Genomic DNA, 113,039 nt, shown 5'->3' with positions numbered 1-113,039 from the left:
CGTCGGCGCAGTTGGCGCCTATATCGCCCCTGTGCAGGTCGACGAGGAGGGCAAGATCCTCCCCGGAAACCTGCGCGAGCAGATCCGCCGCACCGGTGTGACCATCGGATCGCAGGCCCAAGTTTAAGGCATTTTCTAATGTACGCTTACGACGAAATCGACCGCACGCTGGTCAACGAGCGGGTCTCGGAATTTCGCGACCAAGTGAAGCGCCGCCTCTCGGGCGAGCTCACCGAGGACGAGTTCAAGATCCTGCGCTTGCAGAACGGCGTTTATCTTCAGCTTCACGCCTACATGTTCCGCGTCGCGATCCCGTACGGGACGCTGTCCTCGGAGCAGCTGCGCCGGCTTGCCCACGTCGCGCGCCGCTATGACCGCGGTTATGGCCACTTCACCACGCGGCAGAACATCCAGTTCAACTGGATCAAGCTCGCCGAATTGCCGGATGCGCTCGCCGATCTCGCCGAAGTCGGCATTCATGCGATGCAGACCTCCGGCAACAACATGCGCAACGTCACCTCGGACCAGTGGGCCGGCGTCGCGCCCGGCGAGATCGAGGATCCACGCATCTGGTCGGAGCTGCTCCGCCAGCACACCACGCTGCATCCCGAGTTCTCGTTCCTGCCGCGCAAATTCAAGATCGCGATCACCGCGTCCGATCACGATCGCGCCGCGATCAAGATCCACGACATCGGCTTGCGCCTCGTCAAGAACGAGAGGGGCGAGACCGGCTTCGAGGTGCTGGTCGGCGGCGGGCTCGGCCGCACGCCGTTCATCGCCAAGACCATCAAGCACTTCGTTCATGGCCGCGACATCCTGAGCTATGTCGAGGCGATCCTGCGCGTCTACAACCAGTATGGCCGCCGCGACAATATCTACAAGGCGCGCATCAAGATCCTCGTGCACGAGCTCGGCATCGAGAAGTTTTCGCGCGAGGTCGAGGACGAGTGGCAGCATATCCGCAACTCCTCGCTCCAGATCGACGACAACGTCATCGAGGACATCCGCTCGCGCTTCACCTACCCGGCTTACGAGAAGCTGCCACATATGCCGGACGAACTCCGACAGGCCGCGGCCGATCCGGAGTTCGAGGCGTGGCGGAAGAACTCGGTGGCCCCACACAAGGTCCAGGGCTACTCGATCGTCACGATCTCGTTGAAGCCGACCGGCGGACCTCCGGGCGATGCCACGGCCGAGCAGATGGACGCACTCGCCGACCTTGCCGAGAAATACTCTTTCGGCGAAATCCGTGTCGGCCATGAGCAGAACCTGGCGCTTCCGCATGTCGCCAAGCGCGACCTGCCGGCGCTGTGGAAGGCGCTCGACAAGCTCGGGCTCGCCACGCCCAATGTCAACCTGATCACCGACATCATCGCCTGTCCGGGCCTCGACTATTGCTCACTGGCGAACGCGCGTTCGATCCCGATCGCGCAGGAGTTGACGCGGCGCTTTGCCAATCACGAGCTCGCCAACTTGATCGGCCGGCTGCACATCAACATCTCGGGCTGCATCAATGCCTGTGGCCATCACCATGTCGGCCATATCGGCATTCTCGGCGTCGAGAAGAACGGTGAGGAGGTCTACCAGATCACCATCGGCGGCCGCGCCGACGAGAGTGCGGCTCTTGGGACACTGATTGGGCCCGGCGTGAAGTTCGACGAGGTTGCCGACGTCATCGAGGATGTCGTCGAGGCCTATCTGGCACTGCGCGAGCGGCCGGAGGAACTGTTTATCGATACCGTGAAGCGCCTCGGCGTCGAACCATTCAAGGAGCGGGTTTATGCCACTCGTTAAGGGCGGAAAGATCGTCGAGGATAGTTTCGTCAAGCTCGACGTCGATGCGCCGTTGCCCGCCGCCGGCGATATCCTGCTCCCCGGCGATCGCTTCCTGAGGGATGCGGACGCCCTGCTTGCGCGTCCCGGCAAGGTCGGCGTCATCTGGCCGAACAATCGCGACATCGACGCGCTGGTGCCGTATCTCGGCAAGCTTGCCGTGGTCGCGCTGGTGTTCCCGACCTTCCGCGATGGCCGCGCCTACAGCCAGTCGCGGCTGCTGCGCGAACGCTACGACTATCGCGGCGAACTGCGCGCCACCGGTCAGGTGCTGCGCGACCAGTTCGTGTTCATGCTGCGCGCCGGCTTCGACAGCTTCGAGGTCAAGAAGCAGGCCGATGCGGAAGCCTTCACGCAGACCGTGAAGCGCTATTCGGTGTTCTACCAGCCGACCGGCGACGGCCGCATCACGGCGCTGCATCGGCGCATGCAGCTGCGCCATTCGGAAGGTGTCGGCACGTGAACACGGTCGCGCCGCAGGGTTCATCGTCATCCGCGCCAGCGCTGCCGTCCGTCGAGGAGCTGGATCGCGCGTTGCGCGATGCCTCGCCCGCGGAAGTCGTTGCTGCCGCGTTGAAGGTAGTCGGACGCGAACAGTTGGCGGTCGTGTCGTCGTTCGGCACGGAATCGGCCGCGCTGCTCAAGGTGGTGGCCGACGTCGATCCGGCGATCCCGGTGGTCTTCCTCGATACCGGCTGGCTGTTCGAGGAGACGCTCGCCTATCGCGACACGCTGATGGCGACGCTCGGGCTGAAGGATGTCCGATCAATCACGCCTCTGACGGAGACGTTGACGCGCGAGGATCCCGATCGCGATCTCTGGTTCTCCAATCCCGACGCCTGCTGCCGCATCCGCAAAGTCGAGCCGTTGGCGCGGGCGTTAGAACCGTTCACCGCATGGATCAACGGCCGCAAGCGTTTTCAGGGCGGCGTGCGTGCCGAGATTCCCGTCGTCGAGGATGACGGCGCGCGGTTGAAGTTCAATCCGTTCGCCAATGTCTCGCGCGACGACATCAAGGCGATCTTCGTGCGTGCCAAATTGCCGCAGCATCCACTTCAGGCCTCAGGTTTCCTGTCGGTTGGGTGTATGCCTTGCACCAGCCGCGCGGCCGAAGGCGAGGACGAGCGGGCCGGTCGTTGGCGCGGTCGCGCCAAGACAGAATGCGGCATCCACACGATGAAGATTTCGTAGCACAGCCGCGCTACGTCGCCGCAAACAAGAAAATCCGGTTCCGTTGACTTAAGAGCGTTTCGATCCGAGTTATGCCTGCATGCCATCGGCGACACCGACGTCGTCGAGGTGAATGGAGATGGACATGATCCGCCGTATCGTTCCGCTCGCGGCAGGCCTCCTCTGGGCAAGCTCGGCTCTCGCTGCTGACATCAATCTCTTGAACGTGTCGTACGATCCGACGCGTGAGCTCTATGTCGAATTCAACAAGGCGTTTGCGAACGCCTATCAGAAGGAGACCGGCAAGAGCGTCGAGATCAAGCAGTCGCATGGCGGCAGCGGATCGCAGGCGCGCGCGGTGATCGACGGATTGCAGGCCGACGTGGTGACGCTCGCGCTCGCCTATGACATCGATGCGATTGCGGCCAAAGGGCTCACCGCCGCCGATTGGCAGAAGCGCCTGCCGCAGAATTCATCGCCCTACACCTCGACCATCGTGTTCCTGGTGCGCAAGGGCAACCCCAAGGGCATCAAGGACTGGGACGATCTGGTCAAGCCGGGCGTTTCCGTCATCACGCCCAACCCGAAGACGTCGGGCGGCGCGCGCTGGAACTATCTGGCGGCCTGGGGCTACGCGCTGAAGAAGTTCGGCTCCGTAGACAAGGCGAAGCAATTCATCGCAAATCTCTATCAAAACGTGCCTGTCCTAGACACCGGCGCCCGCGGCTCGACCGTGACCTTCGTCGAGCGCGGCGTGGGAGACGTGCTGCTCGCATGGGAGAACGAGGCGTTTCTGGCGCAGAAGGAGTTCGGCACCGACAAGTTCGAGATCGTGGCGCCGCCGCTCTCGATCCTCGCCGAGCCGCCGGTCACGATCGTCGACAAGGTTGCCGACAAGAAGGGCACGCGCAATGCGGCCGATGCCTATCTCCAATATTGGTACACCAAGGAAGGCCAGGAAATCGCCGCACACAATTTCTATCGTCCGCGCGATCCCGATGTCGCGAAAACATACGAGAACGCCTTCGCCAAGGTCGAACTTTTCACGATCGACGACGTTTTCGGCGGCTGGACCAAGGCACAGAAAGAACATTTTGCCGACGGCGGCGTGTTCGATCAGATCTACAGGAACTGATCGGGCGATGCCGCAGACGGCATTAGCAGGGGGCCTGGTGAGCGCAATCACAGCAAGACGACGGACATTGCCGGGCTTCGGTCTCACGATGGGACTGACGCTGTCCTGGCTGTCGATCATCATCCTGATTCCGCTCGCAGGCCTTTTCTTGCGCACGCTTGAGCTGAGCCCCGAGCAGTTCTGGACCATCCTGACCAGCCGTCGCACGCTGAACGCGCTGCGGGTGTCCTTCGGGCTCGCCTTTGCTGCGGCCTGCGTCAATCTCGTCATGGGCAGCATCATCGTCTGGGCATTGGTGCGCTACCGCTTCCCTGGCCGGCGGCTGTTCGATGCCATCGTCGACGTGCCCTTTGCGCTGCCGACGGCGGTTGCCGGTGTCGCACTGACCTCGCTGTTCGCAGAAAAAGGCTGGCTGGGCGCACCGCTGGCAGCGCTGGGCATCAAGGTCGCGTTCACGCCGTTCGGCATCTTCGTCGCCATGATCTTCATTGGTATCCCCTTCGTGGTGCGCACCGTGCAGCCGGTGCTGCAGGATCTCGATCCCGAGATCGAGGAGGCGGCGGGCAGCTTGGGGGCCAGCCGTTGGCAGACCATCTTTCGCGTGATCCTGCCGTCGCTCGCGCCGGCGCTGCTGACCGGATTGGCGCTCGCCTTCGCCCGTGCCGTCGGAGAATACGGCTCGGTGATCTTCATCGCCGGCAACATGCCGAACGTTTCCGAGATCGCGCCGCTCCTGATCGTGATCCGGCTCTCTGAATTCCGCTATGCCGACGCGACCGCGATCGCGGTCATCATGCTCGTCGTGTCTTTCGTCATCATCTTCACCGTCAACCGGTTGCAGCGCTGGGCGCAGAACCGGATTCCGGTACATTGAGGGCTGATACGATGACGATGCAGGTCGCCGATTCAGTCTCACTGTCCTCGCCCGACGCGAAAGCGCGCCTGCATGCGGTCGCCGTGCGCGAAAACCTTCGTACCGAACCGAGGGCGGTGCGCATCGCGATCATTTCCGTCGCGATCCTCTTTCTCACCGTCTTCGTCGTGCTGCCGCTGGTCGTCGTGTTCGCGCAGGCTTTCTCCAAGGGCATCATGGCCTATCTCGCCGCGCTGTCGGAGCCGGAGGCGCTGGCCGCGATCCGGCTGACGCTGCTGGTGGCGGCGATCTCGGTCGGCCTCAATCTCGTCTTCGGTGTGGTCGCAGCCTGGGCGGTCGCCAAATTCGAGTTCAAGGGCAAGACCTTCCTGATCACGCTGATCGACCTGCCATTCTCAGTCAGCCCCGTGATCTCGGGTCTCGTCTTCGTGCTCTTGTTCGGCGCGCAGGGCTATTTCGGCGGCTGGCTGCGTGACCACAACATCCAGATCCTGTTCGCGGTGCCTGGTATTGCGCTTGCGACCACATTCGTGACTTTCCCGTTCGTGGCGCGTGCGCTGATCCCCTTGATGCAGGAGCAGGGCACGCAGGAGGAAGAGGCCGCGATCTCGCTCGGTGCCTCGGGCCTGCAAACTTTTTTCCGCGTCACCTTGCCGAACATCAAATGGGGCGTGCTCTACGGCGTCCTGCTCTGTAATGCGCGCGCGATGGGCGAGTTCGGCGCAGTCTCCGTCGTCTCCGGCCACATCCGCGGCGAGACCAACACGATGCCGCTGCTGGTCGAGATCCTCTACAACGAATACCAGTTCGTCGCTGCGTTCGCGATCGCCTCGCTGCTCGCGATGCTGGCGCTGATCACGCTGATCGCAAAAACCATTCTCGAACGTCATCTGGACGAAGGACACGACGCCCGTGACCATTGAAGTCAGGAATCTCGTCAAGAAGTTCGGGACATTTGCCGCGCTCGACGGCGTCGACCTCAAGGTCGACAATGGCGAGTTGCTGGCGCTGCTCGGACCGTCCGGTTCCGGCAAGACGACGCTGCTTCGGATCATTGCCGGCCTGGATTGGCCGGATTCCGGCGAAGTCTCCTTCAACGGCGAGGACGCGCTCGCGCGCGGCGCGCGCGAGCGTCATGTCGGCTTCGTGTTCCAACACTACGCGCTGTTCCGTCACATGACGGTGTTCGAGAACGTTGCGTTCGGCCTGCGCGTGCAGCCGCGCGCGGTTCGGAAAGACGAGGCCACGATCCGCACCCGGGTAAAGGAGCTGCTCGATCTCGTGCAGCTCGACTGGTTCGCAGACCGCTATCCGAGCCAGCTCTCCGGCGGCCAGCGCCAGCGCATCGCGCTGGCGCGCGCGCTTGCGATCGAGCCGCGGATCCTGTTGCTCGACGAGCCCTTCGGTGCGCTGGACGCGAAGGTGCGCAAAGAGCTGCGCAAATGGCTGCGCTCGCTGCACAACGAGATCAACGTCACCTCGATCTTCGTCACGCACGACCAGGAGGAGGCGCTCGAGGTCGCCAACCGGGTCGTGGTGATGGACAAGGGCAAGATTGAGCAGATCGGCTCGCCCGATGATGTCTATGACAATCCGGCGACCGCTTTCGTCCATGGCTTCATCGGCGAGTCCATCGTGCTGCCGGTCGAAGTCGCTGATGGCGCGGTGCGGCTCGGCGATCGCCAGCTCAATCTGGCGGCCGGGGTGACCGCGTCTGGTGTGTCAAAGCTGTTCGTGCGGCGACACGATATGCTGGTCGGTCCGCCCGGCTCCGGGGCCTTCGACGGCGCCGTGCAGCACGTGCGGAGTTTTGGTCCGGTTCAACGGGCTGAGGTTGCGCTGTTCGGCGGCGAGATCATCGAGATCGACGCGCCCCGCGACAAGGAACTGCGCGCCGGCGACACCGTCGGCCTTGCGCCCCGCCGCTACCGGATATTTGAGGGTGCCTGAGGCCGTTACCTCAGGCTCAAAAATTGCGTAAAGTTCACCTTTCAGCCACGGTTGGTATGCAACAACGGCCCGTCTTTTTTGGGGGCCCGATTCATGCGCGCTGCGGCCGCAATTCTCATCGCTTTGCTTCTCGCCGGCTGCGCGGGTAACGAAGCGCCGGTCGAACAGCCGTCGATGTATGCCGACATGGCCGTTTCAGGCGCGCGGCTGGATGCGCAGGCTGCGGCCGTGATGATCTCGCAGTACCGCCAGAACAACGGCCTCGGCACCGTCATCATCGATCCCGACCTCATGCGCCTGGCCGAATCCCAGTCCCAGGCAATGGCGTCCGCCAACAAGATGGACCATGACGTCCGTGCGCCGCTCGCCAAGCGGCTCGCTGCCGGCGGCTATCCGGCGACTGTCGCGGTCGAGAACATCTCGGCCGGCTATCATACGCTGGCGGAAGCATTTTCCGGCTGGCGCGACTCGCCGCCACACCGGGCCAACATGCTCAAGAGCGGTGTCACAAAATTGGGTATAGCGGCGAGCTATGCTCCGAACACCAAATACAAGGTGTTCTGGACCATGATTATGGCGGCAACCGAGCCCCGATAAGCCAGTCTTGATCCCCAAAACATTGACGCCGCCGTGAACTGGGATCACGGTGGGCCGCCCTCAGTTCATTGATCCACTCATGACCGATCACCAAGGCCCGGCATCGAACAGAATCCCCGCCAATGCGCAGCGCGTCCTTGTGCTCCAGGGCGGTGGTGCGCTCGGCTCGTATCAGGCGGGCGCCTATCAGTCGCTGTGCCATTTCGGCTTCGAGCCGGAATGGGTTGCGGGCATTTCGATCGGCGCGGTCAACGCCGCCATCATTGCGGGCAATGAGGGCCAGACCCGCGTCAAGCGGCTGAAGGAATTCTGGGAGATGGTGTCAGCGCCGGTGCCCTGGAAGCCGGTCGGCAAGAGTGATCACAGCCGCGAGCTGTTCAACTCCACGAGCGCCGCGCTGATCGCGACCTTTGGCGTGCCCGGCTTCTTCGTCCCGCGCGTCCCGCCCGCGCCGCTCTGGCCGCCGGGCCACCCAGAGGCAGAGAGCTATTACGACACCGCGCCGCTGAAGAAGACGCTGGAGCGGCTGGTCGATTTCGATCGTATCAACGATCTGAAGACACGTTTGTCCGTCGGCGCGGTCGGCGTCACCTCGGGCAACTTCAAATATTTCGACAATTACGAGTTCAAGAAGCTCGGCAAGAAGATCGGCCCCGAGCATATCATGGCCTCCGGCGCGCTGCCGCCCGGCTTTCCGTCCGTCATCATCGAAGGCGAGCATTACTGGGATGGCGGCATCGCCTCCAACACGCCGCTGGATTACGTGCTCGACGCGGAGCTCGACCGCGACATGCTGATCTTCCAGGTCGACCTGTTCAGCGCGCGTGGTGAGCTGCCGAACTCGCTGCTCGAGGCGGCTGAGCGCGAGAAGGACATCCGCTTTTCCAGCCGCACGCGCATGAACACCGACAAGAACAGGCAGTTGCACAATGCCCGCCGGGCCGTACGCGATTTGATCGGCAAATTGCCGGATTATCTGAAGAACGATCCCTCGGTCGAATTCCTGGCCAAGGCGGCGCGCGAAAGCACCGTGACGGTGGTGCACCTGATCTACCGCAGCAAGAACTACGAATCCTCATCCAAGGATTACGACTTTTCGCATGTTGCCATGGTCGAGCATTGGGAAGCCGGCGTGCGCGACGTGCACCTGTCGATGCGCCACAAGGATTGGCTTGAAAAGCCGCAATCCGGCGAGACCATGGTGACTTATGATCTCACGGGGGACGTCACCGCGCCCCCGGCCTCAAAAGGAGCGAACGAAAATGGGTAGCTTGTCAGGCAAGAACGCCGTCGTGACCGGATCGACCAGCGGGATCGGGCTCGCCTATGCGCGTGCCTTCGCGGGGGCCGGCGCCAATGTCGTCATCAATGGCTTCGGCTCGCCGGAGGACATCGAGAAGGAGCGCGCCAAGATCGAGGCCGATTTCAAGGTGAAGGCGATCTATTCGCCCGCCGACATGACCAAGCCCACCGAGATCGCGGAGATGGTCGCGCTCGGCGAAAAGACCTTTGGCTCGGTCGACATCCTCGTCAACAACGCCGGCATCCAGTTCGTTTCGCCAATCGAGGAATTCCCGATCGAGAAGTGGGATCAGATCATCGCGATCAACCTCTCTTCGGCCTTCCATGCCATCCGCGCGGCGGTACCCGGCATGAAGAAGAAGGGCTGGGGCCGTATCATCAACACGGCATCCGCGCATTCGCTGGTCGCTTCGCCCTTCAAGTCGGCCTACGTCTCGGCCAAGCACGGCATCGCCGGCCTCACCAAGACCGTGGCGCTCGAAGTTGCGACCCACAAGATCACCTGCAACTGCATCAGCCCCGGCTATGTCTGGACGCCGCTGGTCGAGAAGCAGATTCCGGACACGATGAAGGCACGCAATCTGACGCGCGAGCAGGTTATTCATGACGTGCTGCTCGACGCGCAGCCGACGAAAGAGTTCGTCACCTCCGAGCAGGTGGCGTCACTGGCGCTGTTCCTGTGCAGCGATGATGCGGCGCAGATCACGGGCACCAATCTTTCGATCGACGGCGGCTGGACGGCGGAGTAAATCCACTTCTTGTCATGCCCCGCCTTCGGTCAAGGCGGGGCATCCAGTACGCCGCGGCCTATCGATTCAATCACAGCCGTCTCGCGGTACTGGATAGCGATGACAGCGAGAGTTGTGCCGCTGTTCTGCGGTCAATGAGTCCAGGCCAGCGCGGTGACGATCGCCGACGACAGGTTCAGCTCCGCAAACATGATCTTGCCGGCGACCACGAAGAGGACGCTGGCAAGGGTCAGGCGCAGCACCGTCTCCGGCACGCGCGTGGCACTGAAGCTGCCGAGCACGATACCGGGCAGCGAGCCCATCAGCAGCACGCCCATCAGCCCCCAATCCACGTCGCCGAGCGCCCAGTGTCCGGTGCCGGCCACCAGCGTCAGCGGCACGGCGTGTGCGATGTCGGAGCCGACGATGGTCGCCATCGGCAGGCGCGGGTAGAGCAGGAGCAGCACGGTCACGCCGACCGCGCCGGCACCGACCGACGAAATCGAGACCAGCACGCCGAGCACGACACCGGTGACTACGGTCGCGATCGCCGTGGTGCGCTCGTCGACGCCTTCGAGCGTCCTGCGATAGCGCTCCATGATCGCCTTGCGGAAGATCAGCGAGGTTGCGGTGAGCAGCAGTGCGAAGCACAGCACCAGATTGACCAGGCCGCGCTCGGCGTCGCTCTTGAGATCGAGCTTCCACAGCACGAACAGGGTCAGCGCGCTCGCGGGAATGCTGCCGCATGCAAGCCGCAGCACCGCAGGCCAATGCACGCTGCGCGACCAGCCATGCACCACGCTGCCGCCCGTCTTGGTGCCGGCGGCGTAGAGCAGGTCGGTCCCGACCGCTGTCGACGGATGAACGCCGAACAACAGGATCAGCAGCGGGGTCATCAGCGAGCCGCCGCCAACACCGGTCATCCCGACGAGCAGGCCGACGCCGAATCCTGAAGCGACGTAGAGCGGATCAATCATGTCTGGCTGGAATCTAGGTTTATCTCGTCTGCAGGGCAATACGACGTAGAATAAACTTCCCCTGAACTGCAACTCCTTGGGCCAAATAAGAAAAATCGTGCTGTAGGTGGGTGACGAGGGGGTATTTTGCCCAATTCCCCACCCTTCCGCGAAATGGACGTTTCGGGGCGGAAGGCGATCCAGGTGAAGGATTTTGCATAAGCCGGTTGTTGGCCGGCGCGGGCAGCAGCCGGTGCTAGTTCCCGAACGCCAGCACATGCAGGCCGAGCCGCTGCCGCACGATCCAGAACAGCAATACGGTCTCGAAGGTGAGCGAGATCGACGTTGCGGCGGCCGCGCCATAACCGCCGAAGCGCGGCACCAGTGCGATGCAGAGGATGACGTTCATCACGAAGGCCAGCGCGTAGGCGAGCGCGCAGATCTTCTGGTGGCCGAGCATGTTGAGGAGGCGCTCGACCGGGCCAATCGCCGCGCGCACCACGAGCCCGACCGCGGCGATGAACATGATGTCGTAGCCGATCACGAATTGCGGTCCGAACAGCCAGAGCAGCGGCTTGCCGAGTGCCAGCAGCACGGCGGTTGCCGCGAGCGAGGGCCAGAACGTCCAGCTGATGGCGTGCGCGACATAGGCCGACAGACGGTTCTTGTCGCCGAGCGCGTTGTACTCGGCGAAGCGATGTGCCGTCGTCGCCGACATCGCGTAGTGGATGAAGGATACCAGCGCCAGCGTCTTCACGACGGCGAAATAGACGCCGACCTCGTCGGAGGGGCGGAATTGCTGGAGCACCAGCACGTCGGTGTAGGACAACAGCAGGTAAAAACTCTCGACCAGCAGGATCGGCAGCGAGATCGCAAGCCAGCCGCTGATATCGTAGGCCTTGGGGCCGTCCTCGACGTAATCAGCGAGCTTGCGGTTCAGCGCCACCATCTGGCCGGTCATCGCGATCCACACCGCGGCCGCGCTTGCCGCCATCGCAGCGGTCGCGCCGAGATGAAAGCCGAACAGGAAGGCTGACGCGGTGATGCCGATGATCAGCGCCTGGCGGATGATGAATTGCGGCATCAGGCCCAGCTGCATCCAGTCATGCGCGCGGGCGATGCCGTCCTGAGTGTTGGCGACGACGAAGGCTGGCAGCGTCATGCAGCCGATGAAGAGCGGCAGCCGCGCGGCCGGATCGATCCATGGCGAGAGCAGGAAGACGATGCCGGCCAGCGCAAGCGAGACCAGGGTCGAGACGACGAAGGTCAGCCAGCGGCCGCCGGAAAGAAAGCCGCGCAGCAGCGCATCCTCGCGGCTGGTGCGGTATTCCGGGATGATCTTCTGTGCGGAAGCCGAGATCCCGAAATCCATCATGCTGCCGAGCAGCAGCACCCAAGTCCAGACGTAGACGTAGACGCCGTAGTCCGACGTGCCCATCCAGCGCGCCAACAGGATCTGCGAGAGATAGGCAAGACCTGCGCTGATCACGCGGATGAGGAATATGGTGCCCGCAAGCCGCCGTGTCAGCGTCGCCTCGCTCGTGCTACCGCCCGCGCCGGTCAGCCTGGCACGCAGCCGCGCGATGAGGCCGACAGGCTCACGCGTTGCAGGTTGTGCGTCCATCATGGCCACGTCGAAGATCCCCTGCGCCCCGCAAGATGCGGCAGGGTTTGGCGTAGCAACCATTCGTTAAGAAACGGTGCCGTCCGTCATTCCGGGGCGATGCGCAGCATCGAACGCGGAATCCAGAGGTGGTGGCGCGGAATTCCGGGTTCGCGCTACGCCCGCCCCGGAATGACACCTCGGCTCAATTCAGATTGACATTGAACTCGTACGCCTTCTCCGGCCCCACCAGCGTGAACTTCAACGCGGCGCCATCGGGCTTGGCGCCGGGCGGCAGGCCATCGAGCTCGAAGGCGAAGCGCTTGACGCCCGCCGTGCTGTGCTCGACCGGTGAGGGGATCGGAAGCGCCCAGTCGGGCGTCGGCCCCTCCACGAACAGGTTGACGTCGCGCCCATCGGGCGTGGCCACGTCGACCAGCACCTTCGTCGCACCCTCGCGCTTGACGTCGCGGATCGTCAGCGGAGTGGGATCGCCGATATTGGCGGGCTTCGGCACGGTGTCGAGCGCCGCGAACAGCGCACCGTCCTCGGTCGAGGCGACGCTGTTGAAGCCGAGTTCGGCGCTGGCATCAACGGGGATACAGAGCTTTTCGCAGACCGCGTAGTTGATCTCGGCGCGCAGGATCACCGGTTTGTCCGGGGCCTTGGCGACGATGCGCAGCGGCAGCACGATCTGGTCGTGATAGCCGATCGAATGGCCGCCGGCGCCGTCGTCAAATTTCAGCGGCGCCGGCCACATCACGGTCACAGCTTCGACATTTTCAGACTTGGAGAAGTCGAACCGCGGTGGAACGCCGGAATCGCCGGGCGTACGCCAATAGGTCTTCCAGCCGTGCTGAAGCTGGAATGCGATGCCGCCGAGCAGCACCGGGCCGCTGCGCGATCCGGCCAACAGGCGCACGGCGGAATGGCCGTCGCGCTGCCAGGGCGAGGCGTCGTCAGCGCGGACACTCGAGGGCTGCGCCGAGACGAGCAAGGCTGCGGCGACGATGGTCGCAGCGAGCTTGGGAACTATGGTGAGCATGGCACGTCTTTACAGGGTCGCTGCGGTGCAAACCATTGAATTGCTTGTGATGGATGCATCGGAATGAGGCTTGGGAATTAGACTTCGGAGTTAGGCTTGGGGAATTCGGGCTACGCAAGCCTTGATTTGACAGCGGGCAAGCCCGACATCAGGATATGAACCGAGAGGGGAGTGCTTCACCGATGGGTTCTGCAGGCAAGAGAACTGGCGACAGCACCCCGGCGGCCAGCCCCGCCGTCCCCAATTCGGCGGGCTATCTCGACGGGCGGCTCCTGATCGCCATGCCGGTCATGGGCGACCCCCGCTTCGAACGCTCGGTGATCTATCTCTGCGCGCATTCTGCGGAAGGCGCGATGGGCATCATCGTCAATCATCCCGCCGGCAGCATCGATTTTCCGGAGTTGCTGGAGCAACTCGGTATCATCAAGAAGGGTGCGCAAATCAAGCTGCCGGAGAACGCCGAGAGCATGAAGGTATTGCGCGGCGGCCCGGTCGATACGGGTCGGGGCTTCGTGCTGCATTCCAGCGACTTCTACATCGAGAACGCGACGCTGCGGATCGACGATGGCGTCTGCCTCACCGCGACAGTCGACATCCTGCGCGCGATCGCCAACGGCTCCGGCCCGAAGCATGCGATCCTCGCGCTCGGCTACGCCGGCTGGGCGCCGGGTCAGCTCGAAACCGAGATCCAGAGCAACGGCTGGCTGCATTGCGACGCGGATGCGGATCTGATCTTCGGCGACGACGTCGAGGACAAGTACGCCCGCGCCTTGCGCAAAATCGGCATCGACCCCGGCATGCTCTCGAACGAGGCCGGGCACGCGTAGCGCTTGATCGTCGTCCCGGCGAGCAGTTGTTGGGTCGCTGGTAAGCGCCAGCTCTCGCCAAGCCATTTCCAGTGGTAATGGGTTCTGGCGCTTCGCTTGTCCAGGACGTCAGCGCAGTATGTGGCTACTCCGCCGCCTGCTGCACTGTCGGCTCGGTGCCTGCCACGGTCGCACGGCGCATGTCGCGGGGCTGTGACTGGTCGTAGCGGCGGACGCGGTGCATGGTCTGGCGGTTGTCCCACATCACGAAGTCATGCAGCTTCCATTTGTGGACGTAGACGAATTCAGCCTGCGTCGCGTGCTCGTTGAGATCGCGCAGCAAGAGCCGGCCCTCGGGCACGCTCATGCCGACGATCTTGCCGGCATGTGAGGACAGATACAGCGACTTGCGACGGTGCACCGGGTGCGTGCGCACCAGGCGCTGCAACACCGGCTTGAACATCGCCTTCTCCTCGTCGCTATATTCGGTGAAGCCGAGCGAGCCGCGCGAATACATCAGCGAATGCTCGCAGATCATATCCTCGATCTCCGCCTTGGTTTCGTCACCGAGCGCGTCATAGGCTGCGCGCATGTCGGCAAATTCGGTGTTGCCGCCCTTCGCGTTCACCACGCGCGCTGACAGCAGCGAGAACTTTGCAGGGATCGGGCGAAATGAGCTGTCGGAATGCCAGAGGCAATTGCCGAGATTGAACAGATGCGTGCGGCTGTCCTTCGCCAGCGGCTTGCCGTCCTTGCCGAGATTGCTGACATCGTTCAAGCCCGAACTGAGGCGATAGTCCTTCTCCTTGGTGACGGTGCCGCCGCGCGCATCCTCGCGCTGGCCGAAATTCAGCGCAAAGGCCATCTGCTGCTCGTCGGTGACGTCCTGGTCGTGAAACACCAGCACCGCGTATTCGTCCATCGCAGCCTCGATCTGTTGCGCCTCATCCCTTGTGAGCGGCTGGCGCAGATCGAGGCCCGAAACCTCGCCGGCAAAATGCTTCTGAAGCTGCCGGATAGCGATCGTCATTGCGATTCTCCTGGTGTTCTCCCGGGGCCCGCGGGCGGTTTGTCCGCTCTGTTGGTGAAAAGGCTATCCCCGCGCTTGCCGATGTCAACGCTATGCGCGCATGGCTCTCACGCGTTCCGCGCCATCAAGCCACCGTCGACCGGGATCACCGCGCCGGTCAGGAATGACGCTGCGGGCAGGCACAGGCTCAAGGTCATGTGCGCGACTTCCTCAGGGTCGCCATAGCGGCCAAGCGCGGTGCGGCGCTTGGCGTAGATCGTCTTGTGATCTTCCGGAATCCGGTCGGTGATCGCGGTGCGGATCGGCCCTGGACAGATGCAGTTCACGGTAATGCCATCGCGGCCAAGCTCGACCGCGAGTGAGCGCGTCAGGCTCGCAACGCCGCCCTTGGCGGCTGAATAGGGGCTGTGCAGCGCGGTGGCGCCGAGCGCCTCGGAGGACGCGATGTTGACGATGCGTGGGCTCTTCGATTTGCGCAGATGCGGCAGGGCCGCGCGGATGATGCGCGGATGCGCCGTCAACATCACCGCGATGCCCTTGGCCCAGGCGTCTTCGTAACCTTCGTCGTCGATCGCGACGCGCACGGAAATGCCGGCATTGTTGACGACGATGTCGAGCCCGCCGAAATGCGCAGCGACGTCGCCCACCACGCGGCTGATCTCCTTGGTGTTGGCAACATCGAGCTTCCACGCCTCGGCAGAGCCGCCGCTCGCGGTGATCTCCCTGGTGACGGCCTGCGCACCATCCGGGTCGTAGTCGGTCACAGCGACATTGGCGCCTTCAGCGGCGAACACGCGTGCCGTAGCGCGTCCCATGCCGCTTGCCGCGCCTGTAATGAGAACGGTCAATCCCCTGACCGATCGGCTGAGCTGCTTGAACTCTGGCATGCTGTTTCCCCGAGGCCTGCATGTTTGTTGTTGTGAGATTGACAAGGCTGGCATCGATCCCCACACACGTCAAACAAAGCAAAAGCAAAGGGAGGCCGCGATGAACGAGCTCGATTTCTCAAGTAAGCAAGTGCTGGTCGTCGGCGGTTCCAGCGGCATCGGCAACGGCATCGCACAGGCCTTTCGTGCCAAGGGTGCGCAAGTCGCGGTCTGCGGCACCCGCGCACATGCGAAGGACTATTCAGCGGAAGAAGGCTCGGATCTCGCGGGTCTGGCTTACGCCCAACTCGATGTCAGCGATGCGAGGGGGATCGAAGCGTTCAAACCGTCGTTCGAACGTCTCGACGTGCTGGTGCTGGCACAGGGCGCGGTGATCTATCGCCGCGGCGAATTCGAGATGGCGGGCTTCCGTAGGGTACTCGAAGTCAATCTCATGAGCCTGATGGCCTGTGCCACGCGCTTTCATCCCATGCTGCGGGATTCGGGGGGATCGCTGATCATCGTCTCGTCGACTGCGGCCTATCACTCCACCATGGGCAATCCGGCCTACAACGCCTCGAAGACCGGCGCTGTCGGATTGACTCGGACGCTGGGCGAGGCCTGGGCCGGGGACGGCATCCGCGTCAACGGAATCGCGCCGGGGCTCGTCGATACCAAGATGACCAAAGTCACGACATCCAATCCCCAGCGGCTCGAGGGCGCGCTGTCACGCATTCCGCTGCGGCGATTGGGCACGCCGGCGGATATGGCGGGCGCGGCCTTGTTCCTGGCTTCGCCATTGTCGTCCTACATCATCGGCCAGACGATCGTCGTCGACGGCGGGCTCATTCTCTAAGCGACGATGCGGAACCGCGCCGCGCCTGATCGGTTACTTCGGCTGACCCCCGAGGAGGACCAACATGGACAACGATCGGATTGCCGGATCAGCCAAGGAGTATGCCGGACGTGTCGAAGGTGCGGTCGGTGAGATGACGGGAGACGCGAGGACGCAGGCCTCGGCCAAGGCGCGCGAAGCGGCCGGCACCGTGCAGAACCTGTACGGGCAGGCCAAGGATGCCGCGCGCGATGCCACGGATACCGCTGCCAGTTACGCGAAGGACGCTTATGACGCTGGCCAGGATACGTTCCGCGACGGGACGCAGGCACTTGCAAAGAGAGTGCGGGACAACCCATTCGGCGCGCTGCTGGTCGCCGGTGGCGTCGGCTTTGCGCTCGCGCTGTTGATGTCGCGGCCAGCCCGCCGCCCGCCGCCACGCTGGCGCTACTACAGCTAACCTAGTCGAGACGACTATCGCGGCGGATTACCCCAGAATTCCGCCGATCGCCCAATGCTGCCCGGCGGACGTGGGATCGCTGGATTGAAATTGGGGTTGCGCGGAGGCTGCGGTGCCAGTTGACGCGGCGACGGCGAGCCGAAGCTGAAGAAATCGCGCAGCGACGGCGCTGCCTGCGCCGGTTGCTGCACCGGCGGCTTCTTCGGCGCGGGCTTTGGCGGCGCGATCGCGGCCGCAGCGTTCGGCGCAGACCCCGCATTTGGATTAGCGGCGCCGCTCTCGGGCGTCGTCGTCGCGACCGGCGTATCACCCTTGGCCTGCTCGCGACCGACCTCGCGCCGTGGCCAGGCATAGTCGTCGGCGCGGCCTGCCGGCGCCGTCAGCGGCTCGCCCTTCACCAGCGTCTTGGCCGCGAGTGCATCGACGGCGGCCGGACGCGATCCCGGTCCGCCCAGCAACTGATCGGTGGAGATCGAGGCCGCAACCAGCGGCACGATCGGCCCCGCAAGCGGCCGCGGCGGGGGCTTGCCGGGCTCGGCGCTGGTATCGGGTGTTGCCGGCTCGCTCGGTAGTGCAATCGGGCCTGAGCGCCCCGCCAGCAGGCGCGTAATCTCGCGCTCGACATAGTGTGCGAGCTTGCGTGCGCCAGCCTTGGTGAAATAGACGCCATCAGAGGTGCGGAGCTGACGGATCTGGCCTTCGAAGTCGGGGCCCTTCTGGAGGAAGCGGCCCGCTTCGTCGACAAAGCCGTCCCAGACATCGACATAGGTGATGCCGGCCTTGGCTGCTCCTTCGCGATAGAGCGAATCCAGGAACAGCATATCCGCCGTGCCCTTCGGACCGCGGATCGCGGGCAGGCCGACCCAGAGCACCGGCACGCCCCTGGACTTGAGCACGCCGATCAGCTCCTCGATCTTCTTGCCGTAGAGCTCGACCCAGCGGTCGTCGCGGAATTCATAGAGCCCATTCGGCGAGCGTGCGGTCTTTTCCGGCGCCGCGGTCTGCGGTGCATCGGCACTGTCGACGTCGTCCTGCGGCAGGTCGGTGTCTGCTGGCTTGTCGTCGGGCTTGGCGGCGGCATCCGTGCCGGCCTTGGTGTCGGTTTTGGCGTCGCCCGGCTTGCCTTGCGGCTTGGCGCGCGCGCCCTTGTCATTCTTCTTGTCCGCAGGCTTGTCGGATTTGTCCGCCGCGGGCTCGCGGATCGCCAGGCGGTCGTTCAGGCCGAGCATGACGACGATGACGTCGGGCTTCTCAGTCTCGAGAATGCCCCTGGCCGCGGCGGCCCAGTCCGAGGGCTCACCCTTCGGCTGGTACTTGATCAGGCCGGACGTGGTCTTGTGCTTGCGGATCACGCCCATGTCGGGCTGCTCGGTATAGGCGTCCTCAAGACCGTAGGCGAGCCAGTCGGCCATGGCGTCGCCGATCACGAGGACATTCTTCTCAGCAGTCGTGTCGCGCTTGGCTGGCGCGGGCGCGCGCGAAAAATCCTGGCGCGGGGCCTGTTGTTGCTGAGGCTGCTGGAATGGCGCGAAGAAGTCGCCGCCGAACCAGCCACCACCACTGCGCGGTGGCGCAGAACGCTGCGGCGGACCGCCGAAGCCGGGGAAGTTGAAGAACTGCGCCGACGCAGGGCCCGCGACCGACACCATGATCGCAAGCGCCGTCCCCAGCGCGATTAACGGGCCGGTCTCGGTCAACGCCTTGAAAAATGATTTCGGCTTCGACATGCGGGTCTGGAGGCGCGCGCTACGGTTTCGGAATAGGCTCGGTATAATAACGGAATCGGGCCGCAAACGGGCAGATTTGATTGCGCCATACACCGGGGAACTGCCGCCCTCGTCAAGGGCGGAGGCCGGATTTCGTGCTCAGGGTTACTTTCGGGACGGATTTACCGCCCGCGCAGCCGTTCCAGCACGTCAGAGGACGCAAATCCGTCCGCGGGAGCCCCGATCGAGGCCTGGAAGTTGCGCAGGGCGTCGCGGGTCTGGCCGCCGAATTGGCCGTCGGGCGTGCCCTTGTAGAAGCCGCGCTGGGCCAGGAGCTGCTGCAATTCCAGCCGCTCACCGCGGGACAGCTCCCGCTCCTGCCGCGGCCAGGGCTGCACGAAGGGCTGGCCACCCCGCAGCCGGTCGGCGAAATGGCCGATCGCCAGCGCGTAGGCCTCGGCCGGGTTGTACTTCATGATCACGCGGAAATTCTGCAGCATCAGGAAGCCCGGCCCTTGGGCGCCGGCAGGAGCCAGCAGATAGGCCTTTTCGGCCGGGTGCGGGAAGGGCTGGCGGGTGGCGCGGGTGATCCCGAGCTTCTCCCATTGCGTGATCGTCATCGCCTTCGCCCGGTCGGCCAGCATGTAGTTGAAGTCCTGGGGCACCACGACCTCGTAACCCCAGCTCGCGCCGCTCTGCCAGCCGTCCTTCTTCAGATTGTTGGCTGTGGAGGCGATCAGGTCGGCCGGATTGTCGACCACGTCGCGCCGGCCGTCGCCATCGGCATCCACCGCAAAGCGCTTGAACGCAGTCGGCATGAATTGCGTCGGGCCGAACGCGCCGGCCCAGGAGCCGCGCATCTGCTCAGGCTGCAGATCGCCATGGTTGAGGATTTCAAGCGCGGAGAGGAACTCATCCCTAAAATAGGCCTGGCGGCGGCCGATACAGGCCAGCGTCGCGGTGGATTGCAGCACGCTGCGGTCACCCATCTGGGTCGAGTAGTTGGATTCGATGCCCCAGATCGCCGCGACGATATAGCGGTCGACGCCGTAGGCCTTCTCCGTGGCGTCGAACTGCGTCTTGTACTTCGCGAGGATCTCCTTGCCCTTGGCGAGGCGGTTGTCGTTCACGAGGATGTCGAGATAGTCCCAGATCGATTTGGTGAACTCCGGCTGCGAGTCCAGGAGGTCCATGATACGCAGGTCCGGCGTGAGTCCGGCGGTGAACCGCTGAAAATTCTCCTGCGTGATGTTGCGGCGTGCGGCATCCGGCCACATCGATGCAACGCAATTGTCAAAATTGGCGGCGGCTTCCCGGATCGCGGCTGCCGTCATCAGGGGATGGCCGGAAGCGCCGTCCTCGCCGCTCCAAGACTGACTTCCTGCCTGCGCGCCGCCCGAACCGGGTGCAGGTTGCGCGGGCGATGGATTGGAGCCGGAGAAAATGCCGCCGAACAGGTTCGACAAGCCGTTTGATCCCTGCGCGCGCGTTTGAAGCGGGAACAGGAGGGCGGCCGCAACCAGAGTTGCGCCGGTCATTCCTGCAAGTCCTGCCATCGATCGCGTCATGTCTCACCTGTGCGGCCAAAATCCGGCTGCAGGAGGCCCTTGTTACGGTTGCCAATACCTTAACAAAGGTGAAATTTTGCAGACGGCATTTTCCTTTGAATCCCCGGGGCAGGGGCCCAACATCCGCCTTTGTTACCGGCTGCAAACCGGCTAGCAAGATGTCATTGCTCCAGCCCGCACGTCCCAAGGTATTCGATCAATCCCATGAAAATCCGCAAAGCCGTATTCCCCGTCGCCGGCCTCGGCACCCGCGTGCTGCCCGCCACCAAGGCGATGCCCAAGGAAATGCTGACCATCGTCGACAAACCGCTGATCCAGTACGTCTATGACGAGGCGAGAGAGGCCGGCATCGAGCATTTCGTCTTCGTCACCGGGCGCAACAAGAACGTCATCGAGGACCATTTCGACCGCATGTTCGAGCTCGACTCTACGCTTGCCGCGCGCGGCAAGAAGGCCGAGCAGGAAGTTTTGGCGCAAAACCAGCCCGAGGCCGGCGCGGTCAGCTTCACTCGCCAGCAGGCGCCGCTTGGCCTCGGCCACGCGGTCTGGTGCGCGCGAGACATCGTAGGCAACGAGCCGTTTGCGGTCGTGCTGCCCGACGAGCTCGTGCTCAACACGCCGGGCTGCCTGAAGCAAATGATCGAGGCTGCAAGCCAGCTTGGCGAGAAGTCCAACGTGCTCGCGGTCGAGGCTGTGCCCGACCATCTCACGCATCAATACGGCATCTGCGGCGTGGGAAAACGCACCGGCAAGATCTTCGAGGTTGACGGCATGGTGGAGAAGCCGCCGAAAGGCACCGCGCCCTCTAATCTGTCGATCACCGGCCGCTACATTCTGCAGCCCGAGATCTTCAAGATCCTGGAGACTCAGGAGCGCGGCGCCGGCGGTGAGATTCAGCTCACCGACGCCATGATCGGACTCGCCAGATCTCAGAAATTCTACGGCGTCGAGTTCGAAGGCGAGCGCCATGATTGCGGCTCCAAGGCCGGCTTCCTGCGCGCCAACATCGCCTACGGCCTGAAGCGCCCCGAACTGCGCGACGGCCTGCTCGCGGAAATGAAGAAGTATCTGGGCGGATAGCGTACGCTATCTCTCGGTGCCTCCCGACGTCGTCCCGGACAAGCGCAGCGAAGCGGAGCGCCGATCCGGGACCCATAACCACAGGGAGGAGTTTGGCGAAGACTCGCTAACCGGCAGCTCGCGCCACAACCACTCCCTGTGGTTATGGGTCCCTGCCTCCGCCGGGAAATGACGGCAGTGTAGCGACAGCTCACGCCACCAGCGACAGCTTTGGAATGTTCGCAACCACGGACTGGTTGCGGCCGCCGGCCTTGGCGGCGTAGAGCGCCTTGTCGGCGGCGGTCACCAGGATGGACCAGTCCATGCCGGCCGTGGGGACGAGGCTGGCGATGCCGCAGGAGACCGTCGTGCTCGCCTGGTCGTCGGACCAGCCCTGCACCTTGCAGCGGATCGTCTCGGCGATCTTGAGCGCGGCGGCTTCCGAGGTGTCCGGCAGCAGCACGGCAAATTCCTCACCGCCATAGCGTGCGGGGCAATCGCCGGCGCGGCGCACGGAATCGGAAATGCAGATGGCGATGCCGACCAGCACCTGGTCGCCGGCCTGGTGGCCGAACGTATCGTTGTAAGCCTTGAAGTGATCGGCATCGATCATCAAGAGGGCGACCGGAGTCTTCTGGCGCATCGCGCGCCGCCATTCGACGTCGATCACGGAATCGAACTTGCGGCGATTGCGCAGGCCCGTGAGGGCGTCGGTGGTCGCCATTTCCTCGAGCTTGTTCTCCGCCTTGGCGCGCCGGCCGATCTCGCGCGCAAGCACCGCCGTCGAGCCCAGCACGAACAATGCGAGCACCAGCACCACGGCGCCGATGCGCAAGGCTTCCTTCTGCCAGAGTTCGAACACGGTGCCGAGCGGCTTGCCCGCGACGACGAACAGGGGGGTGGTGGTACTGCTGCTGCGGACATAGAGGCGCGGCGTCGTATCCACCGGGCCCTGTCCCGCGAAAGAACCGCCTTCCTTCAAATTGTCCGCCTTCCAGCTCTGCCGGTCGGCTAAATTTCTGCCGATCACGTCGAGATCGAACGGCCGCCGCATGATGATGGTGCGGTCGCGCTTGAGCACGGTGATGGTGTCCTGCGGATCGAGGCTCAGCCGCTCGAACAGCTCGTGGAAATAGCTGAAGCGGATCGATCCGGCGACGACGCCCATGAAGCCGCCGTCCTGATCGTTGACCCGCCGGCTCAGCACGATGGCGTAGGCGCCGCGAAACAGCATCGGGCGGCTGATGAACAGCCCTGCATTGGGGTTGTCGCGGTGAACCCTGAAATACTCCTCGTCGGCGCGGTTCTCCGCAACCGGGTCGAGCGTGGATGCGTCGATGGTCAGCTTGCCGTCGGCGTCGAACACCTGAATGGCGCCAAAATGCTTGGCGGTTGTGGCGTGGTCGAACAGGATGAGCTGCCGGATCGATTTGCTGACCGTCCCGATCTCGGGCAGCAGCATGTTGCTGGCCACCGCTTTCAGCGACAGGTCGTAGATCTCGATGTTGCGGCTGATGTCGGCCTCGATGGTCGTGGCAAGGTTTTCCAGGGTCTGGCGGGCAAGCGCCTCCTCGCCGCGGCGCATGTCCAGCATCACGTTGACGCAAATGGCAGAAAAGCCGATCACCGTCACGACCGACGAGATGATCAGCAGCTTCGCCGAGATCCGCCACGGCCGCCGGGCCGTGCCTTCGCGCCATCCAGACAGCATCACTTGCTCCCGACACTAGTGGATGCGCCTGAAATCTTGAGTAGTCTTTAAGGTGGGACGCCGGTGCCGCAATCAGTTAAGGAATGGTTTCCGGGGCTAGCGCTTTTCGGCAAGGGCGGGACCCCGATGAACGATCGAGGACGACGGTGAACGACTACGATGCGTTGCGCGATTACCTGAAGCGGCAGAAGCAGATGGAGCTCGTGCTGAGCTTTGACCAGATCGAGGAGATCATCGGCGCTGCTCTGCCGCGCGCAGCGCAACGCGCGTCCTGGTGGGACAGCCTGCGCAGCCCCGACATCCAGATGCCGCAGCGCGAAGCCTGCCTCGCGGCGGGCTTCACGGCGACGCGGATGCCGGACGGCAAGAGCGTGCGGTTCAGGCGAATGCCGAGCGAGAAGCGGCGCTACTAAAGCGCGATGAGATTGAGTTGAATCGTCATCGCGCTTTAGGTTGTTGTTTGAGCATGATCTTTTCGGAAAACCGCTTCACACTTTTCCTGATCATGCTCTAGCTCGCCGCTTCCAGCCGCACTTCCGTGAGTAGCCGCATCGCGGCGTCGGCGTCCATCGGCTCGCCGAAGGCGAAGCCCTGTGCGTATTCGCAGCCGAGCTGGTAGAGCTCGACCGCGTCCGAATCGGTCTCCGCGCCTTCCGCCACCACGTCCATGCCGAGATCGTGCGCCAGCGCGATGATCGATTTCAGGATCACGGGGCGGGTACCGCGGCTCGTGGTGCGCACGAAGGACTGGTCGATCTTGATGGTGTCGAACGGGAAGCGCTGGAGATAGGCGAGCGAGGAATGGCCGGTGCCGAAATCGTCGAGCGATAGCCCCGTGCCGAGCTCGCGAATCCGCGTCAGCATTTGCGCCGCGTGCTCCGGATTCTCCATCACCAGCGATTCCGTCAATTCCAGCTTCAGCGTGCCGCGTGCGACCGAGGAGCGCGACAGCACGGTGCGGATGTCGTGGATGAGGTCGTGGCGGAGCAACTGCCGCGAGGAGACGTTGACGGATGCGAAGATCGGCTCGCGTGAGCGCATCGCGCGCTGCCAGATCGAGAGCTGCTTGGCGGTCTGGTCGAGCACGAACAGGCCGAGGTCGACGATGAGGCCGGTCTCTTCCGCAATCGTGATGAATTCCGACGGCGACATCCGTCCGAGCTTGGGATGATCCCAGCGCGACAGCGCCTCGAAGCCGGCGATGGAGCGATCTTCCAGCCGCACGATCGGCTGGTAGAGGATCGTCAACTCCTGCCGCTCGATGGCGCGGCGGAGCTCGCTTTCCAGCGTCAGGCGGTCGGTCTTCCGCGCGCGCATCGCGGGCTTATAGACATCGATGCGATCGCCGCCGATGCGCTTGGAATGATACATCGCAAGCTCGGCATCCTTGATGATCTCGTCCGTAAGCTGGACTTGCGGATCGGAAAGCGCGAGGCCAATCGAGGCGGTGAGGAAGATCTCGCGGTCGTTGAAGGCGATCGGCGCGCGGATCGTCTTGCGGATGGTCTCGGCGAAGGCGGTGATGCGGGCCGGATCCTGTTCCGACAGCAGGATCAGCGCGAACTGGTCGCCGGCGAGCCGGGCCAGCGTATCCTGCGGCTTCAGGATGCGGGTGAGGCGGCGGGCGAGCGTGAGCAGGATGGAATCGCCGACCGCGATGCCGACGGAATCGTTGACCTGCTTGAAGCGGTCGAGATCGATCACCATCAGCGTCGGCCGCAGCGTCGGCATGGTCTTGGCGAAATTGGCGACGGCGCCGAGGCGGTCCATGAACAGCTTGCGGTTGGGCAGGCCGGTCAGGTTGTCGTGCACGGAATCGTGCAACAGTCGCTCTTCGGCATTGCGCAGCTCGGTGACGTCGGTGAGCGTGCCGACGACGCGCGAGACCTCGCCGTCGGAGCCGACCACGGGACGTGCCTTGAGCGCGAACCACATGAAATGGCCGTCCGGCGTGCGCAGGCGGAAATCCTGCACCAGGCGGCCGCGGCGCTGGTCGAGCACGCTGTCGAGCGCGGCACGGAAGCGATCCTGATCGAGCGGATGCAGCACCTCCAGCCAGGTCGCAGCCGGCCCTTCCAGCGTGCCGCGTTTCAGGCCGAGCAGCGCTTCGGTCTCGGGGCTGGTGAACACCTTGTCGGCGGAAACGTCCCAGTCCCAGATCAGATCGCCGGAGCCGGCCAGCGCGAGCGCACGCCGCTCGATGTCGGACACGACGCCGGTGGTGGCGCCGCCGCCCGCGAAGGCGTGCTGCATGACCGTGAAGCCGATCAGCATCACGATCAGCACGAGGCCACCGAGCAGCGCGGGTCCGACGATGTCGTTGGTCACGGAACCTGCGACCGTCATGCCGGCCGCGACCACCCAGATCACGAGCAGGAACCAGGTCGGGATCAGCAGCACCGCGCGGTCAAAGCCGTGGGTCGAGAGGTAGACGATCAGCGCAAAGCCGGCGAAGGCGATCAACACCAGCGACATGCGCGCGATGCCGGAGGCGACCGCCGGATCGAACAAGGCGAGCGCGACGAGCGAGCCCAGGAAGGCGAGCCAGCCCACCGTGATGTGCGAATAGCGCACGTGCCAGCGGCTGAGGTTGAGGTAGGCGAACAGGAACACCAGCAGCGTCGCGGCCAGAATCGCTTCGCCCGCCGCGCGCCAGATGCGCTCGGCGTTGTTCGACATGTCGAGCACCTTGCCCCAGAAGCCGAAATCGACGCCGATATAGACCAACACCGCCCAGGCGAGCGCGGCGGCTGCCGGGAACATGATGCTGCCCTTCACCACGAACAGGATGGTGAGCACGAGCGCAAGGAGGCCCGAGATGCCGATCACGATGCCCTGGTAGAGCGTGAACGAGTTGACCTTGTCCTTGTAGGCCTCCGGCTCCCACAGATAGAGCTGCGGCAGTTTGTCGGTGCGCAGTTCCGCGACGAAGGTGACGACGGAGCCGGGGTCGAGAGTGACGCGGAAGACGTCTGCGGTCGCGCTCTCCTGGCGTTCGGGCCGGTCGCCGATCGAGGGCGTGATGGTGGCGATGCGCGACAGCCCGAGGTCGGGCCACAAGAGGCCGGACGAGACGATGCGGTAATGCGGCGCGACGATCAGGCGGTCCAGCTGGTCGTCGGTGTTGTTGGCGAGCGCGAACACCACCCAGTTCTGGCCGCCCTCGCGGGCGCGCACCTCGATGCGGCGGACAATGCCGTCAGTGCCAGGCGCAGTGGAGACCTGGATGCGGTCGGCGTCGCTGCGCTGGTGCTCGAGTACAGCGGTGAGGTCGATCGCGGGCGCGTCGCTGCGGACGCTGACGGCATCAAGCGCGCGTGCAGGCGACGCGGCGACAAGAATCATGAGGCCCAGCGCTATGGGCGCGAGGCACCTGATCAGACGCAAGGTCAGTTCTCCGCGTTCGACGCAAACTCTTCAGTGCTAAGCGCATTTCCGAACGGAACGAGATGGTTCGGCGCTTCGCGATAGATGCCACGAAAGCGAGGAAAATCAAAGGGTTTCCGCCTCGCTTGCGGGTCGTGCGGGCTAGACCTCCAACACAATTTTGCCAATATGTGCGCTCGTCTCCATCCGCCGGTGCGCCTCAGCTGCCTTTTCCAGCGGGAAAGTGCTGTCCATCAGCGGTTTGATGCGGCCTTCGCGCAAGAGCGGCATCACCTCGGCCTCGATCGCGGCCACCATCGCCGCCTTGTCCGCATTACTACGGGGGCGCAAGGTCGAGCCGGTATGAGTGAGGCGCTTCACCATGACCTTGGCGATGTTGACGTTGACCTTGGGGCCGTTGAGGGTTGCGATCTGCACGATGCGGCCGTCGACGGCGGCGGCATCATAGTTGCGGTCGACATAATCGCCAGCGACCATGTCGAGGATCAGGTTGGCGCCGGCGTTGCCGGTCTCCGCCTTGACCACGGCGACGAAGTCCTCGGTCTTGTAGTTGATGGCGCGGTCCGCGCCGAGTTTGAGGCAAGCATCGATCTTGTCCTGCGAGCCGACGGTGACGACCACCTTCGCACCGAACGCTTTTGCAAGCTGGATCGCCATGGTGCCGATGCCGGAGGAGCCGCCATGGATCAAGAGCGTCTCGCCGGCCTTCAGCCCGCCGCGCTCGAACACATTGTGCCAGACCGTCATCAGGGTTTCCGGCAGCGCGCCGGCTTCCTTGATCGACAGCGCTGGCGGCACGCTCATCGCCTGGGCGTCCTGGGCGATGCAGTATTGGGCGTACCCCCCGCCGGCGACGAGCGACATCACCTTGTCGCCGATCTTGTGCCGCTTGGCGTTGCTTCCGACCGCGACCACTTCGCCCGCAACCTCCAGCCCCGGCAGGTCGCTGGCGCCAGGCGGCGGCGGGTAGGCGCCGGAACGCTGCGCCACGTCGGGCCGGTTCACGCCGGCGGCCATCACCTTGATCAGGATCTCGTCTGGACCCGGCTGTGGCAGCGCACGCTGCTCCGGCACCAGTACCTCAGGGCCGCCGGGCTTGGAGATGGCGACCACGGTCATTTGCGCAGGCAGCTTTTCCATGATTTGTCCTTGATTATCCTTGGGCCGCAGGACGAACGAGGCAATTGATTAGCCAGCGGGCCACGCGCTGGCAACCGCTTCGGCTTCGGTTGTGATGGAGGAGCGACGATGGCGATGGACGACGACGACCGGCCGCGCAAGAAGATCAGCCACGAGATCGGACAGGACCTCTCACTGTTGTCGGTCGAGGAATTGACCGAGCGTATCGCGCTGCTGAAATCCGAGATCGCAAGGCTCGAGGAAGCGGCAACCAAGAAGCGTGCCTCGCGCGACGCCGCGAACAGCATTTTCAAGTCGTAGCAAAGCCTGCAGTCCTCATCCTGACGAGGAGCGGCTGAAGGCCGCGTCTCGAATGATGGCCGCGGGAGCCCGGCCTTCATGGTTCGAGACGCGCGCGATGCAGCGCTCCTCACCATGAGGATCGGTAGTCCGCCCGCTGGAGCCGCCGTCTCTGAAACGGTTCCGCAACCCCGTCGGCCAATGGCCGACATGGCTAACGAACCCTCAAAAAAATCGTTCGTTTACGGTCGATTAAGCTTTCGCGTTTATGACTGGAACCGTCCTCGTTTGGACACCGAGTGGCTCCTGTCCACTCTGTTTGACGCCTCCCTGTTATCAACTTTCAAAGCCGCCGGTCTCCGGCGGCTCTTTTTTTGCGCCTCACCTGTCCCGCCTTGGTGCAATCAGGCGCGGAAACCATAAACGCGGTTGCTGCTGGACTTCGCGAGGCGCCCGCGCAATGATTTGTTCATCATAAGCCGGCGCCAAAGCCGGATGGTAAACAGTTGCGTAAGGGGCGTTAACCATGGAACGTTTGCAAGCTGACGGCGCTCTCGTTCAACTCAGCGAACGGTTCACCAATTCGGCGGCGTTCAGTGCATTGTTCCGCGAAGGCATGGATCTGGTCGAGGAGACCGCCGCCTATCTCGACGGCGCCGGCCGTACCGAGGCCAAGGCGCTCGACCGCGCCGTCAGCCTGACCTACGCCACCGAAAGCATGCGTCTCACCACCCGTCTGATGCAGCTCGCGTCCTGGCTGCTGCTGCACCGCGCGGTGAAGGAAGGCGAGATGACGCTGGTTCAGGCCAACCGCGAAAAGACCAAGGTCAAGCTGACCGCGGCCGATCCCGGCCCCACCGACACGATCGAGAAGCTGCCGCAGCAATTGCAGGACCTGATCGCCCGCTCGATGAGCCTGCAGACGCGCGTGCGCCGCCTCGACACCAGCATCCACACCCCGCCGGCGGACCGCATGCCGATCGGCAATCCCCTGGTGCCCCAGCTCAACGCACTCAAGGCCGCGTTCGAGGGGTAAGCCGATTCATTGTCATTCCGGGGCGATGCGCCAGCATTCGAACCCGGAATCTCGAGATTCCGGGTTCGGTCTTGTGGACCGCCCCAGAATGACCGCTCGCAAACAAAAACGCCCCTGGTCTCCCCAGGGGCGTTTTTTCGTCGCGGCCTGATTGGCCGGATCAATCCTTCTTGAGGAAGCCCGAGAACTTCTTCTGGAACCGGGAGACTCGGCCGCCGCGGTCCATGATCTGGGCGGAGCCACCGGTCCAGGCCGGGTGCGACTTCGGGTCGATGTCGAGCTGAAGCTTGTCGCCTTCCTTGCCCCAGGTGGAGCGGGTCTGGTACTCGGTACCGTCGGTCATCACGACGGTAATCGTATGATAATTCGGGTGAATCTCGGCTTTCATGGCAATTCCTCGGCGCCCCGGCGCCTCATTGAGTGGCTAGCGAATGACGGATTTGGGCGGCTCTATACCCCACGAAACCTCGCAAAACAAGCCATTGCGGGATGAGCAACCGGGCTTGCCCCTAAGGGACATCCCGGATTTGCTACTACCTTTGCACCGGCCTATTGGAGCGGACCAATCCAATGGGTCGGATCTCATGAGCGCAGTGGAACGGCTTGATGACCGGTACGTCGATCAGGGCAAGATGAAAGCCGCGGACACCCCTTCGATCGAGGCCGAGCTGATCGAGCAGCCGGCCAAAGGCCGGGCAAGGCTACGGCCGCTGATGGCGCTTGCGCCCTATGTGAACCGCTATCGCGGACGTGCCGCGCTTGCCTTCGTCGCGCTGACGATTGCCGCGCTGACCACGCTTTTGGTGCCCGTTGCGGTGCGGCGGATGATCGACTTCGGCTTCACGCCGGAAGGCATCGCGCTGATCAACAGCTACTTTGCGGTGATGATCGCAGTCGTCGCAGTGCTCGCACTGGCGAGTGCCGCGCGCTACTACCTCGTGATGACGATCGGCGAGCGCATTGTTGCGGATTTGCGCCGCGACGTGTTCGGCCATCTGCTCTCGCTCTCGCCGACCTTTTTCGATAGTGCGCGCAGCGGCGAGCTGGTCTCGCGGCTGACCGCCGACACCACCCAGATCAAATCCGCGGTCGGCGCCTCGGTGTCGATCGCACTGCGCAACATGATGATGTTCCTGGGCGCGGTCGCGATGATGGTGATCACGAGCCCGCGCCTCTCCGGTTTCGTGCTGCTCGCCATTCCCCTGATCGTGCTGCCGCTGGTCGCCTTCGGGCGCTGGGTGCGGCGGCTGTCGCGCAATGCGCAGGATACGCTCGCAGACGCCTCGGCCTACGCCTCCGAGCTGGTCGGCGCCATCCGTACCGTGCAGGCCTATACCAGCGAGAAGCTCGCCGCGAAGCGCTTTGGCGGCGAGGTCGAACAGGCCTATGAGGCGGCACGCACCTCGACGCAGGCGCGCGCGGTGCTGACCGCCATCATCATCTTCATCGTGTTCACGAGCGTGGTCGCGATCCTCTGGATCGGGTCGCATGACGTCCTGATCGGCTCGATCACGCCCGGCCGTCTCGGCCAGTTCGTGCTCTATGCAGCATTTGCCGCGGCCGGCCTTGGCCAGCTCAGCGAGGTCTGGGGCGAGGTCGCGGCCGCTTCCGGTGCCGCCGAGCGTCTGTTCGAGATCCTGCATGTGCAGCCGGAGATCACCGCACCGGCGATGCCGCGTGCGCTGGCGTCGCCAGCGCGCGGCGAAGTCGGCTTCGACAGAGTGAGCTTCGCCTATCCGGCGCGGCCTGACGTCAAGGTGCTCGACAGCGTCTCGCTCAACGTGCGCCCCGGCGAGAAGGTCGCGATCGTCGGTCCTTCCGGCGCCGGCAAGAGCACGCTGTTTCACCTCCTGCTGCGGTTCTACGATCCGATGCTGGGCGCGATCGCGCTCGACGGTGTGCCGGTCAGATCGGTCGATCCGCGCGAGCTGCGTGCGCGCATCGCGCTGGTGCCGCAGGAATCGGTGGTGTTCGCCGCCACCGCCCGCGAGAACATCCGCTTCGGCCGGCCCGATGCGACCGACGCCGAGGTCGAGCGCGCCGCCGAGCTTGCGCATGCCGCCGAGTTCATCCGCCGCCTGCCGGAAGGCTTTGAGACGTCGCTCGGCGAGCGCGGCGTGACGCTGTCCGGCGGCCAGCGCCAGCGCATCGCGATCGCGCGCGCGATCTTGCGGGATGCGCCGCTGCTGCTGCTCGATGAAGCAACGTCGTCGCTGGATGCGGAAAGCGAGACGCTGGTGCAGACCGCGCTGGAAGAGCTGATGAGCCATCGCACGACGATCGTGATCGCACATCGCCTCGCGACGGTGCTGTCATGCGATCGCATCCTGGTGATGGACCAGGGCCGGATCGTCGAGCAGGGCTCGCACGCCGAGCTGGTCGCGGCGAACGGGCTTTATGCGCGGCTGGCGAGGTTGCAGTTCGAGGGGGCGTGAGGGGCCTCCACCGTCGCCCCATTCTCGGTGTCATGACCCGCGAAAGCGGGAGGTCCAGCATTCCACAGACAGTGCGAGGATACGGAGGCGCCGCGGCGCACTGGATGCCCCGGTCAAGCCGGGGCATGACAGCAGAGGGAGACGGGGCGGCTCGGAAACGGCTAACTCTCGCACCCCAAAGCAAAACATCGAAAACAACCCCATGCAAAGTAGAGCGACGACGTTGGGGAGGTCGCCGCGCCTACGGCTTCCATTCCATCCTTAGCACCGGCCGTCCCGAGGTCGGGTTCACATCACCTCCCGCATGGGCAAAGCCGCTGCGCTCGTAGAAGCGGATGGCGCGGGTATTGTCCTTGTTGACGAGCAGCGTGACGCCGGTTGGCGCGAGGCGCTTGGCCTCATCCACCAGAAGCCGCGCGGCATCCGAGCCCCATTGTCCGGGATCGACCACGAGCTGGTCGAGATAGCCTTCGTCATCGATGGTGACGAAGCCGATCAGCGCGCCATCATCCTGCTCGGCGACCCTGATCTCGGCTTTCGGCACCAGGTCCTTGCGCCAGCGCTCGCGCCACCAGTCCAGCCGCGCCGCGAAGTCGATCTGCGGATAGGCCTGCTGCCAGGTGCGATGCCACAGCGCGATCGCCGCCGCCTCGTCCTCGGCGCGATAGGGGCGGAGGTGGAAAGTGCTCATCTGGCAAAGACCGTCGTGCCCGGGCTTGTCCCGGGCATCCACGAAGAGCCGCGCGTGAGGAAGCAAGAACGTGGATGGCCGGGACAAGCCCGGCCATGACGATGTGGCCTGCACCGTGCCTGCCTGACCACTACCGCTCCGTCAGCTTCAGCTCGATGCGGCGGTTGCGCTTGAAGGCGTCTTCGGTGTTGCCGGTATCGAGCGGCTGGAATTCGGCAAAGCCGGCCGCGACCAGGCGCTCGGCGGGCACGCCGAGCGAGATCAGGTATTGCACCACCGAGATCGCGCGGGCCGAGGACAATTCCCAGTTGGACTTGAAGTTGGCGCCGCTGACCGGCCGCACGTCGGTGTGGCCGTCGACGCGCAGCACCCAGGGAATCTCGCTCGGGATCTTGCCGTTGAGCTCGTTGAGTGCGCTTGCCACCGTGTCGAGTTCGACGCGGCCCTCGGGCAGCAGCGTTGCCTGGCCGGTGTCGAAGAATACTTCGGACTGGAACACGAAGCGGTCGCCGACGACGCGGATGTCGGGGCGGTTGCCGAGGATGGCGCGCAGGCGGCCGAAGAATTCCGAGCGGTAGCGCGACAATTCCTGCACCCGCTGGGCCAAAGCCACGTTGAGGCGGGAACCCAGATCGGCAATCCGTGTCTGCGATTCCTTGTCGCGCTTCTCGGAGGCGTCGAGCGCTTCCTCAAGCGCCGCCAGTTGCCGCCGCAACGCGCTGATCTGCTGGTTCAAGACCTCGATCTGCGCGAGTGCGCGCGCGGACACCTGCTTCTCGGAATCCAGCGCCTTGCTGAGCTCCGTCGTCTTGCCCTGCGCGTCGTTGCCGGCGTTCGCAAGCCCTTCATAGAGCCCCTTCAGGCGGTCGCGCTCGGTCTCGGCCGAGGCGAGGCCGGCCTTGAGCTGCGAGACCTGGTCGTCGAGGCTGAGCTTGCCGAGTTTTTCCAGCGACAGCAGCTCGTTGAGCTGGGCGATCTTGGCATTGAGCTGCTCCAGCGCCTTGTCCTTGCCGGTGACCTCCTGCGACAGGAAGAACTGCACGACCAGGAAGACCGAGAGCAGGAACACGATCGACAGCACCAGCGTCGACAGTGCGTCGACGAAGCCGGGCCAGTAGTTGAAGGGGCCTTCGCTGCGGCGGGCGCGTGCAAGAGCCATTCGAATTACTCCGCTTTCGTGTCCCGGGCGCGGGTAGCGCGTGCAACGCTGCTCCGCAGAGCCGGGACCCACATCTCAAGTAACGCTGTGTCCCGGCTCAGCGACGCATCATTTCATGCTGCGTCTCGAACGGGGCACCAGACCGTTTCAACTTTTCTCCGGCTGGCGCGCGAGGCGCTCGAGCAGGCGGCGGATCTCACGATTTTGCTCGCCTTGGCCGTCGGCCCATTCGCGGATCATCTGCTGCTCGGTGCGCATATGCGAGACCAGCGCCTGGATCGCCTCGGCAAGGCTCGCCATCGCCGCGGTCGTGCCGCGGCTGCCGCTGCCTTCCTCGAGCACCGAGCGCAGCCGTTCCACCGCTGCCTGGAGCTCGCCGGATGCCACACCGCCGCCGCTGGCGACAGCCACGGCCTCGCCGCTGCTATACTCGCGCACGGTGGTGGCGAGCCAGTCTTCGAGGTCGGTGTAGAAGCGGTTCTGCGCCTGGCTCGATTGCAGGTCGAGGAAGCCGAGGATCAGCGAACCGGCGAGGCCGAACAGCGAGCTGGAGAACGAGATACCCATGCCGCCGAGCGGGGCGGCGAGGCCTTCCTTCAGGGTATCGAAGAGAGCACCGGCGTCGCCGCCGACCTTCAAACCGTCGATCACCTTGCCGACCGAGCCAACGGTCTCGATCAGGCCCCAGAAGGTGCCGAGCAGGCCGAGGAAGACCAGCAATCCGGTCATATAGCGGGAGATGTCGCGGGCCTCGTCCAGGCGGGTCGCGATCGAATCGAGCAGGTGCCGCATGGTCTGCTGGGTGATGCTCATGCGCCCAGACCGCTCGCCGCCGAGGATCGCCGCCATCGGGGCCAGCAGTCTCGGATGGCGCGACGGCGCAAGGCCGGGATCCGCGATGCGGAAATTGTTGACCCAGGAGACCTCGGGATAGAGCCGAATCACCTGCCGGAACGCCAGGATGATGCCGATGAACAGCACGCCGCCGATCAGGGCGTTCAGCCCGGGATTGGCGAAGAACGCGGTGATGATCTGCTTGTAGAGCACGACCCCGACCAGCGAGCAGAGCACCAGAAACACCAGCATCCGCACCAGGAACACGCTGGGGGAGGACAGTTTGATGTAGTCGTTGTCCATGGGGGAGCGGGGCGAAGTGCCAGGCTTCATGGCCGATGTCATCCGTTGCGAAACCCAAATTACGGCCAGCACTATGGCACAGAGCCAGCCCAAAAAAAGCGGGAAGGGGCCGATTTCAGGGGTAAGCAGGGAACCTAAAGCTGAAACCGGGGCTTTGAGGCTTTGGCATTTTGTAAAACTCCGGCGTTCCCGAAGACTGAAAGTCGGATTTTTTGCATGACGACCTATCTCGGGACGCGTCGCTCTCGCCTGCGATTCCGGTGACGTTCGCCTGGGTGGTGCGGGAGTGGACCAGTGGCCCGGTCGACATCATCCGGGCTTTTTCGGCCGGCCTTGTCGGCGCCGGCAGTCTTCGTTGGCCGGTCTCCGGCGCGCACCCGGCGAGCTCTGCCGCGCCCACGGGTGCGAACCGGCGCATTCTTTCCATTGCCGCCCGGAGCGTCCGCATGAAGCCTCGCGCCAGACCGTCGCGCATGCGCAAGCTCTCGACCAACGTTCGCTCCCAGGCTCGTCAAACCATACTGCGAAGCCCCGAGCTGAGTGAGGGATTCTCCGGATTGAAATCGGTCTTCCAACGGCCGTCAGTCCCTTGATTCAGATCAAGGGCCTTGTGGATCTCAACTCATGTCATTGGGACTTCGAAGGAAATGTCAGATGTCGACGCGTTGAGCGAACTAGACCGGTTTTAGACGTCGGCCGATAGGCAGAACGGCATGCGCGCAGCAGCGAATGCGAACACGACCAACGAGGCGGCGCCCTGGCACGCGATACCTCAGCATGAGGTCGTGGAGCGACTTGCGACCAGTTGCGAGAAAGGGCTTGCTCCGGCTGAGGCCGCTGTCCGACTTCAGAAATACGGTCAGAATCGCTTGCCCGAAGGGAGGAAACGCGGCTCGTTTGCGAGACTTCTCGCACAATTCAACAACATCCTGGTCTATGTGCTGCTCGCCGCAGGGTTCACCAAGTTGATGCTGAACCTGTGGGTCGACGCGGCGATCATCTTTGGCGTGGTCGTTCTCAACGCGCTCCTCGGGTTCATTCAGGAGGGCAAGGCCGAGAAGGCACTGGATTCCATCCGCAATATGCTGACCGCCGAGGCCAGGGCGGTGCGCGGTGGGGAAACCCGCATGATTCCCGCGGAGCAGCTTGTCCCGGGGGACGTCGTGCTCCTGGAGTCGGGCGACAAGATTCCAGCGGATCTACGACTGTTCGAGACAAAGAACCTGCGGACCGAAGAGGCGGCCCTCACTGGTGAATCGGTGCCGGCAGAAAAAAGCGTCGACGCGGTGCCTGCGAACGCGACGGTCGGCGATCGCGAGAACATGGCATTTTCCGGCACCATGGTCGTATCCGGTCGCGCAACCGGAGTGGTCGTCGCGACCGGAACTCAGACCGAACTCGGCCGCATCAACCAGTTGCTCGCCGACGTCAGCCCGCTCGAAACTCCGCTGCTGCGCCAGATCAAGAAATTTGGCTACGCCATCAGCGCGGCTATCGGGGTGATCAGCGTCCTGATCTTCGCCTACGGCAAGTGGGTGAAAGGGATCGACTTTGTCGAGCTCTTCCAGGCCGTCGTCGGCATCGCCGTATCGCTCATCCCGGAAGGACTACCTGCACTCATCACGATCACCCTGGCCATCGGCGTCCAGCGCATGGCGCAGCGCAACGCGATTATCCGGCGGTTGCCCGCGGTCGAGACGCTCGGCTCCGTGTCACGAATCTGCTCGGACAAGACGGGTACGCTGACGCTCATGGAGATGATGGTGGTGTCCGCCGTTACAGCCGACTCGGCGTATCAGGTCACCGGCGATGGCTATTCTCCCGTGGGAGAAATCAAAAAGGACGGACAGCCCGCCGGCAAGGATCCGGTCCTCGCGCTGATGGGGCGAGTGTCACTGCTCTGCAACGATGCGGAGCTGTTCCAGGAGGAGGGGACCTGGAAGGTGGAGGGCGATCCGACCGAGGGCGCGCTCTATCCGTTCGCGGCAAAGCTCGGCATGGATCGGCAGCGCGAGCAGGCTGCATCTCCGCGTATCGACGCCATTCCGTTTGAATCCGAGCACAAGTTCATGGCGACCCTCCAGAAAGATGCGAACGGCGAGCAAGTCCTGCTCGTCAAGGGCGCCCCGGAGGTCATTCTTGAACACTGCGATCGCCAGCAGACCGACGATGGCCAGTCGAGCCCGCTCGACCGCAATCACTTCTCGAAACAATCGGACAGGCTTGCGGCTCAAGGCGAGCGTGTGCTGGCCTTCGCGTGGCTCCAGAACCCGAATGTGAAGGCTGGCGGTCTGACCGCGGCCGATCTGCCAAGGACGCTCGTCTTGCTCGGCCTGATCGGCCTCCTGGATCCGCCGCGCAAGGAGGCCATCGAAGCCGTGAAGGAGTGCCAAGGTGGTGGCATCCGCGTCACCATGATCACCGGCGATCACAAGATCACCGCTGCGGCGATCGCCAAGATGCTTGGCCTCGGCGACGGAAAGACCGCGATCACGGGCGCCGAAATCGAGGACATGGACACCGCGACGCTGCAGGAACGCGTTCGCGCCGTCGACGTCTTCGCGCGCGCCAGTCCCGAACACAAGCTGCGCCTGGTGAAAGCGATCCAGGCCAACAATCAAATCGTGGCGATGACGGGTGACGGTGTGAACGACGCGCCGTCTCTCAAGAAAGCCGACATCGGGGTCGCGATGGGTATCAAAGGCACCGAGGTCACGAAGGAAGCTGCCGAAATGATCCTGGCCGACGATAATTTCGCCTCGATCTCGGCGGCGGTAAAGGAAGGGCGCACCGTCTACAACAACATCGAGAAGGCCATGCTATTCATGCTGCCGACCAACGTCGCGCAGGCGCTGGTCATTGCGGTGGCGATCTTTGTCGGGTTCACCATGCCGATCACGGCTCCGCAAGTGCTCTGGGTCAATATGGTCACGTCGGTCGCACTCGGCCTGGTCATCTCCTTCGAGCCGCACGAGATCGATGTGATGCGACGGCCCCCGCGCGCAGTAGACCGCCCGATCGTGACCGGCTTCGGGATTTGGCGGATCATCTTCGTCGGCCTGGCGCTCCTTGCTTACACCTTGCTGGCGTTCTTCTGGATGAAAGGGCACGGCGCATCGGACGCGCTTGCCCGAACGGTAGCCGTCAATGCGATCACAATCGGCCAGGTCTTCTATTTGCTGAATAGCCGTTACCTGCTCGATTCGTCGCTCTCCGTGAGGGCGCACACGGGCAACACGTACTTGCCGCTCGGCATCGCTGCCGTCGTGATCCTGCAACTGATTTTCACCTATGTACCACCGGTTCAGGCGATGTTTGGCAACGAACCTATCCCGGCTTGGGTGTGGCCCTGGCTTGTCGCGGGCGGATTGCTGTTCTTCCTCGTGGTGGAGGCAGAAAAGCTTGTCATTCGCTCGTCAAGCTCCCTGCGAAAGGTTGTTGTCGCCGCGGAAGCAGGCGCATGAGACGGCTCGTCTCGAGCCTCGGACGTCAAGCTTCACGCGCAAGTTCCGCGCGAGCCGCGGCCAGCTCCTTTTTCTGCTCAGGGCTTACCTTCGGATATGCGAGATCGAGCTTCTCCACTGCCTCCACGATTGCCGCGGCGACGACAAGACGGGTGAACCACCTGTTGTCGGCTGGCACCACGTACCACGGCGCTTGCTCCGATGCGGTGGCCGCGATTGCCGCTTCGTACGAGCCCATATAGTTCCGCCAGTACTTGCGCGCGTGAACATCCGATGCCGAGAACTTCCAGTTCTTCTCCGGATTGTCGAGGCGCTTCATGAAGCGCTTTTTCTGCTCTTCGCGCGAGAGATGCAGGAAGAACTTGAGGATGACCGTGCCCTGCCGGGTCAGGTAGTCCTCGAAGTGCGCGATGTCGGCCAGCCGTTCGTTCCAGATACGGTTGCCCACGAACGACGGTGGCAACCTCTGCCGCTTCAAGATCTCTTCGTGAACGCGCACAACGAGGACCTCCTCGTAATAGGAACGATTGAAGATTCCGATCCGCCCACGCTCCGGCAGACGCGTGACGTAGCGCCACATGAAGTCGTGTGCGAGATCCTCTTGTGAGGGTTGCTTGAACGAAAAGACCTGGCAGCCCTGCGGATTCACCCCCGACATGACGTGCTTGATGGTGCTGTCTTTGCCGGCCGCATCCATGGCCTGGAACACCAGCAGCAGCGACCAGCGGTCCTGGGCGTAAAGCATGTCCTGTTCTTCCGCGAGCCATCGAGTGCCCCGCTGAAGAAGCTCGGCAGCTTCGCCCTTTTCCATATTCAGACCGCGCGTGTCGCCGGGGTCGAAGTCCTTCAGCTGAAAGCCCTTGCCGTTGGCAATGCGGAACGGGTGGATGTACTTCTGGATCTGGTCGAGAATTTCTTTTCTCGGCATGGAGTGTCCTCCGCCTCAAGACAAAGACAATCTCACGCTGCGCGAGAGCGGTGCCGGCCGAGCCGGACAGCCGGGTCCTGTTCGCGCGCAACTTTGACGTTAGACCTCTAGAGGTCGCCTCGCACCGGTTTATTTTCCAGCACCTGGAGACGAGTTACCTCGGTTCTTGCGACGCTTCAGTTGGCCTTGCGGCGCAGGAAGGCCGGGATATCGAGAACGTCTTCCTCGATCCAATTGCGTGCTGTAGGGGAACGGCCGTACGGATCGAGGCCCCGCGGCGCCGCATTCCGCGCATATTCCGAAATCGGCTTTGCGGGACTTTCCTCGGGGCGGCGGGTCGCCGGCGGGGGCGGCGGGCTCTCCAATGGCGGCGCCGGTTCGCCGTGCTCGATCCGGTCGGCGAGGCGACGGCCGTCATTGCCCAGCCTGGCGGCGAGTTCGGCGATTGAGCTTTGCGCTTGTTGCACCTGGCGTGCCGGCCCAAGATTATCGATGCCGGTCGCCACCACCGAGACTCGGACTATACCGTCCAAGCGCTCATCAAAAGTGGCGCCGACGATGATGTTGGCGTCCTGGTCAGCCTCCTCGCGAATGCGGCTGGCAGCTTCGTCGACCTCGAAGAGTGTCAGGTCCTTGCCGCCGGTGATCGAGATGATGAGGCCACTGGCTCGCTTGATCGACGGGTCCTCGATCAATGGATTGGAAATCGCGGCCACGGCGGCGTTGAGCACGCGCTTTGCGCCCGAGGCCTCGCCCCTGCCCATCATGGCTTTGCCCTTCTCGTGCATGATGGAGAGAACGTCGGCAAAATCGAGATTGATCAGACCTTCCTTGACGATGAGGTCGCTGATGCAGGCAACACCCGAATAGAGCACCTGATCGGCCAGGGCAAAAGCGGACGCGAATGTGGTCTTCTCGTTGGCCACCCTGAACAAGTTCTGGTTGGGGATGATCAGCAGGGTGTCCACCGCTGTCAGGAGATCCGCGATGCCTGCTTCGGCAAGGCGCATGCGGCGCTGGCCCTCGAAGTGGAATGGCTTGGTAACCACGCCAATGGTGAGAATGCCAAGCTCGCGCGCGGTTCTGGCGATGACAGACGCTGCCCCGGTGCCGGTACCGCCGCCCATGCCGGCAGTAACGAACACCATGTGTGCGCCCTTCAAATGATCGCGGATCGCGTCGATCACCTCTTCGGCTGCGGCGCGCCCAATTTCGGGCTGTGAGCCGGCGCCAAGGCCTTTAGTCACTTGGGTGCCCATCTGGATGACGCGCTTGGCCTTCGACATGGTGAGCGCCTGCGCGTCGGTATTGGCGACGATGAAGTCGACGCCTTGTAACCCGGCTGCGATCATGTTGTTGACCGCATTGCCGCCGGCGCCGCCGACCCCGAAAACGACAATGCGTGCTTTCAGCTCGCGCAGATCGCTGATGTCAGTCATTTTTGCCTCACGCTTACTTCGACGAGTTGGAGAATGTGAGAGCCGGGATGGCTACTTGCATGCTCTGCGGTCGGCTTCCACCAAGTCGGCAAGGAGATGCCCCAGCCGGGATGTGGCTTGTCCGTGGCCGTCGATTGGACTACCGGGTCGGCCGCCGGTTCGCAGCGAGCCTTCAAGTCGCGCCGCCGCCTCCTTGGCCGCCGTCGCCTCGGCAGTCGCCTGCAGCAGTTCAGTTGTCAGGCGATCGGCGCGCTCTCGCTCTCGCTCGAAATCCGCCCGATGACTGGCTGCTGTTGCTTCGAGCCGCGCGACCTCCGCCTGCAGTGCCAGGATCTTTTCTGCTTGCAGCGCGAGGTCGCCTGTTTGCCGACTTCCGGGTCGTCGGGGCGCGTGCCGTATTTCAGCGAGATCAACGCTGACCAATGCCTTTCCATTATCTGAAAGTGAGCACGGCAAGCGGCGCCGCTTGGCAAGCGAACGAGCGGCCAATGGCGAGATCTTGAGCCGGGAACCAAGTGCGGCATATGTCAGCGTCTCAATAGGCATCGGTTGTCCTCCTGGGACTGGACCGGGCAGGGGTGTGCGCTGATGACGACAGGCTAGGCCGCGATGGTTAACGGATTGTTAACGCGCTGGCGGCTATCTTCTTCTGCACGGGAGGCAGGCTCACGAATCAGGTGAGTCTCGCGCTTTCGGCGAAGCCGCAATCTTATCGAAATTTCCAACTACGGCTCGCGGATTGGATATGTCAGCTGATTCGGTAGAGGATCGCGATACGTGAGGATATTGCCATGGCATTCTTCAAGCGTGAGCTCGGCCCGGTTGAGCGCTTCGAGAGCGCACTGAAGAGCAGGCAGGCGGAGCGGCAAAAACTGGCCGACCAGCTTGGTCTTGCCGAATCCGTGCTTGCGGAAACACGCGCCGCTGCCGAGCGGCTGGCGATGGCTGGTGCCGGCCATGCCAAGCTCGCGCGCGCGGAGGCCGAGCTGCGCTCGGTTGAGGATCGGGTCAAGACAGCGCGCGCGGCCCTCGGAGAAAGCAACGAACAGATCGTCGCAACCGAGCGTGCGCTGGCCGGCGCCATAGCGCAGCGCGACCGCGAATTGCTTGCGGATCGTATCGAGGCGCTTGCGGCGGCGATCGATCTGGCCGTCCCGGGATTTGCTTCGGGCGCAGCCGCGCTGGTCGACGCCGTCGCCAAGGGTGCAGTGACGGTGGCGGAGGCGACGCGCTTCTCGGCCAGCGTGGACGACGTGCGTCGCGAGGTGCTGTCGGCCGCGGACCTGGTCCGCTGGGAGCTCAGGACACTGGCAGCGCGCACACGGGTGGGCAACGTCAATACCGCGCCGCCGCCGCCCGCCGCCACGTGCTCGCAGCCTCCGGAGGTCGAGCGGCAATTGATCTACACGCTCAATCCGCTCAAGTGGCAGGAGGGCGGCGAGTCGCGCAAAGCGCCTGCCTTCGCGCTGGTCGAGCTGCCGAAGACGCTGCTGCCGATCGCACTGCGGCACCAGCATGTGGATTATCTCAATGCGAGGCGCGTGCAGACCCTGATGCACGTTCATGGCAGCGGCGCGGGGCAGGACGAGACATCTTGGGACGATCCACAGATCATCGATCTCGATGCCCTTACCGACGAGGAGGAGGCGAGTCCGCAGGCTGACGTTGCTTGAGCGCGACTAAACGCTGACGGTTTCCTCGATCGCCTTCTCTATCCGGGGCGCCACCTCGATCAGGTGCTGTTCCTCTGCACGTTGACGTGCCAAAGCTTTGCGGCTGAGCGCTGACAGGGCGGATTTCGATCATCTCGTCGACAAGGTCCAGCAACCTTCGAGGATATCGATGCCGATCGAACCCTTGGGGCTAGACCCCTTGGGATTAGAACCCTTGGGATAAAAACCCTTGGGCTAAACCGTCGTCTGGTCGAGTTATACCGAGTCACTAGCCCGACCGTACCTCAGCACGTTCACTTCATACCTGTGCGCAATGGCATCAACCGAGTGCCCGGTGCTACCTAACGAATGCAGAGTGGAAAGCAACGGAACCGGCCCCGCGAGCAGGCAGTTGCAGGACAAGGTCGGCGGCGTAACGCCCGCCGCCCTTTCCCTCGATCGAGCCGCAGCTCCAGTAATTGGTGTCTACTGCCACAGTTGGTTGCGGAGAGTGCGCCATGAGAAACATCGCCGACCTCCTCATGCGGTTCTGGCAAGGGAGCCAGCCCGCGTCCCATACCCAGGTTGCGGCGATGGCCGACAATCGGGATCGATCCAGCATGGCCGATTTTGTCCGCATCCTGCAGGCCTACGATCAAGACCAGTACGGCAGGAGTTAGGGGGCGATCGCGTCGGACCGCATGGCGTCCAGTTGTTCTACAACTGTTGCGTCCGTTCAGGGCACAAGCGGCAATGATCGCGAGATGTCCACTCAGCCGTCAGAAGCCGATCTACATCCTTATCGGTGCACGCCCGGGCTCATCCCTTGCGATGTTCTGTCGCAGTCGATTACCATGGAGGCGGACTCACAATCCAGTGAGCTCTGAAAACGACCGCGAACTCAGCGCCCTAGCGCGTGTGACATTGAGCCGCCCGCAGCATGCGTTGCGTCGCAGCACGCGCATTCTATTTTGACCGGGCCGGCCGCGCGGAATCGTTTCGTGCGTGCCGCTTAGTTCAACAACATCGGGGCACCCCACTTCATGTCAGGACTTCGAGCGCGATCGGCATGCGTTGCAATGATGCTCGCGGCCCTTGCGCCGCTGCTTGCGGGCTGTGATGAATCCAGCTCCGCGGTCTCCGCCGTTCAGCCTTCCGAACCCGATGTCAGCATCGTCGTCGTCAAGCAGCAAGCGCGCGCCGTGGTGCGTGAGCTGCCCGGCCGCATCGCGCCGACGCGCGTCGCCGAAGTGCGGCCGCGCGTCTCCGGCATCGTCGTCGAGCGCCTGTTCCGCCAGGGCAGCGAGGTGAAGGCGGGAGACGCGCTCTATCGTATCGATCCGCGGCCGTTCGAGGTCGAGGTGATGGCGAACGAGGCCGGGCTCGCCAAGGCCGAGGCCGCCCTGATGCAGGCGCAGCAGCAGGCGCGCCGTATCGCCACGCTCACCAGTCAGCGTGCCGCGCCGGAAGCCGAGAACGAGAAGACGATCGCCGCCGAGCGCCAGGCCCAGGCCGAAGTCGAGGGCCGCAAGGCCGAGCTCGCGCGCGCCAGGCTGAACCTCGACTACGCCACTGTGCGCGCGCCGATCGATGGCGTCGTTGGAGCTGCGATCGTCAGCGAAGGCGCGCTCGTGGTGCAGAACGAGACCAATCTCGCCACCGTCCAGCAGCTCGATCCGATCTATGCCGACTTCACCCAGTCGGTCACCGAGATGAACCAGCTTCGCCGCGCCTTCGAGAACGGCGACCTCGATCGCATCGCGGCGGATGCCGCGAAAGTCCGCCTCGTGCTCGACGACAACACGACCTATTCGCTCGACGGCAAGCTCTTGTTCTCCGACGCCAAGGTCGACGCCCATACCGGCCAGGTGACGCTGCGCGGCGAGTTCCGCAATCCCAAGCGCGAATTGCTGCCGGGCATGTATGTCCGCGTCCGCATCGATCAGGGCATTGACTCCGATGCGATCGCGGTGCCGCAGCAGGCGATCCAGCGCAATGGCGGCGGCGGCAGCGAGGTGTTCGTCGTCAAGGACGACAACCGCATCGCGGTGCAGCCGGTGCGCACCGGCTCGGTGCAGGACGGCATCTGGTTCGTCACCGACGGATTGAAGGCCGGCGACAAGGTCGTGGTCGAAGGTTTCCAGAAGTTCGCCGCCGGCGACAAGGTCAAGCCGCAGTCCTGGGCCGAGGCCGATGCGACGGCGGATGCCCAGCACGCTCGGGCCTTGCGGTAACGCGCCATGCCAAGCTTCTTCATCGACAGGCCGATCTTCGCCTGGGTGGTCGCACTGTTCATCTGCTTGATCGGCGCGATCTCGATCCCGCTATTGCCGGTCGCGCAATACCCGATCATCGCGCCGCCCTCGATCTCGATCTCGACCAGCTATCCCGGTGCCTCGCCGGAAAACCTCTACAACAGCGTCACGCGGCTGATAGAGGAGGAGCTCAACGGCGCATCCGGCATTCTGAATTTCGAATCCACGAGCGACTCGCTCGGCCAGGTCGAGATCATCGCCAATTTCGTGCCGGGCACCGATACCGGTGCTGCCTCGGTCGAGGTGCAGAACCGCATCAAGCGCGTCGAGGCGCGTCTGCCGCGTGCGGTGATCCAGCAGGGCATATTGATCGAGGAAGCGTCCAGCGCGGTGCTCCAGATCATCACGCTGAACTCGACCGATGGCAGCCTCGATGAGGTCGGGCTCGGCGACTTCATGATCCGCAACGTGCTCGGCGAGATTCGCCGCATCCCCGGCGTGGGCCGCGCCACGCTCTATTCGACCGAGCGCTCGCTGCGCGTCTGGGTCGATCCGGCAAAACTCGTCGGCTATGGGCTGACGGCGGATGACGTCAACAAGGCGATCAGCGCGCAGAACGCGCAGGTGGCCTCCGGCAGCATCGGTGCCGAACCGTCGACGGCCGACCAGCGCATCTCCGCGCTGGTGCTGGTCAAGGGCCAGCTCTCCTCGCCGGACGAATTCGGCGCCATCATCCTGCGCGCCAACCCCGATGGCTCGACAGTTCGGCTGCGCGATGTCGCGCGGGTCGAGGTCGGCGGCCTCAGCTATCAGTTCAACACCCGCCTCAACGGCAAGCCGACCGCGGGCCTCTCGGTACTGCTGTCGCCGACCGGCAATGCGCTGGCGACTGCGAGTGCGGTCGAGGCCAAGATGAAGGAGCTGTCGCGCTTCTTCCCGGCCAATATCAGTTACGAAATTCCCTACAACATCACGCCTGTCGTCGAGGCCTCGATCAAGAAGGTGCTGTCGACGCTGGTCGAGGCCGTGGTGCTGGTCTTCGTGGTGATGTTCTTGTTCTTGCAGAACATCCGTTACACCATCATTCCGACCATCGTGGTGCCGGTGGCACTGCTGGGCGCCTGTACCACGCTGCTGCTCGCCGGCTACTCCATCAACATGCTCTCGATGTTCGGCATGGTGCTCGCGGTCGGCATCCTCGTCGACGATGCCATCGTCGTGGTCGAGAACGTCGAGCGCATCATGGCGGAGGAAGGCCTGCCGCCGAAGGAAGCAACGCGCAAGGCGATGTCGCAAATCACCGGCGCGATCATCGGCATCACGCTGGTGCTGATGGCCGTGTTCGTGCCTATGGCGTTCTTCCCTGGTTCGGTCGGCATCATCTACCGCCAGTTCTCGGTCACGATGGTCGCCGCGATCGGCTTTTCGGCGTTCCTCGCGCTCTCGCTGACGCCGGCGCTGTGCGCGACGCTGCTCAAGCCTGTCGCGGCCGGTCATGGCCATGCCAAGAAGGGCCTCTTTGGCTGGTTCAACCGAATGCTCGAAGGCGGCAAGGAGGGCTATTCCCGCACCGTCGGCTTCTCGCTGAAGCGCACGGGACGGCTGATGCTGGTCTATGCCGCGCTGCTCGTCGGCCTGTCCTGGGCCTTCGTCAACCTGCCCGGCGGCTTCCTCCCCGTCGACGACCAGGGCTTTGTCACCACCGACGTGCAGGCGCCGTCGGATTCGTCCTATGCCCGCACCGAGGCCGTGATCGAGAAGGTCGAAAAATATCTCGCGATGCGCCCCGGCGTGAAGGACGTCACCTTCCTCACCGGCTTCAGCTTCTCCGGCCAGGGCATGAACACCGCGCAGGCCTTCATCACGCTGAAGGACTGGTCGGAGCGCGGCCCCAAGGAGTCTGCCGCCGCGATCGTCTCAGACATCAACCGCGACCTGTCCTCGATCCGCGACGCCAAGATCTCGGCGCTCCAGCCGCCGCCGATCGACAATCTCGGCAACTCCTCGGGCTTCTCGTTCCGCCTCCAGGACCGCGGCCAGAAGGGCTATCCGGCCCTGATGCGCGCCGCCGACCAGCTCATCGCGGAGGCCAATGCGAGCCCCGTGCTGCAAAAGGTCTATGTCGAGGGTCTACCCGAGGCGGGCGTGGTCAATCTCGTGATCGACCGCGAGAAGGCCGGCGCGTTCGGTGTCACCTTCGAGGACATCAACAACACCATCTCGACCAATCTCGGCTCGAACTACATCAACGATTTCCCGAACCGCGGCCGCATGCAGCGCGTCGTGGTGCAGGCCGACGCGCGCGACCGCATGAAGACAGAGGACATCCTCAACTACAACGTCAAGAACAGTCGTGGCCAGCTCGTGCCGTTCTCCTCCTTCGCGACGGTCGAATGGTCGCGCGGGCCGACGCAGATCGCGGGCTTCAACTACTACCCGGCGGTACGCATCTCGGGCGAGGCGAAGCCCGGCTTCACCTCGGGCGATGCGATCGCCGAGATGGAGCGGCTCGCCGGCAAATTGCCGCGCGGCTTCGGCTATGAATGGACCGGGCAGTCACTGCAGGAAAAGCTGTCGGGCTCGCAGGCGCCGTTCCTGCTCGCGCTGTCGGTGTTCGTGGTGTTCCTGTGTCTGGCCGCGCTCTATGAGAGCTGGACCATTCCGCTCGCGGTGCTCCTGACCGTGCCGCTCGGCGTCACCGGCGCCGTGATCGCGGCGATGCTGCGCGGCTTGCCGAACGACGTCTATTTCACCGTCGGCCTCATCACCATCATCGGCCTTGCGGCGAAGGATGCGATCCTGATCATCGAGTTCGCGAAGGACCTGCGGAAAGAAGGCAAGCCACTGGTGGAAGCGACCATCGAGGCCTGCCGGCTGCGCTTCCGCCCGATCCTGATGACCGGCCTTGCCTTCATCTGCGGCGTGCTGCCGATGGCGATCGCGCATGGTGCCGGCGGTGCCAGCCAGCAATCGCTCGGCACCGTCGTGATGGGCGGCATGATCGCGGTGGTCATCCTGGCACTATTGATGGTGCCGGTGTTCTTCGTCTCCGTGCAGCGCGTGCTGGCGGGGGATCGGGAGAAGGTGGTGAAGGGGAAAGCTGAAGCGTACGGGCCGCCGTCTCCCGTGAAGCCATAAAGTACGGCGTCATGCCCTCGCGAAAGCGGGGGCATCCAGTACGCCGCGGCGTATGCGTATCCAACGAACGTCTCTGAAATACTTGATCATCCGCTTTCGCGGATGATGACAGCGGAGAGGGCGGTGCAGCGTTCTGCCTACCCGGCCGACTTCCGCAAAATCTTCACCAGCTCGCCGTGCACGAACTCGTTGCCGCACACGACGTGGCCGGTCACCAGCGCATCGCCTGGGGTTGCGATGTCGCTGACGGTGCCGCCGGCTTCGCGCACCATGATCATGCCGGCGGCGATGTCCCAGGAATGCAAGTTGCGCTCCCAGTAGCCGTCGAGGCGGCCGGCGGCGACGAAGGCGAGGTCGAGGGAGGCGGCGCCGAAGCGGCGCAGGCCTGCGACCTGGTCCTGGATCGCGGTCATCTCGCGGCGGAAGGATTCGTGGTCGCCGCGGCCGATATGCGGCAGGCCGCAGGCGATAACGCATTCGTTGAGCTGGCGGCGGCCGGCCACCCGCAGGCGCTGGTCGTTGAGGAAGGCGCCCTTGCCGCGCTCGGCGATGTAGAGCTCGTCATTGGCGGGGTTGTAGATCACGCCCGCGATCACCGTGCCCTCGCGCGCCAGCCCAATCGAGATCGCGAATTGCGGGATGCCGTGCAGGAAGTTGGTGGTGCCGTCCAGGGGATCGACGATCCAGGTGTGGCTCTTGTCGCTGCCTTCTCGCGTGCCGCCTTCCTCGCCGATGAAGCCATAGCCAGGGCGGGCCTTGGCGAGGTCCTGGTAGAGGATCTCTTCGGCGCGCTTGTCGGCGAGCGAGACGAAATTCGCAGGGCCCTTCAGCGAGACCTGCAAGTGCTCGATCTCGCCGAGATCGCGCTTGAGGCTGCGGCCGGCGCGGCGCGCAGCTTTGACCATGACATTGATAGTTGCGGAATACAGCATGAGATCAGTCTTGATTTGCGGGAATTCGGCTGGAAGCCGCCGGATTTTGGGGACTGGGTGCCCTGCGGCCGGGCTGGCGTCAAGTCATTTGGTCCCGAGCCATTTCTTGGCGGCGGCATCGGCCTTGGCCCGGTCCTCCGGGGGCAAATCGGCCAATTGCTTGTCGAGATCGGGATCCCCCTTGCCGGCCGTCTTGGCAACCAGGTGCCATTTGAAGCCCTCGATCTTGTCGGCCGGCGTGCCCATGCCGTTGACCAGCACCCAGGCCAGCCGGTTCTGCGCGATCGGACTGTTTTGCCGGGCGGCCTTGCGAAGCAACGCCACTGCCGCGGGCTGGTTCTTCGGCGTGCCTGTGCCGTTGAACAGCGCGATCGCATATTCGAGCTCGGCATCGACATTGTCGGCGAGCGAGGCCGCCTGCAAAAGCCGCACGGCCCGCTCGATGTCCTTCGGCACGCCTGTGCCTTCCTTGTAGAAGGTTGCGAGCGCGTATTGCGCCTCGGGTAGCCCTGCATCCGCGGCCTGGCGCAGCAGCTCGGCCGAGCGCCTGACGTCCTGCGGCAGCGTCTGCCCGTCGAGATAGAGCAGCGCGAGATTATAAGCGGCCTTGGGCTCGCCGAGCTTGGCGGCGGAGGCGAGCAGCTTGACCGCATCGCCCTTGTCGACCGGGCTGCCGCGTCCGGCCATGCGCAGCATTGCGAGTTCGAACATCGCCTCGCGGTCGCCGGCATCCGACGCGCGTTGGTACCATTCGGCGGCCTTGACATAGTCGCGCTTGATGCCGAGGGCGTTGGAATAGAGCTGGCCCAGCATGGTCATCGCCTTGGGATCCCCGGCTTGCGCGCGCGGGGTGGCAAGATCGAAGGCGGTCTTGTACTGGCCGCGCTGATAGGCGCCGTACACCAGGTCGGCATTGGAATTGTCGGTCGGCGGCGCCGGGATCACGGTCGCGGCCGGCGGCGGGCTCGGCGAGGCCGAGGGCTTCGGCGCGGGCGCTGCCTCCTTCTTCTTGGTGAGTGCGTGCGGCTTCGCCGCAGATTTTTCCTTGGGATTTTCTTTGGGCTTCTCGGGCGCAGGGCTCGGCGTTGCCGCCGGCGGCGTCAGCGAGAGCTGTGCGGCCGCAGGCGCGGCGAGGAGCAAAAGAGCCAGGAACGATGTAGAGACCAGGGGCTTCATGATTGGCTGCTAGCCACGCCCCCGGTCCGCGGGCGCATCCGCATAGGCCTTCTTGATCGCGGCTTCCGCATCGACGAGCGCAGCCTTCGGCCCGCGAGGATCGGCCCAGATGAAATCGCCAACCAGCACGAAATCGGCACCTGCGGCGGCGAACTCGAAGGCTTCCGCCAATGAGATGGCAAAGCCGACGCAGGGCGGCTCGAACAGCTCGGCCCACCAGTCCAGCCGCTCCGCGACCGCTTGCACTGAGGGCCGCTGGCCCGTTGCGTCCGGTTCGCCGAACAGCACGTAATCTGCGCCCATCTCGCCTGCACTCATGGAATCATGGCGAGTGGCGAGCCCGCCGACGCCGGCGATGCGGTCGGGCTTCAGGGATGGCATGGCTTCTTCGAGTGCGGCGATGCCGATCAGATGCGCGCCATCGGCGCCGCCGCGCGCGACCAGCTCGACATGGCCATCGACGAGCAGCGCAGCGCCGGCCTTCTGCACGACCGGCGCCAGCGCCTTCACCCGCGAGATCATCGTGCGTTGATCAGTTTCCTTCAGCCGCACCAGCACGGCAGCGACGTCGGCGGCGGCGAGCAGGTCGGGCAGCTCGCCCAGGAGCGAAGCGGGATCGTCGACGAGCGGCGTCGCGAGATAGAGCCGCGGCGCCGGGCGCGCGGGAGCAGAATTGTTCGACAAGTCTAGGCCGCCTTCTTTTCGAGGCCGCTGTCCCATTCGCCGCGGCTGGCGAGTGCGTTCATCCGCGCGCGATGGGCGAAGGCCTTTTGACCGGTCGCGACGTTTTCCGCCTTGCCAGACCAGGCCTTCTGCGGCGCGGCCTGAAGCGCGCGGCCATAGGAGAAGGTCAGCCGCCACGGCAGCGGCCCGAGCCTGTTCATGGCATCGAGATGCGCGGTTGCCTCCTCGTCCGACTGGCCGCCGGAGAGGAAGGCGATGCCGGGCACGGCCGCCGGCACGCAGGCCTTGAGGAGGCGCACGGTCTTTTCCGCGACCTCCGCAACGGAGGCCTGCTTCGCACACTTCTTTCCCGAGACTGCCATGTTGGGCTTCAGCACCATGCCTTCGAGCGCGACGCGCTGCACGCGCAATTCCTGGAACGTCTTGTTGAGCACGCGCAGCGTCACGTCATAGCAGCGGTTGATGTCGTGGTCGCCGTCCATCAGCACCTCCGGCTCGACGATCGGCACGATCTGCGCGGCCTGGCACAGCGCCGCGTAACGCGCCAGCGCATGCGCGTTGACCCCGATTGCGGTCATCGAGGGGATGCCGCTGCCGATGTCGATCACCGCGCGCCATTTGGCAAAGCGCGCGCCACGCTCATAGTATTTCTTCAGGCGCTCGGCGAGCTTGTCGAGGCCGACGGTGACGAGCTCACCCGGGCACATCGGCAGGGCCTGCGTGCCTTCGTCGACCTTGATGCCGGGAATGGCGCCGCTCGCTTCGATCAGCTTCACCAGCGGGGTGCCGTCCTTCGCGTTCTGCCAGATCGTCTCGTCATAGAGGATGACGCCGGAGATGTGCTGGCTCATGGCGTCGTTGGAACGAAACAGCATCTCGCGGTAGTCGCGACGGTTGTCTTCGGTGGATTCCACGCCGATTGCATCAAAACGCTTCTTGATGGTGCCGGAGGATTCGTCGGCGGCGAGGATGCCCTTGCCGGGCGTAACCATGGCCTGTGCGACCTTGTTGAGCTCAGTCAGATTCATCGAGAGGTCCTCCCAAAACGATTCTGCCCTTGCCTGCGAAAATAGACCGTTCTCGGGCAATTGCCGAGTTAACGTTGGTCGCAGGGTAATGGGGATCGGAGGGGAGAGCGTCGAGCCACGAAGCACGCTGTCATTTCCGGGATGCGCCGGTAGGCGCAGGCCCGGAATCCATAACCCCGGTCCCTGGCTATGGATTCCGGGCTCGCCGCTGTGCGGCGCCCCGGAATGACGGAGGAGGGAGTGTTCGCTCGCTCACGCGATCTTCGGGTTGAGCTCGCCCTTGGCATAGCGCTTGGCCATTTCAGCCGTCGTCAGCACGCGCTTGATCTTGGAGGCCTGGCCCGCGGTGTTGAACTCCTGGAGCCGCTGCTTGCACAGCTTGGTCATGGCTTCCATGGCCGGCTTCAGGTACTTGCGCGGATCGAACTCCTCCGGATTGTCCTTCAGGACCTTGCGGATCTGGCCGGTCATCGCCATGCGGTTGTCGGTGTCGATGTTGATCTTGCGCACGCCGTTCTTGATGCCGCGCTGGATCTCGGCGACCGGCACGCCCCAGGTCGGCTTCATCTTGCCGCCATTGGCGTTGATGATCTCCTGAAGATCCTGCGGCACCGACGACGAACCGTGCATCACAAGGTGCGTGTTCGGCAGCTTGCGGTGGATCTCCTCGATCACGTTCATGGCGAGGATGTCGCCGTCCGGCTTGCGGGTGAACTTGTAGGCGCCGTGCGAAGTGCCCATCGCGATCGCGAGCGCGTCGACCTGGGTCTCCTTGACGAACTTCACGGCTTCGTCCGGGTTGGTCAGGAGCTGGTCGTGCGACAGCTTGCCTTCGGCGCCGTGGCCGTCTTCCTTGTCGCCCATGCCGGTCTCGAGCGAGCCGAGCACGCCGAGTTCGCCCTCCACCGAGATGCCACCGAGATGGGCCATGTCGGTCACGGTCTTGGTGACGCCGACATTGTAGCCCCAATCACCGGGGGTCTTGCCATCGGCCTTCAGCGAGCCGTCCATCATCACGGAGGTGAAACCAGCCTGGATCGCGGTCATGCAGGTCGCGGGCTCGTTGCCGTGGTCGAGATGCACGCAGACCGGAATATGCGGATAGATCTCGGTCACCGCGTCCATCATGTGCTTGAGCATGACGTCGTTGGCGTAGGAGCGCGCGCCGCGCGAGGCCTGGATGATGACGGGCGCGTCGACCTGGTTGGCCGCGTCCATGATCGCCAGCGCCTGCTCCATATTGTTGATGTTGAAGGCCGGTACGCCGTAATCGTTCTCCGCAGCATGGTCGAGCAATTGACGCAACGTGATCCGAGCCATCTGTGTTTTTCTCCCGTTTGGGCCTTCCGGCCAACTAACTTACTTGGTGCGCAAAACCTCGACGCCGGGCAGGGGCTTGCCTTCCATCCATTCAAGAAATGCGCCACCGGCGGTCGAGACATAGGTGAAATCGGAGCCGACGCCGGCCTGGTTGAGCGCCGCGACGGTGTCGCCGCCGCCCGCGATCGAAATCAGCTTCTTGGCCTTGGTGCGCTCGGCGGCGTGCTTGGCGGCCGCCACGGTGCCTCGATCGAATGGTTGCAACTCGAAAGCCCCGAGCGGGCCGTTCCAGACCAGCGTTGCCGCGTCGTCGATCGCGGCATGGATACGCGCCACCGACTGCGGGCCAACGTCGAGGATCATGCCGTCGGCCGGGATCGCATCGAGCCCATAGGCATGCGACGGTGCGTTGGCGGCAAAATGATAGGCGACAGTGGCATCCACCGGGAGGATGATGGCGCAGTTCGCGGCTTCGGCCTTCTCCATGATGCGCACCGCCGTTGCGGCGAGATCCTTCTCGGCCAGCGACTTGCCGACCGCAACGCCCTGGGCGTGCAGGAAGGTGTTGGCCATGCCACCGCCAATCACGAGCGCATCGACCTTGCTGACGAGGTTTTCCAGAAGGTCGATCTTGGTCGAGACCTTTGCGCCGCCGATGATCGCGATGACGGGCTTGGTCGGCGCTTCCAGGGCCTTCTCCAGCGCATCCAGCTCGGCCTGCATGGTGCGGCCGGCATAGGCCGGCAGCTCGCGGCCAAGGCCCTCGGTCGAGGCGTGGGCGCGGTGCGCGGCGGAGAAGGCATCATTGACCCAGATGTCGCCGAGCTTTGCCAATTCCGCGACGAAGGCGGGATCGTTCTTCTCTTCCTCTTTGTGGAAGCGGGTGTTCTCCAGGCACAGGATGTCGCCGTCGTTCAGCGCCGCTACGGCCTTGGCCGCAGGCTCGCCGATGCAGTCGTCGGCAAACGCAACCGGCTTCTTCACGACCTTCGCCAGCGCTTCGGCAACCGGCTTCAGCGAGTCCTTGGCGTCGCGGCCCTTCGGCCGGCCGAAATGCGCGAGCAGGATGACCTTGCCGCCCTTGTCGGAGATTTCGGTGATGGTCGGTGCGACGCGCTCGAGTCGCGTTGCGTCGGTGACGCGCCCGTTGTCCATGGGCACGTTGAGATCGACGCGCAGCAGCACGCGCTTGCCCTTCACGTCGACGTCGTCGAGGGTGCGAAATCTGGCCATGTCCTGATCACTCGTTAACTGGCGACGTTACGGCGCATCGCGCTCAGGTGGATTGCCTTCCTGCCTGGTCGTTACCTTGCCTCCCTGACGCATGCCGTACGCGATCAATGCGAACAGCAGCATGACGCCAGGAATTCCGATCCAGGCAGGAAGCATCGCGCCTCCGTTAGAGCACCTTGCTCATCGCAACGGCGGTGTCCGCCATGCGGTTCGAAAAACCCCACTCGTTGTCGTACCAGGACATCACGCGCACCAGCGTGCCGTTCTGCACCTTGGTCTGGTCCTCGTGGAACGTGGAGGAGTGCGGGTCGTGGTTGAAGTCGATCGAGACGTTCGGCGCCGTGGTGTAGCCGAGGATGCCCTTGAGCTGCTGCTCGGAGGCGCGCTTCATCGCCGCGTTGACTTCCTTGGCGTCGGTGGCGCGCTTGGCGACGATCTTGAGGTCGACGACCGAGACGTTCGGGGTCGGCACGCGGATCGCGACACCGTCGAGCTTGCCCTTCAGCTCCGGCAGCACGAGGCCGATCGCTTTGGCGGCACCGGTCGAGGTCGGGATCATCGACATCGCCGCGGCGCGGCCGCGGTAGAGATCCTTGTGCAGCGTGTCCAGCGTCGGCTGGTCGCCGGTGTAGGCGTGGATCGTGGTCATGAAGCCGGTCTCGATGCCGACGAGGTCGTTCAGGACCTTGGCGACCGGCGCGAGGCAGTTCGTCGTGCAGGAGCCGTTGGAGACGACCAGATGATTCTTGGTCAGCGTCTCATGGTTGACGCCGTAGACGATCGTCGCATCGGCGCCGTCGGCGGGCGCGGAGACCAGCACGCGCTTGGCGCCAGCGGTCAGATGCAAGGCGGCCTTGTCCTTCGAGGTGAAGATGCCGGTGCACTCCATCGCGATGTCGACGCCGAGATCCTTCCAGGGCAGCTTTGACGGATCGCGCTCGGCGGTCACCTTGATCTTGCCGCTGCCGAGGTTGATCGTGTCGCCATCGACGGTCACGGTTCCCGGGAAGCGGCCGTGCACGGAGTCGAAGCGGAGCAGATGCGCGTTGGTCTCGACCGGTCCGAGATCATTGATGGCGACCACCTCGACGTCCTTGCGGCCGGACTCGGCGATGGCCCGCAGGATGTTGCGGCCGATGCGGCCAAAACCGTTAATTGCAACGCGGACTGCCATCTTTCGTCTCCTTCAATGACCGTTGTCATCCCGCAGAACGCTGGCGCGCCTGCGAGGGTTTTTTAGGGCGGACGCCCGGTTCGGCCGGGCGGTACTTGATCATATGGGGAGTTTGGTAGTCCTTTTTCCCGGCAAGCTCAACTCTCAGGAAACGCGCTTCAGGACAGCGTTAACTGCAGCCTCGGCGGTAATTCCAAAGTGCTTGAAAAGGTCCTTGGCAGGCGCGCTCGCGCCGAAGGAATGCATGCCGATAAATTCACCATCCTGGCCGATCACGGCATCCCAGCCCCAGCGCACTGCGGCCTCGATCGCGACCTTGACCGGCGCGTTGCCGATGATGGCTGCACGCTTCGCCTCTGGTTGCGCTAACAAGAGCTCCAGCGAGGGCACCGAGACCACCCGCGTCGCGATGCCGCGCTCCGCGAGCTGCTTTTGGGCCGCGACCGCGATCTCGACCTCGGAGCCCGAGGCGAACAGCGTCGCCTTGGCTTCGCCCTGGGCTGCAACCAGCTCGTAGGCGCCGTACTGGCAGGGGTTCTCGTTGGCGGAACTGCGGAGCTGCGGCAGGTTCTGGCGCGTCAGCGCCAGCACGGTCGGACCGTCGATGCGGTTCAGCGCCAGCTCCCAGCACTCGGCGACCTCGATGGAGTCGCAGGGGCGGAACACGCGCATGTTCGGAATCGCGCGCAGCGCTGCGAGATGCTCGACCGGCTGATGGGTCGGGCCGTCTTCGCCAAGCCCGATGGAATCGTGAGTCATGACATACACCACGCCTGCACCCATCAAGGCGGCAATCCGCATCGCGGGCCGTGCGTAGTCCGTGAACACCAGAAAGGTCGCGCCGTTCGGCGCGAAGCCGCCGTGCAGGAAGATGCCGTTCATCGCCGCGCACATGCCGTGCTCGCGGATGCCGTAGTGGATGAAGCGGCCCTTCGGCGTCTTGGCGGAGAAGGCGACGGCCGACTTCGCCTTGTTGTTGTTGGAGCCGGTGAGATCGGCCGAACCCGCCAAGAATTCCATCGGCATCGCGGCCGCGATCGCCTCGATCGCCGCTTCCGAGGATTTGCGCGTCGCGACGTTGAGCGGATTTTCCAGAAGGCCCTTTTTGTGCGCCTTCAGCGCCTTTGCGAGCGACGCGGGGCGCTCATGGCGCAGGCGACGCTCGAACTCGGCGCGCTTGCGGCTGCCAAGTTCACTGATCCGTCCTTCCCATTCCTGACGTGCGACCGCGCCGCAGCTGCCGACCTCACGCCACGCCTTGAGCACGTCGTCGGGCACCGCGAACGGCTCGAGCGAGATGCCGAGATTTTCCTTGGCGGCCTTGAGCTCGTCGGCGCCGAGCGCCTCGCCGTGCGCCTTCGCGGTCCCGGCCTTATGCGGCGCGCCGTAGCCGATGGTGGTGCGGCAGGCGATCAGCGTCGGCTTGTTGGATTTTTTCGCACGCGTGATCGCGGCGGCGATTGCTGCCTGGTCCTGGCCGTCGATCTTCTCGGCGGCCCAGCCTGCCGACTTGAAGCGCTTCACCTGGTCGACCGAGTCTGCGATCGAGGTCGGGCCGTCGATCGAGATTCCGTTATCGTCATAGAGCACGATCAGCTTGTTCAGCTTCCAGTGCCCGGCCATGGCGATCGCTTCCTGCGACACGCCTTCCATCAGGTCGCCGTCGGAGGCAAGCACGTAGGTATGGTGGTCGACGATCTTCTTGCCGAACTCGGCGGCCAGCATCTTCTCGGCCAGCGCCATGCCGACTGCGGTGGAAATGCCCTGGCCGAGCGGGCCGGTGGTGGTCTCGATGCCCTTGGTGTGGAAGTTCTCGGGGTGACCGGGGGTCAGCGATCCCAGCTGGCGGAAGTGCTTGAGCTGGTCCAGCGTCATGTCCGCACTGCCGGTCAGGAACAGCAGCGAATAGAGCAGCATCGAGCCGTGGCCGGCCGACAGCACGAAGCGGTCGCGGTCGGGCCAGGCGGGGGCCTGGGCGTCGAATTTCAGGAACTGCGTGAACAGGACGGTCGCGACGTCGGCGGCTCCCATCGGCAGGCCGGGATGGCCGGACTTGGCCTTCTCAACCGCGTCCATCGAGAGCCCGCGGATCGCATTGGCCATACGGGTGTGATCGACCTGCGTCATGTCTGAAATCCGTCTGAAATGAGGCGCTTGGTGGCGGTGTACGCCCGCGCGGAAAGGAGCCTTTCGGCCGCTGGAAGGTCGGGGGCTGGATAGCATCTCGGTTCCGGGAGTCCAAGGCAATCGAACGTCATCCCCGGGCGAAAAGTTGCTCCAAGTTCGATCCGCAAAAAGCCGCAACAGTGATCGCGCGCGCCAGGAACCGGTCGGGGCGGGACGCCCGGCCCCGATCTATCGGTGCATAGTTTTGCCGCGGCGTTGCGCTTCGCTTCCCTGCCACGTAAATTTCTGCTTCTAAGCGCTTGCCGAACCGAGTCTTTTGCCAAGCGGCAAGTCCTGATGAAAAGGCCAACAAGGGTCCGTCGCTGACTGCATGAGCGATCGCGCTGCCAACAGTTCCGCCATGACGGAGTCCGCCGCCGTCGAGATCGAGATCGCGACCCGGAGACTTACGTCGGCGCTCGACGCGCTGGAGAGCGCGGTCGAGCGACGGCGCGATGCCGACCGCGACGAGAACGAGCTCGCGACGCGCATCCAGGCGCTCGGCACCGACCGCTCGCGACTTGCCGACGAGCTCGACGGTGCGCTGATGAAGGCGCGCAAGCTCGAGCGCACCAATCGAGAAATCTCCGATCGGCTGGATTCGGCGATCGTCACGATACGTTCGGTGCTCGATACCGGAGAGGATGGATGAGCCACATCAACGTCACCATCAACGGCCGGCAATATCGCATGGCCTGCGAGGAAGGGCAGGAGGTGCGGTTGCTGAAGCTCGCCGAAGGCCTGGAGTCGCGGATTCAGAACCTGCGCGGAAAATTCGGCGAGATCGGCGATGCGCGGCTCACCGTGATGGCGGCACTCACCGCATGCGACGAGTTGGTCGATGCCGGCAACCGCATCCGCACGCTGGAAGCCGAGGTGAACGAACTGCGGGATTTCCGCAATGCCGCCGCCGAGCGCGCCCGGATGACGCAGACCGCGGTGGTCAATGCGCTCAATGCCGCCGCCGAGCGCATCGAGAAATCGACCCAGGTCCTGAACCGGACCGTCGGCAACGGGATTGCGATCGGCTGACGATCAGGTGGGCTGGCGATTCGTCAGCGTCGTTGCTAGATTGCGGAAAGCGAAGCTGTGACGCGCGTCAGGAGCCATATATCCCCGGGGCCTTATCGATCCTTTAGGGAACTGTCCCTGGCCGGGCCCGTGGGCTCGGACATATGGTGCCCACCTACTTTCGTAGGGAACTCCGGGATCGAGTGCTTCAACGGCGTTTACGGCTTCGCGCTTTTGTTTGCCTGGTTTGTGCCTGTCGATTTGCGTCCCCGACAAAGCGTGCGATTGAATTTAGTCTCGGTGTCATGCCCCGCGAAAGCGGGGCATCCAGTACGCCGTGCTGTCGAGGATTATGCTCTGGCGTCTCTGGAATACTGGTTCGCCCGCTTTCGCGGGCGATGACGGCAGAACAAGGTTCTGCCTCAGGGAAAACGCTGATGTCCAACTCCAAAGCCGAACTCCGTGCCAAGGCTCTCGCCAAGCGCGACGCGCTCAGCGAGAAGAAGCGCAGTGCCGCCGCCGCAAAGCTCGGCAAGCGCGGCCTGCCGTTCGAGATCGTGCCTGGCAGCATCGTCTCCGGCTATTCGCCGATCCGCAGCGAGATCGATCCGGTGCCCCTGATGCAGAAGCTCGCGGCCGAAGGCGCGCGGCTGGCGCTGCCCTGCGTCACCACGCGCGGCAAGTCACTGATCTTCCGCATCTGGCATCCGAGCGACCGGCTGATGCTCGGCCCGCTCGGCATCCCCGAGCCCTCGCCGGCGGCGGCCGAGGTCATCCCCGACATCATGCTGACGCCGCTTGCCGCGTTCGACCGTCTCGGCCACCGTATCGGCTATGGCGCGGGACATTACGACTTCACCTTCGCGCATTTGCGCAAGACCAGGCATGTCGTCGGCGTCGGGCTCGCTTTTGCGGCGCAGGAGATCGAGGCTGTTCCCGCACTATCGCACGACGTCGCGCTGGATTATGTGCTAACGGAAACGGACGTGTTCGATTTCCGGAGTTCTGAAGTTGCGCATTCTCTTCGTGGGTGACGTCGTCGGCCGGGCCGGCCGCGCGGCGATCGCCGAGCACCTGCCCAACATGGTTCGCGACTGGTCGCTCGATTTCGTCGTCGTCAACGGCGAAAATTCCGCCGGCGGTTTCGGCATCACGGAAGCGATCTATCAGGAGCTGCTCGACGCCGGCGCCGACGCAGTCACGCTCGGCAACCATTCCTGGGATCAGCGCGAGGCGCTGGTGTTCATCGAGCGCGCCGAGCGCCTGGTGCGTCCGGCGAACTATCCGCGCGGCACGCCGGGCCGCGGCGCCGCTCTGGTCGAGACCAAGAACGGCCGCCGCGCGCTCGTCATCAACGCGCTGGGCCGTGTCTTCATGACGCCGTTCGATGATCCCTTCGCCGCGCTCGAGCGCGAGCTCGGCGCCTGTCCGCTGCGCGAGGCGGCCGATGCGATCGTGGTCGATTTTCATTGCGAGGCGACCAGCGAGAAGCAGGGCATCGGCTTCTTCTGTGACGGCCGCGCCAGCCTCGTCGTCGGCACGCATACCCATGTGCCCACCGCCGACCACCAGATCCTCCCCGGCGGCACCGCCTACATGACCGATGCCGGCATGACCGGCGACTACGATTCGATCATCGGCATGCAAAAGGAAGAGCCGCTGCGCCGTTTCACCTCCGGGATTCCGTCCGGCCGTTTCGAGGCGGCGATGGGCGTGGCTACACTCAGCGGCGTCGCGGTGGAGACGGATGATGCAACCGGCCTCGCACTGCGTATCGCGCCGGTGCGTGCGGGCGGGCGGCTCGAGCCGGCAACGCCAAGGTTTTGGTTGAGCTGACTGGCGTCGCCACTCGTCCTGGCTTTCGCCAGGACGACCACGGGGAGCGCCTGCGCCGTCACCCCTGCCTAAACCCCATCCGAAACGCGCCCCAGTGCTTGCCCTTGACCGTGATCGGTGAGGACAAATCCTTCATCAGCACGAACTGGCCGCCGCCCATGTCACGGCGATAGGTTTGCAGCAGGAACGGTTTTGTGTTCGCCGCGACCTTCTTTACCGCGCGGTCGTTGAACAGGCGACGATTACGGCAATTGGCGTTGTTCCAGACGGGGTCCTTGCCCTGCGGCAGGCGATAGTTCGGATTGTGGGTCGGCAGATAGCCGCCCTTTGCCCAGGCGACACAAAACACGATGCGCGGATCCGACTTCTGGATCGGGTCCTGGATCGCCGGCAGCACGCGGTCGGTGAAGTCGACGTAGCTGGTGAGAAATTGCTTGGGATCGGTGCCGGGAATCTCGCGATACGTCTCGTCCATGAGCTGATTGAGCGTGATCTCGCCGCGGTCGATCGCGGCCTCGAATTCGGCCGAGATGCGCCTGGCGGTGTCGACGACGACCTGGATCAGCGGCGCGTCCGACGTCTCCACGCCGCTGTCGGCGATCAGCGCGATCAGGGCCTCGGAGGTGTCGAGCAGCTTTGCCACCCGCTCGTCGGCATTCCTGAGATCGCGCGAGGAGAGATCGACGCCCTTGGCAAGCTCGCTGAGCTCCGAGATCACGGTATCGCAATGGCCGAGATTGGACGTCGCGGCGCGCGCGACGCTGTCGATCTCCGCGCCCACGGACGCAAAGCCCTGCTGTACGCGGCTGATGATGCCCGAGATCTGCTGCGCGCCGTCGCCGGCGTTCTTCGCACGCAGCGAGGCATCGCCGCTTTCACCGATCAGGCTGCCGATCTGGCCGTCGAGATCGCGCACGGTATCCGAGATCTGTTGCGTGGCCTGCCGGGTCGCTTCCGCAAGGCTCTTCACCTCGCTCGCCACGACCGCGAAGCCGCGCCCGGCGCTGCCCGCGCGCGCGGCCTCGATAGTGGCGTTGAGCGCGAGCAGGTTGGTCTGCTTCGCGATCGCCTCGATCGAGCCGGAGACCTTGGCGACCTGGCTCAGCGCCGAGCCGACCGCGGCGAGCCGCGACTCGATGCGCGCGACGGCTGCGACGAGCTCGGAGATGTGGCTGACCGCGGTCTCGACCACGTCGCGCGACTGCGCGATCTCGCCGACTGCGGTGGATGTCGTCGTTTGCACCGCCTGCGAGGCATTGGCGATCTCGCGATTGGCCGAGACCATCGTCTCCGCCGTCTTCTGTAGATGGTGAAATCGCTCCGACTGGCTGGCGACGCGGTTCGCGACCTCCTGGACGTTGCCGGCGATGTCGGCGAGCTCAACCCCGAGGCCGCCGATGCGATCGGCGAGCTGGTCTATGAGGCGTTCGGCCAGCGTCCGGTTGGATGACGTGTCCATGACTGCACGCTGCACGACGGACATGTTCGAACTTCCTCCAGTCGGAGTCGCCTATCGACTCACTGCTGCATTCCCATTCCGACAAAGCGTGATTCGCTTTAATGCTGATTCGCGCTTTGCCGTCTTGCCTGAGCGTGCACTCAAGCACGAATGACTTCAGGGCGAACTGTCATCGCGCTTCAGGTCTTTGTTTGCGCATGATCTTTTCGCAAGCGCTCCGTACTTCCCCGGATCATGCTTTAGAGCTTGTAGGCGGTCCGGAACCCGCCCCAATGCCGGCCCTGCACGCGGATCGGTACGTCGATCTCGCGCATCATCACCGTGTTGCCGTTGCCCATGTCGCGCGCGTAGCTCTGCACCAGGTAGGAGCGCAGATTGCGCGCCGCAGCGAGGCCCGCCGGGTCGTTGAAGATGCGCCGATTGCGACTGTTCGCTGTGTTCCAGGCGACATCGCCAGGGCGCTGCGGATGCGAATAGATATTGTTGTGCACCGGCAGGAAGCCGTTACGGTCGACCATGGCGCAGAAGGCCATGCGTGGGTCCCTGGCCAGAAATGCTTCCTGGAAGGAGGGGAGGGCGCGGTCGGCCCAGTCGAGATATCTTGTGCGGTACTGCTGCGGATTGGTGCCTGATATTTCAGCGTAGTCGGTATCGAAGAGATCGTCGAGCCTGACCTCGCCGCGCGCGACCGCCTGCTCGAAGATCTTCGTCAGCGCAGCGCCCGCTTCCATCGCGCGAGTCACGAATTCGGTGTTTTCCTCGTGAATCGACCAGAGCTTGTCCTCGATCTTTTCGCGCAGCTCGGCATGCGGCGAGACGAACTGCGCCCGCGCGCCGGCCTTGGACTGCTCGGCGATGCGCAGGCGGCAGGCGCCGATATCATGGAGCAGGCCATCGATGGTCTCGTGCACTGAAAGCCTCGCGGCATCCGCGCCGCCGATCAGGACGCCGTCCATCGCAATCTCGTAGACCGGCATCGTCGCGCGGCCGCCCTTGATCTCGAGCTTGAGATGGCAGGGCAGCCGCTCGGTCTTGCGGCGGGCGTCGCCGTCGCTCTGCCTGAGCAGCACCGCGCAGCGCGATTTCAGCTTCTGCGCGAACGTCGTGACCGCCTTGCCGGCGCTGGAGACGCTTTCGCCATGCGCTTCCGCCGCCTTGGTGGCGGCATCGATCTCGGCGGCGCTGTCGCCCACGGATATGATGAATTGGGATGCGGTCGCGGCGTTGCCAGAGACCTCGCTGGTGGTCGCGGTCTGCTCGGCGACCGCACCATTGACGGTGTCGAACACTGGGCGGATCGCCTCGATTGCCTGCGAGATGCGATGCACGGCTTCCGCCGAGCCTGCCGCGTCCTTTTGCAGCGCCTCGATCTTCCTGGTGATCTCCTCGGTCGCGCCCTGGGTCTGCACCGCGAGCGCCTTCACCTCGGTCGCAACGACGGCAAAGCCTTTTCCGGCCGCGCCGGCGCGCGCCGCCTCGATGGTCGAGTTCAGCGCGAGCAGCGTGGTCTGGCGCGCGATCTGCGCGATCAGGTTGACGACGTTGCCGATCGCGGCCGAGGATTCGCGAAGGCGGTCGACATTGGCGCGGGCCTCTTGTGCGGCGGCGCTGGCAGCATCGGCGAGCTTGCCGGCCTCGCGGACCTGCGCGCCGATGCCCTGCGCCGACTGGGTGAATTTCTCGGCCGCGCTGGCAAAGGTGGTCGCGGTCGATTGCGCGGCGCTGCTGCGCCCCGTGAGCGCGTCGGTGCGCTGGCGGATGGTCGCGAGCGTGTTGGCGGTCGCTTCCGCCCCGCCGGCGACCGATTGGGCGGCGCGCTCGAGCTGGCGGATCATCGCGCCGAGCTCGAGTTCCAGGAGCTCGAGAATTTCCCTGGCTGAATCGCCCTCCGGTGCGGCAACGGGCTCGGCGACGGCTTGGGCCGCCTGCGGGAGAGCCGCGTGCGCGGCCTGTTCCGGCCGACGTTTCCGAAGTAGTCCGAAGGCCATCAGGTCACTCTTGTCGGGGGACGGGATGAGGATATTTTCACATCCCGAAATGAAGTCAGGGTTAACAAGTGCCTATGGCGAGGCATCTGGCCCTACGATATTACCTTCAAGTATGCTCTTTCATTCCGGGGGGCTCGCGGCCTATAAGGCCCGCGCTTCGATCCCTTATCTTGCCCCTTACCTTGGCTGACGATTCCTCAGAGACCACGCATGGCCGGACATTCCCAATTCAAGAACATCATGCACCGCAAGGGGCGGCAGGATGCGCAGAAGTCGAAGCTCTTCGGCAAGCTGGCCCGCGAAATCACCGTCGCGGCCAAGCTCGGCACGCCCGATCCCAACATGAATCCGCGCCTGCGCGCGGCCGTGATCGCGGCGCGCCAGGAGAACATGCCGAAGGACAATATCGAGCGCGCCATCAAGAAGGCGCTCGGCAGTGACGGTGAGAACTATGACGAGATCCGCTACGAGGGCTATGGCCCCGGCGGCGTCGCAGTCATCGTCGAGGCGCTGACCGACAATCGCAACCGCGCGGCCTCCGACATCCGCTCCTTCTTCACCAAATCCGGCGGCAATCTCGGCGAAACCGGCTCGGTGTCCTTCATGTTCGACCGCACCGGCATCATCGAATATGACCGCAGCGTCGCTTCCGACGATGCAGTGCTCGATGCCGCGATCGAGGCCGGCGCCGACGACGTCATCTCGGGCGAGAACGGCCATGAGATCTACGCCTCGACCGAGAGCTACCGCGATGTGGCCAAGGCGCTCGAGGCGAAGTTCGGCGAGCCGCGCAAGGCCGCGCTGATCTGGAAGCCGCAGAACACGGTGGCCGTCGACGACGAGACCGGCGAGAAGCTGCTCAAGCTGATGGACCTGCTCAACGAGCACGACGACGTCCAGAACGTCTACGCCAATTTCGAGGTGTCAGACGCGCTGATCGCGAAGATCGGTGGCTGAGGCCGCGCTCGTGTCCCGGACGCGGCGCAGCGCGAAGCGGTGCGCCGCAGAGCCGGACCCACGGCGCCTCGATTGCGGGCGGCGGCATGGGCCCCGGTTCAGCAGCGCACTGCTTCGCAATTTGCTGCGCCCGGGGCACGAGACCTCGCACTTCCCCAGGGGACTTTCGTTCCGTTTCTGTTTCCCTCCCTCCGGCCAGCGGCTATCACTGGCCCATGACCGCGCTTCCGATTCGCCATCCCGTCCGCATCATCGGCATCGACCCAGGCCTGCGCCGCACCGGTTGGGGCGTGATCGAGGCCGAGGGCAATCGCCTCGTCTATCTCGCCTGCGGCTCGGTGGAACCGCCGGAGGGGGCGCCGCTGTCGAGCCGGCTGCTGGCGATCCATGAGGGGCTGGCTGCCGTGCTCTCGCATCACAAGCCGATGGAAGCCGCGGTCGAGCAGACCTTCGTCAACAAGGACGGCGTCGCGACGTTGAAGCTCGGCCAGGCTCGCGGCGTCGCCATGCTGGCGCCCGCGATGTTCGGCATCACGGTGGCCGAATACGCGCCAAACCAGGTCAAGAAGACCGTGGTCGGTGCCGGTCACGCCGACAAGAACCAGATCGCAGTGATGCTGAAGATCCTCTTGCCCAAGGCCGAGCCGCCGTCCTCTGATGCCGCCGACGCTCTCGCCATCGCCATCACCCACGCCCATCATCGCCAAAGCGCCGCCCTGCGGCTGAAGGTGGTGGGCATATGATCGGCAAGCTCAAAGGCCTGATCGATTCCTATGGCGAGGATTTCGTGATCCTCGACGTCGGCGGCGTCGGCTACCAGGTGCATTGCTCAACGCGCACGCTGCAGCATCTGCCCTCACCCGGCGAAGCTGCCGTGCTGTCGATCGAAACCTACGTCCGAGAGGATCAGATCAAGCTGTTCGGCTTCCGCACCGACCAGGAGCGCGAATGGTTTCGCCTGCTTCAGACCGTGCAGGGCGTCGGAGCCAAGGTTGCCCTTGCCGTGCTCGGCACACTGTCGCCGCCTGACCTAGCGAATGCGATCGCACTGCGCGACAAGGCCGCGGTGTCGCGCACGCCGGGCGTCGGCCCCAAGGTCGCCGAGCGCATAGTCACTGAACTAAAGGATAAGGCGCCGGCCTTCGCCAATGTCGACCCGGCGGTCGTTCATCTTGCCGGCGCCGTCGACGACCAACGCGCCCCGCGCCCCGTTGCGGACGCGATCTCAGCGCTGGTCAATCTCGGCTACGGCCAGCCGCAGGCGGCGGCTGCCATTGCCACGGCGTCACGCAATGCCGGCGAGAATGCGGAAACCGCGCAGCTCATTCGCCTGGGTCTGAAAGAATTGTCGAAATAGACTATCCTGCGCGGCCGCTGACTGACGAAGGAACGCATTTTCCGCCATGCTGAGCAAAGAAGACAAGGAACTCATCGCCGCTGCGACCGCGGCGATCAGCCAACGTTATCGCAACGACTGGCAGGAGGTGGGGGCGGCGATGCGCACGCGCGACGGCCGCATCGTCACCGGCGTGAACATCGATGCCTATATCGGCCGCATCGCCGTCTGCGCCGAGGCGATCGCGATCGGACGTGCCATCACCGAGACTGGTGACCGCGGCATCGAGACCATCGTCGCCGTGCGTCATCCGAAGCCCGGCGAGCCCGGCGACATCGCCGTCGTCTCACCCTGCGGCATCTGCCGCGAGTTGATCCATGACTACGACGCCAAGGCGCGGGTCATCGTTCCCGACAACGGCCGCGAGCCGAAGGTCGCGAGCATCGGCGAGCTGTTGCCGAACAAGTACCGGCGAGGCAACGAGTGAACACCCCCTCCCGCATCGTCACGCCCGAGCGCCGCAGCGACGATGTCGGCGATACCGCGCTGCGCCCGCAATCGCTGACCGAATTCGTCGGCCAGCAGCAGGCGCGCAAGAATCTGTCCATCTTCATCGACGCGGCGCGCAAGCGCGGCGAGGCGCTGGATCACGTACTGTTCGTCGGTCCCCCCGGTCTCGGCAAGACCACGCTGGCGCAGATTGTGGCGCGCGAGCTCGGCGTCGGATTTCGCGCCACATCGGGCCCCGTGATCGCCAAGGCCGGCGATCTCGCCGCGCTTCTCACCAATCTCGAAGAGCGCGACGTGCTCTTCATCGACGAGATCCATCGCCTGAGCCCAGCCGTGGAAGAGGTGCTCTATCCCGCGATGGAGGATTTCCAGCTCGACCTCATCATCGGCGAGGGCCCGGCCGCGCGCTCGGTCAAGATCGAGCTCGCAAAGTTCACCCTCGTTGGCGCGACGACGCGTGCCGGTCTTCTCACCAATCCGCTACGCGATCGCTTCGGCATTCCGATCCGGCTGAACTTTTACACGATCGAAGAACTCGAAGGCATCGTCACCCGTGGCGCGCGCGTGCTCAACGTCGGAATGAGCCCGGACGGCGCCAACGAGATCGCGCGCCGCGCCCGCGGCACGCCGCGCATCGCCGGCCGCCTGCTCAGGCGGGTACGCGACTTTGCCTCTGCCGCCAACGCTGAAACCATCGATCGCGAGATCGCCGACCACGCGCTGAGCGCGCTGGAGGTCGATGCAGCGGGCCTGGACGCGATGGACCGGCGCTACCTCTCGACGATCGCGTTGAACTACGGCGGCGGCCCCGTCGGCGTCGAGACCATGGCCGCCGCGCTGTCCGAGCCGCGCGATGCCATCGAGGACATCATCGAGCCCTATCTGATCCAGTGCGGCTATCTCCAGCGCACCCCGCGCGGCCGCCTCCTCACGACGCATGCCTTCCGCCATCTCGGCCTCAGTGAGCCCTCGCGCGATACGGCACAGTTCGGCTTGTTCGGCACGGACGAGAGCGACGAGTAGTCTCATCCTATTGCGTCACTGGATCCTCTTGGTGAGGAGCGCGGAACGCGCGTTACCGGACGACGCTGCGCATCGCCACCGAACCATGAAGGGCCAGATCTTTCGGCGGCCATCCTTCGAGACACGCCGCTTGTCGCGGGCTCCTCACCTTATTTTCGGTCAGGCTCTCAGGATGAGCAGCAGAATGCTTGCGATCGCGCGAGACTAATTAGCTCGCGCAGACGTTGAACCCACCTGTTTCGTGCTCCCACTAATGCGGACGCGCGGCGATCGGGGTCGCCAGCGCACGCACATTGGCTGGAGTGGGAAAAAATGGGGCTGAGTGACCACGCAACATTACTTGCGAACATCGCGTCCGCACCGCAACTGCGGACGCCCGACGAGACCGAAGCTTTCCTCGATCCGATGCCGTTGGCCGAGCTGGCCTCGATGTGGTGCGCGCTTCAGCGCGTCAGCCGGCGCGACCAGGCCGGCAGCGTCTGGGCGCTGAAACTCTATTTCGATCATCTGCCGCATCGGCGGCCGCAACGCGCGCTCGATCTCATTCTCGACGTGCTGAAGACCGAGACCGACAAGCCGACGGTGATGCAGCTCAACGACAAATTCTTGCTGGCGCTGCTCTATGCCCATGGTGACGAGGTGGTTGTGCGGATCGAGCATGAGGCGAAGCACAATGCACGGCTGCGCTGGCTGCTCGGGGGCGTGCATTTCGGCAAGGAGGAGCCGCTGATGCAGCGCATCGCAGGGATCGCCAACGACGTAGCCTGGCACGCCGATCACCTGGCTCAGCGTACTCCGCGCGAGCCGCTCGATTGCGCCAGCATGTCGCTGTCCGAGTTGGCGCAGGCCTGGATCGAGCAATATTCCAGATCCGACCGCGACCAGGACGACAACTTGTTCGCCATCATGGATTTCGAGCGCGATTTGCGCGAGGACGACCCCGACCGGATGATCGACCTGATCCTGGAAATCCTTAAGATGGAGTCCAATCCCGTGCTGCTGTCGCTGCTGGCAGCCGGTCCGCTCGAGGACGTGATCAGCCTGCGCACCATCGACCGCATCGAGCGCGAGGCTCGCGCCGACAAACGCTTCCATGACTTGCTCGGCGGTGTCTGGTATTACCGGGCGTCCGACGAATTGAAGACGCGTCTGGATGCGCTCGTCGGCGTGAGGGACCGTTAACGTTTCTGCTGACGATCTGCACAAGCGCACCCCAATTCCGCTTCAATCGGAGGACATTGAAATAAGGCATCACACCCGGTTCCGCATGATCTCTCGGCGCGCTTTCTTTCGGTCCATCGGCGGTCTGTCCGCCGCCGGCGTTTCCACTGCGGCTTACGGCATCGGCGTCGAGCCGGAGCGGCTCCGCATCACCCGCTATCACCCGATGCCGAAGCAGTGGCCGGCGGACTTTCCGCTTCGCATCGCCGTGGTCGCCGACATCCATGCCTGCGATCCCTGGATGTCGCTGGAGCGCATCCAGGGCATCGTCGAGCACACCAACGCGCTGAACGCCGATCTCATCGTCATGCTCGGCGATTACGTGGCCGGCCACCACCACGTCACGCGGCTCATTCCGGCCGCCGAATGGGCCGCGGTGCTGGCAGGCCTCAAGGCCCCGCTCGGCGTTCACGCCATCATGGGCAATCACGATTATTGGGAAGACAAGGCGGTGCAGCGGATCCTGCGCGGCCCGACTGTCGCCCATCGCGCGCTGGAAGCTGCCGGTATTCCCGTCTACGAGAACGACGCCGTGCGCCTCACCAAGGACGGCCGCGCGTTCTGGCTTGCCGGGCTCGGCGATCAGCTTGCCTTTATGCCGGCGGCGCGTCAGCGCGCGGTGCCGCGTTTCGGCGCCGACGATCTCGCAGCGACCCTCGCCAAGGTCACCGACGATGCGCCGGTTATCCTGCTCGCGCACGAGCCCAACGTCGCGCTGCGCGTGCCCTCGCGCGTCGCGCTGCAACTCTCCGGCCACACCCATGGTGGCCAGGTGCGCGTGCTCGGCTGGTCGCCGGCGGTGCCGCCGCAGCACGGCATCCGGCTCGCCTACGGTCATCTGAAGCTAAAATGCGACGTCATCATTTCCGGCGGTCTCGGCTGTAGCATCGTGCCGATGCGCGTCGGCGTCCCGCCCGAGATCGTCGAGGTGACGCTGGGGCGAACGGGGCAAACGATATCATAGCCGCAGCGCTTGCGCGGTCGGCCGATTTTGCGCAAAACGGGCCCCTCGACAGCGAAAAGGCTCGCGCCATGACTGCCCATCTCGACGGCGAGATCCGCGACGGTCGCCACCACATGCAGGTCCGCGTCTACTACGAGGACACGGATTTTTCCGGCATCGTCTATCACGCCAACTACCTGCGCTTCATGGAGCGCGGCCGCACCAATCATCTGCGGCTGATGGGCGCCGAGCAGCAGGCGTTGTTCGAGCAGGTCGAGACGGAAGACGCCGGCTTTGCCTTCGTCGTGCGCTCGATGCATCTGGATTTCCTCAAGCCTGCGCGCATGGACGACGTGCTCGACGTCGTAACCTGGCCGATCGCTGTGAAGGGTGCCTCGATCATGCTGGCGCAGGAGGTGCGGCGGGGCGAGGACGTGCTGGTGAAAGCGGAAGTGCGAGTCGCCTTCATCAGTGGCGGTCGCGCCCAGCCGATCCCGAAATCGATCCGCACGCTGATGAAGGCCGATGTGATTACGAAATGAGCCGATAGGGAAGGGTCTATCGACTTCCCTGCACGCAAGGCTAGATTCGCGGCTCAACCAACCGATGAGGCCAGCCATGTCGCGTCCGCCGCTTCCGCCGTTCACCAGAGAGACCGCTGCGCAAAAGGCCCGCATGGCCGAGGACGCCTGGAACTCGCGCGACCCGCAGCGTGTCGCGCTCGCCTACACAGAGGACAGCCGTTGGCGTAATCGCTCGGAGGTGTTTTGGGGCCGCGAAGCGATCGTCGCGTTCCTAACGCGCAAATGGGCGAAGGAGCTCGACTACCGCCTGATCAAGGACCTCTGGGCCTTCGATGGCAACCGTATCGCGGTGCGCTTCCAGTACGAATGGCACGATACGAGCGGCCAGTGGTATCGCTCCTACGGCAATGAGCAGTGGGAGTTCGACGAGCAGGGTCTGATGAAGCGCCGGGAGGCGTCGATCAACGACATCGCGATCGCCGAGAGTGACCGCCGCTTCCACTGGCCCGCGCCGGGGCCGCGGCCGGCGGATGTCGCGGGGCTGGGGAGCGATCCGTTCTAGCAGTTCGCGAGAGCGTATGAGCTTGGCGCTGCAATCGCGGATTACGCAACAGGCGCACAAGGGGAGAAGGGAAGAGTCGCGTGTGGCGCGACCTCGCGGACTAAGGCGCCGATCGCCTCGTCAGAAACCTCGTGATGGCGCCACCGAGCTTCGCGCTGTCCAGCGGCTCGGCCAGCGACGCTTTCGCGGTGGCGACGACGTTGTCCGGCGCGTGGCCTTCGCGGAGCTCGCAGCAGACTTGCGCGAAGCCCGCGTCGAACTCCGGATGCGGCTGCACGGAGAGCGTCGTGCCGTTGGCGTAGAGCAGGCCGGCATGCGGCGCGAATTCCGAATACAGGATCGCCCGCGCGTCCTGCGGCGGCTCGATGACCTGATCCTGGTGCGAGCAGGCGATGGCGAGCTGCTCGCCGTCGATGACGCCGTTGTTCGGCGCCACCTGATAGACGTGCCGGCCGATGCCCCAGCCTTTGTCTGACTTGCGCACGGTGCCGCCGAGCGCCTGCGCGATCAGTTGATGGCCGAAACAGACCCCGACCATCGGCGTCTTGTTGGCATGGCCGGCGCGCACGAATTCTTCGAGCGGCGCGATCCAGTCGAGCCCGTCATAGACGCCGGCCGCCGCGCCGGTGATCAGGATCGCCTCCAATTGGCGCGGGTCGGGGAGCGTCTCGCCATCGGGGATGCTCACGACGTCGAATGCAGCCGAGGGATCTTCAGCGCGGATCATGCGCTCGAACATGTCCGGAAAGGAGCCGTGGCGCTCGCGATGTTTGCGGGGGACGGCTCCGGTCTCGATGATGGTGATGCGTGCCATGTGTCCTCGGCCAAGAATGTGTCTTCGGTTGAGAGATCGGGTGCCTGCACAAGCTCAGTCGCGCTGTGCCTCCCGTGGCGTGCCGTTTGCCAGAAACCTGCTCTCCTTGCGAACCTCGTCGAGGAAGGCCTTGGCCAGCCGCGACAGCGGTTCTGCTTCCGACCACAGCATATAGGCGACCGCGCGCGTCGTCGGCGCGAACGGCCGCACGACGAGGCCGTTGCCGCCGTTCTGTCGCGGCGAAAATGGATCGACCACGGCTGCGCCGACGCCGGCGGCCGCGAGCACGCAGGCCGTGTTGCAGTAGCGCACCTCGACGGTCGGCTGGAACGGCGCGCCGGCGCGCGCAAAACTGTCGCGCACGGCTTCACCTAACCGTGTGCCGCGCTCGAGCCCGATGAAGGGGAGCCCAACGAGATCGGGCGCGGAGACGATCGGCTCCCCGGCCAGCGGATGTTGTGGCGGCAGCACGCAGACCATCTCGCCGGTATGCACCACCTCATGCGCGATGCCGGGATGATGGGTGAGGCCGAGCGCGAAGCCGAGCTCGGCGACATGGCTCAGCACGCCTTCGATGATACCCTCGTAGCGACGAACGTCGAAAAACACCCGCGTCTCCGGACGGCGGCGCAGAAAGCCGGACAGGGCAGAGGGGATGATGCTGTAGGCGAGCGGCGGCGTCGCCACGAGCGACAGATGACCCGAGCGGTTCTCCCGCAAATCGCGCACGCGGCTTTCGAGCTTGGCATGCAGTGCGAAGATCGCCTCGCTCTCCTTGTAGAGCGCCATCGCTTCCGCGGTCGGGAACAGGCGGTTGTTGACGCGCTCGAACAGCGCAAAGCCGGCCTGCGCCTCCATCGTCTTCAGCGCGTTGCTGACCGCGGGCTGCGAGAGCGCCAACTCGTCCGCCGCCGCGACCGTGGTGCGGTGGCGAATGACGGCACGCAGGATCTCGAGCTGGCGCAGGTTCATATAAACCCCGATTATACTCTCGGCCAAAATATCATAGCACAATGAATTGCTTTTCAACTCCCGTTTCCGCGTAATGGCCGCGGATTTGCACGCTGGATCAAAGAGTTCGGTCGCCCAATGAGGCAGCAGCGCGCACAGATTGGAGGCAGTCTTGGTTCGTGTCCTTCGCGCCGCCGCCGCCCAGATGGGGCCGACGCAAAAAGCCGATACGCGCGCGCATACGCTTGACCGGATGCTGAAGCTCCTTGAGGAGGCAGCCGCGCGCGGCGCCAGCCTCGTGGTATTTCCGGAGCTTGCCTTCACCACCTTCTTTCCGCGCTGGCTGCTCGAAGGCGCAGCGCTCGACCACTATTTCGAGCGCGGCATGCCGAACCCGGCCGTCGCACCGCTGTTCGAACGCGCGCGTGCGCTCCGCGTCGGCTTTTATGTCGGCTATGCCGAGCTGACGGCGGACGGCCGCCGCTACAATTGCTGCGTCCTGGTCGATCGCGACGGCGAGATTCTCGGCCGCTATCGCAAGGTGCATCTGCCAGGCTCGGTCGAGCCGCGACCGGGCGCGCGCTACCAGCAGCTCGAAAAGCGCTACTTCGAATATGGCGATCTCGGCTTTCCCGCCTTCCGCGCCGGCTCGGCCTTGGCCCACGCGATCATGGGCATGATGATCTGCAACGACCGGCGTTGGCCGGAATCCTGGCGCGTGCTGGGCCTGCAAGGCGTCGAGCTCGTCTGTATCGGCTACAATTCGGCGGCCTATGATCCCAATGGCGGCACGACGGAAGACGCGAGCCTTCGCACCTTCCATTCGACGCTGGTGACCCAGGCCAACGCCTACATGAACGCGACCTGGGCGATCTCGGTGGCGAAGGCGGGCGACGAGGACGGCTCCGGATTGATTGGCGGCTCCTGCATCGTCGATCCCAACGGCCGCATCGTCGCGCAGGCCGAGACGCTCGCCGACGAGGTGATCGTTGCCGACATCGATCTCGACCTCTGCCGCCAAGGCAAGGACAAGATGTTCAACTTCGCCGCCCACCGGCGGCCGGAGCAATACAGGGTGATCACTGAACGCGCCGGCGTCATCGAGCCGGCCGTTCTCGACGCGGACTAGCGTTGGCAAAGGAGCTGACATGACACGCCTCTCGCATTTCCTCGCCTTCGCAGCCTTGGCTGCCGTGACGTCCGCGCAGGCGGCAGAGCTTCCGGCGGAGATCAAGCAGGCGGGCACGTTGAAGCTCACGGTCAATTCGACCTACGCGCCGATGGAATATCGCGATCCCGCGACGGGCGAGCTGGTCGGGCTCGACATCGACCTTGCAAACGAGCTCGCCAAGCGACTCGGCGGCCTCAAGATCGTCTGGAGCGAGACGCCGTTTGCCGAGCTGATCCCCTCGCTCCAGACCAAGCGGGCCGATTTCATCATCAGCGGCATCTCGGACCGCGCCTCGCGGCGTGAGACCGCGGATTTCGTCGACTATCTGACGACTGGACCGCAGTTCTTCGTCATGGCCGAGAGCGAGGCGAAAGCTGCGGCCGATCTCTGCGGCAAGAAGGTCGGCACCACGCGCAGCACCAGCTTTCCTGTCGAGATCGAGAAGTGGAGCAAGCAGAATTGCGAGGCGGCCGGCAAGCCGGCGATCCAGTACGTCCCTGGCGAGAACTCGATCGACGTCCGCAACCAGCTCAAGCAGGGCCGCATCGATGCGGCCGTGCAGGGCAGCGAGACGCTGCCCTATGCGCAATCGCAGGAGGCCGGCAAATACCGCGTTGTCGGCGAGGCCTTCGCGAAGGGGTTTCAGGGCATCATGTTCCGCAAGGATGATGCGGCGCTCCGCGAGGTGGTGACGGAAAAGCTCGCCGCCATGATCGCCGATGGATCCTACAAGGCCATTCTCGACAAATGGGGATTGGGCGCGAATGCCGTCGAGAAGCCCTTGATGAACGCGGCGCCGCAATGAAGGCCGCGTCCGCACTCGCGGAGGGATTTCCCGACCTGTCCGGGCTGCACGTCGCGCGCGAGCCGCACTGGTTTCGCTGGCTCAGCGCGGCGCTGATCGTTCTGGTGCTGGCTGCCATTGGTCGTGCCTTCGCGGGCGGCCAGATCGAATGGTCCTATGTCAGCCGCTTCCTGACGGCCAAAGTGATCCTCGAGGGTATCGTCAACACCATGGTGATGGCCGTGCTCGCGATGGCGCTTGGCATCCTTCTTGGCGTGGTTGTCGCGATCATGCGGCTGTCGCCGAACCCGGTGCTGAAATCCGTCGCCGCGGGTTACACTTGGCTGTTTCGCGGCACGCCGCTGATCCTTCAGCTCTTGTTGTGGTTCAATCTCGCGCTGGTGTTCCCGACCATCGGCATTCCCGGCCTGTGGAGCGCGCGCGCGGTCGACGTCATGACGCCGTTCCTCGCGGCACTGCTCGGGCTCGGCATCAACCAGGGCGCCTACACCTCCGAGGTGATGCGCGCCGGCATGCTGTCGGTCGACATCGGGCAATATGAGGCGGCTCAGGCGATCGGCATGGGCCGCTTGCGCGCGCTGCGCCGGATCATTCTGCCGCAGGCGATGCGGGTGGTGATTCCGCCGATCGGCAACGAGTTCATCGGCCTCGTCAAGGCGACCTCGCTGGCCAGCGTCATCCAGTATCCGGAGGTGCTGCACAACGCCGAGAACATCTATTACGCCAACTCGCGCGTGATCGAGCTCCTGATCGTCGCAGGGCTCTGGTATCTCCTGGTGGTGTCGATCCTGACGCCGCTCCAGATGCTGCTCGAGCGACGCTTTGCCCGTGGCACATTGCGGTTCGCCCGATGACAAAGCCTCTCGTCGCGATCCGCTCCGTCAGCAAGCATTTTGGAGAGTTCCAGGCTCTCAGAAGCATTTCACTCGACGTGTGGCCCGGCGAGGTGATGTGCCTGATCGGTGCGTCCGGCTCGGGCAAGACGACGCTGCTCCGCTGCGTCAATCAGCTCACGACGATCGACAGCGGCGGCATCTGGCTCGATGGCGAGCTGCTCGGCGTCCGTGAGGAGGGCGGGCGGCTCTATCGCCTGACCGAGCGGCAGATCGCGCGGCAGCGGTTGAAGACCGGCATGGTGTTCCAGCGCTTCAACCTGTTTCCGCACAAGACGGCGCTGGAGAACATCACCGAAGGCCCGGTGCAGGTGCAGGGCCGAAAATCAGACGAGGTGCGCGGCGAAGCCATCGAGCTCCTCAAGCGTGTTGGCCTTGCCACCAAAGCTGATTCTTATCCCGCGCAGCTCTCCGGCGGCCAGCAGCAGCGCGTCGCGATCGCGCGGGCGCTCGCGATGAAGCCGATGCTGATGCTGTTCGACGAGCCGACCAGCGCGCTCGATCCCGAGCTCGTCGGCGAGGTGCTCGCCGTGATGAAGGAGCTCGCGCAAAGCGGCATGACCATGATGGTGGTGACGCATGAGCTCGGCTTCGCGCGCGAGGTCGCCGACCGCGTCGTCTACATGGACCAGGGCGCGATCGTCGAATCCGGGACTGCATCGGACGTGCTCGGCGCGCCGCGCGAGGCGCGCACCAAGGCTTTTCTCTCGGCGGTGATCTGAATGGGGGCGTTTTGATGATGAGAGTGTTGGTTGCGGCGGCGCTGGTGTGTGCCACGACGGCAGCAGTGATGGCGATCGAGCTGCCGCCCGAGATCGCCAAACGCGGCAGCATCAAGGTCGCGCTGGTGCCGAACTATCCGCCGATGGAGTTCCGCGATCCTGCCACCAACGCGCTGTCCGGCTTCGACATCGATCTCGGCGAGGCGCTCGGCCGCAAGCTCGGCGTCAAGATCGAGTGGCAGGAGACCAGTTTCGCCGAGTTCATGCCGTCGATCTCGACCGGCCGGGCGGACGCTATCCTGTCCGGCTTCACCGATTATGCGAACCGGCACGAGATCGCTTCGTTCGTCGATTATTTGCGCAGCGGTCCGAAATTCTTCGTGCAGCAATCCCGCGCAGCCGAGTTCAAGGACATGGCCGCGCTCTGCGGCAAGAAGGTCGGCGCCAGCCGCCGTACCTCGTTCCCGGCCGAGATCACGGCGTGGAGCGAGAAGCATTGCGGCAGCAATCCGATCCAGGTCGTCGGCACCGACGGCTCGGCGGATGCGCGCACGCAGCTCAGGCAGGGACGCGTCGACGCCGCCGTGCAGGGCAACGAGACGCTGCCCTACATCATGGACCTCGAGCCCGGCGTCTACGCGGCAGTTGGCGAGACCATCGCCCAGCAATTCACCGGCATCGCGCTGCCGGTCAAGGAAAAGGCATTGCAGCAGGCAATGGTCGAGGCACTCGATGCGCTGATCGCCGACGGCACCTATCGTACGCTCCTGGCGAAATGGAAATTGAACGACAACGGAATAGAGAGGGCGACCATCAATGCTGGACAGTAAGGCACTTCAAAGCATCCCGCTCGTCCCGGCGAACACCGCGGACCCTGCGCCGCACTATCCTTGGCCAAAATCCTATACGTCTGCGATGTTCCTCTCATTCGACGTCGATGCGGAGAGCGCATGGACCAGCAAGGACGCCGTGCATGCGCAGCGCCTGATCACCATGAGCTATGGCGGTTACGAGGCCCGCGTCGGCACGCCAAAATTGCTGGAGCTGCTCGATCAGCTCGATCTCAAGGCGACGTTCTTCGTCACGGGATGGTCGGTCGATGCGCATCCGGCCATGGCCGAATCGATCCTCAAGGCTGGCCACGAGATCGGCCATCACGGCTATCATCATCTCCTGCCAGATCCCGGCGATCCCTGGATCGAGGACGAGCTCGAGCGTGGTTTCGAGGCGCTGAAGCGCCGGCTCGGCGTCAAGCCGATCGGCTATCGCGCACCCTATGGCGAGTTCACCGAGGAGTTGCGCGTCGCGCTGGTGCGTCACGGCATCGTTTATACTTCCTCGTTCCGTGACGACGTCAGGCCCTATCGCCATCGCCTCGCCGACGGCAAGCCGGGCACGATCGAATTGCCGGTGACCGCGAGCTATGACGACTGGATGCATGGCCTTTCCGCCCGCTTCAGCCCGCGCTCGATCTTCCCCAAGGAGCACGTGCTCTCGATCTGGAAGGACGAGCTCGACGAGGTCCGCGACTGGGGCGCGATGGTGACGACCGTGCTGCATCCGCAATGCAGCGGACGTCCCATGCGACTTCGTCTGTTGCGCGAATTCTTGACCTACGCAAAATCCTGTCCAGACCTCTGGATCACGACGGGCGAGGCCATCGCCGCGAACTTCCAGCGCCATGAGGCCGCCAAGCGTTGAGCCAGGTATGACCCGCCGTCGCATCCTCACGATCAACCCGAACTCCTCCGCCGCGGTCACGGCGGCGATCGACGAGGCCGTTGCGCCGCTCAGGATTCCCGGCGGGCCGGAGATCGTGGTGGTGGGTTTGCCCGAGGGCCCGACCAGCATCACCTCGCAGCGCGACGCCGACAGCGTCGTCATGCCGCTGGTCAACCGCGTTGCACGCGAGGATGCCGACGCCTTCGTGCTCGCCTGCTTCAGCGATCCCGGCCTGCATGCGGTGCGCGAGGCGGCCGGCGGCCGCCCGGTGATGGGCATTGCCGAATGGGGTATCTTGCGCGCGCTGACGCTCGGCGAGCGCTTCGGCATCATCGCGCTGTCGCCTTCGAGCATTCGTCGCCAGCAGCGCATGGTGCGGCAGATGGGCTTAGCGGCCCGCTATGCCGGAAGCTGGTCGGTCGGCGCGAGCGCGGCGGAAACGGCGAGCGCCGATATCCGTGGGCGCTTGATCGAGGCGGGCCGCGCGCTGGTCACGCAGGCCCGAGCCGACGTCGTCGTGATGGGTTGCGCCGGCATGGCCTCGCATCGCGCCGCGATCGAGGACGCGATCGGCGTTCCCGTGGTCGAGCCGGCGCAGCAGGCGGTCGCCGCGGCGATCGGGGCGGTGTTGTTGAAAGCATGAAGGTGAACGATGCATTTTGACCTCCTGATCCGGAACGGCACCTGCGTCACGCCCTGGGGCGAGGAAGCCGCCAACGTCGGCATCTCCGGCGGACGCATCGCGACGCTGTCCGCGGCCACAGCCGACACGGCCGATCAGGTCATCGACGCTAGCGGCCTTCACGTCCTGCCCGGCCTGATCGACAGCCACGTCCATCTGCGCGATCCTGGCGATGCGACGGTGGAAACGCTGGGCACCGGCACGCGCGCTGCCGTGCTCGGCGGCATCGCTACCCTGTTCGACATGCCCAACACAAATCCGCCGATCGTTGACCAGGAGCGGCTCGACTGGAAGCGCGGCTACGCGGAAGCGCAGAGCTTTTGCGACATCGGCCTCTACATCGCCGGCGCCAAGACGAATATCGATCAGCTTGCGCATCTCGAAAGCGAGCATGGCGTGTGCGCGATCAAGGTGTTCGCCGGCTCGTCCACCGCCTCGTTGCTGGTCGAGGACGATGAGCATCTGGAAAAGTTGATGCGCGCGGGGCGTCGCCGCATCGCCTATCACAGCGAGGACGAATATCGCCTCCAGGCGCGGAAGCCGATGTTTTCGCGCGGCATGCCGCATCGCTCGCACATGGAGTGGCGCGACGAGGAATGCGCCTTCCTCGGCACCCGCCGCCTGATGGCGCTGGCGCGCAAGACCAGGCGCCCTGCGCATATCCTCCACGTTTCCACGGCGGAGGAGCTGAGCTATTTGCGCGACTATCGCGACGTCGCGACCGTCGAGGTGCTGGTCAACCATCTGACGCAGGTGGCGCCGGAATGCTACGACACGCTGAAGGGCTTCGGCGTGATGAACCCGCCGATCCGCGGCGAGCGGCATCGCGAGGCGAGCTGGGCCGCGGTGCGCGACGGCATCGTCGACACCATCGGCAGCGATCACGCGCCACATTCGCGCAGCGCCAAGGAGCAGCCGTGGCCGGATTGCCCGGCGGGCCTCACCGGCGTGCAGACGCTCGTTCCCGTGATGCTCGATCACGTCAATGCCGGCCGGCTGTCGCTGCCACGGATGGTCGATCTGATGGCCGCTGGTCCCGCACGGGTCTACGGCCTCGTCGGCAAGGGAAGGCTCGCCGCCGGTTACGATGCCGACTTCACGCTGGTGGACATGAAGGCGAAGCGCACCATCGAGGACTCCTGGATCGTCTCGCCCTGCGGCTGGACGCCGTTTGCGGGCAAGAAGATCACGGGCTGGCCAGTGGCCACCATCGTGCGCGGCCACACCGTCATGCGCGACGACGAGGTGCAGGGCGCCCCAATCGGCTGCCTCGCGCGCTTTGCGTCCTAGGAGTCTCGTTTAAATGCCGATCACTCGCCGCTCCCTGCTCAAGGCCGCAGCCGCCGCGCCAGCGCTGTCGCTGCCTGGAATTTTGCGCGCCGAGGAGCAGACCACGCTGCGCTTCATTCCGGTGATCGATCTCGCGTTCGTCGACCCGATCTATTCGACGGCGCAGGTCTCGCGCAACCACGGCTACATGGTCTACGATACGCTCTATGGCATGAGCGCATCGCTCCAGGTCTCGCCGCAGATGCTGTCGGGTCATGTCATCTCCAATGACGGGCTGCAGTGGGACCTCACCCTGCGCGACGGCCTGTTCTGGCACGATGGTGAGCGCGTGCTGGCGCGCGATTGCGTCGCGAGCATTCGTCGCTGGGCGGCGCGCGACGGCTTTGGCGGCGAGCTGATGGAGGCAACTGATGAGCTTCTGGCCGCCGACGACCGTACCATCCGCTTCCGCCTCAAGCGTCCGTTCCCGCTGCTGCCGCAGGCACTCGGCAAGGCCGCGATCAATGCCTGCTTCATGATGCCGGAGCGGCTGGCGAGCCAGGACCCGTTCAAGCCGCTCACGGAGGTGATCGGCAGCGGGCCGTTCCGCTACCTCGCCGACGAGCGCGTGCAGGGCGCGCGTAACGCCTATGCCCGCTTCGACCGTTATCAGCCGCGCAGCGACGGCAAGCCGGATTGGACCGCAGGCCCAAAGATCGTGCATTACGACCGCGTGGTCTGGACCACCACGCCGGACGCCGGCACCGGCGTCGCTGCGCTCCAGACCGGCGAGCAGGATTGGCAGGAAACCACACCGCACGATCTGTTGCCGGTGATCAAGGCTGCCGGGGACATCGAAACGCGCGTGCTCGATCCGCGTGGCTACGCCTGCATGCTGCGGCTCAATCATCTCCAGCCGCCGTTCGATAATCCCGCGGTTCGCCGTGCATTGCTCGGCGCGATCGACCAGTCGTCGTTCATGACGGCGGTCGCGGGCACTGATCTCACATATCAGGTGTCGCCGATCGGCTTTTTTGCCCCTGGCACGCCGATGGCGAGCGAGGTCGGGCTCGACGTCTTCCGTGGTCCGCGCGACTACGCCAAGGTCAAAGCCGATCTGAAGGCTGCCGGCTACAATGGCGAGAAGATCGTGCTGCTCGTGCCCACCAATTCGCTGGCGCAGCGCCCGCTCGGCGAGATCGCCGCCGATACGCTGCGCAAGGCCGGCATGAACGTCGAATACGCCGCGCTCGATTTCGCCGTCGTGCTGCAACGCCAGTTGAAGAAGGAGCCGATCGGGCAGGGCGGCTGGAGCGCCGCGGTCGGCAACTGGCAGGGCATCGACTGGCTCAATCCCGCGGGGAATACCAACTTGCGCGGCGAAGGCAAGGTCGCCGGCTGGTACAAAAGCGAGAAGATGGGCGCTCTTCGCAGCGAGTGGCTTGCTGCCTATGAGCTCGGCGAGCAGCAGCGCATCTGCCACGATATCCAGGCGCTGGCCTTCGATGAGATTCCCTATCTTCCGATCGGCCTGTACAAGCAGCCGACCGCCTATCGCAAGTCCATCACCGGCATTCTCGACGGCACCGCCGTCTTCTGGAACGTACGCCCCGCATGAGCACAATCGCGATCTTCGGCAGCTATGTCTTGGCCCGCAAGGACGACGCGCAGGATGTCTTGCGCGACCATTGGGTGCTGGTCGAGGGCAAGAGGATCGCCGCGGTCACGCGCGACAAGCCGCGCGCAGATCAAGTCTATGACCGTCCCGGCCGTTTCATCCTGCCGGGCCTGCTGAACCTGCACAATCATTGCTTCAGCGAGGCGGTGGCGCGCAGCCACACCGAGGACGGCAACGGCCGGCGCAATAACCAGAGTATCGTCTACACGGTGCTGTTGCCCCTGACCAAGCGCGGCGCCGATCTGCTGTCGCCTGTAGAGCGTCTCGCCGTGGCGCGGCTCGGTATCCTCCAGCTCCTGAAGGGCGGCGCCACCACGGTGATGGAGCCGTTCCGCAATTCGATCCCGGAGATGTTCGACGCCGCCGAGGAGATGGGCATCCGTTTCTACGGCGCGCCCTATCTGTTCTCGACATCAGATGCCAAGGCGGGTCCCGACGGCCTGGTCCGCTATGCGGGCGACGACGGTACGGCTGATATGGCGACCTGGGACGCGCTCTATCAGCGCTGGAATGGCCGCGGCGAGAGCCGCATCGGCCTTGCGATGAGCCCGCATGCGACGGACACCTGCGGGCCCGATCTGCTGAAAGCCTGTGCTGCAAGGGCGCGCGAGCTTGATGTGCCCATCACGACCCATCTGGCGCAGAGCCAGGCCGAGGTCGAAACCATCGGCAAGCGCTATGGTGGCCGCACGCCAGCGGAATATCTGGATTGGCTCGGCCTCCTTGCGCCGGACCTGCTCGCCGCGCACTGTATAGCCAGCACCGATGACGATCTGAAGCTGATGGCCGCGCGCGGCGCGACCGTGCTGAACTGCCCGCGCGTGTTTGCGCGCGCCGGCGTGACCGCGGCATTCAGTCGCTTCGCCGGCCATGGCGTCCGCACCGTGGTCGGCACCGACGGCTACAACATGGACCTGCTCGGCGAGCTCAACGCCGCCTCGCTCATTTCCAAGACGTCGTCGCAGCGCGCCGATGTCGCGAATTCCCCCGAGCTGATAGAGTCGATCACGGCAACCGCTGCCGACATCATCAAGCGGCCCGATCTCGGCCGGATTGCGCCGGGCGCGACCGCCGATCTCACGGTCGTCGATCTCACCCACCCGCATTTGCAGCCACTCTTCGATGTCAGGCGCGCATTGGTCGCGCTCGCAAACCGCGCCAACATCGATCAGGTTGTCGTCGATGGCCGCGTGCTGATCGATGCTGGCCGCTACGTTCATGGCGATGAAGCCGTGATCACCTCGCAAGGCGCGGCCGCGATCGGGAAGATCTGGGATCTGCCAGAGGCGCAGGCCGCCTTCAACGGCTGAGCCGCGCGCATCCTTGGCTATCGCATAGGTGCCCGGCAAAATCGTGCAGCGAGTTGCCATCGGTGGAGTCGATGGCATACAAATTGCTCAACGCTTGAGCCTGTCGATCAGCACGGAGACATCTGGAATGCGTGAGGGAGCCGAAGTGCGGCTTGCCGTCGATATCGGAGGAACGTTCACCGATATCGTGCTGGATGTGGGACAGGATCGCAAGACGCGCAAGGTGCTGACGACGCCGACGCGGCCCGAGGAGGCGGTGCTTGATGGCATTCGTCTCATTCTCACGGATGCGCATGCGCATATCAGCGACATCGATGTCTTCATTCACGGCACGACGCTGGCGACCAATGCCATCATCGAGCGCCGCGGCGCAAAGACCGCGCTCATCGCGACCGAAGGCTTTCGTGACGTGCTCGATATCGGTACCGAGAGCCGGTACGATCAATACGACCTCACCATCGACAAGCCGAAGCCGCTGGCGCCGCGTTCCCTGCGCTTCACCGTTCCCGAACGCGTCGATGCCCATGGCGCGGTGCGGTTGCCGCTGGATGAGGCCGCGGTGCGTGCGCTGGTGCCGAAATTGCGTGCGCTGAATGTCGAAAGCGTCGCCATCGCCTTCCTGCATTCCTACGCCAATCCCGAGCATGAGCGGCGCACCGCCGCGATCCTCGAGCAGGAGATGCCCGGCATCTCCGTAACGATGTCGTCCGCGGTGTGCCCCGAGATCCGAGAGTATGAGCGCACCTCGACCGCCGTCGCCAATGCCTATGTGCAGCCTTTGATCGACGGCTATCTGGCGCGCATGGCGCAGGCGCTGGCGGTCGAGCAGTTCCGCGGCGCGATTTATCTCGTGACCTCCGGCGGCGGCGTCACCTCGATCGAGACGGCGCGGCGCTTCCCGGTGCGCCTGGTGGAGTCCGGTCCTGCCGGCGGCGCGATCTTCGCGGCGCAGATCGCGGCACGGCTCGGCGAAAGCAAGGTGCTCTCCTTCGACATGGGCGGCACCACGGCAAAGATCTGCCTGATCGAGAAGTATCAGCCGGAGACCTCGCGCGTGTTCGAGGTCGATCGGGCCGCGCGCTTCCTGAAGGGCTCAGGGTTGCCGGTGCGCATTCCCGTGATCGAGATGGTTGAGATCGGCGCCGGTGGTGGTTCGATTGCGCGGATCGACGCGATGAAGCGCGTCACGGTCGGCCCGGAGAGCGCTTCGTCTGAGCCGGGCCCGGCCTGCTATGGCCGCGGCGGCAGACGGCCTGCGGTGACCGATGCGGACGTTGCGCTCGGCCTGATCGATCCCGACGCCTTTGCCGGCGGCACGATCAAGCTCGATCCCAAGCTGTCGAAACAGGCGCTGCTGCACGATGTCGGTGAGCCGCTGGGCCTGTCGGCGGAGAATGCCGCCTATGCCGTGCACGAGGTCGTCTGCGAGAACATGGCGAGCGCGGCGCGCGTGCATGCAGTCGAACGTGGCGCGGTGGTCGGCCAGCATACGTTGATCGCGTTCGGTGGTGCCGCGCCGCTGCATGCGGCGCGCGTTGCCGAGAAGATTGGCGTCTCCCGGGTGATCGTGCCGTCCAACGCCGGCGTCGGCTCGGCCGTCGGGTTTCTGGCCGCGCCCATTGCCTATGAACTGGTACGCAGCCGCCATGTCAGGCTCGACGATTTCGATACCGCGGCGGTCTCGGATCTCTTGCAGGAGATGGCGATCGAGGCGCGGGCGCTGGTCGAGCCGGGTGCTGCCGGCGCGCCGGTGCGCGAGCGCCGCGCCGCCTTCATGCGCTATGTCGGCCAGGGCCACGAGATCACGATCGAACTGCCGAACCGGCCCTTGGCTGCTGCCGATCTCACCGGCTTGCGAAAATCCTTCGAGATCGATTATGCCGCGATGTTCGAGCGCCCGATTCCGGGCGCGGCGATCGAAGTGCTGAGCTGGTCCGTGCTTGCGACCACCGAGCCGCGCAATCCGCCGGTCGTCCATGCCGTGGCGCGCAAGCCGGCCGGCAAGGCATCCGGTAGCCGCAAATTCTACGACGGAAGGGCGGGACGCCTGGTCGAGATTCCCTTGTACCGCCGCGAGGACATGGAGCTGGGAGCGACCATCGCCGGCCCTGCCGTGATCGCGGAGGATGAGACCTCGACATTCGTCTCGACGAGCTTTGACGCCCACATCGACGGTGCCGGCAGCATCGTCATGGAACGAAAGGCGGCGTGACCATGAATGGCGCAAGCACCAGCCTGATCGACCTTCAGATCATGTGGCACCGGCTGATCGCGGTGGTCGAGGAGCAGGCGCAAGTGCTGCTCCGCACCGCCTTCAGCCCGATCGTGCGCGAATGCGGCGATCTCTCCGCCGGCGTGTTCGACCTCAGGGGCCGCATGCTGGCGCAGGCCGTGACGGGCACGCCGGGTCACGTCAACTCGATGGCGGAGTCGGTCAAGCACTTCATCGCGCATTTCCCGCTGGAGACGATGAAGGAGGGCGACGCCTACATCACCAACGATCCCTGGATGGGCACCGGCCATCTCAACGACTTCGTCGTCACCACGCCCTGCTTCAAGAACGGCAAGCTGGTCGCGCTGTTCTCCTGCACCAGCCATCTGATGGACATTGGCGGCATCGGCTTCGGGCCTGATGCCACGGACGTGTTCATGGAGGGGCTCTACATCCCCATGCTGAAGCTGATCGACCAGGGCATCGTCAACGAGACGCTGATGGCGATGATCCGCACCAACACGCGGCTGCCGATCGACACCGAGGGCGATACCTATTCGCTCGCCGGCTGCAACGACGTTGGCTGCGAGCGCCTGGTCGAGATGATGACCGAGTTCGGCATCGACACGCTCGATGAGCTCGGCGACTACATCTGCGACCGCTCGCGCGAGGCCGTGCTCGCGGAGATCGCTAAGCTGCCGAAAGGAAGCTGGCGCAACACCATGATCGTCGACGGCTATGATGCACCGGTGACGCTATCGGCGATGCTGACGATCTCGGAGAAGGGCATTCACGTGGATTTCACCGGCACCTCGCCGGCCTCAAAGTTCGGCATCAACGTGCCGCTCTCCTACACCACAGCCTACACCGTGTTCGGTCTTGGCTGCGTCGTCGCCTCGGAAATTCCCAACAATGCCGGCTCGCTCTCGCCGCTAACGGTGTCGGCGCCATCAGGGGCGATCCTCAATGCGCCGAAACCCGCGCCGGTGGCTTCGCGTCACGTCATCGGTCAGATGTTGCCCGACGTCGTGTTCGGCTGCCTGCGCCAGATCATCCCCGAGCGCGTGCCGGCCGAAGGCACCTCATGCCTGTGGAATCTCAACGTGCGCGGACAGACGCGTTCCGGCGCCGGCGGCAACTACGGGTTCTCGATGGCGGTGACCAGCAATGGCGGCACCGGCGCGCGCTTTGCCAAGGACGGGCTGTCGGCGACCGCCTATCCGAGCGGCGTGCGCGGCACGCCGGTCGAGATCGCGGAGACGCAGACGCCGCTGATCTTCTGGCGCAAGGAGCTGCGCCCGGATTCCGGCGGCGCCGGCCGCACCCGCGGTGGTCTCGGCCAGATCATCGAGGTCGGCAGCGGTGTCGACGCGCCGTTCGACATTCTGGCCGCGTTCGATCGCATCGATCATCCGCCGCGCGGCCGCGATGGCGGCCGTGACGGCGAGGCCGGCTATGTCGGATTGAAGTCCGGCAAGAAGATGCGCGGCAAGGGCTTTCAGACCGTGCCGCCTGAAGATCGGCTCGTCGTGATGACGCCAGGCGGGGCCGGCATCGGCGATCCCACCGATCGCGCGCGGGACGGCGTGCGCGACGACGTCGAGAGCGGCCTGGTCTCGCCGGACAACGCGGCCGCGCTCTACGGCCTCCGCTAATGTCGCTTGATCGCGATCGTCGGCTGGACTAAGAGAGAGGCCTTCAATCAGGAACGTTGCAGCCATGGATTTCACCCCGACCGCAAAGCTCACTCGCTCTGCTCACGGGGAATCTCATGCCTGCTTCGATCATCCTGTCCGATCTGTCACTGGCTACGCCTGACGGTCGCTCTCTTCTCCAAAACGTCAATCTCACCTTCGGGCCCGAGCGCACCGGCCTCGTCGGCCGCAATGGCGTCGGCAAAACGACGCTGCTCGCCGCAATTTTGGGGCGTTTGAGCTCGCAGTCCGGCCGCCTTGTCGTCAACGGAACCATTGGGCTGCTGCGCCAGGATGTCCAACTTGCGCTGGGCGCCGCGATCATTGACCTCTTCGGTGCGCGAGAGGCGTTCGCACTGCTTCGCCGTGCCGAGCGTGGCGACGCCACGGCCGACGAGCTTGCCGAGGTCGACTGGACGCTCGAGACGCGGATCGCCGAGGCGCTGGCTCGTGTCGGGCTCGATGCTTCCGCCGACACGGAGCTCGCGCTCCTGTCGGGCGGCCAGATTACGCGGGCGCGTCTTGCGGCACTCGTCTTCACGGCGCCGGACTTTCTGTTGCTGGACGAGCCGACCAACAATCTCGATCGCGAGGGGCGCAAGGCCGTGACCGGTCTGCTCGCCGCATGGCGCGGCGGCGCCATCGTCGTCAGCCATGATCGTGAGCTGCTGGAGACCATGGATGCCATCGTCGAGCTGACCTCGCTCGGCGCCACGCGATACGGCGGCAATTGGAGCAGTTTTCGCGAACAGAAGGCGCTCGAGCTTGCTGCGGCCCGGCACGACCTCGCGCATGCGGAAAGGCATTTGCGCGAGCTCGACGACAAGGCGCAAGCCGCCGTCGAGCGCAAGACGCGCAAGGACAGCGCGGGCGCGAAGAAGCGCGCCAAGGGCGACATGCCGCGTATCCTTGCCGGCGCTCGCAAGGACCGCAGCGAGGACAGCGGCGGCAAGGGCGCGCAGGTCACGGAGCGACGGCGGGCGGACGCGCTCGACGCGCTCGGCACCGCGCGCCAGCGCATCGAGATCCTTCAGCCGCTATCAGTAAAGCTCGCGTCGACGCATCTGCCTGCGGGTCGGGAGGTGCTCTCGGTCGTTGACGTCAGTGCCGGCTATCACCCGGAGCGGCCGCTGCTGCGCAAACTGTCACTCGCCATCGTCGGACCGGAGCGCGTCGCGCTGGTCGGGCCCAACGGCTCCGGCAAGACGACGCTGCTCAAACTCGTCACCGGACAGTTGCCGCCCTTGTCCGGGAGTGTGCACGTCAGGACGAAGTTCGCGATGTTCGACCAGACCGTCAGCCTCCTCGATTCGCGCGCCTCCGTGCTCGAAAATTTTCGGCGGCTCAATCCCAGGGCCGAGACCAACGCCTGCCATGCCGCGCTGGCGCGCTTCATGTTTCGTGCAGATGCTTCCTTGCAGGTCGTTGCGAGCCTGAGCGGAGGTCAATTGCTGCGCGCAGGCCTCGCCTGCGTGCTCGGCGGCGCGGCGCCACCGCCTCTGCTGATCCTGGACGAGCCGACCAATCACCTCGACATCGCCTCCATCGAAGCGGTCGAGGCGGGCTTGCGAGCCTATGACGGCGCTCTGCTCGTCGTCAGCCACGATGAGTCGTTTTTGCAGGCGATCGACGTCACGCGAAGGATCGATCTCGGCGAGCCCGGCCTTCGCTAGCCACCGCCACCCGGCTCCAGCGCTTCGCCCATCTCCAGCGGATGCGCCATGGTCTCGTGCAGCGCGTTGCGATCGAGTTCGCCCTCGGACATGCTGATCACGACGCAGGCGACGCCATTGCCGATCAGATTGGTCAGCGCGCGGCACTCGCTCATGAACTTGTCGATGCCGACCAGGATCGCGATCGATTGCACGGGGATGTCGGGCACGATGGAGAGCGTCGCCGCCAGCGTGATGAAGCCGGCGCCGGTCACGCCCGAGGCGCCCTTGGATGTGATCATGGCGATGCCCAAAATGCCAAGCTCCTGCCAGATCGTGAGATTGGTATTGGTCGCCTGGGCCAGAAACAGGGTCGCCAGCGTCATGTAGATGTTGGTGCCGTCGAGGTTGAAGCTGTAACCGGTCGGGATGACGAGGCCGACAACGGAACGCGAGGCGCCGAGATGCTCCATCTTCTGGATCATCTGCGGCAGCACCGTTTCCGATGACGAGGTGCCGAGCACGATCAAGAGCTCGTCCTTGATGTAGGCGATGAAACGCAGGATCGAGAAGCCGGCGACCCGCGCGATCGCGCCGAGCACGATCAGCACGAACAGGATGCTGGTGAGATAGAACGTGCCGATCAGCGCGACGAGGTTGAGCAGTGAGCCGAGGCCATAGGCGCCCACCGTGAAGGCCATCGCGCCGAACGCGCCGATCGGCGCGACGCGCACGACGATACGGATGATGCCGAAGAACATCTTTGCCGCCTTGTCGACGGCGTCGACGATCGGCTCGCCGGCCTTGCCGAGGAAGGCGATGGAAAACCCCGACAGGATCGAGATCAGCAGCACCTGGAGGATGTCGCCGCGCGCGATCGCGCCGACATAGCTGTCCGGGATGATCGCCATCAGATGGGCGACGATGCCTTCTTCCTTGGCCTTGGTGACGTAGGTTGCGACCGACTTCGGATCGATCGTGGCGGGATCGATGTTGAAGCCGTGCCCGGGCTGCAGGACCTCGCCGACGAGCAGGCCGACCGCGAGCGCCACCGTCGAGACCGTTTCGAAATAGACCAGCGCCTTCAGCCCGACCCGGCCGACCCGCTTGAGATCGCCCATCGAGGAGATGCCATGCACCACGGTGCAGAAGATCACCGGCGCGATCATCATCTTGATCAGTGCGATGAAGCCGTCACCCAGCGGCTTGAGCTCCTTGCCGAGGTCGGGATTGAAATAGCCGACCAGTATCCCGAGCGCGATCGCGATCAGCACCTGGACGTAGAGGATCTTGTACCAGGGTTGATGACGGCGATGGACGGCGGGCGGAATCGCGACTGGCGTCATGGTGTGCCCCGGATTGCGTTGCAGGTCGGCGCCATTTCATCATGAGCCGTCCGGGGCAGGGCCGATAGTCACAATTTCGTCGGCGGGCGCGGGCCGCAGCGCAGCATCGTCTTGCGCTCATCTGGCAAATCCGATCGAAGCAGACTACATCGGTGGGCATGGCAACACGTCCGCTCGAAGATTTCGTCGGCCGGCACCAGCGTCTCTTCGTTCTGACCGGGGCAGGCTGCAGCACCAATTCCGGCATTCCCGATTATCGCGACAGCCAGGGCAACTGGAAGCGGACCCAGCCGGTCAACTACCAGGCCTTCATGGGGGATGAGCGCACGCGGCAGCGGTACTGGGCGCGCAGCCTGATCGGCTGGCGGCGGTTCGGCCAGGCGATGCCGAATGACGCGCATCATGCGCTGGCTCGCCTCGAGGCGAACGGGCAGTGCGAGATGCTGCTGACCCAGAACGTCGACCGGCTGCATCAGTCGGCAGGTCACCGGCAGGTGATCGATCTGCACGGACGGCTCGATCTCGTCCGCTGCATGGGATGCGGCGACAAGACGCCGCGCGATGCGTTCCAGCGTGCCCTCGGCCGCGTGAATGCAGGCTGGCTCTCACTCGATGCCGCGGATGCGCCCGATGGCGATGCCGATCTCGAGCACGAGGATTTCTCATCGTTTAACGTGCCGGCTTGCCAATCCTGCGGCGGCACCCTCAAGCCGGACGTCGTGTTCTTCGGCGAGAGCGTGCCGCGCGAGGTCGTGGCAACAGCGCAAGAACATCTGGAGCAGGCCGATGCCATGCTGGTCGTCGGCTCATCGTTGATGGTCTATTCCGGCTTTCGCTTTGTGCAGATGGCAGCGCGCAAGAACATTCCGATTGCTGCCGTCAATCTCGGACGCACCCGCGCGGACGATCTGTTGACGCTGAAGGTCGAAGAGCGCTGCGAAGCTGCGCTCGCGTTTCTGTTGTGAGGCGACTCGTCCCGGCCTTGGCCGGGACGAGTCGTCGATCACCGTTCAACTTGGATCTATGCCGCCGCCTTCCGCCGCGCCTGCTCAGACTTGTACAGTTCGAACTCCTCCGTGATTGCCTTCGCGATCGACGGGCGCTGCTTGAGGCGCTCGTAATAGGCCTTCAGATTCGGCCATTTCGCCAGCTCGATCGGCGGCGTCGCCATGGTCCAGTTGATCACCGTGACGAGATAGGCGTCGGCGACGGTGAAGTGGTCGAGCAGGAACTCGCGGCCCTTCAGGTGGTTCTCGACATAATCGAGTCGCGACAGGTTCTTCTCCAGCGCGTAGGCTTTGCTCTCCTGCGGCGACTTGCGATCCAGCACGGGGATGAACAACCCCTTGTGCAGCTCGGTGCCGATGAAGCACAGCCATTGATGCAGCCGCGAGCGGTCGATGCCCGGTCCGGTGCCGAGGTGGGACTGCGGAAAGCGGTCCGCGACATATTGCAGGATCGCGGCGTTCTCCGTCAGCACCACGCCCTCGTCGGTGCGCAGCATCGGCACGAGGCCAATCGGGTTCACGGTACGGAAGTCGGAACCGTCCTTCAGCACGGTCTTGGTCGGTGAATCGACCTCGAGATAGTTCGCCTCCGCGCCGGCTTCATACAGCGCGACGCGGGTCGCCATTGAGCAGGCGAGCGGTGAAAAATAGAGATCCATGGGGTGCCTCCTTGGGCGTGGTGTCGTTTGACCTTGCGTTGCAACCCGGCCGGATTGATTTTTGTACTGTTCCGCATAATATGGAGACGGTCAAGGATAATTTGCGATATGGTACAAAAATCAAAAGATCCGCCTGTCGCCGCACCCAAGGCGCCGAAGCGCCGCGGCCGGCCGCGCGCCTATGAGCCCGACGTCGCGCTCGGCAAGGCGCTCGACCTGTTCCGTACGCAGGGCTTTGCCGCAACCTCGCTCGACGATCTCAGTGAGGCCACCGGCATGAACCGGCCAAGCCTCTACGGCGCCTTCGGCGACAAGCGCGAGCTCTACATCAAGAGCTATCAGCGTTACCGCGAGCAGGCGCGCGCATCGATGGTGGAGATCTTTCGTGCGGATCTGCCGTTGCGCGAGCGGCTGGAGCGCATCTTCGCGTCCGCGCTCGCCATCTATCTCTCCGGCGAGACCGGCCCGCGCGGTTGTTTCACGGTGGTGACCGCGGCATCCGAAGCTGTCGGCGATCCCGAGATCCGCGCCATGGTGCTGGAAGGCCTCACCGAGCTCGACAAGGCTTTTGCTAATTGCTTCCGCCGCGCCAGGGAGAAGGGCGAGCTGCCGGAGAGTGCCGATCCGGTCGTGCTGGCGCAGCTCGCCTCGGCCACCATCCACACCATCGCCATCCGCTCCCGCGCCCGCGTCCCGCGCAAGGAGCTCGACACGATCGTGAAGGGGGCGATCGATATGATGGTGGGGGTGAAAGGCTAACCCTTCGCCGGGACGACAGCGAGAGTGTGGCTACCCCAACTCCCGCGCGGGTGCCGCCACCGGTATCGCGGCCTCCCGGAAGGCATCGCGAATGGAGCCCAGCAGGGTCTGCACACGCGCGAGATTGGAGCGCGTCGCCGGGACCAGCGCCTTGAGCCAGAGATCAGGGACCTGAAGTTGCGGGAGCAGCTCGACGAGCGCGCCGGACTTGAGCCGCTCCGCCGCCGCGGTGCGTGACACGATCGCTATTCCGCTGCCCGCGCACAGGCTGTCGATCACGAGCGCGCTGTTGTTGGTCACGAGGTGCGGCCGAACCGCTACCGTCGTCACGCCATTGCGGCCTTCGAAGGTCCAGGCCGGCCCGATCGGCGAAAACACGATGCAGTCGTGATTGACGAGATCGCGGGCGTGCCGGGGCTGGCCACGCCGCGCCAAATAGGAGGGCGCGGCACAAAGCACGCGTTCGAACACGTGCAAGGGCTCCTCGAGTACGCCGTCGAAGGACGACGGCATCATGGTGAGCACGATGTCAAAGCCTTCCTCGACCGGATTGACCGTGCGGTCCACCAGCACCGCGTCCAGCGTCACGCGCGGATACTTGATCTGAAACGACGACAGCAGTTGCGCGAGGTCGATGACCATCGATGATGCCGGCGCCTTGATGCGCAACTGGCCCTCGAGCTCATTCGGGGATCGCATGATCCCCTTGGCCATCTCGTCGTATTCGCGGACGATCTGGCGGATGGCGTCGAGATAGCGCTCGCCGACTTCGGTGAGCGCCAGTCGACGGGTGCTCCGCCGCAACAACGTGGCCTTCAGCGACCATTCCAATTGACCGACTCGCTTGGTGATGACGGACGGAGCCACCCCGAGCTGCCGGCCAGCCTCGGAGAAGCTGCCGGCCCGCGCGGTCGCCAGAAACGCCTTCATATTCAAAAGGCTATCGGCCATTTAATCCAATCCGCAAAAGATCATCGCGCGAAATAGCTTATTCTCACTCGATCTGGAAGGAAATAGGCTTCCGAGCGCGACAAGCCGTCACCAAAACAAGCGAAACGGCAACGCGGAGGAACGAGCAATGAGCGCACCTGACGTCATCGATGTCACCGATGTCATCGAGCGCCAGCGCCGCAACGGCCTGGTCTTTACCGTCCTGATGCTGTCGACGACGATCATGTTCCTGGACGGTTACGATCTTCAGGCGATGGCCTTCGCCGCGCCCTCGATCATCCGTGCCTGGGGCATCGAGCGGGCGGCGCTCGGCATCGTCTTCAGCGCAGGCATTTTCGGCATCCTCGTCGGCGGCCTCGTGTTTGGATCGCTCGGCGATCGCATCGGCCGGCGGCTCTCGATCGTGGCCTCGATGCTGGTGTTCGGCGGCTTCACACTCGCGACGGTCTGGGCCAGCGACATCACCAGCCTCATCGTGCTTCGCTTCCTCGCCGGCATCGGCATCGGCGGATTGTCGCCGTTGTGCTACGCGCTGAACCTCGAATATGCGCCGAGCCGGTACCGCGGCACGGCGGTCGCGATCATCATGGTCGGCTATGTCGCTGGCAGCAGCATCGGTGGCTTCATCGCCGCCGGTCTCGTACCGCAGTTCGGCTGGACCATCGTGTTCTGGATCGGCGGCGTGCTGCCGCTCCTGGGTGCCGCGCTGTGCTACTTCGCGCTTCCGGAATCGATCAAGTTCCTCGTGGCACGCAATCGCGAGCCCGCGGAAGTCGCCCGCATCCTGAACCGGATCGAGCCCTCGCTCCGGGCGCAGGCGACTACGCGCTTCGTCCTTCGCGATGAAGCTGGCAGCGCCGGCACGGGGCTCCTGTCGCAGCTCGCCACACTGTTCGACGGACGGCTTGCGGTCATCACGCCGTTCCTGTGGGTGGCCTATATCGCAAGCTCGATCACGATGTTCTTCCTCAATAGCTGGACGCCGATCCTGGCGGAGGCGTCCGGGCACACGCCCGCGCAGGCTGCCATGGGCTTGACCGTGTTCAGCCTGGGCGGCGCCGTCGGCGGCCTCACCATTGGCCGGGTGCTCGATCGATTCGGCGTCATCGCCATTGCGATCGTGCCGCTGATTGCCTCGCCGCTGGTCGCTTCGCTTGGCTGGGCCGGTCTTGGCGACAGCACCTACCTTGCGACGATGGTCTGCGTCGGCTTCTTCGTGGTGGGTGGTCACCAGGGCCTGAACAGCTCGGTCGGCCAGTTCTATTCCAGCGCCAACCGCACGACCGCCGTCGGCTGGGCGTTGTCGGTCGCAAAGATCGGCTCGATCGGCGGACCGCTGGTCGCCGGAATCCTGATCGCGCAGCATTTGCCGTTTTCCACCCTGTTCCTGCTCGCAGCGATGCCGCCGCTCGTCGTGGCGTGCTGCGTGCTCGTGCTCGGAGTCTCGCAGCGCAGGCATACGGCGGCGCGCAAGGTCGATCAGACCGCGCCGGCGTAGCCGCCGTCGCGCTGGCCTGATTGAAAGCAACGGAGTGCTGAAATGAAAATGCCATTCGCAGGGGCGATCGATTGCGACCTGCATCCGCCGATGCCGAGCATGGCGCAGCTTCTGCCTTATCTGGACGACTATTGGCGCGACCAGATCTGCAACCGTGCGATCGATCGCATGCAGTTCACCACGATGAGCTATCCGCCGAACGCCCCGATCAGCGTACGCGCCGACTGGCGCGCGCCGCAGGCGGGGCGAAGCGATCTCGATACGCTGCGCACCCATGTGCTCGAAGCCTTCGATCTCCGCTTCGGTATCGCCAATGTGATCCACGGTGCGATCGCGCTCTACAATGATGATCTGGCGGCGGCGATCTGCCGCGCGGTGAACGACTGGCTCCGCGCCGAATGGCTCGATCGCGAACCGCGGCTGCGTGGCTCGATCCTGGTGACGCCGCAGGATCCGGCGCAGGCCGTCGCCGAGATCGAGCGCCTCGCGCCGGACCGGCGTTTCGTGCAGGTGCTGTTGCCCGTGATGGGCGAGAAGCTGCTCGGCCGGCGCGAGTTCTTCCCGCTCTATGAGGCGGCCGAACGGCACGAACTCGTCATCGCCGTGCATGCTGGCAGCACCTATCGCTACGCGCCGACGATCGTGGGCTGGCCGTCCTATCAGTTCGAGGACTACGTGGCGCAGGCGCAGGCCTTCGCCAACCAGACGATCAGCCTCGTCGCCGAAGGCGTGTTCCGCCGCTTTCCGCGCCTCAAGGTCGTGATGCTCGAGTCTGGTGTGAGCTGGCTGCCGATGACCGTGTGGCGCACCGACAAGACCTGGCGTGGTGCGCGGCCGGAAGTGCCCTGGGTCGATCGCTGGCCGTCCGAGATCATCCGCGAGCACCTGCGCTTCTCCATCCAGCCGTTCGATGCGCCGGATGCGGCGGCGGTCGCCCAGACGATCGATCGCATCGGTTCCGACGCGGTGCTGCTGTTCTCAACCGATTATCCGCACTGGCAGTTCGACGGCGAGGATGTGCTGCCGGACGGGCTGCCGCCCGACTCACTCCAGCGGATTCTCGTCGACAATGCGCTCGCGACCTATCCCCGCCTGGCGCAGGGCGCGGTTGCCGTTGCCGCCGACCATGCGAAGGAGGACGTCAGATGAACGCGCCTTTCGTCGAACAGAAGGCCCGCCAGACGCTCGCAGTCGTCGACTGCGACATCCATCCGGCGCACCGTACGCCCGCCGAACTCTTGCCCTATCTCGAGCCGCGCTGGCGCGAGCACTACCAGACCCATGGCGTGCATGTGCGGCAGGCGCTGCCGAACGGGCTGATGTATCCGCGCATGATGGCGGCTGGCATGCGTGCTGATTCGCTTCCTGAAGGTGGTGGCCCTGCGGGATCCGATCTCGATCTCCTGCGCAAGCAGCATCTCGATCCCGTCAATGTCGAGTTCGGCCTGTTGATGGCGCTCAGCAAGGGCGGCATGGAGGAGCGCAATCCCGGCCTTGCGGCGGCGTTGTCGCGCGCAACCAATGACTGGCAGATCGATCGTTGGGTGCGCGAGGAGCCGCGTCTTCGCGCCGGCATCGTTGTGCCGCAGGAATTTCCCGAGGCGGCTGTCGCCGAGATCGAGCGCTGCGCGGGCGATCGCCGCTATGTGCAGATCATGCTGTCGTCGCGGCCATCGGATCCGCTGGGCCATCGGCGCTATTGGCCGATCTATGAGGCGGCGGAGCGTGCCGGCCTGCCGATCGGCCTGCATCCGGTCGGCTATAATGGCGGCCATCCCTCCACTGGCTCGGGCTGGCCGACCTTCTATTTGCAGGAGCACTATGTCTTCGTGGCCTGCATGGAAGCGCTGGCCAGCAGCCTGATCATCGAGGGCGTGTTCGAGCGTTTCCCAAAACTGAAGGTCGTGCTGGTCGAGGGCGGCTTCGGCTGGGCCCCGGCGCTGGCCTGGCGCATGGACAAGCACTTCGAGAAATTCCGCAAGGAGGTCGCGCATCTCAAGCGGCGTCCCTCGGAATATCTGCGCGAACACATCTGGTGGACGACGCAACCGATCGAGGAGCCGGCGCAGTCGCGCCACATCGTCGAGATCATCGACTGGATCGGCTGGGATCGGCTGCTCTATTCATCGGACTATCCGCATTGGGACTATGACAATCCGTCCTTTGCGTTCAAATTTCCGATGACCGAGGAGCAGCGTCGCAAGATCTTCAGGGACAATGCGATGGCATTGTATGGCCTCGCATGAGCCGCCGTGTGGTTTGCCCGGCAGCCGAGCTGCCGCCCGGGGCGCGCAAGGTCGTCGTCGTCGACGGGCGCGAGATCGGCGTGTTCAATGTCGAGGGGCGCCTGTATGCGCTGCTCAACCGCTGTCCGCACGGTGGGGCGGCGATCTGCTCGGGCGTGGTGACCGGCCTCAGCCAATCGTCCGGCCCCGGCGACTATCGCCTGGAGCGTCGCGGCGAATTCCTGCGCTGTCCCTGGCACGGCTGGGAGTTCGATATGGCGACTGGCCAATCCTGGTGCGATCCGCGCCGCACGAAGGTGCGAAGTTTTGAAGTGAAGCTTGAGGCCGGCTCCGACCTCGTGATGGGCCCCTATGTGGCGGAGCGATTTCCGGTCGCCGTCGAGGATGCCTATGTCGTGATCGACCTCTGAATGGTGCCGTGCGGTTCTGGCGTTCCCAACGTCTGGCGCGTATAATTCCCGCGCAGACGACGGAAGCACGGATGTTGATTTTCGCACGCAGTTTAGGCCTCGCATTGGTCTTGGTGGCGCCCTCTCTGGGCGGGCGAACGGCCCACGCCCAGGCTGTCCCCGTGCCCTACATGAACTCGGGCGGGCTGATGGGCTGGGGCGACAATCCGGCTTTCGACGCCAGCGATCCGCAATCCAAGTTCCCAAAAGGCTGGTTTCTCAGCAGCTCACGCGACAGCACGGCGTGGAGCATGAATGGCTTCGATCATGCGAGGGCGTTCGGCAATTACGGCTCGCTGTCGTCCGATGGCGTGAAGTTCGGCTACAACTTCGCGAATGCACCGGTGACGATCTACACCGGCTTCGACACGTTGAAATACAATCTCGGGACCGGCGGTCCGATCACGCCTTTCGATTCCACCACGGGAACGCTGCCGGGTGGCTATCGCGCCAATGCGGGGATCGAATTCCGACCGACGTCGAATCTCAGCCTGTCGTTCGGCGCGAGCTTCACCCAGCAGTCGTCCGGACTGGTCGACAGCGACATCAATTCGCCGCTGCCGCCGGGCGCGTCGCCACTGGCTTTCGGCGCTCGCCGCTAGGGCTGACCGTCCCGCCAGCCACGCTTCAATAGCCGCGCGTCCGATCGACCACATTCTCCAGTGCAGCGCCGGCTTCGAAACGCGCGATCTGCTCCGCGACATATGCGGAGATTGCATCGGCATCGGTATCGGCCGCATTGTGCGGCGTCACCACCACCTTCGGATGGCTCCAGAGGCGGCTGTTCGCCGGCAGAGGCTCCTCGAGGAACACGTCGAGGGAGGCGGCACCGAGCATACCGTCGTCGAGGCAGGCCAGGATGTCGTCCTCGTTCTGCAACCCGCCGCGGCCCGCATTGATCAAGACCGGCGCGCCGAGCGGGCTGCTACGGTTGAGCTTCGCAAAGACCTCGCGGTTGAGGATGCCGTGCGTCTGTGGTGTCAGCGGCAACAGGCAGACCAGAATGTCGGTCGCGCGCAGGAACGCCTCCATCTGATCCGCGCCGTGGAAAGACTCCACACCCTCGACGCTCCGCGGACTGCGGCTCCAGCCCACCACGCGGAAGCCGAACCGGCGCAGCACGTCGGCGGCGTCCGCGCCCAGCGTGCCGAGCCCCATGATGCCGACCGTGACGGTGCTTGCCGGCCATTGATACTTCGGCTCCCAGGTTTTCTCGCGCTGCGACTGCCGCAGGTAAAGCTCCTGCCGATGATGCATCAGCACGTGAAGCACGACATATTCGGTCATACGTCCGGTGAGATCGGGCACGGCGACGCGGACCAGCGGGACGTCCGGCAGGCTGTTGTCCGCCATCAGCGCGTCGACGCCGGCGCCGAGATTGAAGATCGCGCGCAGGTTCGGGAAGGCCTTGAGATCGCCCGGAACCGGCTTCCACACCGCGGCATAGTGCACTTCGGCCAGGTCGAGGTCCGGATCCGGCAGCAGCACCACGCGCCGCTTGCCGCAGACCGCCTCGAAACGCGCTTTCCAGCGCTCCGGCAGCCAGTTCTGCTGCCTGCTGTTGATCAGGAGTGCCAGCGCGCCTTTAGTCATTCGTCATGTCCCATCGAGTTCCCGTTCAGGGCCCTCCTTGGCACGAACGCGCGGACATTTCCTGCAAAAAATTTCCACAAGCCGTGTCGGGGCAGGGCATAGTGCGTCGTCTTTAGAATAAGAGAAAACAGGACGTGCCCATGCTCTATGCCATCCTTTGCTACCACGATGAGGATTTCGTCGGCTCCTGGAGCAAGGACCAGGATGAAGCCGTGATGAAAAAGCTCGCCGTGGTGCAGGACAAGCTCACCAAGCAGGGCCGGCTCGGTCCCGTCGCGCGGCTCCTGCCCACCACGGCGGCCGCGACGCTGCGGAAAGAAGACCCGCCGCTGGTGCTCGACGGTCCCTATGCCGAGACCAAGGAGCAGTTGCTCGGTTTCTACATCGTCGATTGCAAGAACCTCGACGATGCGCTCGACGTCGCGCGCGATCTCGGCGCAGCCAATCCGGGCGGCGCCTATGAGGTGCGTCCCGTCGGCGTGTTCAGGCCGGGAGGGAATTTGACGTGAGCGAGACCGACGCCGCCTGGATCGAGACCGCGCTGACCTCGGCGCGGCCCCAGGCGGTGGGCGCGCTGCTGCGTTATTTCCGCGACCTCGATACCGCGGAGGAAGCGTTCCAGAATGCCTGCCTGCGCGCGCTGAAGACCTGGTCGCAGAACGGGCCGCCGCGCGATCCCGCGGCCTGGCTGATCATGGTCGGCCGTAACGTTGCGATCGACGAGGTGCGCCGCGCGCGCAAGCAGCAGCCGCTGCCGGAGGACGACCAGGCGATCTCGGATCTCGATGACGCCGAAGGGAAGCTCGCCGAGCGGCTCGACGGCGCGCACTATCGCGACGATATCCTGCGCCTGATGTTCATTTGCTGCCATCCGGATCTGCCGGCGACGCAGCAGATCGCACTCGCACTTCGTATCGTCTCCGGCCTCACCGTGAAGCAAATCGCGCGCGCCTTCCTGGTCTCGGAAGCCGCGATGGAGCAGCGCATCACCCGCGCCAAGGCGAAGATCGCGGATGCCGGTGTGCCGTTCGAGGCACCCGGCGCGGTCGAGCGCGGCGAACGGCTCGCGGCCGTCGCCGCAATGATCTACCTGATCTTCAACGAGGGGTATTCGGCGAGCGGCGACACGGCCGAGATCCGCAAGCCGCTATGCGAGGAGGCGATTCGGCTGGCGCGGCTGCTGTTGCGGCTGTTTCCAGGCGAGGCGGAGATCATGGGGCTCGCCGCGCTGTTGCTGTTGCAGCATGCGCGCAGCGCGGCGCGCTTTGCAGCCGACGGCTCGCTGATCCTGCTCGAGGATCAGGACCGCTCGCTGTGGAGCCGCACCATGATCGCGGAGGGGCTCGCGCTGATCGACAAGGCGATGCGCCATCGCAGGAGCGGCCCCTATCAGATCCAGGCGGCGATCGCGGCGCTGCACGCCCGTGCGGCGACGCCCGAGGAAACCGACTGGGCGCAGATCGAGCTGCTCTATGGCGCGCTCGAGCTCGTGCAGCCCTCTCCGGTGGTGACGCTCAACCGCGCGGTCGCGGTCTCCAAGGTGCGCGGCGCGGAGGCCGCGCTCGCGCTGATCGAACCGCTCGCGCCGAAGCTTGCCAACTACTTCCATTTCTACGGCGTGCGCGGCGCCTTCCTGATGCAGCTCGGCCGCCTTGAGGAAGCCCGCGTCGCCTTCGACCGTGCCATCGCACTCGCCAACACCTCGGCCGAGGCGGCCCACATTCGCATGCATCTCGATCGCCTGATCAGGGACAGCCAGCCGAAAGCGTCCAAGGCAAAGTAGAGCGAACATCTCTCCGGATCGTCATGCCCGGGCTTGTCCCGGGCATGACGCGCGGTAGGGGGCGAAAAAATCACCGGCGTCTGTCGGTCTTGCGCTCTCTCCTTCGTCCTTAGGCCAATCGAAGGGAGCCCGTCATGCTGAAAGCTGTTGCCATTGTCGCCATTGTGCTTGCCGCCGGCATCGCCGGCATTCTCGTCTTCGCCGCCACCAAGCCGGACATGTTTCGCGTCGAACGCACGCTCGCCGTGAAGGCGCCGGCCGATGCCATCTACCCCCTCATCGCCGATTTCCAGCGCTGGACGAGCTGGTCGCCCTACGACGGGCGCGATCCCGGCATGAAGCGCACGTTCGGCGGCACCGCGCAGGGCAAGGGCGCGACCTATGCCTGGGACGGGAACAAGGACATCGGCGCCGGTCGCATGGAAATTCTCGAAGCGAGCACGCCGTCGAAGCTTCGCATCAAGCTTGATTTCGAGCGTCCTTTCGAGGGTCACAACATCGCCGAGTTCACGTTTGTGCCGCAAGGCGGTGCAACACTGGTCACATGGGCGATGTACGGTCCGGCCCCGTTCCTGTCCAAGCTGATGCAGGTGTTCGTCAACATGGACAACATGATCGGCAAGGATTTCGAGACCGGCCTCGCCAATCTGAAGAAGCTCACCGAGAAGTAGAAGCCTCACGTCAAGGAGAGAAACATGCTCAATCCATACCTGTTCTACCAGGACAAGTGCGAAGCCGCGTTCAACTATTATGCGCGCGTGCTCGGTGGAAAGGTCGAGGCGATGCTGCGCGCCTCCGACGCTCCGCCGGAGATGCCGGCGGCACCCGGCCGCGAAAAGACCATCATGCATGCGCGCCTGTCGCTTCCCGATGGCAGCGTCCTGATGGCCTCCGACGCGCCGCCGGAGCATTCGCAGAAGCCGCAGGGCTTCTCGATCTCGCTGACGATCACCAACGTGGCCGATGCCGAACGCAAGTTCAACGCGCTCGCCGATGGCGGTACCGTCACCATGCCGTTCAGCAAGACGTTCTGGGCCAAGGGCTTTGGCATGTGCGTCGACCAGTTCGGCATCCCCTGGATGGTGAACTGCCCGGCGGAAGGGATGTGAAGCAAACTGCCGCCGCGCGACCGCCCCTTCCCGCAAGCAAGGGGAGAGGACAGTGCAACTCTCACCTGCACCGTGGGTAGATCGCGGCGAGCTCGCGGCCCTTCAGCAGCAATAGCCGCGACGTCAGTCCGCCGCGGCTTCTGATCCAGTTGCGCACGGGCGCCGGATAGGCCTCCAGCACCGCTTCGGAGGCCTCCGGTTCGGCATAGAAGCGGCCCTGCCGGTCGACCGAGCGGGCAGCATGGAAGCCGAGCACTGCGCGCTTGGTGACGCAGATGCGTTCGCCGGGCACCAGACTCAGCACCAGCGTACAGGCGGACAGGCAGGGCCCGTCGATCACCACACGCTCGCCCGACTCGCGCACCTGCTCGAACAATTCGAGGAACGGCCCAACTCGTCCGCCCGGAGACTGGATGATGCGGATCTCGGCGGACGCGGGCGCGGCTGCGAACATCGCGAGCGACAGCATCCAAGTCCTTGCAAAGACGACGCGTCGCATGAGTGCTCCACGAACTCGATCTCGTAGGGTGGGTTAGCCGCAAGGCGTAACCCACCACCTTTGTCGCGGTGGCAGAAGAGGTGGGTTACGCTTCGCTAACCCACCCTACGAACCTTCTACCCGTTCCTCCGCTGTCCGCGCAGCGTCGGCAGGCCGATGCCTGCTGCATCGAAGCCGCCATCGACGGCCAAAATTTGGCCGGTAATGTAGCTCGATCGATCCGAGCACAGGAAAAAGATCGCCTCGGCGAGTTCCTCTTCCAGGCCATAGCGGTTGAGCGGGATGGCATCGTGATAGTCCGCGCGGATCTCCGGCGTGTGCACCTGTTTCGCCATCGCGGTGTCGACCGGTCCCGGCGCGACGGCGTTGACGCGGATGTTGAGCGCCGCCAGCTCGACCGCGAGCTGCTTGGTCAGATGCGCCAGCCCCGCCTTGCTCGTGCCGTAGGCCGAGCGCAGCGTCGAGGCGCGCACAGCCGAGATAGAGGTGATGTTGACGATGGCGCCGCCGCCGGCCTCGCGCATCAGGGGGACCGCGGCCTTGGTGCTGATGAAAGGGCCGGTGAGGTTGACCTCGAGCACGCGGCTCCAGTCCTCGTCCGACGTCTCCATCAGCGGTGCGAACACCGCGACGCCAGCATTGTTGACGAGCGCATCGAGCCGGCCGAAGCGCTGTTCGACCGCCTTCATCGCAACACCGACCGCCGCGCTATCGGAGATGTCGCAAGTCAGCGCCAGCGTCGTCTCGCCCTGGCCGATCGCGGCGACGGCGTGAGCCAGCAACTCGCCCTCGATGTCGAGCAGCGCCACATGCCAGCCCTCAGTGAGGAATTTCCTGGCCGTCGCAAGCCCGATACCGCGCGCGGCACCGGTGACGAGGGCAACTTTTTGCGGGCTTGAAGTCATCTGCTAATCTGTCCTGTGTCCGAAACGCCGGACGTTAAGGGGGGGCGGCGTCTCGTATCTTTTACTGTGCCTTTGTCTCCACAAGAAAGGCCTCCGCATGCAGCCCTCCGATCCATCCGCGCTGGAAGAGTGGCGGCCTGGCGTCAAGACCCGCATGCTGGCCTCGGCCCGCACCGGCGCCACAGCGCTCTGCATCTTCGAGCAGTGGGTGGCCCCCGGCGCCGGCGCGCCGACGCACAGCCACACCGTCGAGGAAGTGCTGACGGTGCGCGAGGGCGAGGCCGAAATCTGGCTGGAGGGAGACGGCGTGAGGGTCACGGCCGGCCAGTCGGTGCTGGTGCCGGCAGGCCGCAGGCATGGCTTTCGCAACGCCGGAACCACGACGCTGCACGTCCACGCCGTGCTGGCGTCAGCGATCTTCGAAGCCATGCCGGAGGGTGCGAGCGAGGCGACGCGGCGGTGGCTGCCGGACTAAAGCGCGATGAGACTAGGATGAATCGTCATCGCGCTTTAGGTTATTGTTTACGCATGATCTTTTCGTAAAACCGCTTCGCACTTTTCCGGATCATGCTTAGGACAGCTCCGCCGAGGCTCGCTGCATATTGGCGGACATGTCGGCGGTCACGATGCTCTGCTCCTCGACGGCGGCGGCGGTGGAGGCGATGAACTCGTTCAGGCCCGCGATCGCGGCCTTGATCGCGCTGAGGGAACTTGCCACGTCGCCCGAGATGCTGTTCAGCGCGTCGATCTCCGAGGAGATCGTGTCGGTCGCTTGCTTGGCCTGATTGGCGAGGCTCTTCACCTCGGAGGCCACCACGGCAAAGCCGCGCCCTGCCTCGCCGGCCCGCGCGGATTCGATCGTGGCATTGAGCGCGAGCAGGTTGATCTGGCCTGTGATGCCCGAGATCAGCTCGACGATACCGCGCATCGCCTGCGCGGCCGCGTTGAGCTTCTGGGCCTGACCATCGGCGGTCTCGACCCGGCCCGCCGCCGCCTTCGAGCTGTCGCGCGATTTCGACATGGTCTCGGAAATTTCCCGGATCGAGGCGCTCATCTCCTCGCTGCCGGCCGCAACGGCCTCGATCAGCCCGCGCGCGTTGTCGGCCTTCTTGCGGCCGATCGCCTGCGCCGTGATATCGCTTGCGTATTTCACCACCTTGTAGGGTTTGCCGTTGAGGTCGAAGATCGGATTGTAAGAGGCTTGGATCCAGATCTCGCGGCCGCCCTTGGCGATCCGCTTGTATTCGGCAGCCTGGTACTGGCCGCGATTGAGCGTCTCCCAGAATTGCCGGTAGGCCGCCGTGTCGCGCTCTTTCGGCTCGACGAACATGCTGTGGTGCTTGCCCTTGATCTCGGCGAGGGCATAGCCCATCGCCTCCTGGAAATTCTCGTTCGCGTCGCGGATCGTGCCGTCCATGTTGAACTCGATCACCGCCTGCGACTTCCAGATCGCGGCGATCTGCCCGTCATTGTCGGTCGCTTTCAGCTTCTGCTCCGTAACATCGGTTGCGAACTTCACCACCCTGAACGGTTTTCCCGCCTCGTCGAGAATCGGATTGTAGGTCGCGAGAATCCAGATCTCCCTGGCGCCCTTGCCGAGGCGCTTATACTCGGCCGCCTCGAATTCGCCGCGGTTCAGCCGGGCCCAGAAGTCGCGATACGCGGAGCTCGCGCGATCCTCCGGTGTCACGAACATGCTGTGGTGCTTGCCCTTGATCTCCTCGAGCGAGTAACCCATCGCTTTCAGAAAGTTCTCGTTCGCCGTGACGATGGTGCCGTCCATGTTGAACTCGATTACGGCCTGTGCGCGGCCGATCGCAGCGATCTTGCCGGCGTCCTCCATGCCGTGGATCTTCTGCGCGGTGATGTCGGTTGCGAACTTGATCACACCAACAGGCTTGCCGCTTCTGTCAAGAATCGGATTGTAGGAGGCTTGGATCCAGATTTCGCGGCCGCCCTTGGCAAAGCGCTTGTATTGTGCGGCCTGGAACTCGCCGCGATTGAGCCGCGCCCAGAACTCGCGATAGGCCGCGCTCTCTCGTTCGGCCGGATCGACGAACATGCTGTGATGCTTGCCCTTGATCTCGTCGAGCGAATAGCCCATCGCGCTCAGGAAATTGGTATTGGCGCCGACGATGGTGCCGTCGAGCTTGAACTCGATCACGGCCTGGGATCGGCCGATCGCCGCGGCCTGCGCAATTGCATTCTGGATTTTTGTGCTGTTTTGGAAGCTGAGCATGATGAGGTTCCGCAATTGGCTCCGGTTTGGAGCAAGACGAAAAAATGCGAGTCGCGAAAAGCGAGCGGGAAAAAGTTGCATCGGCTTGTTTAGCAACTGTGAACCGCTTGGCTGGGGAACCGGGTTCCGCAATTTCTCGCGACAGCAACGATGTGCTTAAAATTGTGAGCTTTCTTGATTCATATGCACGACAGCATGCAGTGCGGTGTTCGGCGAGTCGCCTCAGTAGTATTACCAATGTACCAAAGACATCTCAGCGGGATGATTTGGTAATCCGGCTTCGCCGCCTGTCTCGCCAACGACCGCGCCCGCTAGCGGACGCGCTCGCGACAAGTTCCGCTTCACCAGTCCTTTCGACGACAATCTCGACCATCAGGCTTAGCGCTGCTGGAAGCACACCGGCTCAATCGCGCGCCGCCACATTGGGCGCATTTTCGTCCAGGGCGACGAGGCCTTCGTCCCCGACCGCTTTTGGCAACAGACGGCAAGAGCTCCCGCAATACCGCACTCATGACCTTCGCGGGCGACGAGATCGCCCGCATCGACGTTTATTTCGGACCGGCCCATCGGCACGGCGTCCTCCTGCGGCGGCGGGGCTAGCCCCGTCGGGGCTTTACCTCCAAAATAATTTTCACCGGCGTGTCGGGACTGCAAGATGCGGTTCGTCTTATACGTGAGAGCCGGTGATCTTGGCCCAAAAGCGAAATACCCAAAGGACGCCACCATGCGATTCATGATGCTGATGATTCCGCTCGGTTACGAAACCGCGCCGAAAAACGTTCAACTCGATCCCGAGCGCGTTGCCGCGATGATGCGCTACAACGAGGCGCTCCAGAATGCCGGCGTCCTGATCACGCTCGAAGGTTTGCATCCGCCCTCGACGGGCGCCCGCGTCTCGTTTGCGACCGGCGAGCCGATCGTGACCGACGGACCCTTCGCCGAGTCCAAGGAGGTTTTGGGCGGCTACTGGATGATCGAGGTCGCTTCGCGCGATGAGGCGATCGCCTGGGCCAAGAAGTGCCCGGCCTCGCCGAACGAGATCATCGAAATCCGCCAGGTGCAGGAGATGGCCGACTTTTCGCCTGATGTGCAGAAGGCGGCCGCCGGCTTCACCGAACTGCGCAAAGGCGGCCAGTCCGGCCGCTAGCCTGCGCGATCGCCTTTCGTCCAAGCGCCAAAGCAACAGAGGAGTGAAGCCCATGAGCACCAACGACACCTATCTCGCCGTCTTCCTCGGCAGCAGGGAGAGCGCGAAGATGGCCGCCTGGAATGCGCTGCCGGAAGCCGAACGCAAGGCGAAGGAGAAGGAAGGCATGGCGGCGTGGCACGCCTGGGTCCAGAAGCACCAGGGCGCGATCCAGGCCATGGGCGGCCCGCTCGGCAAGACCAAGAAGGTCGACGCCAGGGGTGTCGCCGACATCGCCAACGAGATGGGCGCCTTCACCGTGGTCAAGGCCGCTTCTCACGAAGCCGCGGCAAAGATGTTCGAGAACCATCCGCATTTTGCGATCTTCCCGGGTGAGCGGGTCGAGATCATGCCGGTGCTGCCGATCCCCGGCGGCTAGCTCATTCCGGGGAAATACGGGGTTAATCAATCCCCGCCCGCGCTAGTGACCTTCGCGCTCGGCTCATGTAAAAGTCATTCACATGAGCTGGCGCAAGGACGAGCAGCGCCGCGCTGAGCGCGGCTATCATCACGGCAATCTGAAGGAGGCGCTGCTCCAGGCGGCGCTGGGGCTGATCGCCGAGAAGGGCGCGGCCGGCTTTACCTTTGCCGATGCCGCGCGGATGGCGGGCGTCAGCCCGGCCGCTCCCTACCGACACTTTCGCGACCGCGATGAGCTACTCTCCTCGATCGCTCAGCGCGGCTTCGAACAGTTCGAGGCGCGCCTGACCGCGGCCTGGGACGATGGCCGCCCGGACACCGTCACGGCGTTCGAGCGCGTCGGTAAAGCCTATCTCGCCTTCGCGCGCGAAGAGCCCGCTTTCTATTCCGCGATGTTCGAATCCGGCTTGCCCGTCGACGCCAATCCGGCCCTGATGGCCGCAGGCGAGCGCGCTTTCGGCGTCATTCGTGCGGCTGCAGAGCGCCTCGCGGCGTTGACGCCGCCGGGCACGCCGCGGCCGCCGGCGATGATGATGGCGCTGCATATCTGGTCGATGTCACACGGCGTGGCCTCGCTGTTCTCCCGCGGCGATGCCGCGCGGCGCAAGCTGCCGATGTCGCCAGATGAACTGCTCGAGGCCGAGGTGCTGATCTATCTGCGTGGGCTCGGCTTCCCGATCGATCGCCGTCCCATGGCTGGAGGCGCCGAGCCGCCGCCGGTGCCACCGGAGGCATCCTCCACTTCTGGCAACTCCCCGGGGGCCCCTTCGGGTGGTCCTTGGGGCAAGCTGAAATAAAATTGCGCAAATAAATCGGCGGGTCTGTCTGGCGGCCGGCTTGACAAAACCGCGGGATCGGCTACCTATGTAAATGTTATTTACATTCACAACGGCGTGACTGCCGTGATGGAGATGGGAAATGGCCTACACCGCTGATGTCAATCGATGGCGCGGCCCCTCGGACGACCCCTACTACCGCCCCCACATGCTCGATACGCCCTGGCACCCCGGCTGGATTGCCGTGACCATCCTGGGCTTCATCATCTGGTGGCCGATCGGGCTTGCCCTTCTCTTTTTCACACTCGGGAGCAGAAGAATGTCGTGCTGGAGCCACCAGGATCGCTGGCAGAACAAGATGGAGAAGATGCAGTACAAGATGGACCGCATGCGCGACCGCATGGAGCGTCGTGGCTTCGGCTTTGGCTTCGGCCCGCCGACTTCCGGCAACCGTGCCTTCGACGAGTACCGCGCCGAGACCCTCCAGCGGCTCGAGGAAGAGCAGCGTGAGTTCAAGGATTTCCTGACGCGGCTGCGTCACGCCAAGGACAAGGAAGAGTTCGACCAGTTCATGGCGCAGCACAAGACCCGTCCGACGCCGCCGAACGAGCCGCCGCCGCAAGGTTGATCTGATCCTCAAAGCCTTCAGGCACACGCCCCCATAAGTCCTGATGGCCCCGAGCCGCCCGCCTGCGAGCCCCGCAGGCGGGCGGTTTGGTTTTGCGAGCTTGGTGGCGCACTGCCGCACACATCATATATTCGTGCGGCGAAACCGTGTGGCAAAAGACCGGAGGCGGCGATGGCGGGAGCTGCGATCGTAGCGGACGACAGTCTCTGGCGGGCGATTCGTGGCGAGGCGCAACGCGCAGCTACGGCCGATCCTGTCTTCGGCGTCACGTTGGCGGAGACCATTCTCGCGCACGACGATTTTGCCGCCGCTCTGTCCGATTTGATCGGGCGACGGCTTGGCGGCAACGCCACGACGCGCACACGCCTCACAGCGTTCGCCAACGACGCTTTCCACGACCAGCCCGGCCTGATCGAGATGGCAAGCCTCGATTTGCGCGCCATCACGATCCGGGATCCCGCCGTCGCCGGCCTGTTGCCGCCGCTGCTGCACTTCAAGGGCTATGTCACGCTCGAGGCCTGGCGGGTCTCGAACTGGCTCTGGCATCGCGGACATATCGATGCGGCGCTGCTCTTTCAGAACGAAGCATCCAACGCGTTGCAGGTCAGCATTCATCCCGCGGCGCGCATCGGATCGTCGGTGTATCTCGACCACGCCACAGGCATCGTGATCGGCGCGAACGCCGTGATCGGTGACGCCGTCACGATTCTCCAGAATGTCAGTATCGGCCGCCGTGGCGAATTGCCGACCCGCTCGCCTCGGATCGGACACGGTGTCTTCATCGGCGCCAGCGCGGTCATCCTGGGCGACGTTCGCATTGGCGATTTCGCCAAGATCGGCGCCGCGTCGGTTGTGACCTCTGACGTGCCAGACGGCTGCACTGCGGTCGGCAATCCCGCCCAGTTGACCAACTGTCCGGAGCGGGCTGCCTGATTGTCGAAGCAGCGGCCGCTATTTCGCGCGGGCCGATGAGGCGGCTTCGCGCGCTGCGAGCTCCTTGGCCGCGCCTTTCGCTGCGCCGGGGCCGGCGTGCACGTGGACCTCCTTCGCAATGATCGGCTCGCCGCATTCGGAGCAGACCAGCACCGGATCGAACATCTTGCCGCAGCTCTTGTGCTCGTGAAGCATGGGGCGGCCGCGCTCATCCACCATGTGGGTGTCGCCCCAATGCACGATCGCCATTACCACGGGATAGAGATCCAGTCCCTTCTGGGTAAGGATGTATTCGTAACGCGTCGGATTCTCCTGATAGGGCGAACGCCTGAGCACGCCGAACCGGACCAGCTTCTTCAGGCGATCGGCGAGGATATGCCGGGTGACCCCGAGCCGCGACTGAAACTCCTCGAACCGGCGCACGCGCAGAAAGCAGTCGCGCAGGATCAGAAGGCTCCAGCGGTCGCCGATCACGGCCACAGTTCTGGCGACCGAGCATTGTTCCTGCTCAAGCAAATCCCATCGCATTCCGTCCGACCCCCGAAAAGGCTGAATTCTCAACGCGTTCGTGTGGCAACAATATAAAATTCCAAAATGGAATGAAAGCTCCTTAAAAGAGGCCGAAACCCCGTACACCTAGGTAAAACCCGCGAACCAGTATATAGTTTCATTTTAGAACTATATGGCAATCCTGTGCGGATAGTGACGTAGGCTCCAAGCTCCAGCGGGAGGATGCGATGAAGACGGCAATCGTGATCGGTGTGGGCCCTGACCGCGGGCTCGGCGCCCAGCTCTGCAAGCGGTTTGCTGCGGACGGGCTCAAAGTGATCGTAGCGGGTCGGACCTCTTCGATGCTCGAGGCGGTTGCGAATGCTATCGAAAAATCGGGAGGACAGGCCGTTCCCTTTGTCGCCGATGCCACCAAGGAGAGCGACGTCGCCGCGCTGTTCGATGCCGCCGGCAGCGAGCTCGATCTCGCGATCTACAACGCCGGCAACAACACGCCCGGCAGGATCATCGAGATGGAAGCCGACTATTTCGAGAACGCCTGGCGCGTCGTCTGCTTCGGCGGCTTCCTGTTCGGCCGCGAGGCGGTGCGCCGCATGGCGCCGAAGAAGGCCGGCACGCTGCTCTTCACCGGCGCCAGCGCCTCGCTACGCGGGCGCTCTGGCTTTGGCGCGTTCAACTCGGCAAAGGCGGGCCTGCGCACGCTGGCCCAGGCCATGGCCAAGGAATATGCGCCCGACGGCATCCACGTCGCTCATGTCGTGGTCGACGGCGCGATCGCCGGCGACAAGATCATGAACCGCCTTCCCGATGCTGCAAGCCGGCAGGACAGCTTGATCAGCATCGAAGGCATCGTCGATGCCTTTGCCTTCCTCTACAGGCAGCCCGAACGCGCCTGGTCGTTCGAGCTCGACGTGCGGACGTCGAAGGAAAAATGGTGAGATCTCGGCCCTTGCCTCACCGATCACGCGGCCGCCTTGTTCTTGATGGCTCCGACGATCGCGGTGAGGATCGCTCCGCCGGCGCCACCGGCGACGACTTGTGACACGACGCCGCCAACGCTCAAATTGCCGGATTCTGCTGCGGCCATGATGGACGGAAGCAGCAGCGTAATGACCTGGCCGAGCACGCCGCCACCGACCAGGCCTGAAATGACGTTGCCGGCCATTCCGAGATCAAATGTCGGCGAAGACTTGCCCGCGCCAATTCCACCAAGCGCGCCTGACACGAGATTGATCAGAATCTGTTCCATGCGGATCTCCCGTACGAGGTCGTCGGGCGGGCTCGCCAGCCATAGCCGTCAGTTGTTTGACGAGCGGCCCATTTTCGCATCGTCAGGTGGCTTGAGGGCAAGGACAATAGAGTGAGTTCCTGATTGACCGGTGGGATAACCCTCGCGCGTGGCACAAGCTGCATAGCGTGGTTTTCGCCGCTGTCTATCGAACGGCGGTAGGGTGGGCAAAGGCGCGTTAGCGCCGTGCCCACCATCCCTCCGCGATTGCGACAGAAGTGGTGGGCACGCTTCGCTTTGCCCACCCTACGCATCTACAAGACCCTCAATACCCCGCGGCCAGTCCCGTATTGCGGCGGGGATCGTTGGCGCCATAGTAGCGGTTGTTGCCGACCGGCTTGCCGTTCAGCGACGGCGCGCCGACGATGATGACCGCCAGATGGTTGGCTGGTTGCGGCGGCCCGAACTTGTGGCCCATGCCTTCCAGAATCTTGCGGGTGTCCGGCGACAGCGCATAGTCTTCGACATTGGTCAGGTCCGGCAGCCATTGCTGGTGAATGCGCGGCATGTCGACGGCTTCCTGCGCGTTCATGTCGTAGTCGATCGCGTTGATCATGGTCTGCAAGACAGCCGTGATGATGCGGCTGCCGCCGGGCGTGCCCACCACCATGACGGTCTTGCCGTCTTTGGTGACGATGGTCGGGCTCATCGAGGACAGCGGCCGCTTGCCGGGAGCGATGGAATTGGCCTCGCCCTGCACCAGGCCATAGAGGTTCGGCACCCCGACCTTGGCGGTGAAGTCGTCCATTTCATCGTTCAGCAGCACGCCGGTCTTGGCTGCCGTCACCTTGGCGCCGAACCAGTCGTTCAGCGTGTACGTCACCGACACCGCGTTGCCGTCCTTGTCCGCTATCGAATAGTGCGTGGTGTTGCTTCCCTCATGCGGCGCGACGCCAGGCTTGATGTCCTTGGAGATGCCGGCCTTGTTCGGATCGATCACGGCGCGGATCTTGGTCGCGTAGTTCTTGTCGAGCAGACGGTCGAGCGGGTTCTTCACGAAGTCGGGATCACCGAGGTAGCTGTTGCGGTCCACGTAAGCGTGGCGCATGGCTTCGATCTGCACATGCACGGCCTGCGCGGAGTGGTAGCCCAGTTCTTTCAGCGGATAGCCCTCCAGGATGTTCAGGATCTCGCAGATGACGACGCCGCCCGAGCTCGGTGGCGGTGCGGAGATCACGTGGAAGCCGCGATAGTCGCATTCGACGGGCGCGAGCTCGCGCGTCTTGTAGCCGTCGAGGTCGTCCTGCGTCAGCAGGCCTTTGCCGGCCTGGCTCGATGCCACGATGGCGTTGCCAACCCAGCCCTTGTAGAAGCCGTCGGTGCCTTTGCTGCTGATCTCGCGCAGGGTCTTGGCGAGCTCCGACTGCACCAGCTTCTCACCCACCTGGAACGGCTGACCGTTGTTGAGGAAGATGGCGGCGGATGCGGGATCGTTCTGAAAATCCGTGGTGGCGGTACGCAATAAATCGATGTCGCCCTGTTCCAGCGCAAAGCCCTGTTCGGCGAACTGGATTGCTGGGGCGAGCAGGTCGGCGCGCTTCATGGTGCCGTACTTTTCGCGCGCGTATTCCATGCCGGAGACGGATCCCGGCACGCCCACGGCGAGGTGCCCATTGGTCGAGGTGCCCGCGATGACGTTGCCATCCTTGTCGAGATACATGTTGGCCGTCGCGCCCTTTGGCGCCGTCTCGCGGAAATCGAGGAAGGTCCTGCGGCCGTCGGCGAGCTCGATTGTCATGAAGCCGCCGCCACCGAGATTGCCGGCTGCCGGATAGACCACCGCCAACGCGTAGCCGACCGCGACGGCCGCATCGACGGCATTGCCGCCACGCTTGAGCACGTCCACACCGACCTGTGTCGCCAGATGCTGCGCGGACACCACCATGCCGTTTTCCGCGGCAACCGGCGCGACCGATGCCGCGCGCGCTGGGTCCAACGTTGTGAGGCTGATCGAAACAATCGCGGCAGAGATCCACCGCACGCCTGTTCCTGGTTTCTGCACGGGACGCTCCTTGAGTTGGGCCGGTGAATCCCGGCACACATTGTTGTTCGCGCGCGCAGCCTATCAGCTCGTGCCCGTTGTGAAATGCGAGGTGTGACGTCATCACGGGACAAAGTGCGGTTCCTCCGCCCTTGCCCCTTGCGGGGGAGGGCGGAGGAACCGCACTTTGTCCCGTGATGACGTCACACCTCGCATTTCACAACGGGCACGAGCTGATAGGC

General features: G+C 64.4%; 108 protein-coding genes and 1 other RNA gene (1 of these 109 running past the window's edge). 69 read left to right on the top strand and 40 right to left on the bottom strand.

Annotated elements, in window-relative coordinates:
- The 11 genes from SO156_RS19110 to SO156_RS19060 form a co-directional block, all read left to right on the top strand.
- Window positions 1-127 carry the 3' end of a DUF2849 domain-containing protein gene (locus SO156_RS19110; protein WP_458149992.1) on the top strand. 191 nt of this gene lie to the left of the window's left edge, so the window shows 127 of its 318 coding nt (coding positions 192-318); its start codon lies beyond the left edge, outside the window; the stop codon is at window positions 125-127.
- A gap of 11 nt (window positions 128-138) precedes the next feature.
- Window positions 139-1,794, top strand: a complete 1,656-nt coding sequence (locus tag SO156_RS19105; protein ID WP_458149993.1) for a nitrite/sulfite reductase — start codon at window positions 139-141, stop codon at window positions 1,792-1,794.
- Complete coding sequence (locus SO156_RS19100) at window positions 1,781-2,296, top strand: DUF934 domain-containing protein (protein ID WP_498535882.1); 516 nt, start codon at window positions 1,781-1,783, stop codon at window positions 2,294-2,296. Before SO156_RS19105 ends, SO156_RS19100 begins: the two co-directional genes overlap by 14 nt.
- The gene (locus tag SO156_RS19095; RefSeq protein ID WP_498535881.1) at window positions 2,293-3,024 is read left to right on the top strand and encodes a phosphoadenylyl-sulfate reductase; all 732 of its coding nucleotides are present in this window, start codon (window positions 2,293-2,295) and stop codon (window positions 3,022-3,024) included. The genes SO156_RS19100 and SO156_RS19095 overlap by 4 nt, the downstream gene beginning before the upstream one ends.
- A gap of 112 nt (window positions 3,025-3,136) precedes the next feature.
- On the top strand, window positions 3,137-4,138 hold the full coding sequence (locus SO156_RS19090) for a sulfate ABC transporter substrate-binding protein (RefSeq protein ID WP_498535880.1): 1,002 nt from the start codon (window positions 3,137-3,139) through the stop codon (window positions 4,136-4,138).
- Between the two features lie 67 nt (window positions 4,139-4,205).
- Entirely contained in the window at window positions 4,206-5,012 is an 807-nt protein-coding gene (gene cysT, locus SO156_RS19085) for a sulfate ABC transporter permease subunit CysT (RefSeq protein WP_498535894.1), read from the top strand.
- An 11-nt stretch (window positions 5,013-5,023) separates the two neighbouring features.
- On the top strand, window positions 5,024-5,935 hold the full coding sequence (gene cysW, locus SO156_RS19080) for a sulfate ABC transporter permease subunit CysW (protein WP_458149997.1): 912 nt from the start codon (window positions 5,024-5,026) through the stop codon (window positions 5,933-5,935).
- Window positions 5,925-6,962, top strand: coding sequence for a sulfate/molybdate ABC transporter ATP-binding protein (locus SO156_RS19075; protein WP_498535879.1), 1,038 nt, complete (start codon window positions 5,925-5,927; stop codon window positions 6,960-6,962). The genes cysW and SO156_RS19075 overlap by 11 nt, the downstream gene beginning before the upstream one ends.
- Before the next feature lie 93 nt (window positions 6,963-7,055).
- Entirely contained in the window at window positions 7,056-7,559 is a 504-nt protein-coding gene (locus SO156_RS19070) for a CAP domain-containing protein (protein ID WP_458149999.1), read from the top strand.
- 79 nt (window positions 7,560-7,638) lie between these two features.
- Window positions 7,639-8,829: a DUF3734 domain-containing protein gene (locus SO156_RS19065; protein ID WP_458150000.1), complete on the top strand. Its 1,191-nt coding sequence runs from the start codon at window positions 7,639-7,641 to the stop codon at window positions 8,827-8,829.
- On the top strand, window positions 8,822-9,610 hold the full coding sequence (locus SO156_RS19060) for a 3-hydroxybutyrate dehydrogenase (RefSeq protein WP_458150001.1): 789 nt from the start codon (window positions 8,822-8,824) through the stop codon (window positions 9,608-9,610). Before SO156_RS19065 ends, SO156_RS19060 begins: the two co-directional genes overlap by 8 nt.
- Before the next feature lie 131 nt (window positions 9,611-9,741).
- Here SO156_RS19060 and SO156_RS19055 read toward each other — a convergent pair whose 3' ends face one another.
- From SO156_RS19055 to SO156_RS19045, 3 genes are all read right to left on the bottom strand, one after another.
- Entirely contained in the window at window positions 9,742-10,566 is an 825-nt protein-coding gene (locus tag SO156_RS19055) for a sulfite exporter TauE/SafE family protein (RefSeq protein WP_458150002.1), read from the bottom strand.
- Between the two features lie 235 nt (window positions 10,567-10,801).
- Window positions 10,802-12,178, bottom strand: a complete 1,377-nt coding sequence (locus SO156_RS19050; protein WP_498535878.1) for a lipopolysaccharide biosynthesis protein — start codon at window positions 12,176-12,178, stop codon at window positions 10,802-10,804.
- Between the two features lie 175 nt (window positions 12,179-12,353).
- Window positions 12,354-13,193 carry a protein-disulfide reductase DsbD domain-containing protein gene (locus tag SO156_RS19045; protein ID WP_498535877.1) on the bottom strand — a complete coding sequence of 280 codons (840 nt, stop codon included), beginning with the start codon at window positions 13,191-13,193 and terminating at the stop codon, window positions 12,354-12,356.
- A 182-nt stretch (window positions 13,194-13,375) separates the two neighbouring features.
- Between SO156_RS19045 and SO156_RS19040 the strand changes: the two genes are divergently transcribed.
- Window positions 13,376-14,020: a YqgE/AlgH family protein gene (locus SO156_RS19040; RefSeq protein WP_458150005.1), complete on the top strand. Its 645-nt coding sequence runs from the start codon at window positions 13,376-13,378 to the stop codon at window positions 14,018-14,020.
- 124 nt (window positions 14,021-14,144) lie between these two features.
- Here the strand turns inward: SO156_RS19040 and SO156_RS19035 are convergent, their stop codons facing one another.
- The gene (locus tag SO156_RS19035) at window positions 14,145-15,029 is read right to left on the bottom strand and encodes a TauD/TfdA dioxygenase family protein (RefSeq protein WP_498535876.1); all 885 of its coding nucleotides are present in this window, start codon (window positions 15,027-15,029) and stop codon (window positions 14,145-14,147) included.
- A gap of 107 nt (window positions 15,030-15,136) precedes the next feature.
- Window positions 15,137-15,916 (bottom strand): SDR family NAD(P)-dependent oxidoreductase, encoded by a 780-nt coding sequence (locus tag SO156_RS19030; protein WP_498535875.1) that lies wholly within the window; start codon window positions 15,914-15,916, stop codon window positions 15,137-15,139.
- Window positions 15,917-16,016: 100 nt separating this feature from the next.
- On the opposite strand from SO156_RS19030, the gene SO156_RS19025 reads away from it, so the two are divergent.
- Both SO156_RS19025 and SO156_RS19020 read left to right on the top strand, forming a co-directional pair.
- Window positions 16,017-16,751, top strand: coding sequence for an SDR family NAD(P)-dependent oxidoreductase (locus tag SO156_RS19025; protein WP_498535874.1), 735 nt, complete (start codon window positions 16,017-16,019; stop codon window positions 16,749-16,751).
- A gap of 64 nt (window positions 16,752-16,815) precedes the next feature.
- Window positions 16,816-17,190 (top strand): CsbD family protein, encoded by a 375-nt coding sequence (locus SO156_RS19020; protein WP_498535873.1) that lies wholly within the window; start codon window positions 16,816-16,818, stop codon window positions 17,188-17,190.
- A gap of 14 nt (window positions 17,191-17,204) precedes the next feature.
- Here the strand turns inward: SO156_RS19020 and SO156_RS19015 are convergent, their stop codons facing one another.
- Together SO156_RS19015 and SO156_RS19010 are read right to left on the bottom strand one after the other, a co-directional pair.
- Entirely contained in the window at window positions 17,205-18,917 is a 1,713-nt protein-coding gene (locus tag SO156_RS19015; RefSeq protein ID WP_498535872.1) for an SGNH/GDSL hydrolase family protein, read from the bottom strand.
- Window positions 18,918-19,078: 161 nt separating this feature from the next.
- Window positions 19,079-20,434: a lytic murein transglycosylase gene (locus SO156_RS19010; protein WP_498535871.1), complete on the bottom strand. Its 1,356-nt coding sequence runs from the start codon at window positions 20,432-20,434 to the stop codon at window positions 19,079-19,081.
- A gap of 234 nt (window positions 20,435-20,668) precedes the next feature.
- Between SO156_RS19010 and SO156_RS19005 the strand changes: the two genes are divergently transcribed.
- Window positions 20,669-21,544, top strand: coding sequence for a UTP--glucose-1-phosphate uridylyltransferase (locus SO156_RS19005; RefSeq protein WP_498535870.1), 876 nt, complete (start codon window positions 20,669-20,671; stop codon window positions 21,542-21,544).
- 190 nt (window positions 21,545-21,734) lie between these two features.
- On the opposite strand, the gene SO156_RS19000 is transcribed toward SO156_RS19005, so the two are convergent.
- Entirely contained in the window at window positions 21,735-23,234 is a 1,500-nt protein-coding gene (locus SO156_RS19000) for a GGDEF domain-containing protein (RefSeq protein ID WP_498535869.1), read from the bottom strand.
- A 146-nt stretch (window positions 23,235-23,380) separates the two neighbouring features.
- On the opposite strand from SO156_RS19000, the gene SO156_RS18995 reads away from it, so the two are divergent.
- Window positions 23,381-23,647, top strand: a complete 267-nt coding sequence (locus tag SO156_RS18995) for a DUF7662 domain-containing protein (RefSeq protein WP_458150014.1) — start codon at window positions 23,381-23,383, stop codon at window positions 23,645-23,647.
- Window positions 23,648-23,744: 97 nt separating this feature from the next.
- Here SO156_RS18995 and SO156_RS18990 read toward each other — a convergent pair whose 3' ends face one another.
- Entirely contained in the window at window positions 23,745-26,621 is a 2,877-nt protein-coding gene (locus tag SO156_RS18990) for an EAL domain-containing protein (protein WP_458150015.1), read from the bottom strand.
- Window positions 26,622-26,762: 141 nt separating this feature from the next.
- Window positions 26,763-27,761 carry an NAD(P)H-quinone oxidoreductase gene (locus SO156_RS18985; protein WP_458150016.1) on the bottom strand — a complete coding sequence of 333 codons (999 nt, stop codon included), beginning with the start codon at window positions 27,759-27,761 and terminating at the stop codon, window positions 26,763-26,765.
- Between the two features lie 108 nt (window positions 27,762-27,869).
- Here SO156_RS18985 and SO156_RS18980 point away from each other — a divergent pair, with 108 nt between their 5' ends.
- A complete protein-coding gene (locus SO156_RS18980; protein ID WP_027521814.1) occupies window positions 27,870-28,061 on the top strand; it encodes a DUF1192 domain-containing protein in 192 nt (63 codons plus the stop codon).
- A gap of 505 nt (window positions 28,062-28,566) precedes the next feature.
- Window positions 28,567-29,076 carry a protease adaptor protein RcdA gene (gene rcdA, locus SO156_RS18975; RefSeq protein WP_458150017.1) on the top strand — a complete coding sequence of 170 codons (510 nt, stop codon included), beginning with the start codon at window positions 28,567-28,569 and terminating at the stop codon, window positions 29,074-29,076.
- Window positions 29,077-29,236: 160 nt separating this feature from the next.
- On the opposite strand, the gene rpmE is transcribed toward rcdA, so the two are convergent.
- Window positions 29,237-29,464 carry a 50S ribosomal protein L31 gene (gene rpmE / locus SO156_RS18970; RefSeq protein WP_027521816.1) on the bottom strand — a complete coding sequence of 76 codons (228 nt, stop codon included), beginning with the start codon at window positions 29,462-29,464 and terminating at the stop codon, window positions 29,237-29,239.
- 196 nt (window positions 29,465-29,660) lie between these two features.
- Between rpmE and SO156_RS18965 the strand changes: the two genes are divergently transcribed.
- Complete coding sequence (locus SO156_RS18965; RefSeq protein ID WP_498535868.1) at window positions 29,661-31,511, top strand: ABC transporter ATP-binding protein/permease; 1,851 nt, start codon at window positions 29,661-29,663, stop codon at window positions 31,509-31,511.
- A gap of 241 nt (window positions 31,512-31,752) precedes the next feature.
- Here the strand turns inward: SO156_RS18965 and SO156_RS18960 are convergent, their stop codons facing one another.
- The 3 genes from SO156_RS18960 to SO156_RS18950 all read right to left on the bottom strand — a co-directional run bounded on the left by SO156_RS18960 (window position 31,753) and on the right by SO156_RS18950 (window position 34,528).
- Window positions 31,753-32,202 (bottom strand): GNAT family N-acetyltransferase, encoded by a 450-nt coding sequence (locus tag SO156_RS18960; protein ID WP_498535867.1) that lies wholly within the window; start codon window positions 32,200-32,202, stop codon window positions 31,753-31,755.
- Between the two features lie 130 nt (window positions 32,203-32,332).
- Window positions 32,333-33,361, bottom strand: coding sequence for a peptidoglycan -binding protein (locus SO156_RS18955; RefSeq protein WP_458150020.1), 1,029 nt, complete (start codon window positions 33,359-33,361; stop codon window positions 32,333-32,335).
- A gap of 147 nt (window positions 33,362-33,508) precedes the next feature.
- Window positions 33,509-34,528, bottom strand: coding sequence for a flagellar motor protein MotA (locus SO156_RS18950; protein ID WP_498535866.1), 1,020 nt, complete (start codon window positions 34,526-34,528; stop codon window positions 33,509-33,511).
- Window positions 34,529-35,211: 683 nt separating this feature from the next.
- Here SO156_RS18950 and SO156_RS18945 point away from each other — a divergent pair.
- Window positions 35,212-37,962 (top strand): HAD-IC family P-type ATPase, encoded by a 2,751-nt coding sequence (locus SO156_RS18945; protein ID WP_498535865.1) that lies wholly within the window; start codon window positions 35,212-35,214, stop codon window positions 37,960-37,962.
- A gap of 25 nt (window positions 37,963-37,987) precedes the next feature.
- Here the strand turns inward: SO156_RS18945 and SO156_RS18940 are convergent, their stop codons facing one another.
- From SO156_RS18940 to SO156_RS18930, 3 genes are all read right to left on the bottom strand, one after another.
- Window positions 37,988-38,890, bottom strand: a complete 903-nt coding sequence (locus SO156_RS18940) for a polyphosphate kinase 2 family protein (RefSeq protein WP_498535864.1) — start codon at window positions 38,888-38,890, stop codon at window positions 37,988-37,990.
- A gap of 176 nt (window positions 38,891-39,066) precedes the next feature.
- Entirely contained in the window at window positions 39,067-40,329 is a 1,263-nt protein-coding gene (ftsZ, locus tag SO156_RS18935; RefSeq protein ID WP_498535863.1) for a cell division protein FtsZ, read from the bottom strand.
- Window positions 40,330-40,380: 51 nt separating this feature from the next.
- Window positions 40,381-40,875, bottom strand: coding sequence for a hypothetical protein (locus SO156_RS18930; protein ID WP_498535862.1), 495 nt, complete (start codon window positions 40,873-40,875; stop codon window positions 40,381-40,383).
- 245 nt (window positions 40,876-41,120) lie between these two features.
- On the opposite strand from SO156_RS18930, the gene SO156_RS18925 reads away from it, so the two are divergent.
- The 4 genes from SO156_RS18925 (at window position 41,121) to SO156_RS18910 (ending at window position 47,374) form a co-directional block, all read left to right on the top strand.
- Window positions 41,121-42,002: a hypothetical protein gene (locus SO156_RS18925; protein WP_458151184.1), complete on the top strand. Its 882-nt coding sequence runs from the start codon at window positions 41,121-41,123 to the stop codon at window positions 42,000-42,002.
- Window positions 42,003-42,499: 497 nt separating this feature from the next.
- Window positions 42,500-42,661 carry a hypothetical protein gene (locus SO156_RS18920; protein ID WP_498535861.1) on the top strand — a complete coding sequence of 54 codons (162 nt, stop codon included), beginning with the start codon at window positions 42,500-42,502 and terminating at the stop codon, window positions 42,659-42,661.
- 363 nt (window positions 42,662-43,024) lie between these two features.
- Window positions 43,025-44,215, top strand: a complete 1,191-nt coding sequence (locus tag SO156_RS18915) for an efflux RND transporter periplasmic adaptor subunit (protein WP_458151202.1) — start codon at window positions 43,025-43,027, stop codon at window positions 44,213-44,215.
- Between the two features lie 6 nt (window positions 44,216-44,221).
- The gene (locus tag SO156_RS18910) at window positions 44,222-47,374 is read left to right on the top strand and encodes a multidrug efflux RND transporter permease subunit (RefSeq protein WP_498535860.1); all 3,153 of its coding nucleotides are present in this window, start codon (window positions 44,222-44,224) and stop codon (window positions 47,372-47,374) included.
- Window positions 47,375-47,511: 137 nt separating this feature from the next.
- Here the strand turns inward: SO156_RS18910 and SO156_RS18905 are convergent, their stop codons facing one another.
- The 9 genes from SO156_RS18905 to tkt form a co-directional block, all read right to left on the bottom strand.
- Window positions 47,512-48,306 (bottom strand): inositol monophosphatase family protein, encoded by a 795-nt coding sequence (locus SO156_RS18905; RefSeq protein WP_458151187.1) that lies wholly within the window; start codon window positions 48,304-48,306, stop codon window positions 47,512-47,514.
- Window positions 48,307-48,390: 84 nt separating this feature from the next.
- Window positions 48,391-49,482, bottom strand: a complete 1,092-nt coding sequence (locus SO156_RS18900; RefSeq protein WP_498535859.1) for a tetratricopeptide repeat protein — start codon at window positions 49,480-49,482, stop codon at window positions 48,391-48,393.
- Window positions 49,483-49,491: 9 nt separating this feature from the next.
- Entirely contained in the window at window positions 49,492-50,166 is a 675-nt protein-coding gene (locus tag SO156_RS18895) for a thiamine phosphate synthase (RefSeq protein WP_498535858.1), read from the bottom strand.
- A gap of 2 nt (window positions 50,167-50,168) precedes the next feature.
- Window positions 50,169-51,194, bottom strand: coding sequence for a class I fructose-bisphosphate aldolase (locus SO156_RS18890; RefSeq protein ID WP_498535857.1), 1,026 nt, complete (start codon window positions 51,192-51,194; stop codon window positions 50,169-50,171).
- Window positions 51,195-51,446: 252 nt separating this feature from the next.
- Entirely contained in the window at window positions 51,447-52,514 is a 1,068-nt protein-coding gene (fba, locus tag SO156_RS18885) for a class II fructose-bisphosphate aldolase (protein WP_498535856.1), read from the bottom strand.
- A 39-nt stretch (window positions 52,515-52,553) separates the two neighbouring features.
- Window positions 52,554-53,747 carry a phosphoglycerate kinase gene (locus SO156_RS18880; RefSeq protein ID WP_458151192.1) on the bottom strand — a complete coding sequence of 398 codons (1,194 nt, stop codon included), beginning with the start codon at window positions 53,745-53,747 and terminating at the stop codon, window positions 52,554-52,556.
- A 27-nt stretch (window positions 53,748-53,774) separates the two neighbouring features.
- Window positions 53,775-53,903 (bottom strand): hypothetical protein, encoded by a 129-nt coding sequence (locus tag SO156_RS18875; RefSeq protein ID WP_498535855.1) that lies wholly within the window; start codon window positions 53,901-53,903, stop codon window positions 53,775-53,777.
- 10 nt (window positions 53,904-53,913) lie between these two features.
- A complete protein-coding gene (gene gap / locus SO156_RS18870; protein WP_498535854.1) occupies window positions 53,914-54,921 on the bottom strand; it encodes a type I glyceraldehyde-3-phosphate dehydrogenase in 1,008 nt (335 codons plus the stop codon).
- Window positions 54,922-55,065: 144 nt separating this feature from the next.
- Window positions 55,066-57,048, bottom strand: coding sequence for a transketolase (tkt, locus tag SO156_RS18865; RefSeq protein WP_498535853.1), 1,983 nt, complete (start codon window positions 57,046-57,048; stop codon window positions 55,066-55,068).
- A gap of 370 nt (window positions 57,049-57,418) precedes the next feature.
- Here tkt and SO156_RS18860 point away from each other — a divergent pair, with 370 nt between their 5' ends.
- The 5 genes from SO156_RS18860 (at window position 57,419) to SO156_RS18840 (ending at window position 59,934) form a co-directional block, all read left to right on the top strand.
- Window positions 57,419-57,739 (top strand): DUF4164 domain-containing protein, encoded by a 321-nt coding sequence (locus SO156_RS18860; RefSeq protein WP_027521842.1) that lies wholly within the window; start codon window positions 57,419-57,421, stop codon window positions 57,737-57,739.
- A complete protein-coding gene (locus tag SO156_RS18855; protein WP_027521843.1) occupies window positions 57,736-58,119 on the top strand; it encodes a cell division protein ZapA in 384 nt (127 codons plus the stop codon). Before SO156_RS18860 ends, SO156_RS18855 begins: the two co-directional genes overlap by 4 nt.
- A 49-nt stretch (window positions 58,120-58,168) precedes the next feature.
- Window positions 58,169-58,329: non-coding RNA, 6S RNA (gene ssrS / locus SO156_RS18850), on the top strand.
- Window positions 58,330-58,535: 206 nt separating this feature from the next.
- A complete protein-coding gene (locus tag SO156_RS18845) occupies window positions 58,536-59,132 on the top strand; it encodes a 5-formyltetrahydrofolate cyclo-ligase (RefSeq protein ID WP_458151196.1) in 597 nt (198 codons plus the stop codon).
- Window positions 59,110-59,934: a TIGR00282 family metallophosphoesterase gene (locus SO156_RS18840; protein ID WP_498535852.1), complete on the top strand. Its 825-nt coding sequence runs from the start codon at window positions 59,110-59,112 to the stop codon at window positions 59,932-59,934. The genes SO156_RS18845 and SO156_RS18840 overlap by 23 nt, the downstream gene beginning before the upstream one ends.
- A gap of 58 nt (window positions 59,935-59,992) precedes the next feature.
- On the opposite strand, the gene SO156_RS18835 is transcribed toward SO156_RS18840, so the two are convergent.
- Together SO156_RS18835 and SO156_RS18830 are read right to left on the bottom strand one after the other, a co-directional pair.
- A complete protein-coding gene (locus SO156_RS18835; RefSeq protein ID WP_498535851.1) occupies window positions 59,993-61,417 on the bottom strand; it encodes a methyl-accepting chemotaxis protein in 1,425 nt (474 codons plus the stop codon).
- 215 nt (window positions 61,418-61,632) lie between these two features.
- Window positions 61,633-63,381, bottom strand: a complete 1,749-nt coding sequence (locus SO156_RS18830) for a methyl-accepting chemotaxis protein (protein WP_498535850.1) — start codon at window positions 63,379-63,381, stop codon at window positions 61,633-61,635.
- A 210-nt stretch (window positions 63,382-63,591) separates the two neighbouring features.
- Between SO156_RS18830 and SO156_RS18825 the strand changes: the two genes are divergently transcribed.
- The 9 genes from SO156_RS18825 (at window position 63,592) to SO156_RS18785 (ending at window position 70,457) form a co-directional block, all read left to right on the top strand.
- A complete protein-coding gene (locus SO156_RS18825; RefSeq protein WP_498535849.1) occupies window positions 63,592-64,338 on the top strand; it encodes a YebC/PmpR family DNA-binding transcriptional regulator in 747 nt (248 codons plus the stop codon).
- Window positions 64,339-64,553: 215 nt separating this feature from the next.
- Window positions 64,554-65,081 (top strand): crossover junction endodeoxyribonuclease RuvC, encoded by a 528-nt coding sequence (gene ruvC, locus SO156_RS18820; RefSeq protein ID WP_498535848.1) that lies wholly within the window; start codon window positions 64,554-64,556, stop codon window positions 65,079-65,081.
- Window positions 65,078-65,695 (top strand): Holliday junction branch migration protein RuvA, encoded by a 618-nt coding sequence (gene ruvA, locus SO156_RS18815; RefSeq protein WP_458149395.1) that lies wholly within the window; start codon window positions 65,078-65,080, stop codon window positions 65,693-65,695. The genes ruvC and ruvA overlap by 4 nt, the downstream gene beginning before the upstream one ends.
- A gap of 46 nt (window positions 65,696-65,741) precedes the next feature.
- Window positions 65,742-66,161 (top strand): cytidine deaminase, encoded by a 420-nt coding sequence (locus SO156_RS18810; RefSeq protein ID WP_458149396.1) that lies wholly within the window; start codon window positions 65,742-65,744, stop codon window positions 66,159-66,161.
- Window positions 66,158-67,207, top strand: a complete 1,050-nt coding sequence (gene ruvB / locus SO156_RS18805; RefSeq protein ID WP_458149397.1) for a Holliday junction branch migration DNA helicase RuvB — start codon at window positions 66,158-66,160, stop codon at window positions 67,205-67,207. Before SO156_RS18810 ends, ruvB begins: the two co-directional genes overlap by 4 nt.
- Before the next feature lie 312 nt (window positions 67,208-67,519).
- Window positions 67,520-68,389: a DUF6869 domain-containing protein gene (locus SO156_RS18800; protein ID WP_458149398.1), complete on the top strand. Its 870-nt coding sequence runs from the start codon at window positions 67,520-67,522 to the stop codon at window positions 68,387-68,389.
- A gap of 85 nt (window positions 68,390-68,474) precedes the next feature.
- Complete coding sequence (locus tag SO156_RS18795; protein ID WP_458149399.1) at window positions 68,475-69,392, top strand: metallophosphoesterase; 918 nt, start codon at window positions 68,475-68,477, stop codon at window positions 69,390-69,392.
- Window positions 69,393-69,460: 68 nt separating this feature from the next.
- On the top strand, window positions 69,461-69,913 hold the full coding sequence (gene ybgC / locus SO156_RS18790; RefSeq protein ID WP_458149400.1) for a tol-pal system-associated acyl-CoA thioesterase: 453 nt from the start codon (window positions 69,461-69,463) through the stop codon (window positions 69,911-69,913).
- A 76-nt stretch (window positions 69,914-69,989) separates the two neighbouring features.
- Window positions 69,990-70,457 (top strand): nuclear transport factor 2 family protein, encoded by a 468-nt coding sequence (locus SO156_RS18785; protein ID WP_498535847.1) that lies wholly within the window; start codon window positions 69,990-69,992, stop codon window positions 70,455-70,457.
- 100 nt (window positions 70,458-70,557) lie between these two features.
- Here the strand turns inward: SO156_RS18785 and SO156_RS18780 are convergent, their stop codons facing one another.
- Together SO156_RS18780 and SO156_RS18775 are read right to left on the bottom strand one after the other, a co-directional pair.
- On the bottom strand, window positions 70,558-71,271 hold the full coding sequence (locus tag SO156_RS18780) for a type 1 glutamine amidotransferase (RefSeq protein WP_498535846.1): 714 nt from the start codon (window positions 71,269-71,271) through the stop codon (window positions 70,558-70,560).
- Window positions 71,272-71,325: 54 nt separating this feature from the next.
- Window positions 71,326-72,243, bottom strand: coding sequence for a LysR family transcriptional regulator (locus tag SO156_RS18775; protein WP_498535845.1), 918 nt, complete (start codon window positions 72,241-72,243; stop codon window positions 71,326-71,328).
- Between the two features lie 151 nt (window positions 72,244-72,394).
- On the opposite strand from SO156_RS18775, the gene SO156_RS18770 reads away from it, so the two are divergent.
- From SO156_RS18770 to SO156_RS18710, 13 genes are all read left to right on the top strand, one after another.
- On the top strand, window positions 72,395-73,351 hold the full coding sequence (locus SO156_RS18770; RefSeq protein WP_498535844.1) for an N-carbamoyl-D-amino-acid hydrolase: 957 nt from the start codon (window positions 72,395-72,397) through the stop codon (window positions 73,349-73,351).
- A 19-nt stretch (window positions 73,352-73,370) separates the two neighbouring features.
- Window positions 73,371-74,198, top strand: coding sequence for an ABC transporter substrate-binding protein (locus tag SO156_RS18765; RefSeq protein WP_498535843.1), 828 nt, complete (start codon window positions 73,371-73,373; stop codon window positions 74,196-74,198).
- Window positions 74,195-75,052, top strand: coding sequence for an amino acid ABC transporter permease (locus tag SO156_RS18760; protein WP_498535842.1), 858 nt, complete (start codon window positions 74,195-74,197; stop codon window positions 75,050-75,052). The genes SO156_RS18765 and SO156_RS18760 overlap by 4 nt, the downstream gene beginning before the upstream one ends.
- Window positions 75,049-75,813 carry an amino acid ABC transporter ATP-binding protein gene (locus SO156_RS18755; RefSeq protein ID WP_498535841.1) on the top strand — a complete coding sequence of 255 codons (765 nt, stop codon included), beginning with the start codon at window positions 75,049-75,051 and terminating at the stop codon, window positions 75,811-75,813. Before SO156_RS18760 ends, SO156_RS18755 begins: the two co-directional genes overlap by 4 nt.
- Window positions 75,814-75,827: 14 nt before the next feature.
- Window positions 75,828-76,643, top strand: coding sequence for an ABC transporter substrate-binding protein (locus SO156_RS18750; protein WP_498535840.1), 816 nt, complete (start codon window positions 75,828-75,830; stop codon window positions 76,641-76,643).
- On the top strand, window positions 76,630-77,514 hold the full coding sequence (locus SO156_RS18745) for a polysaccharide deacetylase family protein (RefSeq protein ID WP_458149409.1): 885 nt from the start codon (window positions 76,630-76,632) through the stop codon (window positions 77,512-77,514). The genes SO156_RS18750 and SO156_RS18745 overlap by 14 nt, the downstream gene beginning before the upstream one ends.
- Before the next feature lie 7 nt (window positions 77,515-77,521).
- Window positions 77,522-78,178, top strand: a complete 657-nt coding sequence (locus SO156_RS18740; protein ID WP_498535839.1) for an aspartate/glutamate racemase family protein — start codon at window positions 77,522-77,524, stop codon at window positions 78,176-78,178.
- Between the two features lie 9 nt (window positions 78,179-78,187).
- Window positions 78,188-79,507, top strand: a complete 1,320-nt coding sequence (locus tag SO156_RS18735) for a dihydroorotase (RefSeq protein WP_498535838.1) — start codon at window positions 78,188-78,190, stop codon at window positions 79,505-79,507.
- A 13-nt stretch (window positions 79,508-79,520) separates the two neighbouring features.
- Window positions 79,521-81,104 (top strand): ABC transporter substrate-binding protein, encoded by a 1,584-nt coding sequence (locus SO156_RS18730; RefSeq protein WP_498535837.1) that lies wholly within the window; start codon window positions 79,521-79,523, stop codon window positions 81,102-81,104.
- Window positions 81,101-82,474, top strand: coding sequence for an amidohydrolase family protein (locus tag SO156_RS18725; RefSeq protein WP_458149412.1), 1,374 nt, complete (start codon window positions 81,101-81,103; stop codon window positions 82,472-82,474). Before SO156_RS18730 ends, SO156_RS18725 begins: the two co-directional genes overlap by 4 nt.
- 127 nt (window positions 82,475-82,601) lie before the next feature.
- On the top strand, window positions 82,602-84,686 hold the full coding sequence (locus tag SO156_RS18720; protein WP_498535836.1) for a hydantoinase/oxoprolinase family protein: 2,085 nt from the start codon (window positions 82,602-82,604) through the stop codon (window positions 84,684-84,686).
- Between the two features lie 2 nt (window positions 84,687-84,688).
- Window positions 84,689-86,341 (top strand): hydantoinase B/oxoprolinase family protein, encoded by a 1,653-nt coding sequence (locus SO156_RS18715; protein ID WP_498535835.1) that lies wholly within the window; start codon window positions 84,689-84,691, stop codon window positions 86,339-86,341.
- A 116-nt stretch (window positions 86,342-86,457) separates the two neighbouring features.
- A complete protein-coding gene (locus SO156_RS18710) occupies window positions 86,458-88,053 on the top strand; it encodes an ABC-F family ATP-binding cassette domain-containing protein (protein ID WP_498535834.1) in 1,596 nt (531 codons plus the stop codon).
- Here the strand turns inward: SO156_RS18710 and SO156_RS18705 are convergent.
- Entirely contained in the window at window positions 88,050-89,378 is a 1,329-nt protein-coding gene (locus tag SO156_RS18705) for a dicarboxylate/amino acid:cation symporter (protein WP_498535833.1), read from the bottom strand. The genes SO156_RS18710 and SO156_RS18705 overlap by 4 nt on opposite strands.
- A 152-nt stretch (window positions 89,379-89,530) precedes the next feature.
- Between SO156_RS18705 and SO156_RS18700 the strand changes: the two genes are divergently transcribed.
- Entirely contained in the window at window positions 89,531-90,343 is an 813-nt protein-coding gene (locus SO156_RS18700) for an NAD-dependent protein deacetylase (protein WP_498535832.1), read from the top strand.
- Between the two features lie 56 nt (window positions 90,344-90,399).
- Here SO156_RS18700 and SO156_RS18695 read toward each other — a convergent pair whose 3' ends face one another.
- Window positions 90,400-91,044, bottom strand: a complete 645-nt coding sequence (locus SO156_RS18695) for a glutathione binding-like protein (protein ID WP_498535831.1) — start codon at window positions 91,042-91,044, stop codon at window positions 90,400-90,402.
- Between the two features lie 108 nt (window positions 91,045-91,152).
- Between SO156_RS18695 and SO156_RS18690 the strand changes: the two genes are divergently transcribed.
- The gene (locus SO156_RS18690; RefSeq protein ID WP_498535830.1) at window positions 91,153-91,803 is read left to right on the top strand and encodes a TetR/AcrR family transcriptional regulator; all 651 of its coding nucleotides are present in this window, start codon (window positions 91,153-91,155) and stop codon (window positions 91,801-91,803) included.
- A 30-nt stretch (window positions 91,804-91,833) separates the two neighbouring features.
- Here SO156_RS18690 and SO156_RS18685 read toward each other — a convergent pair whose 3' ends face one another.
- Window positions 91,834-92,754 carry a LysR family transcriptional regulator gene (locus SO156_RS18685; RefSeq protein WP_498535829.1) on the bottom strand — a complete coding sequence of 307 codons (921 nt, stop codon included), beginning with the start codon at window positions 92,752-92,754 and terminating at the stop codon, window positions 91,834-91,836.
- 127 nt (window positions 92,755-92,881) lie between these two features.
- Between SO156_RS18685 and SO156_RS18680 the strand changes: the two genes are divergently transcribed.
- From SO156_RS18680 to SO156_RS18660, 5 genes are all read left to right on the top strand, one after another.
- The gene (locus SO156_RS18680; protein ID WP_498535828.1) at window positions 92,882-94,252 is read left to right on the top strand and encodes an MFS transporter; all 1,371 of its coding nucleotides are present in this window, start codon (window positions 92,882-92,884) and stop codon (window positions 94,250-94,252) included.
- Window positions 94,253-94,294: 42 nt separating this feature from the next.
- On the top strand, window positions 94,295-95,401 hold the full coding sequence (locus SO156_RS18675; protein ID WP_498535827.1) for an amidohydrolase family protein: 1,107 nt from the start codon (window positions 94,295-94,297) through the stop codon (window positions 95,399-95,401).
- Window positions 95,398-96,498: an amidohydrolase family protein gene (locus SO156_RS18670; protein WP_458149423.1), complete on the top strand. Its 1,101-nt coding sequence runs from the start codon at window positions 95,398-95,400 to the stop codon at window positions 96,496-96,498. Before SO156_RS18675 ends, SO156_RS18670 begins: the two co-directional genes overlap by 4 nt.
- A complete protein-coding gene (locus SO156_RS18665) occupies window positions 96,495-96,908 on the top strand; it encodes a Rieske (2Fe-2S) protein (RefSeq protein WP_458149424.1) in 414 nt (137 codons plus the stop codon). Before SO156_RS18670 ends, SO156_RS18665 begins: the two co-directional genes overlap by 4 nt.
- Window positions 96,909-96,979: 71 nt before the next feature.
- Entirely contained in the window at window positions 96,980-97,549 is a 570-nt protein-coding gene (locus SO156_RS18660; protein ID WP_458149425.1) for a hypothetical protein, read from the top strand.
- A 25-nt stretch (window positions 97,550-97,574) separates the two neighbouring features.
- Here SO156_RS18660 and SO156_RS18655 read toward each other — a convergent pair whose 3' ends face one another.
- Window positions 97,575-98,540 carry a 2-hydroxyacid dehydrogenase gene (locus tag SO156_RS18655; RefSeq protein ID WP_498535826.1) on the bottom strand — a complete coding sequence of 322 codons (966 nt, stop codon included), beginning with the start codon at window positions 98,538-98,540 and terminating at the stop codon, window positions 97,575-97,577.
- A 140-nt stretch (window positions 98,541-98,680) separates the two neighbouring features.
- On the opposite strand from SO156_RS18655, the gene SO156_RS18650 reads away from it, so the two are divergent.
- The 4 genes from SO156_RS18650 (at window position 98,681) to SO156_RS18635 (ending at window position 101,432) form a co-directional block, all read left to right on the top strand.
- On the top strand, window positions 98,681-99,049 hold the full coding sequence (locus tag SO156_RS18650) for a YciI family protein (RefSeq protein ID WP_458149427.1): 369 nt from the start codon (window positions 98,681-98,683) through the stop codon (window positions 99,047-99,049).
- Window positions 99,046-100,323, top strand: a complete 1,278-nt coding sequence (locus SO156_RS18645; protein WP_498535825.1) for an RNA polymerase sigma factor — start codon at window positions 99,046-99,048, stop codon at window positions 100,321-100,323. The genes SO156_RS18650 and SO156_RS18645 overlap by 4 nt, the downstream gene beginning before the upstream one ends.
- A gap of 134 nt (window positions 100,324-100,457) precedes the next feature.
- Complete coding sequence (locus SO156_RS18640) at window positions 100,458-100,994, top strand: SRPBCC family protein (protein ID WP_458149429.1); 537 nt, start codon at window positions 100,458-100,460, stop codon at window positions 100,992-100,994.
- Window positions 100,995-101,018: 24 nt separating this feature from the next.
- A complete protein-coding gene (locus SO156_RS18635; RefSeq protein ID WP_284268424.1) occupies window positions 101,019-101,432 on the top strand; it encodes a VOC family protein in 414 nt (137 codons plus the stop codon).
- Between the two features lie 61 nt (window positions 101,433-101,493).
- Here SO156_RS18635 and SO156_RS18630 read toward each other — a convergent pair whose 3' ends face one another.
- Window positions 101,494-101,901 carry a hypothetical protein gene (locus SO156_RS18630; RefSeq protein WP_458149448.1) on the bottom strand — a complete coding sequence of 136 codons (408 nt, stop codon included), beginning with the start codon at window positions 101,899-101,901 and terminating at the stop codon, window positions 101,494-101,496.
- A 146-nt stretch (window positions 101,902-102,047) separates the two neighbouring features.
- On the bottom strand, window positions 102,048-102,836 hold the full coding sequence (locus tag SO156_RS18625) for an SDR family NAD(P)-dependent oxidoreductase (protein ID WP_498535824.1): 789 nt from the start codon (window positions 102,834-102,836) through the stop codon (window positions 102,048-102,050).
- 97 nt (window positions 102,837-102,933) lie between these two features.
- Between SO156_RS18625 and SO156_RS18620 the strand changes: the two genes are divergently transcribed.
- Complete coding sequence (locus SO156_RS18620; protein ID WP_498535823.1) at window positions 102,934-103,311, top strand: cupin domain-containing protein; 378 nt, start codon at window positions 102,934-102,936, stop codon at window positions 103,309-103,311.
- A gap of 96 nt (window positions 103,312-103,407) precedes the next feature.
- On the opposite strand, the gene SO156_RS18615 is transcribed toward SO156_RS18620, so the two are convergent.
- Entirely contained in the window at window positions 103,408-105,075 is a 1,668-nt protein-coding gene (locus SO156_RS18615; RefSeq protein WP_498535822.1) for a methyl-accepting chemotaxis protein, read from the bottom strand.
- A gap of 724 nt (window positions 105,076-105,799) precedes the next feature.
- On the opposite strand from SO156_RS18615, the gene SO156_RS18610 reads away from it, so the two are divergent.
- The 5 genes from SO156_RS18610 (at window position 105,800) to SO156_RS18590 (ending at window position 109,018) form a co-directional block, all read left to right on the top strand.
- Window positions 105,800-106,222, top strand: a complete 423-nt coding sequence (locus tag SO156_RS18610; RefSeq protein WP_498535821.1) for a YciI family protein — start codon at window positions 105,800-105,802, stop codon at window positions 106,220-106,222.
- A 52-nt stretch (window positions 106,223-106,274) separates the two neighbouring features.
- Window positions 106,275-106,640, top strand: a complete 366-nt coding sequence (locus tag SO156_RS18605; protein ID WP_498535820.1) for a YciI family protein — start codon at window positions 106,275-106,277, stop codon at window positions 106,638-106,640.
- Between the two features lie 82 nt (window positions 106,641-106,722).
- Window positions 106,723-107,478: a TetR/AcrR family transcriptional regulator gene (locus SO156_RS18600; RefSeq protein WP_498535819.1), complete on the top strand. Its 756-nt coding sequence runs from the start codon at window positions 106,723-106,725 to the stop codon at window positions 107,476-107,478.
- Between the two features lie 121 nt (window positions 107,479-107,599).
- A complete protein-coding gene (locus SO156_RS18595; protein WP_458149435.1) occupies window positions 107,600-108,085 on the top strand; it encodes a DUF2852 domain-containing protein in 486 nt (161 codons plus the stop codon).
- A gap of 171 nt (window positions 108,086-108,256) precedes the next feature.
- The gene (locus SO156_RS18590) at window positions 108,257-109,018 is read left to right on the top strand and encodes a serine acetyltransferase domain-containing protein (RefSeq protein WP_498535818.1); all 762 of its coding nucleotides are present in this window, start codon (window positions 108,257-108,259) and stop codon (window positions 109,016-109,018) included.
- A gap of 18 nt (window positions 109,019-109,036) precedes the next feature.
- Here the strand turns inward: SO156_RS18590 and SO156_RS18585 are convergent, their stop codons facing one another.
- Complete coding sequence (locus SO156_RS18585) at window positions 109,037-109,546, bottom strand: winged helix-turn-helix transcriptional regulator (protein WP_498535817.1); 510 nt, start codon at window positions 109,544-109,546, stop codon at window positions 109,037-109,039.
- A gap of 209 nt (window positions 109,547-109,755) precedes the next feature.
- On the opposite strand from SO156_RS18585, the gene SO156_RS18580 reads away from it, so the two are divergent.
- Entirely contained in the window at window positions 109,756-110,466 is a 711-nt protein-coding gene (locus tag SO156_RS18580) for an SDR family NAD(P)-dependent oxidoreductase (protein WP_498535816.1), read from the top strand.
- Between the two features lie 23 nt (window positions 110,467-110,489).
- Here the strand turns inward: SO156_RS18580 and SO156_RS18575 are convergent, their stop codons facing one another.
- Window positions 110,490-110,777 carry a hypothetical protein gene (locus SO156_RS18575; RefSeq protein ID WP_027521901.1) on the bottom strand — a complete coding sequence of 96 codons (288 nt, stop codon included), beginning with the start codon at window positions 110,775-110,777 and terminating at the stop codon, window positions 110,490-110,492.
- A gap of 304 nt (window positions 110,778-111,081) precedes the next feature.
- A complete protein-coding gene (gene ggt / locus SO156_RS18570; protein ID WP_498535815.1) occupies window positions 111,082-112,818 on the bottom strand; it encodes a gamma-glutamyltransferase in 1,737 nt (578 codons plus the stop codon).
- Window positions 112,819-113,039: the final 221 nt, after the last annotated feature.

The sequence above is a fragment of the Bradyrhizobium sp. UFLA05-125 genome, assembly GCF_059803515.1.
Note: the sequence above shows the minus strand (reverse complement) of the source record. Positions and strands in the feature narration are given on the sequence as shown.

Bases quoted from the DNA above. Each gene is read 5' to 3' on its own strand.
- rpmE (WP_027521816.1), bottom strand. From the start codon at position 29,464: ATGAAAGCCGAGATTCACCCGAATTATCATACGATTACCGTCGTGATG.
- SO156_RS18960 (WP_498535867.1), bottom strand. From the start codon at position 32,202: ATGAGCACTTTCCACCTCCGCCCCTATCGCGCCGAGGACGAGGCGGCG.
- SO156_RS18670 (WP_458149423.1), top strand. From the start codon at position 95,398: ATGAACGCGCCTTTCGTCGAACAGAAGGCCCGCCAGACGCTCGCAGTC.
- SO156_RS18750 (WP_498535840.1), top strand. From the start codon at position 75,828: ATGATGAGAGTGTTGGTTGCGGCGGCGCTGGTGTGTGCCACGACGGCA.
- SO156_RS18875 (WP_498535855.1), bottom strand. From the start codon at position 53,903: ATGCTTCCTGCCTGGATCGGAATTCCTGGCGTCATGCTGCTGTTCGCA.
- SO156_RS18825 (WP_498535849.1), top strand. From the start codon at position 63,592: ATGGCCGGACATTCCCAATTCAAGAACATCATGCACCGCAAGGGGCGG.
- SO156_RS19105 (WP_458149993.1), top strand. From the start codon at position 139: ATGTACGCTTACGACGAAATCGACCGCACGCTGGTCAACGAGCGGGTC.
- SO156_RS18585 (WP_498535817.1), bottom strand. From the start codon at position 109,546: ATGCGATGGGATTTGCTTGAGCAGGAACAATGCTCGGTCGCCAGAACT.
- SO156_RS18680 (WP_498535828.1), top strand. From the start codon at position 92,882: ATGAGCGCACCTGACGTCATCGATGTCACCGATGTCATCGAGCGCCAG.
- SO156_RS18890 (WP_498535857.1), bottom strand. From the start codon at position 51,194: ATGAATCTGACTGAGCTCAACAAGGTCGCACAGGCCATGGTTACGCCC.
- SO156_RS18780 (WP_498535846.1), bottom strand. From the start codon at position 71,271: ATGGCACGCATCACCATCATCGAGACCGGAGCCGTCCCCCGCAAACAT.
- ruvC (WP_498535848.1), top strand. From the start codon at position 64,554: ATGACCGCGCTTCCGATTCGCCATCCCGTCCGCATCATCGGCATCGAC.
- SO156_RS18910 (WP_498535860.1), top strand. From the start codon at position 44,222: ATGCCAAGCTTCTTCATCGACAGGCCGATCTTCGCCTGGGTGGTCGCA.
- SO156_RS18795 (WP_458149399.1), top strand. From the start codon at position 68,475: ATGATCTCTCGGCGCGCTTTCTTTCGGTCCATCGGCGGTCTGTCCGCC.
- ftsZ (WP_498535863.1), bottom strand. From the start codon at position 40,329: ATGACTGACATCAGCGATCTGCGCGAGCTGAAAGCACGCATTGTCGTT.
- SO156_RS19040 (WP_458150005.1), top strand. From the start codon at position 13,376: ATGGGTTCTGCAGGCAAGAGAACTGGCGACAGCACCCCGGCGGCCAGC.
- SO156_RS18755 (WP_498535841.1), top strand. From the start codon at position 75,049: ATGACAAAGCCTCTCGTCGCGATCCGCTCCGTCAGCAAGCATTTTGGA.
- SO156_RS18905 (WP_458151187.1), bottom strand. From the start codon at position 48,306: ATGCTGTATTCCGCAACTATCAATGTCATGGTCAAAGCTGCGCGCCGC.
- SO156_RS18945 (WP_498535865.1), top strand. From the start codon at position 35,212: ATGCGCGCAGCAGCGAATGCGAACACGACCAACGAGGCGGCGCCCTGG.
- SO156_RS19025 (WP_498535874.1), top strand. From the start codon at position 16,017: ATGAACGAGCTCGATTTCTCAAGTAAGCAAGTGCTGGTCGTCGGCGGT.
- SO156_RS18575 (WP_027521901.1), bottom strand. From the start codon at position 110,777: ATGGAACAGATTCTGATCAATCTCGTGTCAGGCGCGCTTGGTGGAATT.
- SO156_RS19100 (WP_498535882.1), top strand. From the start codon at position 1,781: ATGCCACTCGTTAAGGGCGGAAAGATCGTCGAGGATAGTTTCGTCAAG.
- SO156_RS18720 (WP_498535836.1), top strand. From the start codon at position 82,602: ATGCGTGAGGGAGCCGAAGTGCGGCTTGCCGTCGATATCGGAGGAACG.
- SO156_RS19030 (WP_498535875.1), bottom strand. From the start codon at position 15,916: ATGCCAGAGTTCAAGCAGCTCAGCCGATCGGTCAGGGGATTGACCGTT.
- SO156_RS19045 (WP_498535877.1), bottom strand. From the start codon at position 13,193: ATGCTCACCATAGTTCCCAAGCTCGCTGCGACCATCGTCGCCGCAGCC.
- SO156_RS19060 (WP_458150001.1), top strand. From the start codon at position 8,822: ATGGGTAGCTTGTCAGGCAAGAACGCCGTCGTGACCGGATCGACCAGC.
- SO156_RS18595 (WP_458149435.1), top strand. From the start codon at position 107,600: ATGGCCTACACCGCTGATGTCAATCGATGGCGCGGCCCCTCGGACGAC.
- SO156_RS18920 (WP_498535861.1), top strand. From the start codon at position 42,500: ATGAGAAACATCGCCGACCTCCTCATGCGGTTCTGGCAAGGGAGCCAG.
- SO156_RS18660 (WP_458149425.1), top strand. From the start codon at position 96,980: ATGTTGATTTTCGCACGCAGTTTAGGCCTCGCATTGGTCTTGGTGGCG.
- SO156_RS18690 (WP_498535830.1), top strand. From the start codon at position 91,153: ATGGTACAAAAATCAAAAGATCCGCCTGTCGCCGCACCCAAGGCGCCG.
- SO156_RS18620 (WP_498535823.1), top strand. From the start codon at position 102,934: ATGCAGCCCTCCGATCCATCCGCGCTGGAAGAGTGGCGGCCTGGCGTC.
- SO156_RS18675 (WP_498535827.1), top strand. From the start codon at position 94,295: ATGAAAATGCCATTCGCAGGGGCGATCGATTGCGACCTGCATCCGCCG.
- SO156_RS18880 (WP_458151192.1), bottom strand. From the start codon at position 53,747: ATGGCCAGATTTCGCACCCTCGACGACGTCGACGTGAAGGGCAAGCGC.
- SO156_RS19005 (WP_498535870.1), top strand. From the start codon at position 20,669: ATGAAAATCCGCAAAGCCGTATTCCCCGTCGCCGGCCTCGGCACCCGC.
- SO156_RS19010 (WP_498535871.1), bottom strand. From the start codon at position 20,434: ATGACCGGCGCAACTCTGGTTGCGGCCGCCCTCCTGTTCCCGCTTCAA.
- SO156_RS18845 (WP_458151196.1), top strand. From the start codon at position 58,536: ATGTCCAACTCCAAAGCCGAACTCCGTGCCAAGGCTCTCGCCAAGCGC.
- SO156_RS18605 (WP_498535820.1), top strand. From the start codon at position 106,275: ATGAGCACCAACGACACCTATCTCGCCGTCTTCCTCGGCAGCAGGGAG.
- SO156_RS18810 (WP_458149396.1), top strand. From the start codon at position 65,742: ATGCTGAGCAAAGAAGACAAGGAACTCATCGCCGCTGCGACCGCGGCG.
- SO156_RS18735 (WP_498535838.1), top strand. From the start codon at position 78,188: ATGCATTTTGACCTCCTGATCCGGAACGGCACCTGCGTCACGCCCTGG.
- SO156_RS18830 (WP_498535850.1), bottom strand. From the start codon at position 63,381: ATGGCCTTCGGACTACTTCGGAAACGTCGGCCGGAACAGGCCGCGCAC.
- SO156_RS18955 (WP_458150020.1), bottom strand. From the start codon at position 33,361: ATGGCTCTTGCACGCGCCCGCCGCAGCGAAGGCCCCTTCAACTACTGG.
- SO156_RS18705 (WP_498535833.1), bottom strand. From the start codon at position 89,378: ATGACGCCAGTCGCGATTCCGCCCGCCGTCCATCGCCGTCATCAACCC.
- gap (WP_498535854.1), bottom strand. From the start codon at position 54,921: ATGGCAGTCCGCGTTGCAATTAACGGTTTTGGCCGCATCGGCCGCAAC.
- ybgC (WP_458149400.1), top strand. From the start codon at position 69,461: ATGACTGCCCATCTCGACGGCGAGATCCGCGACGGTCGCCACCACATG.
- SO156_RS18630 (WP_458149448.1), bottom strand. From the start codon at position 101,901: ATGCTGTCGCTCGCGATGTTCGCAGCCGCGCCCGCGTCCGCCGAGATC.
- SO156_RS18800 (WP_458149398.1), top strand. From the start codon at position 67,520: ATGGGGCTGAGTGACCACGCAACATTACTTGCGAACATCGCGTCCGCA.
- cysW (WP_458149997.1), top strand. From the start codon at position 5,024: ATGACGATGCAGGTCGCCGATTCAGTCTCACTGTCCTCGCCCGACGCG.
- SO156_RS18590 (WP_498535818.1), top strand. From the start codon at position 108,257: ATGGCGGGAGCTGCGATCGTAGCGGACGACAGTCTCTGGCGGGCGATT.
- SO156_RS18650 (WP_458149427.1), top strand. From the start codon at position 98,681: ATGCTCTATGCCATCCTTTGCTACCACGATGAGGATTTCGTCGGCTCC.
- fba (WP_498535856.1), bottom strand. From the start codon at position 52,514: ATGGCTCGGATCACGTTGCGTCAATTGCTCGACCATGCTGCGGAGAAC.
- SO156_RS18860 (WP_027521842.1), top strand. From the start codon at position 57,419: ATGAGCGATCGCGCTGCCAACAGTTCCGCCATGACGGAGTCCGCCGCC.
- SO156_RS19015 (WP_498535872.1), bottom strand. From the start codon at position 18,917: ATGTCGAAGCCGAAATCATTTTTCAAGGCGTTGACCGAGACCGGCCCG.
- SO156_RS18855 (WP_027521843.1), top strand. From the start codon at position 57,736: ATGAGCCACATCAACGTCACCATCAACGGCCGGCAATATCGCATGGCC.
- SO156_RS18980 (WP_027521814.1), top strand. From the start codon at position 27,870: ATGGCGATGGACGACGACGACCGGCCGCGCAAGAAGATCAGCCACGAG.
- SO156_RS18745 (WP_458149409.1), top strand. From the start codon at position 76,630: ATGCTGGACAGTAAGGCACTTCAAAGCATCCCGCTCGTCCCGGCGAAC.
- SO156_RS18640 (WP_458149429.1), top strand. From the start codon at position 100,458: ATGCTGAAAGCTGTTGCCATTGTCGCCATTGTGCTTGCCGCCGGCATC.
- ruvA (WP_458149395.1), top strand. From the start codon at position 65,078: ATGATCGGCAAGCTCAAAGGCCTGATCGATTCCTATGGCGAGGATTTC.
- SO156_RS19020 (WP_498535873.1), top strand. From the start codon at position 16,816: ATGGACAACGATCGGATTGCCGGATCAGCCAAGGAGTATGCCGGACGT.
- SO156_RS18665 (WP_458149424.1), top strand. From the start codon at position 96,495: ATGAGCCGCCGTGTGGTTTGCCCGGCAGCCGAGCTGCCGCCCGGGGCG.
- SO156_RS18730 (WP_498535837.1), top strand. From the start codon at position 79,521: ATGCCGATCACTCGCCGCTCCCTGCTCAAGGCCGCAGCCGCCGCGCCA.
- SO156_RS18635 (WP_284268424.1), top strand. From the start codon at position 101,019: ATGCTCAATCCATACCTGTTCTACCAGGACAAGTGCGAAGCCGCGTTC.
- SO156_RS18760 (WP_498535842.1), top strand. From the start codon at position 74,195: ATGAAGGCCGCGTCCGCACTCGCGGAGGGATTTCCCGACCTGTCCGGG.
- SO156_RS18610 (WP_498535821.1), top strand. From the start codon at position 105,800: ATGCGATTCATGATGCTGATGATTCCGCTCGGTTACGAAACCGCGCCG.
- SO156_RS18765 (WP_498535843.1), top strand. From the start codon at position 73,371: ATGACACGCCTCTCGCATTTCCTCGCCTTCGCAGCCTTGGCTGCCGTG.
- SO156_RS18740 (WP_498535839.1), top strand. From the start codon at position 77,522: ATGACCCGCCGTCGCATCCTCACGATCAACCCGAACTCCTCCGCCGCG.
- SO156_RS18930 (WP_498535862.1), bottom strand. From the start codon at position 40,875: ATGCCTATTGAGACGCTGACATATGCCGCACTTGGTTCCCGGCTCAAG.
- SO156_RS18600 (WP_498535819.1), top strand. From the start codon at position 106,723: ATGAGCTGGCGCAAGGACGAGCAGCGCCGCGCTGAGCGCGGCTATCAT.
- SO156_RS18950 (WP_498535866.1), bottom strand. From the start codon at position 34,528: ATGAAGCCTGGCACTTCGCCCCGCTCCCCCATGGACAACGACTACATC.
- SO156_RS19090 (WP_498535880.1), top strand. From the start codon at position 3,137: ATGGAGATGGACATGATCCGCCGTATCGTTCCGCTCGCGGCAGGCCTC.
- SO156_RS18915 (WP_458151202.1), top strand. From the start codon at position 43,025: ATGTCAGGACTTCGAGCGCGATCGGCATGCGTTGCAATGATGCTCGCG.
- SO156_RS18835 (WP_498535851.1), bottom strand. From the start codon at position 61,417: ATGTCCGTCGTGCAGCGTGCAGTCATGGACACGTCATCCAACCGGACG.
- SO156_RS18580 (WP_498535816.1), top strand. From the start codon at position 109,756: ATGAAGACGGCAATCGTGATCGGTGTGGGCCCTGACCGCGGGCTCGGC.
- SO156_RS19055 (WP_458150002.1), bottom strand. From the start codon at position 10,566: ATGATTGATCCGCTCTACGTCGCTTCAGGATTCGGCGTCGGCCTGCTC.
- SO156_RS18715 (WP_498535835.1), top strand. From the start codon at position 84,689: ATGAATGGCGCAAGCACCAGCCTGATCGACCTTCAGATCATGTGGCAC.
- SO156_RS19035 (WP_498535876.1), bottom strand. From the start codon at position 15,029: ATGACGATCGCTATCCGGCAGCTTCAGAAGCATTTTGCCGGCGAGGTT.
- SO156_RS19000 (WP_498535869.1), bottom strand. From the start codon at position 23,234: ATGCTGTCTGGATGGCGCGAAGGCACGGCCCGGCGGCCGTGGCGGATC.
- rcdA (WP_458150017.1), top strand. From the start codon at position 28,567: ATGGAACGTTTGCAAGCTGACGGCGCTCTCGTTCAACTCAGCGAACGG.
- SO156_RS18775 (WP_498535845.1), bottom strand. From the start codon at position 72,243: ATGAACCTGCGCCAGCTCGAGATCCTGCGTGCCGTCATTCGCCACCGC.
- SO156_RS18900 (WP_498535859.1), bottom strand. From the start codon at position 49,482: ATGAAGCCCCTGGTCTCTACATCGTTCCTGGCTCTTTTGCTCCTCGCC.
- tkt (WP_498535853.1), bottom strand. From the start codon at position 57,048: ATGACGCAGGTCGATCACACCCGTATGGCCAATGCGATCCGCGGGCTC.
- SO156_RS18785 (WP_498535847.1), top strand. From the start codon at position 69,990: ATGTCGCGTCCGCCGCTTCCGCCGTTCACCAGAGAGACCGCTGCGCAA.
- SO156_RS18725 (WP_458149412.1), top strand. From the start codon at position 81,101: ATGAGCACAATCGCGATCTTCGGCAGCTATGTCTTGGCCCGCAAGGAC.
- SO156_RS19065 (WP_458150000.1), top strand. From the start codon at position 7,639: ATGACCGATCACCAAGGCCCGGCATCGAACAGAATCCCCGCCAATGCG.
- SO156_RS18985 (WP_458150016.1), bottom strand. From the start codon at position 27,761: ATGGAAAAGCTGCCTGCGCAAATGACCGTGGTCGCCATCTCCAAGCCC.
- SO156_RS18965 (WP_498535868.1), top strand. From the start codon at position 29,661: ATGAGCGCAGTGGAACGGCTTGATGACCGGTACGTCGATCAGGGCAAG.
- SO156_RS18625 (WP_498535824.1), bottom strand. From the start codon at position 102,836: ATGACTTCAAGCCCGCAAAAAGTTGCCCTCGTCACCGGTGCCGCGCGC.
- SO156_RS19070 (WP_458149999.1), top strand. From the start codon at position 7,056: ATGCGCGCTGCGGCCGCAATTCTCATCGCTTTGCTTCTCGCCGGCTGC.
- SO156_RS18685 (WP_498535829.1), bottom strand. From the start codon at position 92,754: ATGGCCGATAGCCTTTTGAATATGAAGGCGTTTCTGGCGACCGCGCGG.
- SO156_RS18925 (WP_458151184.1), top strand. From the start codon at position 41,121: ATGGCATTCTTCAAGCGTGAGCTCGGCCCGGTTGAGCGCTTCGAGAGC.
- SO156_RS18615 (WP_498535822.1), bottom strand. From the start codon at position 105,075: ATGCTCAGCTTCCAAAACAGCACAAAAATCCAGAATGCAATTGCGCAG.
- SO156_RS18710 (WP_498535834.1), top strand. From the start codon at position 86,458: ATGCCTGCTTCGATCATCCTGTCCGATCTGTCACTGGCTACGCCTGAC.
- SO156_RS18655 (WP_498535826.1), bottom strand. From the start codon at position 98,540: ATGACTAAAGGCGCGCTGGCACTCCTGATCAACAGCAGGCAGCAGAAC.
- SO156_RS18940 (WP_498535864.1), bottom strand. From the start codon at position 38,890: ATGCCGAGAAAAGAAATTCTCGACCAGATCCAGAAGTACATCCACCCG.
- SO156_RS18695 (WP_498535831.1), bottom strand. From the start codon at position 91,044: ATGGATCTCTATTTTTCACCGCTCGCCTGCTCAATGGCGACCCGCGTC.